Source organism: Dorea longicatena (assembly GCF_025150085.1).
GTDB classification, from domain to species: domain Bacteria; phylum Bacillota; class Clostridia; order Lachnospirales; family Lachnospiraceae; genus Dorea_A; species Dorea_A longicatena.
The window spans coordinates 821482-936824 of the sequence record NZ_CP102280.1; the positions used below are offsets into that span (position 1 = coordinate 821482).

At 40.4% G+C, this 115343-nt stretch carries 98 protein-coding genes, 1 pseudogene, 1 riboswitch and 1 other annotated feature (2 of these 101 only partly in view); of the genes and pseudogenes, 83 read left to right on the plus strand and 16 right to left on the minus strand.

Annotation, left to right across the window (positions count from 1 at the left end):
- From cbiB to NQ508_RS03990, 7 genes are all read left to right on the plus strand, one after another.
- Positions 1–60 carry the final stretch of an adenosylcobinamide-phosphate synthase CbiB gene (gene cbiB / locus NQ508_RS03960; RefSeq protein ID WP_259829098.1) on the plus strand. 852 nt of this gene lie to the left of the window's left edge, so only the last 60 of its 912 coding nucleotides appear in the window; its start codon lies off the left edge, out of view; the stop codon is at positions 58–60.
- Between the two features lie 146 nt (positions 61–206).
- Positions 207–419 (plus strand): ferrous iron transport protein A, encoded by a 213-nt coding sequence (locus tag NQ508_RS03965; RefSeq protein WP_006426277.1) that lies wholly within the window; start codon positions 207–209, stop codon positions 417–419.
- 89 nt (positions 420–508) lie between these two features.
- Entirely contained in the window at positions 509–1555 is a 1047-nt protein-coding gene (locus tag NQ508_RS03970) for a pyridoxal phosphate-dependent aminotransferase (RefSeq protein ID WP_044919394.1), read from the plus strand.
- Positions 1537–3105 carry a cobyric acid synthase gene (locus NQ508_RS03975; RefSeq protein ID WP_006426275.1) on the plus strand — a complete coding sequence of 523 codons (1569 nt, stop codon included), beginning with the start codon at positions 1537–1539 and terminating at the stop codon, positions 3103–3105. The genes NQ508_RS03970 and NQ508_RS03975 overlap by 19 nt, the downstream gene beginning before the upstream one ends.
- A gap of 136 nt (positions 3106–3241) precedes the next feature.
- A complete protein-coding gene (locus NQ508_RS03980; RefSeq protein WP_192925213.1) occupies positions 3242–3910 on the plus strand; it encodes a precorrin-8X methylmutase in 669 nt (222 codons plus the stop codon).
- Positions 3911–3923: 13 nt separating this feature from the next.
- Positions 3924–4829: a LysR family transcriptional regulator gene (locus NQ508_RS03985; protein ID WP_006426272.1), complete on the plus strand. Its 906-nt coding sequence runs from the start codon at positions 3924–3926 to the stop codon at positions 4827–4829.
- A gap of 240 nt (positions 4830–5069) precedes the next feature.
- Positions 5070–5765, plus strand: coding sequence for a YoaK family protein (locus tag NQ508_RS03990; RefSeq protein ID WP_006426271.1), 696 nt, complete (start codon positions 5070–5072; stop codon positions 5763–5765).
- A gap of 32 nt (positions 5766–5797) precedes the next feature.
- Here the strand turns inward: NQ508_RS03990 and NQ508_RS03995 are convergent, their stop codons facing one another.
- Positions 5798–6682: a LysR family transcriptional regulator gene (locus NQ508_RS03995; RefSeq protein ID WP_006426270.1), complete on the minus strand. Its 885-nt coding sequence runs from the start codon at positions 6680–6682 to the stop codon at positions 5798–5800.
- 227 nt (positions 6683–6909) lie between these two features.
- Here NQ508_RS03995 and NQ508_RS04000 point away from each other — a divergent pair, with 227 nt between their 5' ends.
- From NQ508_RS04000 to NQ508_RS04020, 5 genes are all read left to right on the plus strand, one after another.
- Positions 6910–7173 (plus strand): HPr family phosphocarrier protein, encoded by a 264-nt coding sequence (locus NQ508_RS04000; protein WP_022416241.1) that lies wholly within the window; start codon positions 6910–6912, stop codon positions 7171–7173.
- 47 nt (positions 7174–7220) lie between these two features.
- A riboswitch (cobalamin riboswitch) is annotated at positions 7221–7419 on the plus strand.
- A gap of 142 nt (positions 7420–7561) precedes the next feature.
- Positions 7562–10249, plus strand: coding sequence for an Ig-like domain-containing protein (locus tag NQ508_RS04005; protein WP_044919391.1), 2688 nt, complete (start codon positions 7562–7564; stop codon positions 10247–10249).
- Between the two features lie 91 nt (positions 10250–10340).
- A complete protein-coding gene (locus NQ508_RS04010; protein ID WP_044919472.1) occupies positions 10341–11546 on the plus strand; it encodes an ABC transporter substrate-binding protein in 1206 nt (401 codons plus the stop codon).
- Between the two features lie 137 nt (positions 11547–11683).
- The gene (locus NQ508_RS04015) at positions 11684–12697 is read left to right on the plus strand and encodes a FecCD family ABC transporter permease (protein ID WP_237998410.1); all 1014 of its coding nucleotides are present in this window, start codon (positions 11684–11686) and stop codon (positions 12695–12697) included.
- Between the two features lie 3 nt (positions 12698–12700).
- Positions 12701–13801, plus strand: a complete 1101-nt coding sequence (locus NQ508_RS04020) for an ABC transporter ATP-binding protein (RefSeq protein ID WP_006426265.1) — start codon at positions 12701–12703, stop codon at positions 13799–13801.
- Positions 13802–14061: 260 nt separating this feature from the next.
- On the opposite strand, the gene aroA is transcribed toward NQ508_RS04020, so the two are convergent.
- Entirely contained in the window at positions 14062–15363 is a 1302-nt protein-coding gene (aroA, locus tag NQ508_RS04025) for a 3-phosphoshikimate 1-carboxyvinyltransferase (protein ID WP_022415579.1), read from the minus strand.
- Positions 15353–16447, minus strand: a complete 1095-nt coding sequence (locus NQ508_RS04030) for a prephenate dehydrogenase (RefSeq protein ID WP_006426262.1) — start codon at positions 16445–16447, stop codon at positions 15353–15355. The genes aroA and NQ508_RS04030 overlap by 11 nt, the downstream gene beginning before the upstream one ends.
- A gap of 293 nt (positions 16448–16740) precedes the next feature.
- Here NQ508_RS04030 and NQ508_RS04035 point away from each other — a divergent pair, with 293 nt between their 5' ends.
- From NQ508_RS04035 to NQ508_RS04055, 5 genes are all read left to right on the plus strand, one after another.
- Positions 16741–18816, plus strand: a complete 2076-nt coding sequence (locus NQ508_RS04035; protein WP_006426261.1) for an elongation factor G — start codon at positions 16741–16743, stop codon at positions 18814–18816.
- Positions 18817–18958: 142 nt separating this feature from the next.
- Positions 18959–20314, plus strand: coding sequence for a Trk system potassium transporter TrkA (gene trkA / locus NQ508_RS04040; RefSeq protein ID WP_006426260.1), 1356 nt, complete (start codon positions 18959–18961; stop codon positions 20312–20314).
- A 17-nt stretch (positions 20315–20331) separates the two neighbouring features.
- A complete protein-coding gene (locus NQ508_RS04045) occupies positions 20332–21777 on the plus strand; it encodes a TrkH family potassium uptake protein (protein ID WP_022415582.1) in 1446 nt (481 codons plus the stop codon).
- A 71-nt stretch (positions 21778–21848) separates the two neighbouring features.
- Positions 21849–23510: a CvpA family protein gene (locus NQ508_RS04050; RefSeq protein WP_006426258.1), complete on the plus strand. Its 1662-nt coding sequence runs from the start codon at positions 21849–21851 to the stop codon at positions 23508–23510.
- A gap of 44 nt (positions 23511–23554) precedes the next feature.
- On the plus strand, positions 23555–24493 hold the full coding sequence (locus NQ508_RS04055; RefSeq protein ID WP_006426257.1) for an AEC family transporter: 939 nt from the start codon (positions 23555–23557) through the stop codon (positions 24491–24493).
- Between the two features lie 64 nt (positions 24494–24557).
- Here NQ508_RS04055 and NQ508_RS04060 read toward each other — a convergent pair whose 3' ends face one another.
- Complete coding sequence (locus NQ508_RS04060) at positions 24558–25805, minus strand: CapA family protein (RefSeq protein WP_006426256.1); 1248 nt, start codon at positions 25803–25805, stop codon at positions 24558–24560.
- A gap of 100 nt (positions 25806–25905) precedes the next feature.
- Entirely contained in the window at positions 25906–26328 is a 423-nt protein-coding gene (locus NQ508_RS04065; protein ID WP_006426255.1) for a hypothetical protein, read from the minus strand.
- Between the two features lie 228 nt (positions 26329–26556).
- Positions 26557–26837: a binding site (T-box leader), on the plus strand.
- A 94-nt stretch (positions 26838–26931) separates the two neighbouring features.
- Here NQ508_RS04065 and leuS point away from each other — a divergent pair.
- The 3 genes from leuS (at position 26932) to NQ508_RS04080 (ending at position 30589) form a co-directional block, all read left to right on the plus strand.
- Entirely contained in the window at positions 26932–29361 is a 2430-nt protein-coding gene (gene leuS, locus NQ508_RS04070) for a leucine--tRNA ligase (RefSeq protein WP_006426252.1), read from the plus strand.
- A 454-nt stretch (positions 29362–29815) separates the two neighbouring features.
- Complete coding sequence (locus NQ508_RS04075; protein WP_006426250.1) at positions 29816–30349, plus strand: LOG family protein; 534 nt, start codon at positions 29816–29818, stop codon at positions 30347–30349.
- A gap of 102 nt (positions 30350–30451) precedes the next feature.
- Entirely contained in the window at positions 30452–30589 is a 138-nt protein-coding gene (locus tag NQ508_RS04080; protein WP_173733063.1) for a large conductance mechanosensitive channel protein MscL, read from the plus strand.
- A gap of 145 nt (positions 30590–30734) precedes the next feature.
- Here NQ508_RS04080 and NQ508_RS04085 read toward each other — a convergent pair whose 3' ends face one another.
- Positions 30735–31427: a YkgJ family cysteine cluster protein gene (locus NQ508_RS04085; protein WP_006426248.1), complete on the minus strand. Its 693-nt coding sequence runs from the start codon at positions 31425–31427 to the stop codon at positions 30735–30737.
- A 113-nt stretch (positions 31428–31540) separates the two neighbouring features.
- Here NQ508_RS04085 and NQ508_RS04090 point away from each other — a divergent pair, with 113 nt between their 5' ends.
- Positions 31541–32704 carry an exonuclease SbcCD subunit D gene (locus tag NQ508_RS04090; protein WP_044919384.1) on the plus strand — a complete coding sequence of 388 codons (1164 nt, stop codon included), beginning with the start codon at positions 31541–31543 and terminating at the stop codon, positions 32702–32704.
- Complete coding sequence (locus tag NQ508_RS04095) at positions 32705–35908, plus strand: AAA family ATPase (protein WP_006426246.1); 3204 nt, start codon at positions 32705–32707, stop codon at positions 35906–35908.
- A 126-nt stretch (positions 35909–36034) separates the two neighbouring features.
- Here the strand turns inward: NQ508_RS04095 and NQ508_RS04100 are convergent, their stop codons facing one another.
- Together NQ508_RS04100 and NQ508_RS04105 are read right to left on the minus strand one after the other, a co-directional pair.
- On the minus strand, positions 36035–37648 hold the full coding sequence (locus NQ508_RS04100) for a CTP synthase (protein ID WP_006426244.1): 1614 nt from the start codon (positions 37646–37648) through the stop codon (positions 36035–36037).
- A 63-nt stretch (positions 37649–37711) separates the two neighbouring features.
- Positions 37712–39205: a DUF1846 domain-containing protein gene (locus NQ508_RS04105; protein ID WP_006426243.1), complete on the minus strand. Its 1494-nt coding sequence runs from the start codon at positions 39203–39205 to the stop codon at positions 37712–37714.
- Positions 39206–39440: 235 nt separating this feature from the next.
- Between NQ508_RS04105 and ftsH the strand changes: the two genes are divergently transcribed.
- The 5 genes from ftsH (at position 39441) to NQ508_RS04130 (ending at position 46101) form a co-directional block, all read left to right on the plus strand.
- A complete protein-coding gene (gene ftsH, locus NQ508_RS04110) occupies positions 39441–41456 on the plus strand; it encodes an ATP-dependent zinc metalloprotease FtsH (RefSeq protein WP_006426242.1) in 2016 nt (671 codons plus the stop codon).
- Between the two features lie 125 nt (positions 41457–41581).
- Positions 41582–42268, plus strand: a complete 687-nt coding sequence (cobI, locus tag NQ508_RS04115; protein WP_006426240.1) for a precorrin-2 C(20)-methyltransferase — start codon at positions 41582–41584, stop codon at positions 42266–42268.
- Positions 42269–42322: 54 nt separating this feature from the next.
- Positions 42323–44176: an excinuclease ABC subunit UvrC gene (gene uvrC, locus NQ508_RS04120; protein WP_006426239.1), complete on the plus strand. Its 1854-nt coding sequence runs from the start codon at positions 42323–42325 to the stop codon at positions 44174–44176.
- 51 nt (positions 44177–44227) lie between these two features.
- Positions 44228–45157: an HPr(Ser) kinase/phosphatase gene (gene hprK / locus NQ508_RS04125; protein ID WP_006426238.1), complete on the plus strand. Its 930-nt coding sequence runs from the start codon at positions 44228–44230 to the stop codon at positions 45155–45157.
- Positions 45158–45171: 14 nt separating this feature from the next.
- Positions 45172–46101, plus strand: coding sequence for an ROK family glucokinase (locus NQ508_RS04130; RefSeq protein ID WP_006426237.1), 930 nt, complete (start codon positions 45172–45174; stop codon positions 46099–46101).
- A 162-nt stretch (positions 46102–46263) separates the two neighbouring features.
- On the opposite strand, the gene NQ508_RS04135 is transcribed toward NQ508_RS04130, so the two are convergent.
- On the minus strand, positions 46264–48903 hold the full coding sequence (locus NQ508_RS04135) for a transglycosylase domain-containing protein (protein ID WP_006426236.1): 2640 nt from the start codon (positions 48901–48903) through the stop codon (positions 46264–46266).
- A gap of 152 nt (positions 48904–49055) precedes the next feature.
- Here NQ508_RS04135 and NQ508_RS04140 point away from each other — a divergent pair, with 152 nt between their 5' ends.
- The gene (locus tag NQ508_RS04140) at positions 49056–49721 is read left to right on the plus strand and encodes a YigZ family protein (RefSeq protein ID WP_006426235.1); all 666 of its coding nucleotides are present in this window, start codon (positions 49056–49058) and stop codon (positions 49719–49721) included.
- A gap of 111 nt (positions 49722–49832) precedes the next feature.
- Here the strand turns inward: NQ508_RS04140 and hpf are convergent, their stop codons facing one another.
- Entirely contained in the window at positions 49833–50369 is a 537-nt protein-coding gene (hpf, locus tag NQ508_RS04145) for a ribosome hibernation-promoting factor, HPF/YfiA family (protein WP_006426234.1), read from the minus strand.
- A gap of 134 nt (positions 50370–50503) precedes the next feature.
- A complete protein-coding gene (locus tag NQ508_RS04150) occupies positions 50504–51115 on the minus strand; it encodes a hypothetical protein (RefSeq protein WP_006426233.1) in 612 nt (203 codons plus the stop codon).
- A 98-nt stretch (positions 51116–51213) separates the two neighbouring features.
- On the opposite strand from NQ508_RS04150, the gene NQ508_RS04155 reads away from it, so the two are divergent.
- A complete protein-coding gene (locus NQ508_RS04155; RefSeq protein WP_006426232.1) occupies positions 51214–51369 on the plus strand; it encodes a hypothetical protein in 156 nt (51 codons plus the stop codon).
- A gap of 17 nt (positions 51370–51386) precedes the next feature.
- Here NQ508_RS04155 and typA read toward each other — a convergent pair whose 3' ends face one another.
- Entirely contained in the window at positions 51387–53210 is a 1824-nt protein-coding gene (gene typA, locus NQ508_RS04160) for a translational GTPase TypA (protein WP_006426231.1), read from the minus strand.
- Between the two features lie 157 nt (positions 53211–53367).
- On the opposite strand from typA, the gene NQ508_RS04165 reads away from it, so the two are divergent.
- From NQ508_RS04165 to NQ508_RS04210, 10 genes are all read left to right on the plus strand, one after another.
- Positions 53368–53997 carry a single-stranded DNA-binding protein gene (locus NQ508_RS04165; RefSeq protein ID WP_022415037.1) on the plus strand — a complete coding sequence of 210 codons (630 nt, stop codon included), beginning with the start codon at positions 53368–53370 and terminating at the stop codon, positions 53995–53997.
- A gap of 94 nt (positions 53998–54091) precedes the next feature.
- Positions 54092–54982 (plus strand): 4-hydroxy-tetrahydrodipicolinate synthase, encoded by an 891-nt coding sequence (gene dapA / locus NQ508_RS04170; protein ID WP_044919380.1) that lies wholly within the window; start codon positions 54092–54094, stop codon positions 54980–54982.
- Between the two features lie 132 nt (positions 54983–55114).
- Complete coding sequence (gene dapB, locus NQ508_RS04175) at positions 55115–55873, plus strand: 4-hydroxy-tetrahydrodipicolinate reductase (RefSeq protein ID WP_006426228.1); 759 nt, start codon at positions 55115–55117, stop codon at positions 55871–55873.
- Positions 55874–55917: 44 nt separating this feature from the next.
- Positions 55918–57870 carry a fructose-bisphosphatase class III gene (locus NQ508_RS04180; protein WP_006426227.1) on the plus strand — a complete coding sequence of 651 codons (1953 nt, stop codon included), beginning with the start codon at positions 55918–55920 and terminating at the stop codon, positions 57868–57870.
- Positions 57871–57987: 117 nt separating this feature from the next.
- Complete coding sequence (locus NQ508_RS04185) at positions 57988–58332, plus strand: hypothetical protein (protein WP_022415040.1); 345 nt, start codon at positions 57988–57990, stop codon at positions 58330–58332.
- 152 nt (positions 58333–58484) lie between these two features.
- A complete protein-coding gene (gene hisA, locus NQ508_RS04190) occupies positions 58485–59252 on the plus strand; it encodes a phosphoribosylformimino-5-aminoimidazole carboxamide ribotide isomerase (RefSeq protein WP_006426223.1) in 768 nt (255 codons plus the stop codon).
- Between the two features lie 132 nt (positions 59253–59384).
- Positions 59385–61952, plus strand: a complete 2568-nt coding sequence (gene secA, locus NQ508_RS04195; protein ID WP_006426222.1) for a preprotein translocase subunit SecA — start codon at positions 59385–59387, stop codon at positions 61950–61952.
- A gap of 96 nt (positions 61953–62048) precedes the next feature.
- A protein-coding gene (gene prfB, locus NQ508_RS04200; protein ID WP_130096660.1) for a peptide chain release factor 2 occupies positions 62049–63156 on the plus strand; the annotation gives its coding sequence in 2 pieces (ribosomal slippage) (positions 62049–62123 and positions 62125–63156; 1107 coding nt in all).
- A gap of 13 nt (positions 63157–63169) precedes the next feature.
- Positions 63170–64393 carry a homoserine dehydrogenase gene (locus NQ508_RS04205; RefSeq protein ID WP_006426220.1) on the plus strand — a complete coding sequence of 408 codons (1224 nt, stop codon included), beginning with the start codon at positions 63170–63172 and terminating at the stop codon, positions 64391–64393.
- A gap of 27 nt (positions 64394–64420) precedes the next feature.
- Entirely contained in the window at positions 64421–65629 is a 1209-nt protein-coding gene (locus NQ508_RS04210) for an aspartate kinase (protein WP_006426219.1), read from the plus strand.
- A gap of 23 nt (positions 65630–65652) precedes the next feature.
- Here NQ508_RS04210 and NQ508_RS04215 read toward each other — a convergent pair whose 3' ends face one another.
- Together NQ508_RS04215 and NQ508_RS04220 are read right to left on the minus strand one after the other, a co-directional pair.
- The gene (locus tag NQ508_RS04215; RefSeq protein ID WP_006426218.1) at positions 65653–66060 is read right to left on the minus strand and encodes a helix-turn-helix domain-containing protein; all 408 of its coding nucleotides are present in this window, start codon (positions 66058–66060) and stop codon (positions 65653–65655) included.
- Positions 66061–66172: 112 nt separating this feature from the next.
- The gene (locus NQ508_RS04220; protein ID WP_006426217.1) at positions 66173–66616 is read right to left on the minus strand and encodes a CYTH domain-containing protein; all 444 of its coding nucleotides are present in this window, start codon (positions 66614–66616) and stop codon (positions 66173–66175) included.
- Between the two features lie 141 nt (positions 66617–66757).
- Here NQ508_RS04220 and NQ508_RS04225 point away from each other — a divergent pair, with 141 nt between their 5' ends.
- The 11 genes from NQ508_RS04225 (at position 66758) to NQ508_RS04275 (ending at position 78499) form a co-directional block, all read left to right on the plus strand.
- A complete protein-coding gene (locus NQ508_RS04225; protein ID WP_006426216.1) occupies positions 66758–67303 on the plus strand; it encodes a DJ-1 family glyoxalase III in 546 nt (181 codons plus the stop codon).
- 172 nt (positions 67304–67475) lie between these two features.
- Positions 67476–68762: a trigger factor gene (gene tig, locus NQ508_RS04230; protein ID WP_006426215.1), complete on the plus strand. Its 1287-nt coding sequence runs from the start codon at positions 67476–67478 to the stop codon at positions 68760–68762.
- Between the two features lie 41 nt (positions 68763–68803).
- Positions 68804–69385 (plus strand): ATP-dependent Clp endopeptidase proteolytic subunit ClpP, encoded by a 582-nt coding sequence (gene clpP / locus NQ508_RS04235; RefSeq protein WP_006426214.1) that lies wholly within the window; start codon positions 68804–68806, stop codon positions 69383–69385.
- Between the two features lie 26 nt (positions 69386–69411).
- Positions 69412–70671: an ATP-dependent Clp protease ATP-binding subunit ClpX gene (clpX, locus tag NQ508_RS04240; RefSeq protein WP_006426213.1), complete on the plus strand. Its 1260-nt coding sequence runs from the start codon at positions 69412–69414 to the stop codon at positions 70669–70671.
- A gap of 93 nt (positions 70672–70764) precedes the next feature.
- Positions 70765–73095, plus strand: coding sequence for an endopeptidase La (gene lon, locus NQ508_RS04245; protein ID WP_044919470.1), 2331 nt, complete (start codon positions 70765–70767; stop codon positions 73093–73095).
- Positions 73096–73141: 46 nt separating this feature from the next.
- Positions 73142–73732: a ribosome biogenesis GTP-binding protein YihA/YsxC gene (yihA, locus tag NQ508_RS04250; protein WP_006426211.1), complete on the plus strand. Its 591-nt coding sequence runs from the start codon at positions 73142–73144 to the stop codon at positions 73730–73732.
- 37 nt (positions 73733–73769) lie between these two features.
- The gene (locus NQ508_RS04255) at positions 73770–73919 is read left to right on the plus strand and encodes a hypothetical protein (protein ID WP_006426210.1); all 150 of its coding nucleotides are present in this window, start codon (positions 73770–73772) and stop codon (positions 73917–73919) included.
- A gap of 178 nt (positions 73920–74097) precedes the next feature.
- Positions 74098–75006, plus strand: coding sequence for a trans-4-hydroxy-L-proline dehydratase activase (locus NQ508_RS04260; protein ID WP_022415767.1), 909 nt, complete (start codon positions 74098–74100; stop codon positions 75004–75006).
- A gap of 4 nt (positions 75007–75010) precedes the next feature.
- A complete protein-coding gene (gene hypD / locus NQ508_RS04265; protein WP_006426208.1) occupies positions 75011–77389 on the plus strand; it encodes a trans-4-hydroxy-L-proline dehydratase in 2379 nt (792 codons plus the stop codon).
- 146 nt (positions 77390–77535) lie between these two features.
- Positions 77536–78372 carry an MBL fold metallo-hydrolase gene (locus NQ508_RS04270; protein WP_044919372.1) on the plus strand — a complete coding sequence of 279 codons (837 nt, stop codon included), beginning with the start codon at positions 77536–77538 and terminating at the stop codon, positions 78370–78372.
- Between the two features lies 1 nt (position 78373).
- Positions 78374–78499: a hypothetical protein gene (locus NQ508_RS04275; protein WP_006426206.1), complete on the plus strand. Its 126-nt coding sequence runs from the start codon at positions 78374–78376 to the stop codon at positions 78497–78499.
- Between the two features lie 232 nt (positions 78500–78731).
- Here NQ508_RS04275 and NQ508_RS04280 read toward each other — a convergent pair whose 3' ends face one another.
- The gene (locus tag NQ508_RS04280) at positions 78732–79595 is read right to left on the minus strand and encodes an AraC family transcriptional regulator (RefSeq protein WP_044919369.1); all 864 of its coding nucleotides are present in this window, start codon (positions 79593–79595) and stop codon (positions 78732–78734) included.
- Positions 79596–79794: 199 nt separating this feature from the next.
- Here NQ508_RS04280 and NQ508_RS04285 point away from each other — a divergent pair, with 199 nt between their 5' ends.
- The 31 genes and pseudogenes from NQ508_RS04285 (at position 79795) to NQ508_RS04435 (ending at position 113431) form a co-directional block, all read left to right on the plus strand.
- Positions 79795–82833: a glycoside hydrolase family 2 TIM barrel-domain containing protein gene (locus NQ508_RS04285; RefSeq protein WP_044919367.1), complete on the plus strand. Its 3039-nt coding sequence runs from the start codon at positions 79795–79797 to the stop codon at positions 82831–82833.
- Between the two features lie 169 nt (positions 82834–83002).
- The gene (locus tag NQ508_RS04290) at positions 83003–84400 is read left to right on the plus strand and encodes an MFS transporter (protein WP_006426202.1); all 1398 of its coding nucleotides are present in this window, start codon (positions 83003–83005) and stop codon (positions 84398–84400) included.
- A 351-nt stretch (positions 84401–84751) separates the two neighbouring features.
- Complete coding sequence (locus NQ508_RS04295) at positions 84752–85552, plus strand: helix-turn-helix transcriptional regulator (RefSeq protein WP_006426201.1); 801 nt, start codon at positions 84752–84754, stop codon at positions 85550–85552.
- A 216-nt stretch (positions 85553–85768) separates the two neighbouring features.
- On the plus strand, positions 85769–85909 hold the full coding sequence (locus NQ508_RS14430; protein ID WP_330370960.1) for a hypothetical protein: 141 nt from the start codon (positions 85769–85771) through the stop codon (positions 85907–85909).
- 27 nt (positions 85910–85936) lie between these two features.
- Positions 85937–86128: a hypothetical protein gene (locus NQ508_RS04305; protein WP_006426199.1), complete on the plus strand. Its 192-nt coding sequence runs from the start codon at positions 85937–85939 to the stop codon at positions 86126–86128.
- A gap of 313 nt (positions 86129–86441) precedes the next feature.
- Positions 86442–86711 (plus strand): annotated as a pseudogene (locus NQ508_RS04310) (DEAD/DEAH box helicase family protein); the annotation flags it as partial.
- A 302-nt stretch (positions 86712–87013) separates the two neighbouring features.
- The gene (locus NQ508_RS04315; protein WP_006426197.1) at positions 87014–87976 is read left to right on the plus strand and encodes a hypothetical protein; all 963 of its coding nucleotides are present in this window, start codon (positions 87014–87016) and stop codon (positions 87974–87976) included.
- A 74-nt stretch (positions 87977–88050) separates the two neighbouring features.
- Positions 88051–89490 (plus strand): DUF5677 domain-containing protein, encoded by a 1440-nt coding sequence (locus NQ508_RS04320; RefSeq protein WP_044919363.1) that lies wholly within the window; start codon positions 88051–88053, stop codon positions 89488–89490.
- Positions 89491–89512: 22 nt separating this feature from the next.
- Complete coding sequence (locus NQ508_RS04325; RefSeq protein WP_006426195.1) at positions 89513–90583, plus strand: hypothetical protein; 1071 nt, start codon at positions 89513–89515, stop codon at positions 90581–90583.
- A 175-nt stretch (positions 90584–90758) separates the two neighbouring features.
- Complete coding sequence (locus NQ508_RS04330) at positions 90759–91586, plus strand: ParA family protein (protein ID WP_006426194.1); 828 nt, start codon at positions 90759–90761, stop codon at positions 91584–91586.
- Positions 91564–92475: a ParB/RepB/Spo0J family partition protein gene (locus NQ508_RS04335; protein WP_006426193.1), complete on the plus strand. Its 912-nt coding sequence runs from the start codon at positions 91564–91566 to the stop codon at positions 92473–92475. Before NQ508_RS04330 ends, NQ508_RS04335 begins: the two co-directional genes overlap by 23 nt.
- A 266-nt stretch (positions 92476–92741) precedes the next feature.
- Positions 92742–95810, plus strand: coding sequence for a VaFE repeat-containing surface-anchored protein (locus tag NQ508_RS04340; protein WP_044919357.1), 3069 nt, complete (start codon positions 92742–92744; stop codon positions 95808–95810).
- Entirely contained in the window at positions 95782–96096 is a 315-nt protein-coding gene (locus NQ508_RS04345; RefSeq protein ID WP_080543112.1) for a hypothetical protein, read from the plus strand. Before NQ508_RS04340 ends, NQ508_RS04345 begins: the two co-directional genes overlap by 29 nt.
- Positions 96097–96194: 98 nt before the next feature.
- Complete coding sequence (locus NQ508_RS04350; protein WP_006426187.1) at positions 96195–96668, plus strand: JAB domain-containing protein; 474 nt, start codon at positions 96195–96197, stop codon at positions 96666–96668.
- A 231-nt stretch (positions 96669–96899) separates the two neighbouring features.
- Entirely contained in the window at positions 96900–98336 is a 1437-nt protein-coding gene (locus NQ508_RS04355; RefSeq protein WP_006426185.1) for an AAA family ATPase, read from the plus strand.
- Between the two features lie 2 nt (positions 98337–98338).
- On the plus strand, positions 98339–99400 hold the full coding sequence (locus NQ508_RS04360) for an ion channel (protein ID WP_005341731.1): 1062 nt from the start codon (positions 98339–98341) through the stop codon (positions 99398–99400).
- Positions 99401–99534: 134 nt separating this feature from the next.
- Positions 99535–100686: an AAA family ATPase gene (locus tag NQ508_RS04365; RefSeq protein ID WP_006426183.1), complete on the plus strand. Its 1152-nt coding sequence runs from the start codon at positions 99535–99537 to the stop codon at positions 100684–100686.
- Positions 100679–101704 (plus strand): hypothetical protein, encoded by a 1026-nt coding sequence (locus tag NQ508_RS04370; RefSeq protein WP_005341733.1) that lies wholly within the window; start codon positions 100679–100681, stop codon positions 101702–101704. Before NQ508_RS04365 ends, NQ508_RS04370 begins: the two co-directional genes overlap by 8 nt.
- 44 nt (positions 101705–101748) lie before the next feature.
- Positions 101749–103653: a P-loop NTPase fold protein gene (locus tag NQ508_RS04375; protein ID WP_006426182.1), complete on the plus strand. Its 1905-nt coding sequence runs from the start codon at positions 101749–101751 to the stop codon at positions 103651–103653.
- A 114-nt stretch (positions 103654–103767) separates the two neighbouring features.
- The gene (locus NQ508_RS04380) at positions 103768–104760 is read left to right on the plus strand and encodes a DUF3991 and TOPRIM domain-containing protein (RefSeq protein WP_207635645.1); all 993 of its coding nucleotides are present in this window, start codon (positions 103768–103770) and stop codon (positions 104758–104760) included.
- Positions 104761–104768: 8 nt separating this feature from the next.
- Positions 104769–105080, plus strand: a complete 312-nt coding sequence (locus tag NQ508_RS04385) for a hypothetical protein (RefSeq protein ID WP_006426180.1) — start codon at positions 104769–104771, stop codon at positions 105078–105080.
- Between the two features lie 190 nt (positions 105081–105270).
- Entirely contained in the window at positions 105271–105357 is an 87-nt protein-coding gene (locus tag NQ508_RS04390; protein WP_101872451.1) for a DUF3789 domain-containing protein, read from the plus strand.
- 120 nt (positions 105358–105477) lie between these two features.
- Positions 105478–106464 carry a DUF5688 family protein gene (locus NQ508_RS04395; protein ID WP_006426178.1) on the plus strand — a complete coding sequence of 329 codons (987 nt, stop codon included), beginning with the start codon at positions 105478–105480 and terminating at the stop codon, positions 106462–106464.
- Positions 106461–106799: a plasmid mobilization protein gene (locus tag NQ508_RS04400; RefSeq protein ID WP_005342758.1), complete on the plus strand. Its 339-nt coding sequence runs from the start codon at positions 106461–106463 to the stop codon at positions 106797–106799. Before NQ508_RS04395 ends, NQ508_RS04400 begins: the two co-directional genes overlap by 4 nt.
- A complete protein-coding gene (locus NQ508_RS04405) occupies positions 106790–108232 on the plus strand; it encodes a relaxase/mobilization nuclease domain-containing protein (RefSeq protein ID WP_006426176.1) in 1443 nt (480 codons plus the stop codon). The genes NQ508_RS04400 and NQ508_RS04405 overlap by 10 nt, the downstream gene beginning before the upstream one ends.
- Entirely contained in the window at positions 108207–109088 is an 882-nt protein-coding gene (locus NQ508_RS04410; RefSeq protein WP_006426175.1) for a DUF3801 domain-containing protein, read from the plus strand. Before NQ508_RS04405 ends, NQ508_RS04410 begins: the two co-directional genes overlap by 26 nt.
- 5 nt (positions 109089–109093) lie before the next feature.
- Positions 109094–110098 (plus strand): hypothetical protein, encoded by a 1005-nt coding sequence (locus NQ508_RS04415; RefSeq protein WP_006426174.1) that lies wholly within the window; start codon positions 109094–109096, stop codon positions 110096–110098.
- Between the two features lie 26 nt (positions 110099–110124).
- Positions 110125–110328 carry a hypothetical protein gene (locus NQ508_RS04420; RefSeq protein WP_006426173.1) on the plus strand — a complete coding sequence of 68 codons (204 nt, stop codon included), beginning with the start codon at positions 110125–110127 and terminating at the stop codon, positions 110326–110328.
- Entirely contained in the window at positions 110315–112111 is a 1797-nt protein-coding gene (locus tag NQ508_RS04425; protein WP_006426172.1) for a VirD4-like conjugal transfer protein, CD1115 family, read from the plus strand. The genes NQ508_RS04420 and NQ508_RS04425 overlap by 14 nt, the downstream gene beginning before the upstream one ends.
- A 34-nt stretch (positions 112112–112145) precedes the next feature.
- Positions 112146–112511, plus strand: a complete 366-nt coding sequence (locus tag NQ508_RS04430; RefSeq protein ID WP_006426171.1) for a hypothetical protein — start codon at positions 112146–112148, stop codon at positions 112509–112511.
- An 83-nt stretch (positions 112512–112594) separates the two neighbouring features.
- Positions 112595–113431 carry a VirB6/TrbL-like conjugal transfer protein, CD1112 family gene (locus tag NQ508_RS04435; protein WP_021740711.1) on the plus strand — a complete coding sequence of 279 codons (837 nt, stop codon included), beginning with the start codon at positions 112595–112597 and terminating at the stop codon, positions 113429–113431.
- A gap of 54 nt (positions 113432–113485) precedes the next feature.
- Here NQ508_RS04435 and NQ508_RS04440 read toward each other — a convergent pair whose 3' ends face one another.
- A complete protein-coding gene (locus tag NQ508_RS04440; RefSeq protein ID WP_006426169.1) occupies positions 113486–113866 on the minus strand; it encodes a hypothetical protein in 381 nt (126 codons plus the stop codon).
- An 81-nt stretch (positions 113867–113947) separates the two neighbouring features.
- On the opposite strand from NQ508_RS04440, the gene NQ508_RS04445 reads away from it, so the two are divergent.
- Both NQ508_RS04445 and NQ508_RS04450 read left to right on the plus strand, forming a co-directional pair.
- Positions 113948–114340: a PrgI family protein gene (locus tag NQ508_RS04445; RefSeq protein WP_026649386.1), complete on the plus strand. Its 393-nt coding sequence runs from the start codon at positions 113948–113950 to the stop codon at positions 114338–114340.
- Positions 114321–115343 carry the 5' portion of a VirB4-like conjugal transfer ATPase, CD1110 family gene (locus tag NQ508_RS04450; protein WP_006426167.1) on the plus strand. The gene runs 1317 nt beyond the window's last position, so only the first 1023 of its 2340 coding nucleotides appear in the window; the start codon lies at positions 114321–114323; the stop codon falls past the right edge of the window. Before NQ508_RS04445 ends, NQ508_RS04450 begins: the two co-directional genes overlap by 20 nt.

A 115343-nucleotide genomic window follows, 5' to 3' on the forward strand; every position in this document is an offset into this window, starting at 1 on the left:
TATGGGACGGCAATGCTTGGTCTGATACTTGGAATCATCCTCCGGATTCTGGTTCTGTAGATGATATTGATAATAAAAATCAAAAAACAAATAATATTATCTGCAAATTATGAATAAAAAGTTAGAATTGTGCAAACAATGTTCCTGTTGACTAACATAGTCAGTGCAACTTACAATATAAAAAAGAGGTAAAGAAGGTGTTAGTTATGCAGGCATTGTCAAAGGCGGCGGCTGGAAAAAGCTACACCATCAAGTGGATGTTCGGCATCCCGGAAGTTCTGGATAAGATCCGAAAATGCAAGATTGATGAAGGCAGTGAGATCACAGTCATTCAGAATTCCGGAAGAGACCTGATCATCAGAAGTGGTGAGAAGCGGATCGCAATGAGCAGCGATGCGGCAACAAGAATTCAGGTATAAGATTCCGGTTGACTATTTTCTGCAAAGTGAGTAAGATGGTTGTAGCAAAATAGCAGAGAGAGCGGTTTATCCGCACAGGTGAAGGAACGTTGGCAGAACCAAAAGAGACAGTTCACGGTGGAGACATTTACCGGAATCCATCTGTTACAGATTATTCTGTAAACAGTAACCCGCTGGGAGTTCCCGAAGCGGTACGAAAGAGCGTACAGGAAAGTGCAGACAGGATCATGTATTATCCGGATGTCAGATGCGACAGACTTCGGGAGTCGATCAGTGATTTTGAGAGAATAGAAAAAGAAAAGATACTCTGCGGCAATGGTGCTGCAGAGCTTTTTTTTGCTGTCGTAATGGCAGTGAGACCGAAAAAAGCACTGGTGACGGCACCAGCTTTTTCCGAGTATGAGCGAGCACTTGGCACAGTTGGAGCAGAGGTACAATATTACAGATTAAAAGAAGAACAGGATTTCCGGATACAGGAGGATATACTGGAACAGATTACGGAAGATACAGATATGATATTTCTGTGCAATCCCAATAATCCGACCGGACAGACAACGGAAAAAGAACTGCTGATCCGTGTGATGAACGGGTGTAATAAATGCGGTACGATACTGGTCCTGGATGAGTGTTTTATAGAGTTTCTGGAAGAACCAGAAAGATATGAATGCCGGGGGTATCTGACACAGTATCCGAATGTGGTCATTATCAAAGCATTTACGAAAATATTCTGTATGCCGGGTGTAAGACTTGGATATGCATTGTGTGAGAATGCAGCTCTTAGGAAACGAATGAGGGCAATGCTCCAGCCGTGGAATGTGTCGGTAACGGCACAGGAAGCAGGTGTGGCAGCACTTGTTGATTGCGAAGCATATTTAAAGAGAACGAGAGAATATATAAAAAAAGAAAAGTTCTGGATGACAGAGCGGATGAGAAAGCTTGGTCTGAATGTATGGGGATCGGAAGCAAACTATATATTTTTTAAAGGAAAAGCAGGGCTGTATGAGAAGGCACTGAAAAGAGGACTGTTGATCCGGGACTGCAGTAACTATGAAGGACTGACAGAAGGGCATTACCGGATTGCAATAAGATCTGAAGAAGAGAATGAAAGGTTGATAACATGGCTGGAAAAATTATGATACAGGGAACAATGTCCAACGCAGGAAAGAGTCTTCTGTGTGCGGGACTTTGCAGAATATTCAAACAGGACGGATACCGGGTGGCTCCGTTCAAATCCCAGAATATGGCACTGAATTCCTTTATTACAGAGGATGGACTGGAGATGGGACGTGCACAGGTTGTGCAGGCAGAGGCAGCAGGCGTGGCGCCGCAGGTAGAGATGAATCCGATCCTGTTAAAGCCGACCAACGATGTAGGATCACAGGTGATCGTAAATGGTGAAGTCCTGAAGAATATGAGTGCAAGAGAATATTTTGCTTATAAAAAGCAGCTCATACCGGACATTATGAAAGCATTTCACAAATTAGAAGAAGAGAATGATATCATTGTGATCGAAGGAGCGGGAAGTCCGGCAGAGATCAACCTGAAGAAAGATGATATTGTAAATATGGGGCTGGCGAAGATGGTAGATGCGCCGGTGCTTCTGGTCGGAGATATTGACCGCGGAGGAGTATTTGCCCAGCTTCTGGGGACGCTTATGCTCCTGGAAGATGATGAGAAAGAACGTGTAAAGGGACTGGTCATCAACAAATTCCGCGGGGATAAGACAATCCTGGATCCCGGTATTGTCATGCTGGAAGAAAGAGGCGGCATTCCGGTAGTCGGAGTTACACCGTATATGCAGGTCGAGATTGAAGATGAAGACAGTCTGACAGAGCGTTTTAACATGACAAAGGGTGGAAAAGGTGCAGAAGAAAGAATCGGTCTGGTGGATATCGCAGTCATCCGGACACCGAGAATTTCGAACTTTACGGATTTCATGCTGTTGGAAAATGCTCCGGGAGTGAATCTGCGTTATGTAAAGAATCCAAGAGAACTGGAAAATCCTGATATGATCATCCTTCCGGGAACAAAAAATACGATGGGAGATCTGAAATGGTTAAGACAGAGCGGAATGGAAGCGAAGATTCTAAAGGCGCATGCCGGCGGCTGTGTGGTCTGGGGAATCTGCGGCGGCTATCAGATGCTGGGGCAGTCGCTCAGTGATCCGGAAGGCGTGGAAGATGGCGGCAGTATGAAAGGACTCGGCCTTTTGCCGGTAACGACTACATTTACCACAGAAAAGACCAGAACAAGGGTGAATGGAACACTCCTTCATGTGGAGGGGAATCTGAAAGCACTTGAGAATCTGAAGTTTGAAGGATACGAGATCCATATGGGAAAGACCGAACTTCTGGAAGGATGTCCGATGAATCAGATTCACGATACGGTGAAGAAAAAGGACAGACAGATTCCGGATATGGAGCCGGAAAACAGAATAGAGAACAGTACAGACGGAATCTCGCATGGAAATGTATACGGAACATACATCCACGGCATTTTTGATAAGGAGAAAATTGTATCGGAGATCGTAAAATCCCTGGCAGAAAAGAAAGGACTTTCAATGGAAGAAGTGGAAGGTGTGGACCTGAAAGCATTCAAAGAAAGCCAGTATGATCTTCTTGCAGATACACTCAGAAAACATCTGGACATGAAGGCAATCTATCAGATCATGGGAATGCAGAAATAATTTTTCGGGATTACTATGTATTCGTAAGGAGCTGTAGATACCAAAGTATGCAAGAGAAGTTGCCGATGGCAAGTTTTGTAGTTAGAAAAGATGAGATGTGGGCTATGACGGACTATGAAGAGAAAGGAAGAAAACGTTGAATATACAGAAAAATAATCACGCAGCACATACTAAAATAGAGATAGAAAATGTTCTTCCGACAGAGATCGAAAAGCGCAGCTTTGAGATCATTACGGAAGAACTGGAGCAGGAAGGCATCGTGCTTCCTGAGATTCAGGCACCAATTACAAAGCGCTGCATACATACCAGTGCGGATTTTGATTATGCGAAGAATTTGGTGTATTCCGAGCATGCGGTGGAGAAAGCACTTGAAGCGATCAGAGGCGGTGCTTCCATTGTAACCGATACACAGATGGGACGTTCCGGAATTAACAAAAAGAGACTGGAACAGTATGGCGGTCAGGTATACTGCTTTATGTCGGATGAAGATGTGGCGCAGGCGGCGAAGAAGAATGGAACAACAAGAGCCGTTGCCAGTATGGAAAAAGCGTGTGAACGGAATGAAAAGCTAATCTTTGCCATTGGGAATGCTCCGACAGCACTGATCCATCTGTATGAACTGATCAAAGACGGAAGAATCCGTCCGGAGCTTGTAATCGGTGTGCCGGTTGGTTTTGTAAATGTGGTACAGTCCAAAGAGCTGATCCTGACTCTGGAAGATACCCCGTATATTGTAGCGAGGGGGAGAAAAGGCGGAAGTAATATTGCGGCATGTATCTGTAACGCACTGATCTATATGCTGTAGGGAGGAAGAATTTATGACATTACAGCAGTTAAGGTATATTACCATGGTTGCGGAGAAGGGGACGATAAGTGAGGCGGCAAAAGAGCTGTTCATTTCCCAGCCGAGTCTTACCAATGCGATCCGGGAACTGGAGCAGGAGATGCAGGTGACGATTTTTCACCGGACGAATAAAGGGGTGACGATCACCGCAGAGGGAGATGAATTTCTCGCCTATGCAAGACAGATACTGGATCAGGTCGGCCTCATGCAGGAGAGGTATCTGAATGTAAATGAACGGAACCCGAGATTTTCCGTATCCTGCCAGCATTATTCTTTTGCGGTCAATGCATTTGTAGATGTGATCCGTAAATTTGATGCGAGAAAATATGATTTCACACTGCGGGAGACACAGACTTATGAGATCATCGAAGATGTGGCGAAGCTGAAAAGTGAGATAGGTATTCTGTATACTTCTTCACAGAATGAGACGATCATCATGAAACTGATCCGTCAGAATGATCTGAAATTCGAAGAGTTATTCGTAGCAAAGCCACATGTATTTATCAGTTCAAAGCATCCGTTGGCAGATAAGGAAGCACTGACACTGGAAGATCTGGAGGAGTATCCGTATTTGTCATTTGAGCAGGGGGATTATAATTCCTTTTATTTTTCCGAAGAGATATTAAGCACACTGGACCGGAATAAGAACATCAAAGTCAGAGACCGGGCAACGCTTTTCAATCTGGCGGTCGGCCTGGACGGGTATACGGTAAGCTCCGGCGTGATCAGTAAAGAACTGAACGGTGAGAATATCATCGGGAAGCCGCTTCTGGTGGATGAATATATGCGGATCGGAACGATCGTGCGGAAAGATGTGGCACTGAGCCGGTATGGAAAGGTGTATATGGAAGCGTTGAAAAAATACACAGGCGGGATGTAAGAATAATTCAGAATAATAATGAAAAGCAGTGGGAAAAGGTTTCGTTTGTAAAAGAAGTTGCAGAAGAAGTCTGGGAGGCTTAATATCAAATTGAATATATAAAAAAGATATGAAAGATATATCAAATATACGTTTCACATTTTTGATATTCTCTCGTATAATAGTTTGCTGAGGGGGATTGGTTTGAAAACGTAAAAACGTGTGAAAGCAATTCCCCGTTTTTTCTAAGGAGATGAAAACATGGGAGTAATGAAAAGTTTATTTTCCGGGAAACAGATGTCGGAGGCATTCATCTGTAGTGCATTTCTGGCTTTATCGGGAGGATTTCAGGATGCATATACCTATAATACGCGTAATGAAGTATTCTCGAATGCACAGACAGGTAACGTGGTGCTGATGAGCCAGAATTTCATGACGGGAAAATGGGAGGCGGGACTGAAGTATTTATTTCCGCTTTTTGCATTTGCTTTGGGTGTTCTGATCGCAGAACAGATCCAGCATAAGTATAAATATGCAAAACATCTGCACTGGAGACAGGGAATTCTGGGAGCAGAGATTATAATCCTGTTCATTGTAGGATTTATTCCACAACGCGGAAATATGATCGCGACTGTTCTGGTATCCTTTGCCTGTGCGATGCAGGTGCAGAGTTTCCGGAAGGTGAATGGATTCTCATATGCGAGTACGATGTGTATCGGTAATTTGAGAAGCGGAACGGCAGCACTGTCTTTTTATCTGAGAGAAAGAAGACCAGAGCAGCTGCGCCAGGCAATGTATTATTTGGGAATCATAGTTCTGTTTGCGATAGGAGCCGGAATCGGCGGCAATCTTTCTGCCAATTACGGAATCCATATGATATGGGTATCGTGCGGACTTTTGATTGTCAGCTTCCTGCTGATGTTCCTGGATATAGAAGCACGGAGAAGCAGAGCATAATAGAAGAAAAAATAAGAGACATTGATCCGCTGTCAGATGCGGATCAATGTCTCGATTAGTTTCTGTGCTGCAATACTTTGTGGCTTGGAAGCATTCTGTACAAGACAGATGTGTCTTGCAGGAAGAGATTCTTTCAGATGAATCTGAAGAATTTCCCCGCGCTTCAGCGGTTCTTCTGCAAGTTTCTCCGGATAGAAGCCGATACCGAGATTGTGCTGGATCAGGGCCAGACACTGATCGGTAGATGTAACTTCCAGATCCGGACGGAACGGAAAGCCGTGGGAAGAAAAGTACTGAATATGAAGATCTCTGGTGCTGGTATTATTCTCCAGCGAGACAAAAGGATATTCCGCAAGTTCTTCCAGCGAGCAGATGTGAGAAGCCAGTTCTTTGTATTTCGGACCGGCGATCAGAATTTCCCGGAAAGAACCAAGGGAAATCTTCTGGAACTGCTTCTGGACCGAAAGAGGTGTTGTTACAACTGCGAAATCCACCAGCCCGCTTTCCAGGGAAGCGATTGCCTGCGGAGTGGAATGGTTGGAAATCTTAAGCCTTACATGTGGATAATGATTGTGAAATGCTTCTAATTTTGGCAGCAGCATAATACGTAGTGCATTTTCGCTGACTCCGATGGAGATGAGTCCGCTGGTAAGGCTCTGGTCACGCTTCAACTCGGTTTCTCCGAGCTCCAGTTGTTCAAAGGCAATTGCAACGTGGTTAAAAAGCTTCTGTCCTTCCGGAGTCAGTGAGACCCCACGGTTCGAACGGACGAAAAGATGGCAGCCAAGTTCTGTCTCAAGATTATTCATACACCGGGTAATATTCGGCTGGTTATTGTGTAATACCTCTGCCGCTTTTGTAAAACTGTGCTGTTGTGCGACATGGTAGAAAATGCGGTAATAATCGTATGTACTCATAATATCCTCCAAAATAATATATAAAATTGATATATAAAAATAATTTGCTATCTTTTATCCAGATGATGCCAGATAAGTATAATATATCCCATGTGAAAAGACAATGTTAAGAAATAAAAAATATATTACATTGTAGAAAAAAACGTAGTATACTGATTTATATTTTTTTATGAACAGATGTGTTTGTAACGAAAATAATGGATACACCTGAGAGGAGAGACTTAATTATGGTAAAAATGAATGTAAAATTTGAAACACCGGAACAGCTTGTAGAATTTTCAAGAATGTGTCAGAAAGTAGAGGCTGATACTCTGATTGAAGATACTGTACATAAACTTATCATTGATGGAAAATCAGTTATGGGAATGATGACAGTTACATTGAATCAGAGGCTGATCTTTGTAGTAGATGGTTCTGATGAGAAAGAGGTACTTTCTACATTTGAAAAATATCGTACGGAAGATATGGTACAGAAGCAGAATCTGGGTTAATAATTGCATTTTACAGATACTTGTGGTATCGTAGTCAAGGTGAAAAGAATAGAATGAAAACTGCAGGTGCCGGTTGGATAAGATTGATCAGAGCCGGTGAAAAGGGAAACAGGTGCAAGTCCTGTACGAACTCGTCACTGTGAGCAGGGAATATCAGAAAAGAAAAAAGTCACTGGATAACGGGAAGACAAGCTTCTGATGTATGGATCTGTGAGTCAGGAGACCTGCCTGTAGCGTACATGGAAGTAAATCCGGACCACGAGTAATTGGTTGTACAAAAATGGAGGAAAATTATAATAAATTCACAAGGCCATTTTATACCCTTTTACGGATGATTTCGTGGAAGGGTATTTTTGGTGACAGAAAAGTAGTAGGGAGAGAGTAAAAGATGAAACACAATTCCAAGCAATTTTTGGCCTTATTTATGGCTGTGTCTATGGCAGTTGCACCGGTATCGGGAGTGTATGCGGAAGATCAGAATGCAGCTGTAGAAAATGCTGTGAATGCGAATGTACAGGAGGGCAGTGAAGCGGAGCAGAATGAGACTGCTTCGAATGCCGGACAGGCAGAAAGCAGTGTGACGGCGGTTGGAAGTCAGGAAGAAAATAAAGCGGAAACAGCCGGTAAAGGAACAGATACTGCGGAGGACGAAGACGCGAAGAAGAATGCGGCTCTTGCAAAGCTGTCAGTGGTCAGTGGAACAACCGGTGAACTGAAAGACGGAACATATAAAGTAGAGGCAAAAGTAGGCGGATCATCCAGAACAAGTATCACCTGTGAAAAAGTGGAAGTAAAGGATGGAAAAGCGACTGCCAGAATCGTATTTTCAAGTGCCGGATATCCAAAACTGTGGGTAAATGTAAATGGCACTGTAAAAGAATATGAAAAAAGAACAGACAGTGCAGCAGGAACCAGCGCATTTGATATTCCGGCTGATATTAATAAAGAGATGAATGTGATCGGATATGTGGAAAAGATGGGATCCTATACAGAATATAAGCTAAACATCAACATTTCCAAAGATACAGAGCCGACAACACCGGAAGCTCCGGAACAGACGGTTATCACAGGTGTAAGCTTCAGTGAAGGAACGGAACTCAGTATGAAGACGGGAGAAGTTAAGAACCTGACGCTTAAGTTTACACCGGCATTATCAGCAGAAGAGACAGCACCGGATATGACATGGACTTCTTCTGATCCGGAGGTTGTAACGGTTGAAAAATCCGGATCACAGGCTAAGCTGACTGCAATGAAAGCAGGAACTGCAGAGGTAACAGCAACATTTAATAACTCTGAAGGTACAGAGATTAAAGCCACATGTAAGGTAACGGTAACAGCACAGGAAACAGAAAATAAGACCCTGACAGACGGAAACTATCAGGTGAATGCCGAAGCCGGTGGAAAGATGATCCGTGTCACAAACTGTGTAATGACGGTAAAGAATGGACAGATGACGGCAGCAGTAACATTGAGCGGACGGGGATATAACAGAATCTATCTGGGAGATGTAAAAGACGCGCCGAACGATGAAAGTAACTGGATACTTCCAGATTCGCTTCTTGCAGAGCAGTATACATTCCAGATTCCGGTAGAGAAACTGGATGAGGTAATGACGATTGCCGTTCATACAACGAAGAGTAATAAATGGGATACCAGAACACTGACATTCCATTCAGAAGGCATGACTAAGATTGCGGACAGCAATCATGGAAATGCTTCGAATGGCAATAACGGAAGCAATGGATCGCTGACACCGGGCGGAAATAATAACAACCCGGGAAATACTTCCAATGGAAATAACTCAGGAAGTACAGGAAGCAATAACGGAAATACAGGAAATAATACAACAAACAATGGAAAACCGGACAAAGAATCAAAATACGAATCAGATCTGAACAAATCAACAGCCAGAGTTAACAGTGCCACAGGCTTAAAAGATGGTGTATACACACCGGACAGCTTCTCATGGTCAGGTGGAACCGGAAAGGTAAGAATCAGCTGTAGTAAGGTAACAGTTACCGGTGGCCAGGCATATGCAACGATCACATTCAGCAGTACGCATTACCAGTACGTGAAAGCCAATGGAAATGTATATTATCCAAGTTCCAAAACAGGAAGCTCTACTTCCTTTGTAATTCCGGTGGAACTGAATAAGAATAATACGATTGTAGGTATGACAACAGCCATGTCTGCAGCACATGAGATTAAGTATACGATTTTTGTATACATTGCGGAAGCAGCAAAAGCAAATGCATCAACAAGAGCTAATGGAAAAGAAATTACCGTGATTGGTGTAAATGGCAGTGACAGCAGTAAGACGGCAGCTGCAAGTAAGAAACTGGATGAAGTAGCACCTGAGATCATCGGCCTGGAATATCAGTCAGAGACAAAAGCCGAGCATGCGAAATATTTCAAAATCTATCATTATGATCAGGGGATCACACTTCTGGAAATTGATATGAGCAAAAAGACGGGAAGAAAAGCAGCCGGTAAGAAATGGAAACAGTCTTCGGATACAAGCGGACTGAATCCTGCAGAGCAGGAGCAGGCAGCACTGTATCTGAACAAAGTTGTAAAATATCTGATCGTTCCGGAAAATGCAGAGATTCCTGCAGGACTTGATAAGGAAGTTATCGTGGTGAGACAGCCGGCAGATCATATCTATGCAGGAACCAATAAGATCATTTCCAAGATAGCCAAACTGGGACAGACTGATAAAGTGACGGCAGTTGGTGTAAAGAAAAAGAAGTGTAAGAATGAGACTATCAAAGAAAAGATGGAAAAGAAAGAAATCATTTACACAGGTAAATCCGGCAAATTAAATTATAAGAAACTGGTAAAAAATAAATGTGATCTGGCACTCCTTTCTTCCGGTATCCTGCCGAAAAAAGGAAGTAGTAAGAAAGCTGCCAGAAAGAAAATGAAAGCTTATCAGAAGATGACCGAGAAGATGACGCTTCTTGAGATGCCTGTGATCGTTGACCGTTCAAAAGATGAAAAGGGAAAAGATGCAAAGAAAGAATGGGAAAAAGTCTATCAGGTAATCCTCGGATGTGAAGATCAGAGTGCAGAATAAGGGTTATATAAGATGACCAGAATGCGGATCGCATAAAATGATCGGAATGCAGACAAAATATCATGTAATCAGAAAAAAAGTGGAGAAAAGAATGAAAAAGAGAACATATCGCTTGTTGTGTATACTTGCAAGTACAGTGCTTCTGGTAACAGGAGCACTGACTGGATGCAGTAGTTCAGGAAAATCGGGTGTGTCTAAAGGAGACGGAACACAGCAGACAGAAGAAAACGGGGCAGAAGAAAAGAAAGCTCCGAAGATAGACGGACTGAAGTATCAGAAGACGATGCAGTTAAAATATGCCACAGGTTTTGATGTTTACTATTATAAAGGTGGATATAAATTACTGGATGTGCATGATGACAGACAGTATCTGATCGTTCCGGAAGGAAAGAAGAAACCGGCAGATCTGGATAAAGATATTGTGGTATTAAAACAGCCGCTGGATCACATTTATCTTGCGGCAACATCGGCAATGGCACTGTTCGATTCGATGGATGGCCTGGACAGTATCCGGATGTCAGGCGCACAGGCTTCAGACTGGTATATTGATAATGCGAAAAAAGCTATGGAGGAAGGCCGGATATTGTTCGCCGGAAAATACAGTGAGCCGGATTATGAGATGCTGGTAGATGAGGATTGTGATCTTGCAATTGAATCAACGATGATCCTGCATACGCCAAAAGTACAGGAAATGATCGAAGATCTGGATATTCCGGTATTTATCGACCGGTCCAGCTATGAAAGTCATCCGCTTGGCAGAACAGAATGGATTAAGGCTTATGCGGCAATGTTGAATAAAGAGGATGTGGCAGATACATTTTTCGAGAAACAGACGAAGGTGATCGAAAACCTGAAAGATTTTAAGAATACGGGAAAGACGGTTGCTTATTTCTTTGTTAATGCAGATGGAACAGTGGTCGTAAGAAGCAGTAAAGATTATATTCCGAAGATGATTGATATTGCCGGAGGAAAATACATTTTTTCAGATCTTAAGAATACAGAAAGCAAGAGTGCTTCGGTAGAATTATCAATGGAAGAATTCTATTCAAAGGCGGAAGAAGCAGACTATCTGATCTACAATGCAACAATTGACAGTCCGATAAACAGTATTGCAGAGCTGACGGCAAAGAATGAACTGTTTAAGGATTTTAAAGCTGTGAAGAACGGTAATGTATGGTGCACCGGCAAATCACTGTATCAGGCAACGGATATAGTCGGTAATCTGATCACGGATATTCATCTGATGCTGACAAATGGAGATGAGAAGGATATGACATTCTTGTACAGGGTAAAATAATACAGTATAATAAGAATCAGGTGGGCAAAAGGAAATGTTCACCTGATTTTTCATCAAAGGAGAAATATAACGTGGCAGACACTTATAATCAGAAAACGGATCGGCAGGATACGGCCGGATCTGTTTATCAAAAGGAAATTTTTAAACGGCGTTCCAGATATATTCTGGTATTTTCTGTATTGACGGCAGCATTTTTGATTGTTACGGTTTTGAATATCAATACAGGAAATGTACATATCTCCTTGCCAGAGATCCTGAAAATACTGGCAAGACGGGGAGAGGGCGGAACGGAAGCAAATATTATATGGAAGATACGTCTGCCACGGGTTCTGATGGCAGCAATCCTTGGGGGAGCGTTGTCATTATCTGGATTCTTACTTCAGACTTTCTTTTCCAATCCGATCGCGGGACCGTTTGTCCTTGGAATTTCGTCCGGAGCGAAGATGATGGTGGCACTGGCAATGATATTCTTTTTGGAACGCTATGCATTTGTGTCTTCTTATACACTGATTGTTGCGGCATTTATCGGAGCATTGATCTCCACCGGTTTTATTTTACTGCTATCCAGGAAAATGAAGCATATGGCCACACTTCTGGTAGGTGGAATCATGATTGGCTACATTTGTTCGGCAATCACAGATTTTGTCGTTACATTTGCAGAGGATTCTGATATTGTCAATCTTCATGGATGGTCACAGGGGAGCTTTTCCGGAATGAACTGGAGTAATGTACAGGTAGCGGTGATCGTGATCGGTGTGACGACTGTACTTACATTTTTCCTGTCTAAGCCAATCGGTGCTTATCAGCTGGGAGAAGCTTATGCGCAGAGCATGGGAGTGAATATCCGCTTTTTCAGGGTGGCACTGATTCTCTTGTCCAGTATTCTTTCGGCAAGCGTAACTGCATTTGCAGGTCCGATCTCATTTGTCGGAATAGCGGTTCCATATCTGGTAAAACATGCACTTCGTACATCGAAACCTTTGGTAGTGATACCAGGAACATTTGTTGGTGGAGCGGTATTCTGTATGATCTGTGATCTGATCGCGAGAATGGCATTTGCACCAATGGAATTGAATATCAGTACGGTGACTTCGATATTCGGAGCGCCTGTTGTAATCTTCATGATGGTGCGTGGGCAGAAAGGCAGGTAGAAGATGACAGAGTATTATATAAAAATGAAAGATCTCGCAGTGGGATATCAGGGGAATGCGCTGATAAGCGATATTAATCTGAAAATAAAAAAAGGCGAGATCGTGACACTGATCGGTCCCAATGGAGCGGGAAAATCTACAATATTAAAAAGCATCACCAGACAGTTAAAGCTGATTGGCGGGGAAGTATACATAGATAGCGAGGAAATCCGTAAACTTTCTTATAAAGAGATGGCAGTTAAGGCGGCCGTGATGCTGACCGAGAGGATGAAACCAGAATTGATGACCTGTCATGATATTGTAGCGACCGGGCGTTATCCTTATACCGGAAGACTTGGAATCTTGTCAAGGGAAGATGAGAGAAAGGTGGATGAGGCATTAGAGGCGGTACATGCACAGGAACTTGGAATCCGTAATTTTCAGGAAATCAGTGACGGACAGAGGCAGCGGGTGCTGCTTGCCCGGGCTATCTGTCAGGAACCGGAAGTGATGATCCTGGATGAGCCGACCTCTTATCTGGATATCCGTCATAAACTGGAACTGCTGGCAATCTTAAGAAAGATGGCAAAAGAGAACGGAATTACTGTAATTATGTCTCTGCATGAGATTGATCTGGCGCAAAAAATATCGGATCAGGTTATCTGTGTCAAAGGCGACCGGATTGCCGAATTTGGTGATCCGGAAGAAATATTCACGGAAGCAACAATTCGTGATCTTTATGAAATCGACAATGGTTATTACGATCCGATATTCGGAAGTGTGGAACTTCCAAAGCCGGAAGGAGAACCGGAAGTTCTGGTATTATCTTCCGGTAAAACAGGAATCCCGGTCTACAGAAAACTTCAGAAAGCCGGGATTCCATTTGCCGCCGGAATCCTCTATCCGGGCGAGAGCGACTATCAGCTGGCACGGCTGCTGGCATCCGGGATCATCAGCGAAGAGCCATATGAACCGATATCCGATGAGACTTACCAGAGGACATTAGAAGTTATGGAAAGATGCGGAAAAGTGATCAATGCGGGAGTGAAAGTTGGAAGTATGAACCAAAAGATGGGGGAACTGCTTCGGATTGCGGAGGAGAGAAGGATGTTGGTTTCTATTTAATCATCATGGCGGCTTCCCCCGGTCCTGAATAAAAGTATGGGAGTGATTTCTGTGCTGATTCGATCATGGAGTAACTCTAGAGCAACAAAATTGTCCTAAAAGCAGCCTTGAAAAAATCAAAGCTCGACATTCGTCTCAGACAATGATTTTTCCAAGGCTAACGGTCAATTTTATTACTCAAGAGTTACTAACCATGACCTCATATGCACAGAAATCACTCCCATACTTTTATTCAGTCACGTTTTCGCATGCCATAATAATTAAATAGAAACCGAATTCAACGTCGCATAAAACTCCGGATAAGACACATCCACGCACTGACTATCCACTATCTGCGTTTCACCGTCAGATGCAAGTCCCGCAACCGAGAATGCCATTGCGATCCGGTGATCAAGGTAGCTTTGAATAGAAGCACCATTTAAATGTCCGGTACCTTCAATGATCATGCCGTCATCGGTTGGTGTAATAACAGCTCCCATCGCTTTTAATCCTGCAGTGACAGTATCGATTCGGTTCGTTTCTTTTACCTTTAACTCAGCTGCATCTCTGATGACTGTCTGACCATCTGCAAAGGCTGCCATAATTGCGATCATCGGAATCTCGTCGATCAGAGTCGGGATGATATCACCCTCGATTACAGTTCCTTTTAAGTGGCTGTAGCGGACAAGAAGATCAGCACGGCTTTCGCCGCCCTCGATTGTCTGGCTGACGGTTTCGATATCGGCTCCCATGGCTTTGCAGACTTTTAAGAAACCGGCACGTGTGAAGTTGGTTCCTACATTTTTAACAAGAAGCTCGGAACCAGGAACTAACAGTGCGGCCGCAATAAAGTAAGCAGCAGAAGAGATATCGCCAGGAACACAGATCTGTTGTCCGTAAAGTTCTTTGCATGGTTCTACATGTGCAGTGGCAGTTCCGTCTGTATGAAGATCTGTGGCAACGTATGCGCCGAATCCCTGAAGCATAAGTTCCGTATGATTACGGGAAAGAGCAGGTTCTGTAACAGAAGTAGGACTGTCTGCATAAAGTCCGGCTAACAGAACTGCCGATTTTACCTGGGCAGAGGCAACCGGTGACTGGTAATGAATACCATGCAGAGCACCAGGTCTTATGTGAAGCGGGGCGCATCCGTTGTCGTTGAGACTTCTGATATGTGCTCCCATGGTGTTAAGTGGTGTCATAATGCGCTTCATTGGTCTGGAGTTCAAAGAATCATCGCCGGATAATGTAGTCGCAAAATTTTGCCCGGACAAAATTCCGGAGATCAGGCGGGTTGTAGTTCCGCTGTTTCCTACATTTAAAGTAGAAGCCGGGGCGGTCAGGCCGCGCAGACCTTTCCCGTGTACCAGGATACTGGATGGTTTTCTTTCAATCTCAACACCCATTTTACGGAAACAGTCAATCGTGGAAAGACAGTCGGCTCCTTCCAGAAAATGAGTGATCTCTGTGGTTCCAAGCGCAATGGAACCTAACATAATGGAACGATGTGAGATGGATTTGTCTCCCGGTATGGTTACTTCTCCTTTTAATCCCCTTGTGGGTGCAATTGTTCTAACGCTCATAAACGATATACCTGAATTTCTGCAGTAATCCTACGGCGCGTTTGCTGGAATCTTCGTCGTAGAATTCAATACGCAGAACCCCTTCTTCAAATTCTCTGTTGTGTACGATTCCAATGTTTTTGATACTGATATTATTGGAAGCAAGAATGGTTGCGATAGCAGCAATCCCACCGGCTTCATCAATGATGTCACAGTATACGGCAAATGCTTTCTTGATCGGTCCGGCCGAAGAAGATGGCATGGAATTACGATAATTTCTGGAGGATTCAAACCGGTTATAAAGATCCAGATCATCTTCACGTTCGATAGCTTCTTTGAAATCTTCCAGAGAGTCTATATACTGATCTAATATATCTACAATATTGTCCTTGTTCTTCAGGCAGATATTCTGCCACATGATAGGAGAAGAAGAGGCAATACGTGTGATATCTTTAAATCCTCCAGCAGCAAGATTTTTCATCATCTCATCATGTGTATCGTGTGTTTTGACAAAATTAACGAGTGAAGAAGCAATGATATGTGGGAGATGGCTGATGGTTCCTGTAATCTGGTCATGAAGCTGGTAGTCCAGAATAACCGGAAGGGCCTTCAGGCTTTCCACGAATTTTTCATAAGTTTGTACTTTTTCTTCAGCTACCTGAGGAGTCGGAGTAAGAATATAGTATGCATTTTCAATCAGCATAGCTTTGGAATTACTGTAACCGCTTTTCTCGGATCCGGCCATCGGATGTCCCCCGATGAAATACTTCCCAATACCGAGATTCTGCACTTCTTCGTGGATGTTCGTCTTTACACTTCCGACATCTGTGAGGATGCAGTCATCATTCAGATATTCCGTCAGCTGTTTCAGATAGGCGGTATTATATGCGACCGGTGCGCATAAGAATATATAGTTACAATTTTGAAAATTATTGTCAATGGTAGTTGCGGCAACATCGATCATAGATTCCTGGGTTGCAAGTGCAAGGGATTCTTTGTTTTTGTCGAAAGCCACAATCTCATAATCGGGATAATACTGGCGGATGGCCTTTGCAATAGAACCACCGATCAGTCCGAGCCCGATAAAACCAATTTTGTGTTTCATGATGTTTCCTCCTTGTGCTTTGATCTAGAAACTCAGTTCATATTGTAACGTGTTGTAAGAGGATTTGTCAATACTATAATACTTTAAAGTGAAAAAGTGAATGAGGTAAAACGAGAAAATAGACAATCTGCAGTATAAAATTGCAAAGAAAATTCTGAAATAAGTGAAAATTCACATTTATTTGAAAATAAATACAAAAATAATATGGTTAAAGTGTATAAAAGTGTTGTAAAAAAACAGAAAGTTTAGTACAATATCTACATGAGATTTTACCAAAATAAGGAGGCAGCTATATGAAAGTTTACAGAACGGACGAAATCAGGAACGTGGTTCTCTTAGGACACGGTGGAAGCGGAAAGACCAGTCTTGCAGAGGCCATGGCATATGTGTCAGGAGCGACAAACCGTATGGGAAAGATTACGGATGGTAACACGATCAGTGATTTTGATAAAGAAGAGCAGAAACGTGAATTTTCAATCAGTACAAGCTTAATCCCGATTGAATGGGAGAAAGCCAAGATCAATATTCTGGATACACCGGGATATTTCGACTTTGTCGGAGAAGTCGAAGAAGCTGTAAGTGCCGCTGATGCAGCTGTTATTGTTGTATCCGGTAAAGCAGGAGTTGAAGTCGGTACAGAGAAAGCATGGGAACTTTGTGACAAGTACAAACTTCCAAGAATGATATATGTAACAGAGATGGATGTAGACGACGCAAGTTTCCGTCAGGTGGTACAGGACCTTACAGATCGTTATGGAAAGGTGATCGCACCTCATTTCCAGCCGATTCGTGAGAATGAGAAACTGGTAGGATATGTGAACGTTATCAAGAATGCGGCAAGACGTTACACAGGTGTCGGACAGAGAGAAGAATGTGAGATTCCGGAATATTGTAAACCAAATCTGGAGATTTATCGTGATAAGTTACTGGAAGCAGTTGCAGAGACAAGTGAAGCATTTATGGAAAGATACTTTGATGGAGATGAGTTCTCAGTAGAAGAGATTCGTTCTGCAATGCGTACCGAAGTTATGGACGGAGATATCGTACCGGTTGCTATGGGATCTAATATTCAGGCACAGGGAGTTGCAAACTTACTTTCCGATATCGTAAGATTTTTCCCAAGTCCTGATAATAGAAGCTGTGCAGGAATCAACCGCAAGACCAATGAGATTTTTGAAGGTAATTATGATTTCGCAAAAGCGAAATCAGCATATGTATTTAAGACGATGGTAGACCCATTTATCGGAAAGTATTCATTTATCAAAGTATGCTCCGGTGTATTAAAAGGGGATGATACATTATATAACGGAGATTCTGATGCAGAGGCAAAACTTGGAAAGATATATACAATGGTAGGTAACAAGCCGACGGAAGTCAGCGAATTATTTGCAGGAGATATCGGAGCAATTGCCAAGCTTGCGAATACAAAGACCGGTGATACACTGTCTACGAAGAATACGCCTGTTATGTATGGAAAGACAGAATATTCCAAACCATATACATATATGAAATATATCTGCAACAATAAAGGTGATGAGGATAAAGTATCTCAGGCACTGCAGAAGATGATGGCAGAAGATGTGACATTGAAAACAGTCAATGACAGTGAGAACCGTCAGACACTGCTTTATGGTATGGGAGACCAACATCTGGAGATTACAGCAAGTAAACTTGCAACACGTTATAAATGTGAGATCAAACTGGAGACACCAAAGGTGGCTTTCCGTGAGACGATCAAGAAGAAATCCGATGTCGATTCCAAATACAAGAAACAATCAGGAGGACATGGACAGTACGGACATGTAAAGATGAGATTTGAAGCATCTGGTGATCTTGAGACACCTTATGTATTTGAAGAAGAAGTGGTAGGTGGAGCAGTTCCGAAGAATTACTTCCCGGCAGTAGAAAAAGGTCTGCAGGAAGCAGTTGTAAAAGGACCTCTTGCAGGATATCCGGTAGTTGGAGTAAAAGCTGTATTATATGATGGATCTTATCATCCGGTAGATTCTTCCGAAATGGCATTCAAGACGGCTACGATCCAGGCATTCAAGAAAGGATTCATGGAAGCTTCCCCGGTACTTCTGGAACCAATCGCATCTCTTACAGTAACAGTTCCGGATGATTACACAGGTGATGTTATGGGAGATCTGAACAAACGCAGAGGACGTGTACTTGGAATGAATCCTGTTTCTGGTGGAAAACAGGAGATCGTGGCAGATATTCCGATGACGGGACTCTTTGGTTATTGTACAGTGCTTCGCTCTATGACAGGTGGAAGAGGAGTATATTCTTACGAATTCAGCCGCTACGAGCAGGCACCGTCAGATGTGCAGGAAGCAGAGATCAGTAAACGTGCAAAAGAAGAATAAACTGCTAAGAAAATGTATAAATAGAAGAAAAGCCCGTAAGGGCTTTTTTTCTTAATACAAAGATGCTATAATCTCTTGTGTTAAAAATACAGGTATCCGGATAATAATAAAGATACAAAGTGGATAATTGTGAGGTCAGGGAATGAAAATTGTGATTATTGGGGACGGAAAGGTTGGTCATAAATTGACAACCCAGCTGTCCGAAGAAAATTATGATGTGGTTTTGATTGATCAAAATGAGGGAAAATTAAAGGAGGCCGTGAATAAGCTTGATATTTTCTGCATTACCGGAAATGGAGCAGATGTAGACGTTCAGAGACAGGCAGATGTTCCGCATGCAGATCTGGTGATCGCATGTGCATCGACAGATGAATTGAATATGTTAAGTTGTCTGCTGGCCAAGAGATTAGGCGCCAGACATACGATTGCACGTGTACGAAATCCGATCTATTATCGACAGATCGATCTGTTGAAAGAAGATCTGCATCTGAGTATGGCAGTCAATCCGGAAAGAACAGCGGCAAATGAGATTGCCAGGGTATTGCTTTTCCCGGAGACGAGTAAAGTAGAGACGTTCATGAAGGGACGTGTGGAACTGGTAGAATTCATTGTAAGAGAAGACAGTGCACTTGCAGGACTTTCTCTTGCAGAAGTATATCGGAAATTCCAGATTAAAATTTTGGTATGTGCAGTAAAAAGAGGTCAGAAAATCTATATCCCGGATGGAGAGTTTATTCTGGAAAAAGGCGATAAAATGCATATCGTTGCAGCGCATCAGGATCTGAAGTCATTTTTCCGTGCACTGGGACACAGAAATGCAAAAGTGAAAAAGGTACTGATCTGTGGTGGAGGACATGTATGTTTTTATCTTGCAATGCAGCTTTTGCAGGTAGGCATGCAGGTGAAGATCATTGAGCAGAATATGAAAAGATGCGAGGAATTATGTGAACTTTTGCCGAAGGCAACGGTTATTCACGGAGATGCAGCCAATCATGATCTTCTTATGGAAGAAGGAATCCATGAAGCGGACGCATTGATCGCACTTACCGGTATGGACGAAGAGAATATTATTATGGCACTCTTTGCAAAACTGCAGGGAGTCAATAAGATTGTCGCAAAGGTCAATGAGGATTCCAGAGCGCAGATGGTAGAAGGGCTTGGAATTGATTCGATCGTGTCGGCAAAAAGTGCAACGGCAGATGCAATTATGAGTTATGTCAGAGCGAGAAATGAATCTGCGAGCAATGTGAACGTAGAATCTCTGTATCAGCTCCTGGGTGGAAAAGTGGAAGCATTGGAATTCATTATCAAATGCGAATGCAGTTTCACGAATGTACCGCTTCGTGAACTGCGGACAAAGAAGAATAATCTGATCGCCTGCATAGGAAGAAAAAGGCGTATTATTATTCCAAATGGTGAGGATCATCTGGAAGTCGGTGACAGTGTAGTGGTCGTAACAATGGATCATATTGATAAATTCAGCGACATACTGGAATAAGGAGATAGACAAAGGTTATGAATACAAAAATGATAAGATATATCCTTTGCAGAATGCTGGGAGTTGAGTCAGTGCTTCTTATGATCCCGGTAATCGTAGCGGCATTATATCAGGAAATGAGTGGTATTGCATTTCTGATACCTGCGGGGATATTATTGTTACTGTTTTTTCTGGCAGGTGTAAAAAAGCCGGAGCAAAGTCATATTTACGGAAAAGAAGGTATGGTAATCGTTGCACTTGCATGGATTTTATGGTCTTTGTTTGGCGCAATGCCTTTTACGATATCAGGCTTTATACCAAACTACATGGATGCGTTTTTTGAGACGGTTTCCGGATTCACAACGACAGGTTCCAGTATTTTAAGAGATGTAGAAGCGCTTCCGCAGTGTCTGTTGTTCTGGCGGAGTCTGACTCACTGGATCGGAGGAATGGGAGTGCTGGTGTTTGTACTGGTGCTTACATCATTAGATAAAAAGAACTCAATGTACCTGATGCGTGCAGAGGTTCCGGGGCCGGAGAAGGACAAACTCGTTCCGAAAGCAATGTCTACAGCGCGTATCTTATATGGTATGTATCTGATCATGACGGTTGTAGAGATCATTTTTCTGATGCTGGGTGGAGTGAATCTGTTTGACAGTATGATCTTTTCTTTTGGATCCGCAGGAACAGGTGGATTCTCGAATTATGCAGACAGTGTTGCACATTTCCACAGTGCTTATATTGATGGAGTGATCACAACATTCTGTGCATTATTCGGAGTGAATTTTTCGTTATTTTATTTTATGTTGTTAGGTGATTTTAAGTCAGTCAGAAAGAATGAGGAACTGCGTACGTATATTATGCTGATCGTCGGAGCAACAGCGTTGATCACACTGAATATCCATTCGATGTTCCCGAGTATGATCAAGGCGTTCCGCTATGCAATATTCCAGGTCGTGACGGTTATCACAACAACCGGATATGCGACAACGGATTTTGCAAAATGGCCGATGTTCTCAAAATCAATACTTATGATGCTGACGGTCGTGGGAGCGTGTGCTTCTTCAACCGGAGGTGGTATTAAGGTATCCCGTCTTCTGGTGGGAATCAAATGTATAAAAAGAGAGATCGTACAGCTTGCACACCCGAAATCAGTCGGAATCATCCGGATCGGCGGTAAGAAAGTCGGTTCCGATATTCTGCGTACGATTTACATTTATTTTATAGCATATGTCGGAATTTTGATCGTATCGGTCATGTTGGTATCACTGGATAATTTTGATTTTGAGACGACATTCAGTGCGGTCCTTACAACACTTGGCAATGTCGGACCGGGTATGGCAAAGGTTGGACCGATGGGTAATTTTGCTGATTTTTCTATATTATCAAAATTAGTATTATGTTTTGACATGCTGGCAGGACGTTTGGAGATATTCCCGTTCCTAGTGCTGTTTACGGCACCGGCATGGCGCAGAAAATTTTAGAATAACAGGTGGCACTTAGGAAGCCGCCTGATTTTCTATACCAAAGTATCACTGTATGAGAGGAGAGAATTATGAAAGGTAAAACGAAAGCAATAATCACGGTATTTGTCGTAATCCTTGCAGGTATCTATTACTATGCGGCAATACCGGCGATCAACATTCATTCATCGGAGACATGGTTTTTTATCATGATCTTTCTGGTGATCCTGGCTGTTCTGTATCTGGGAAGAAAGAAATTGAACAGATATGAAGTCAGAGAAAGTAAAGTAGTAAAAGGATTTCTTGGAGTGATAGTGTTTCTAGGAGTTGTATATCTGTTGGGAACACTGTTTTCTTCTCCGGTTATTAATGCCAAAAAGTATCAGAAGCTTATGACAGTTAAAGAGGGTGAATTTACAAAGGATGTAGATGAACTGTCATTTGACAAGATCCCGCTTCTGGATAAGGATACGGCAGCACTTCTCGGTGACCGTAAGATGGGAAGCATGGTGGACATGGTATCACAGTTTGAGGCGGATGATATCTACAGCCAGATCAACTATAAGGGCAATCCGGTCCGTGTGACTCCGCTGAAATACGCGAGCCTGATCAAATGGTTTACCAACCAGAGTGAAGGAATTCCGTCTTATATCCGGATTAATATGGCGAATCAGTCTACGGAGCTTGTCAAATTGAAACAGGGTATGAAATATACAACGAGTGATCATTTCAACCGTAATATTTATCGTCATTTACGTTTCGCACATCCGACATATATTTATGGAGAGCTGAGCTTTGAGATTGATGAAAATGGAGATCCATATTGGATCGCACCGGTAAAGAAATTCAACATTGGATTATTTGGTGGTGAAACAGTAGGAAAAGTAGTAATCTGTAATGCTGTGACGGGAAAAACAAAGACATATGATGTCGGAAATGTTCCACAGTGGGTAGACCGTGTATATTCCGCAGACTTATTAGTAAATTTATTTGATTATTATGGAAAATTAAAACACGGATTCTTTAACAGTGTGCTGAGTCAGAAAGACTGTTTGGAGACAACGGACGGTTATAACTATCTGGCATTAAATGATGATGTGTGGATGTATACCGGAGTTACTTCTGTAAACGGAGATCAGTCAAATGTTGGATTTGTTCTGGCAAATCAGCGTACAATGGAGACGAAATATTATAAAGTAGAAGGTGCAACAGAATCTTCTGCAATGTCATCCGCAGAAGGACAGGTGCAGAACCTGAAATACCAGGCAACATTTCCATTACTTTTGAACATTGCGGGTGAGCCGACATATTTTGTTGCATTAAAAGACGATGCCGGTCTGGTTAAAAAATATGCCATGGTAAATGTTCAGAAATATCAGATCGTTGCAATCGGGGACAGTGTCAGCCAGTGTCAGGAGAATTATAACGAACTTCTTCTGAAAAATGGTGTGAAGGAAAAAGAAAAGGACACGCGTAAGGAAGAAGAAATATCCGGAAAAATTACAAAGATTGCGCAGGCGGTTCTGGATGGAAATTCACATTATTATCTGATGTTGGAAGATTCTGATGCGATTTATGATGTGTCAGTAGCAGATATTATTGATGTAATAAAGTGTGAACTTGGAGAACAGGTGACAGTCACTTACAAAGAAGATAAAGATGTCAATACGGTTACCAAACTTGACATCGGTGAAAAAGCAAAAGATAAAACTTCTTCTGATAAGATAGAGAAGGAAACAGGTACACAGGAGTAACAAGATTCATCATATAGAAATGATGCAGGAAATGAGAGAGGATAATGGAAATTAGTATACTTCTTGCGGAGCAGATTTTGGCTATGTTTCTTACGATGGCAGTGGGATTCGGAGTGGTCAGGGCTGGTCTTTTTAAAACAGAGGACAGCCGGATCATTTCAAATATGGTTGTGTATATCTGTAATCCGTGTGTCGTTGTTCATTCGTTTCAGATTGAATTGACAGATGATAAGATTAAGGGGCTGATGATCGCAATCGGACTGTCAGTGGTAGTGCATATGGTTCTGATCATCGGATCGGAAATTTTATCATTCATATTCCACTTTAACAGTATTGAAAAAGCATCCATCATTTATACAAATGCAGGGTATCTTGTGATTCCACTGGTGGGAGCTGTTCTGGGAGAAGAATGGGTTTTTTATACGACTGCATTTATCCTGGTACAGACGGTACTGATGTGGACGCATGGTGTGAAACTGATCGGACAGGAAAAGGAGCTGAATATCAGGAAAATCCTGTGTAATCCGAATGTGATCGCGATGATCATAGGAATTGCGCTTTTTACGCTGGAGATCCGGCTTCCAACGGTTGTTGACAGTTGTGTCAGTGGTTTTGGAGATATGATCAGTCCGGCGAGTATGATGGTAATTGGTATGGTGATCGGAGATGTGGATCTGAAATGGGTATTCCGTCAAAAGCGTCCGTACCTGATCTGCCTGCTCAGGCTGATCGTATTCCCGCTGATTGCGGTTGTTGCCTTCGCCGGATTGGAACGGAGTGGAATTCATCCGGATGCGGAATATATTCTGATGATTGTTCTGATTGCAACGTCAGCTCCGGCGGCAGCAATGATCACACAGCTTGCACAGATTTATGGAAAGGATTCCAGATATGCGAGTGTGATTAATGTAATGTCGGTGATATTCTGTATTATAACGATGCCTGTGATGGTGCTGAGTTATGAAATGCTGATTGCATTATAATAGAGTAAGACAGATAAAAGCTCTGCAATATGTATGAAACATATTGCAGAGTTTTTTTGCAGAGTTATAGTTCTTCACTGTATTGTGAAATTTTATCCAGTACCCGTTGCTTCTCATCTCCGGTAAGTGGAACCGGGCAGTAATCGTTGTAACCGCTGGAAGAAGTGATGGAGCAGGGAATGATATTTAATTTGCTGCTTTTCTTTAATTTCCCTTTATGGAATGTGAATGTCTGCTGTACGATCATGCTATCCGTATCGCCAGGTGTAGAATTGCCGCCAAAGCAGAAATTGCCAAGGCTGTAGCAGATGTATTTTCCGTTGTATTTTTCAATGCCCTCGAGCACATGTGGGTGGTGTCCGATTACAAGGTCTGCACCTTCATCAATGGCGAGATGTGCAAGAGCCTTCTGGTTCTCGTCCGGTGTATATTGCTTTTCAATTCCCCAATGGAAATTTACGATGATAATCTGAGCACCGGCTTTTTTCAATGCTTTGATATTCTTTTTTACCTGCGATGCACGTTTTTGGTGATCCGCAAGCTCATAGATTCCGGTAACACCGACTTTGATTCCTTTTACTTTGAAGATCTTCACCCGGTTATAACCAAAGGAAGCAATTCCGGCATCGTCCAGTGCGGAGATTGTATCGGTGTAGCTCTTCTTCCCATAGTCATGACTGTGGTTATTAGCGAGATTGGCCGCTTCGATGGAGCTTCCGGAAAGGATTGCAGCATATTTGGCAGGTGCTTTGAAGGCAAAGGTTTTGGCCTCCCGGGCAGTTTCATCTGTCAGGGTTCCTTCCATATTGACGATAGACAGATCATCTTTTTGGAAAATGGATCTGACGTTCTGGAAGAAATAGTCGGCACCGTATGATTCGTAATAAGCATTCAGGCTGGTAGAATAACTGAAATTTTCATCGGTTCCCAATGTACAGTCTCCGGTGGAACTGATAGTAAGAGAAACCTTGTCTGGATTTTTTTTACTGATGGTTACGGTTTCTAATTGAACAGCTCTTTTTGAAGAATCTGCCTTTGGGGAAGTGTTTTTGGTCGAAGTCTTCTTTTTTGAAGCAGATTTCTTTTTGGTTTTATGTTTTCCGGCAGTGCTTTTGGTACCGGCTGTTTTATTTGCCGAAGTTGTAACTGCAGGGACGGTGAATTTATTTACAACAGTGCGGATGGCAGCTCGGACCAGGAATATAAATCCAATCAGGATCAATACCATGGCAATGATTAATAAGATACGTTGTATCTGTCGCTTACGTCTCCTTCGGGCTCTCTTCTTTTTTGCATCTTTGATTCCGCTCATACTTTTTCTCCTGTATTTTAAAATACTATCAGTATTTCAGACAACAAAAACGACAGTCCATTGTAGAAATGGACTGTCAGATCTTTCTATTCAGAAAGGATTAGTTCAGATATTTGCATCCTTCCATATTTACGTCAGCAAGATCTTCTTTGCTTGCACTGATGCTGACATAGAATTCAACTTCACATTCTTTGGAAACCTGTTTCAGGCGGTCGATAAATGCTGGAATATTATCCAGTGAGATATCGGCATGTTTTAAGATTCCGTCAATAAATACACATTCGATATCATGATTAGAACTGTACATACCATATAAAAATCCAATATATTCGTCAATATTGGTGATTGCCGGAAAATCATCCATACAGATAGTACGGATATCAAAAGTTACACTTGCTGTGTCGCGGTGAGTTTTTTTGATGAATACGACGTTTCCATTACATTTTTTTGCAGCCTCGTTAGCCTGCTCGATCATCTGCTGTGTTTTTCCTGTTCCTTTAGGACCTGCTAATAAATAAACCATGGTAAACACTCTCCTTTATGTATCATATTTACTGATCTGCATCAGTAGTAATTACTTATCCTTATTATACACTATGGAACTGGCAATAACAACCAAAAAAATGAATTTTCTGACAATTTTTTTGGATAAAATGTTGCTGAAAGCAGAAGGCACAGTGGATTTATACACTTTCTTAGAGACAGGCCTTGACTTATTTTAACATTCTTCATATAATAATGAAGAATATTGAAAAAAGCGCAGAAGAGGAGTATTAAGAGTCGAGCGTTATCAAGAGAACTGCCGGTTGGTGCAAGGCAGCAGACGAAGACTCCCAACTCGCCTCAGAGTTCTTTTGCTGAACAGATCATGTGGATAGAGAAGATACGGGATACAAGGTATTTATCCGAAATCATGATAACATAGGCAGAAGCGGGAACTTCCCGTTACAGAAGATCAATGAGTGCATCTGACAGATGATGTCGGGTGAAAAAGAGTGGTACCACGGAATATGAGCCTTTTTCGTCTCTTATAAAGCGAGATGAACAGGCTTTTTTTATACCAAAGTATGCAAGCAAAGCTGTCAGGTATGAGTAGTTACCATATAAAAAACAGGAGGACGAAAAAATGTCAAAAATCCCTTATAACCATAAGGCAATTGAAAAAAAGTGGCGTGAAAAATGGGAAGAAAACCCGGTAAACGTCCAGTATGATGAGAATGGAAATAAGAAAGAAAAATATTACTGTCTGGATATGTTCCCATATCCGTCAGGAAACGGACTTCACGTAGGTCACTGGAGAGGATATGTAATCTCTGATGTATGGAGCCGTTATAAATTACAGCAGGGCTATTACATCATTCATCCAATGGGATGGGATGCATTCGGACTTCCGGCTGAGAATTACGCAATTAAGATGGGCGTTCATCCGGAGATCTCCACAGCTGCCAACATTAAGAATATCAAACGTCAGATTAATGAGATCGCGGCTCTTTATGACTGGGACAGAGAAGTAAATACAACAGATCCGAATTTCTACAAATGGACACAGTGGATCTTTGTTAAGATGTTCAAAGAAGGTCTTGCTTATGAGAAAGAATTCCCGATCAACTGGTGCCCTTCATGTAAGACAGGTCTTGCAAACGAAGAAGTAGTCGGTGGAAAATGCGAACGTTGCGGAGCTGAGGTTACAAAGAAGAACTTACGTCAGTGGATGTTAAAGATCACAAAATATGCAGATAGACTGTTAAATGACCTGGATAAACTGGACTGGCCTGAAAAGGTTAAAAAGATGCAGGCTGACTGGATCGGTAAATCTTACGGAGCAGAGGTTGATTTCCCTGTAGAAGGAAGAGACGAGAAGATCACAGTTTACACAACAAGACCAGATACCTTATACGGAGCAACATTCATGGTTCTGGCACCAGAGCATGAACTGGCTAAGAGTCTTGCAAACGATGAGACAAGAGAAGCAGTAGAGCAGTACATTTACGATGCTTCTATGAAGTCTAACGTAGACCGTATGCAGGATAAAGAAAAGACAGGTGTCTTCACAGGAAGCTATGCGATCAATCCGATCAACGGAGCAAAAGTTCCGATCTGGCTGTCTGATTATGTACTGGCTGACTATGGTACAGGAGCAATCATGTGTGTACCGGCTCACGATGATCGTGACTTTGAATTCGCTACAAAGTTCAATATCCCGATCATCCAGGTAATTGCAAAAGACGGTAAAGAGATTGAGAACATGACAGAGGCTTATACAGATGCTGTCGGAACCATGATCAATTCCGGAGAATGGAACGGACAGGAATCTTCTGTACTGAAGAAAGAAGCACCACATATCATCGAAGAGCGTGGAATCGGACGTGCGACAGTGAACTTCAAACTGCGTGACTGGGTATTCTCTCGTCAGAGATACTGGGGAGAGCCAATCCCGATCGTACATTGTCCAAAATGTGGAAATGTACCGGTACCGGAAGAAGAACTTCCACTCCGCCTGCCTGAAGTAGAATCTTACGAGCCTACAGGAACAGGAGAATCTCCACTGGCTGCAATCGATGAGTGGGTAAACTGCAAGTGCCCTCAGTGCGGAGCTGATGCAAAGAGAGAGACAAACACAATGCCACAGTGGGCTGGATCTTCATGGTACTTCCTGCGTTACGTAGATAACCACAATGATAAAGAACTCGTATCAAGAGAAAAAGCAGATGAGATGCTTCCGGTAGATATGTATATCGGAGGAGTAGAACATGCAGTACTTCACCTTCTGTATTCACGTTTCTACACCAAGTTCTTATATGATATCGGAGTCGTAGACTTTGACGAGCCATTCCATAAACTGTTCAACCAGGGAATGATCACTGGTAAGAACGGTATTAAGATGAGTAAGTCAAAAGGAAACGTTGTATCACCGGATGATCTGGTAAGAGACTATGGATGTGACTCCCTGAGAATGTATGAACTCTTCGTTGGACCACCGGAGTTAGATGCTGAGTGGGATGACAGAGGAATCGACGGAGTAAACCGTTTCCTGAAACGTGTATGGAACCTTGTTATGGACAGCAAGGACGCAGACATCACAGCAACAAAAGAGATGATCAAAGAGCGTCACAAACTGGTATACGATGTAACAACACGTCTGGAAAGCTTCAGCCTGAATACAGTAATCTCAGCATTCATGGAGCACAACAACAAACTGCTTGAGATCGCTAAGAAAGAGGGCGGAATCGACAAAGAGACATTATCTACAATGGCAGTACTTCTGTCACCATTCGCACCACACGTTGCAGAAGAACTGTGGGAAGAACTGGGACACACAGAGAGCGTATTCAAAGCCGGATGGCCAAAATACGACGAGAACGCTATGAAAGATGATGAGATCAAAGTTCCGGTACAGATCAACGGAAAGACAAAAGCAGTTATCGAGATCTCTGCAGACGCTTCCAAAGAAGAAGCACTTGCAGCAGGTAAAGAAGCAATTGCCGACAAGCTGACAGGAAATGTGATCAAAGAGATCTATGTTCCGAAGAAGATCATTAATATTGTAATGAAATAAGAAATTCATATAGAATTATAATGAATGGGGAAAGAGGGTTGCCTGAAAGAGAGCGGGTGATCCTCTTCTTTTTTATAGTCAATATAAGTTATAATTTATTGCAATTATATATATTGCTGTGTTAAAATACAACAAAGCATATTTCAAAATTGTCAAAGGTGTGTGTCACCGTCTATAGTCTGATTACATTTCGGAAATCTATGCTTTTATACCAGGAAAAAAGGAAAAAAAGCAGGGGTCCGAGCAAAACAATCAGATTCCGTAATACAGATATAAGGACAGTATTTGAGATAATCCAGATGATTTATGAACGGGATTATAAAAAGATGAATGCATTCATTGTATGGAGAAAAAGAATTGATACTGAATTAGCACTCGTTGAATATGTGTAAGGCATTGGAAGAACTATCCGTTATTTGAAAGATAATAGAAGATTTACAAGGAGAAGTATAAAATGAATATTACAGTATATCTCGGAGCAAATGAAGGAAATGACCCATTTTTTAAAGAAGCAGTGCGTGAGTTGGGAGCGTGGATTGGAACAAATGGAAATACTCTTGTATATGGCGGTTCAAAATCTGGCCTGATGGGAGAACTTGCAGAAAGTGTATTGCAGGCCGGTGGTAAAGTAATCGGTGTAGAGCCACAGTTTTTTATTGATGCAGGATTTGTATATGACGAGATTACGGAACTGATCACGACGAAAGATATGTCAGAAAGAAAGGCAAAAATGATAGAACTTGGAGACGCGTTCATTGCATTTCCGGGAGGAACGGGAACACTGGAAGAGATCACGGAGGTGATGTCCAAGGTATCGCTAAAGCATTTGGATGCACCGTGTATTCTATATAATCTGAACGGATATTATGACAGCCTGAAGCAGCTTCTGGAGCATATGATAGAGATGGATCTTTCATCCAGAGAAAAGCAGGAAGGAATATATTTTGCAGAGAATCTGGAAAAAATTCAGAAGTGTCTGGCTAAATAGAGGGGATGTCATGAAAGAAAATAAGAACAGGATGATTGACCGTCAAATTAGAAAAATGATAAGATAAAAAAGGTACAAAATGAGAGACCAATGAGGAAAGGAATGAACTTCGATCAGCTGAAATTAAATCTTCAGGGAGAGGTTACATTGAATTATGGTAAGTTTATATCTACGGTTATTAACTTTCTGATCACATACAAAGGTTACAATTCCGCTGTTGAATTTAGTATCACTGGCTAATCATGACATGAGAAAGACTTGGTGTTGTGTTTGTGGTGTATATGGAGGGATGTTTGGACTCCCTTAGATTTTCTTACATCACGGAATCTTAGCCACAAACATAACATCAAGTCTTTCTCGTGGACTGAGAGGCCACGATGATAAATTAAATACCAATTGATTGAGTGAAAAGCCGCGACTTTTCTAATCGTTTATAAAATTCAGAATAAAAATCCCCATCTTCCGGATAAGGCGTAAGATAAAACTGCGTCAGCACATGCATACTGATCGTTCTGGCGGTTCCGTCAGAATTCGCAGAAGAATCGAAAGCAAGATTCGTAACATATTCCTGAAGGTCTTTCAGAAAGAAATGCCAGTCGGCTATATATTTTTCATAAGTTTTCAGATTCGGTGTATCCAACCATTTCTTGATTTTTACTTTGGAACGGTCTGTTTTTGGACATTCATGTATCTGTAAGAAATACTGGAAAGACCGATTTTCATAAAAGCGTCCAAGAGGAAACATACGGCAGATTCCGGGACGGAATGCATGGACCGTACAGCGTCCATTAGTATCCAGAAAGGAACAGGCTTCTTCGGCTCCGGCCATTTTCAGATTCGGAAGAATGATACCGTCTACAACATTAAGTTCCAGAGGGCCGGTCAGCAGTTCGTTTACAGATTTGGAAAGATTGGTGGAAAGCCGGTATACATCCAGTGGATCAAGGACGATGGAATTTCCCATGTCATGACAACAGGCAGAGCAGCCATCACATCCTTTACAGTCTGTCTTGGCCATGTCATTGCTGCTATATAATCTTCCATCGGATATTTCATCCAAATTAATTTCTCTTAACATATTTATTACCTCATATCTGTGTTTATCGTTTTCTTGTATAGACTTGTTAGATAAGTTGATTATAGTGTAAAATAGAGAAAGATGCAAATAAAATAGAAGGGATGAGGAAAGGTATGAAATTTTTTCATTTATCGGATCTGCATATTGGAAAGCAGCTTCATCGTTATAATTTAAAAGAAGATCAGCAGGTGATATTAAAAGAAGTTATTACTTATGCAAAAGAATTACGGCCGGATGCAATTGTAATCGCCGGAGATATTTATGATAAGTCCGTTCCATCGGCAGAAGCTGTGAATGTATTTGATGAGTTCCTGACGGATCTTTCAGAGATTACACCAGAGATTCCGATTCTGATTATCAGTGGAAACCACGATTCGCCGGATCGTCTGAAGTATGCATCTGAGATTTTAAAGAGACATCATATTTACCTTGCCGGCAATGTTCCTGAAAGACCGGAAGAACATATTGAAAAAGTAACTTTGCATGATGCATATGGAGAGGTGGATTTTTATCTGCTTCCATTTATGAAGCCGGCATATGTGAAAAATATTTTTGTTGACGGAACACCAGAAACGTATTCAGATGCTGTAAAAGAAATTATTAAACGGGAAAAGATAGATTATAAAGACAAAAGAAATGTATTAGTTTCACATCAATTCTATGTGGGCGAAAAAGCGGAAAGCCCGGAAACCTGTGATTCGGAAGTGTTTTCTGTAGGTGGGATTGATAACGTAGATATTGGATCGGTGAAAGAATTTGATTATGTAGCGCTGGGGCATCTTCACGGTGCACAGTGTATCGGAAAACCGGAGATCCGCTATTGTGGAACGCTTTTAAAGTATTCGGTCAGTGAGAGTACACAGAATAAAAGTCTTACCGTGGTGACATTAAAGGCAAAAGGCGAGAAGCCGGAAATTGAAAATTACCCGCTGCATCCGTTAAGAGATGTCAGAAAGAAAAAAGGAACACTGGATGAGATTATAAAAGAATTCCGAGAGACGGAAAAAGATGATTATATCAGTATTACACTGACAGATGAAATCGATCCGTATAAGCCGAAAGAGCAGCTGGAACGGATATTTTCCCATATACTGGAGATCCGGGTGGATAATCAGCGGACAAGAACAAAATTAAAAGAAATGGATGAAGAACTGGTCATGAAAGATCCTTTTACTTCTTTTGCGGAATTCTATAAGGAGATGCAGGGAAGAGAGATGAATGGGGAAGAAGAGACGATCATGAAAGAAATCTTCGATAAGGCGAAGGGAGTTGAGTAGATGAGACCGGTAAAGCTAATTATGTCGGCATTCGGATCATATGCCGGTAAAACAGAGATTGATTTTACAGAGATCCCGAATGGTCTGTTTCTGATTACAGGAGATACAGGTGCGGGTAAGACGACGGTCTTTGATGCGATTACTTATGCATTGTATGACAGGACCAGCGGAGGAACCAGAGATGGAAATATGATGCGAAGCCAGTATGCTGGAGAAGAAACGAGCACTTATGTAGAGTACACTTTTTTGTATCAAAAGAAAGAATACAAGATACGAAGAAACCCGGAATATCTACGACTTGGAAAAAGAAGATATGCAGACGGGTCGCCGAGATATGTGAAAGAAACTCCGAAGGTAGAACTGACATTGCCGGACGGCAGCATATTCAAAGGAAAGAAAAGAGAGACAGATCAGAAGATTTCCGAGATTATCGGACTGGATGCAGACCAGTTTACGCAGATTTCCATGATTGCACAGGGAGAATTTCTCAAGCTTTTGCTGGCTGAGTCCAGGGAACGGAAAAAGATATTTTCCAGAATATTTCAGACGCGGTTTTACTACAGGATACAGGAAGAACTGAAAAAACAGGCTGTACAGTTATATGTGAAGCTGGAACAAAATCTTCAGGAAATGAAACTTGAGATGGCCAGAGTAGAATATCCGTCATATAAGAAGGATGGAGGTGTGTGGCCGGAAGAAGTTCAGCTGGAAAAATGTACAGAAGAAAATGAACTTATAAAGCAGTGGAAGGTGATTGCTGGGCAGGATATTCCGGACAGAGAACGTATATCCGTGATTTTGAAAGAGATCATTGATCAGGGAAACCGGTGGGAAAAAGTATGCAAAAAAGAATCTTCCCGGGCGCAGACGGTACTGGAAGATAAGAACCGACTGCTGAAGGAAGCAGAACTGCTGAATCAGCTCTTTGATTCGTATGAACGGGTATTGAGCCGACTGGAAGAAAAAATGCCGGAAAAAGCGAAATATGAGTTTTTAACAGGACGGATACAAACAGGTAAAAAGGCGGGACGTGTACTGCAAGAAGAAAAAAGGTATCTGGAGGAAGAAAAGCGCCTGACAGAACTGGAAGTACAGGAACGTAGTCTTCAAAAGGAATTACAGGAATGCCGGAAGCAGCTGCAGGAATTAACAGACAAACAGAAAGAAGCTGGCCGGGAAAAGACGGAAAAAGAGACAGTACTTACAGAAAAAAAGGTGCGGATACAGGATGCAATTTTACAGTATCAAAGTATGAATGCAAAAAAAGAAGAATTAGATAAAATTACAAAAGAAATAAAAAACTATCTTAATCAATCGGAAACCATACTACAGAAGAAAGAAATCCTGCAAAATAATCAAAAAGAAATATTAACATTTCTAAAGAAATATGAAAAGATAGAAACATGCATAAATGAATGCAGGAATCAAAAAAAACATATAGAAGAACAGATACGCCATTACGAAGATCTTGACCATCAGGAAGAGAGAAAAGAAGAATTAAAAGAAGACTGTGAAAGAGCAAAGAAGGAAGCAGACAGGGAACAGAAGAATTATGAAAATGCCTGGGCGGAATATGAAATGAAGTATCACAAGTTCCTGAATGAACAGGCGGGGATACTTGCTTTGAATCTGGAAGATGGGCAGCCTTGTCCGGTCTGTGGTTCCAGAGAACATCCACAGATTGCAGCCTTGAGTGATGAGGCGCCGACGCAGGCGGAAGTGGAACTTGCAAAAGCTGAAAGGGATAAGAAAGAAAAAATAAGAGATATAAAAACAGAAGCATTCAGGAAATGTCTTGCGGGATATCAGGCAGCACAGGAAATCTGTCTGACACTTCAAAAGAATATAAAAGATGAGGCGGAAGATATAACTGGAATTGGCTGGAAAGAGAAGATACAAAGCCTGAAGCGTACGCTTATGGAAACAGAAAAAAGATTGAAACAGTTGGAAGAAATTTTTGAAAGATGTAGAACGTTAAAAGAGAATCAGGAACAGATTGCGGACCAGATAGAAAAATTAGAAGAAAAAGAACGAAAGACCAGCCAGAGTCTGACGGAATCAAAACTTATGTATACAAAGCTGGAGGCGGAGTATCAGGCAATGGAGGAGAAGCTTCCATACAAGACGATGGAAGAAGCCGAAGAACATCTGAGAGAGATAACAGGGAAACTTGAGTTGGTCAGAAATAATTACGAGACGGTAACAAGATCTCTTACGGAAAAGCAGAATAAAGAAAAGGAACTGGAAGGACAACAGAAGACCGTATCAGCATCTGTCGTGCAATCACAGGAAGAAGTACAGAAAAAGATACGTTCCTATAAACAGATTATAAAAGAGCAGGGATTTGAGGACGAAGAAAGCTATCATAGTCAATGTATGACTGAGAGAGAACTGGAAGAAGCAGAACAATGGATAGGGGCATATCAGAAAGAATTGCAGGAACTGGAAGCGAACAGGACATTGCTTGAGCAACAGTTAGAGGGAAAAGAAAGAAAAGATACGGAACAGATTGCGAGGGAGATAAAAGAGGCATCCGGAGAGCTGGAAGAAATCCGTAAGGAATATATGAAACTTCATAATACCAATGAAAGAAACCGTGAGATAAGAGACAATCTGAAACGTAATTTTGAAAAGAACAGTGGACTTCAGAAGCAGTATGAGATTGTTGGAAATCTGAGTAAGACAGCAAATGGGAATCTGAGTGGAAGTGCCAAGCTTGATTTTGAGACCTATATTCAGAGGCAGTATTTCCGTCAGATCATACGTGCTGCGAATAAGAGACTGGTTCGTATGACGTCAGGAGAGTTTATTATGCAATGCAGAGATGTAGAAAAACTGGGTAGCCAGGGACAGGCCGGACTGGATTTGGATGTTTATCATATGGCAACAGATACGGTCAGAGATGTAAAAACATTATCGGGAGGAGAGTCTTTCATGGCAGCTTTATCCATGGCACTTGGACTTTCAGATATTGTCCAGAATACAGCAGGTGCAATCCATCTCGATACAATGTTTATTGATGAAGGATTCGGGTCTTTGGATGATGTATCGAGAGATCAGGCAATCCGTGTGTTGAATGATCTTGCAGATAAGGACAGACTGATTGGAATTATTTCTCATGTAAATGAACTGAAGGAGCAGATAGATCATAAACTTGTGGTGAAAAAGAACGAAAAGGGAAGTTCTGTAAGCTGGTCTTTATAAGAGAAATATAAGGTATAAGATCAGAAATACAGAGAAGCTGTCATTTTCTCTATAGTATATGCAGATAAAAAAGGAAATCTGTTGCAATATATAAACATGCAACAGATTTCTTTTTTATATCATATTTTATTTATGATCGTTCTGATATTTCAAAGCGGCTTCAATAAATCCTCTGAACAATGGATGCGGTCTGTTCGGTCTTGATTTTAATTCCGGATGAGCCTGAGTGGCAACAAACCAAGGATGCTCAGGAATCTCGATCATTTCCACGATTCTTCCGTCTGGTGAAAGTCCGGAAAGCTTCATGCCGTGAGAAGTCAGTGCATCACGATAATCGTTATTTACTTCATAACGATGACGGTGACGTTCGCTGATCTGCTCTGTTCCATACATTTCGTAAGCTTTTGATGTCTTATCAAGAACACAAGGATAAGCTCCCAGTCTTAAAGTTCCACCGATGTCTTCGATACCGATCTGTTCCGGCATGATATGGATAACCGGATGTGTAGTGTTCGGATCAAGCTCAGCACTGTGTGCATCGTTATATCCAAGAACGTCTCTTGCAAATTCTACGATAGAAAGCTGCATTCCGAGACACAGACCTAAGAAAGGTACATTGTGTGTACGGGCATATTTGATTGCTTCGAGTTTTCCGTCAATTCCACGTGTACCGAATCCTCCCGGAACCAGAATACCACTTACATCACCGAGTAATTCATCTACATTATCGGCAGTAACAGTTTCGGAATCGATCCATTTGATATTTACGGTTGCACGGCTGAAGATTCCACCATGTTTTAAGGCTTCTACCACGCTGATGTAAGCGTCATGAAGTTGGATATATTTACCAACCAGAGCAACTGTGACTTCTGTGTTTGGATTCTTAAGGTAGTCAACCATCTCTGTCCAGTCTTTTAAGTCTGGTTCCGGACAATCAAGGTGCAGACATTCACATACGACACCTGCAAGGTTCTCTTTTTCCATTGCAAGAGGTGCTTCGTAGAGATATTCTACATCCAGGTTCTGCAGTACATGGTTAGCAGGTACATTACAGAATAATGCAATCTTGTCCTTGATTCCGACACCGAGCGGATATTCGGAACGACATACCAGGATATCCGGCTGGATTCCCATTCCCTGAAGATCTTTTACACTTGCCTGTGTAGGTTTGGTCTTCATTTCCTGAGAAGCTTTCAGATATGGAATCAGTGTAACATGGATCAGGATAACATTTTCACGTCCTTTTTCATGCTGGAACTGACGAATGGCTTCCAGGAAAGGCTGGCTTTCGATGTCACCAACAGTTCCACCGACTTCAATAATGGCAATTTCCGTATTATCAGCAGCAGGGTTGCGGTAGAAGCGGGATTTGATCTCGTTTGTAATATGTGGGATAACCTGAACCGTTCCTCCGCCGAAATCTCCGCGGCGTTCTTTCTGAAGAACAGACCAGTAGATTTTACCAGTTGTTACATTTGAATTCTTGCTCAGACTTTCATCGATGAATCTTTCATAATGTCCAAGGTCAAGGTCGGTCTCAGCACCATCATCAGTTACAAATACTTCACCATGCTGTACAGGGTTCATAGTACCAGGGTCAATGTTGATATACGGGTCAAATTTCTGCATTGTGACTGTGTAACCACGGGCTTTCAACAGACGTCCGAGGGACGCAGCCGTAATTCCTTTACCTAATCCGGATACTACACCGCCTGTAACGAATACGTATTTTACTGCCATAACTTCCTCCTTAAGTCAAAAATAGTTTCTCTGTTATAAAGTGTTCAAAAAAATACTTTAAGATTATACACCTTTGTTATTAAAAAATACAGAGTTTTTTTCATATTTTGCTTCAAAAGTTGCCTGAATAGACAGACGCTTGAACTGTTTGATGTCTACAGACCCCGGCATGACAGATACATGAACCTGACAGCCTTTTAATTTTGGAAGCTGATCCATTGCAAGTCTGGCGTCTTTGCTGGTTGCGGCACTTACGGAAAGTGCAATGAGGACTTCATCGGTATGCAGACGTGGATTACGGCTGCCCAGATACTTGGTCTTCAGACTTTGGATTGGTTCGATTGCCTGTGGTGAGATGATCTTAATCTCATGTTCAATACCTGCAAGTTCTTTTAATGCATTTAACAGCAGGGCAGAGCATGCACCGAGAAGATCGGATGTCTTTCCAGTGACGATTGATCCATCCGGGAGTTCCAGTGCTGCCGCAGGTCCGTTGGTCCGTTCGGCTTCTGCCAATGCTGCATCGACGACCGGTCTGTCATGAACCGTAATATTTGCCTGATTCATTAACATTTCTAATTTATAAGTCTCTTCTTCAGAGCATGCACCAAGCAAGAGTCTTCTTCTGGATGCATAGTATCTGCGGATAATCTCCTGACGGGAAGCTTCCTGACATGCATCGTCGTCGCAGATACAGTTTCCGGCCATATTCACTCCCATATCGGTTGGAGATTTATAAGGACTTTCACCGTAGATGCGCTGGAACATTGCATTTAATACAGGGAAAATCTCTACATCACGATTATAGTTGATGGTTGTCTCACCATATGCTTCGAGATGGAACGGATCAATCATATTGATATCATTCAGATCAGCTGTTGCTGCCTCGTAAGCGAGGTTAACCGGATGCTTCAACGGGATATTCCAAATTGGGAATGTTTCGAATTTGGCGTATCCGGCTTTGATTCCGTGTTTGTGTTCGTGATATAACTGGGACAGGCAGACTGCCATTTTACCGCTTCCAGGTCCTGGTGCAGTTACAACGACCAGCGGACGGCTTGTCTTGATATAATCATTTTTTCCATATCCGTCGTCACTTACAATAAATGGTACATTTGTAGGGTAGCCAGGGATCAGGTAGTGGCGGTACACTTTGATACCCAGTTTTTCCAGGCGGTTTTTGAATAATTCAGCACTTTCCTGAGCGTTATATTTGGTAATAACAACGCTTCCGACATAAAGCCCCAGCCCCTGATAAATCTGCATCAGGCGAAGTACATCGGAATCATAGGTGATACCAAGATCACCGCGGATCTTGTTCTTTTCAATGTCTTCGGCACTGATGACGATGACGATCTCGGCCTGATCAGAAAGTTCTCTTAACATGCAAAGCTTGCTGTCTGGCTGGAATCCGGGAAGAACTCTGGAAGCATGATAATCATCAAAAAGTTTACCACCAAATTCCAGATAAAGTTTGTTGTCAAATTGACCGATGCGTTCACGGATGTGTTCGGACTGCATTTTTAAATATTTTTCGTTATCGAATCCAATTTTCATAAGTATATGCCCTCGTTTAAAATTTATTTGATTTTTGATGCGGTAAAACTGCTGTATGCAGATCTGCCGTCATACTTTGGTATAAAAATGAAAAGAAAAATGCGCCGGAAGCGGCATAAGCATTTTCATTTCAAGTATACTACAACACATAGGAAGTTTACAATCTTTTCATAATGTTTTTATTGATTTCTAACATGACGCTCTATATAATAATTAGGTATACAGGAGGATTAAAATGGATAACCAGAATAATAAGAATAACAAGAATAATAAACAGGGTATATCGTTTATTTTACTGGTCACAGTTATTACATCGATCCTGGTGATCGCACTGTTCCAGTTTCAGGGAATGACCTCTGCAAAAGAGATTACCTATAATAAATTTCTGAAAATGGTAGATGACGGAGAGGTCAGAAAAGTACAGATCCAGAGTGACAAAATCATGATTGTTACAAAAAAGGACAAGGACAGCGGGGTTGCACAGGAATATTACACAGGAGTGGTGAATGACGATGACTTGACAAAGCGTCTGGAGAAGGCAGGCGTGGAGTTTAAGCAGGAGATTCCGGATACTACATCGGCAGTAGCGATGAACGTGATCTTAACATTCCTGCCAATTGCATTCTTTGTCGGAATGATCATCTGGATGACAAAGCGTATGTCAAAGGGCGGCGGCATGATGGGAATCGGTAAGAGCAATGCCAAGATGTATGTGGAAAAGCAGACCGGAGTTACATTTAAAGATGTAGCCGGACAGGATGAAGCGAAAGAATCTTTACAGGAAGTGGTAGATTTTCTCCATAATCCGGGAAAATATACGAGTGTCGGTGCAAAGCTTCCGAAGGGAGCACTGTTGGTCGGCCCTCCGGGAACAGGTAAGACGCTTTTGGCGAAAGCAGTAGCAGGAGAAGCAAAGGTGCCGTTCTTTTCATTGAGTGGTTCGGCATTTGTGGAAATGTATGTCGGTGTCGGAGCATCCAGAGTGCGTGATCTGTTCAAGCAGGCACAGCAGATGGCACCATGTATCATTTTCATCGACGAGATTGATGCGATCGGTAAAAGCCGAGACAATCAGATGGGCGGCAATGATGAGCGTGAGCAGACACTGAATCAGCTGCTTGCAGAGATGGATGGATTTGAAAGCAATAAAGGACTGGTACTTCTGGCTGCAACTAACAGACCGGAGATTTTGGATCCTGCATTATTAAGACCGGGACGTTTTGACAGACGTATCATTGTTGAAAAACCAGATCTGAAAGGACGTGTAGAAGTCCTGAAGGTTCATTCTAAAGATGTGAAGATGGATGAGACAGTCAATCTGGAGGAAATCGCACTTGCGACATCCGGAGCAGTAGGTTCTGATCTTGCAAATATGATCAATGAAGCGGCAATTAATGCTGTAAAGCATGGAAGAAATGCAGTATGTCAGTCTGATTTATTTGAAGCGGTAGAAGTGGTACTTGTAGGTAAGGAAAAGAAAGACCGTATCATGAGCCAGGAAGAACGAAGGATTGTTTCTTACCATGAAGTCGGACATGCACTTGTAAGTGCATTGCAGAAAGATGCGGAGCCGGTACAGAAGATTACAATCGTTCCACGTACAATGGGAGCACTTGGTTATGTAATGCAGACTCCGGAAGAAGAAAAATTCCTGAATACCAAAAAAGAACTTCAGGCAATGTTAGTCGGACTGCTTGCAGGACGTGCGGCAGAAGAAGTAGTGTTTGATACGGTTACAACAGGAGCCTCTAATGATATTGAGAAAGCAACAAGCGTAGCAAGAGCGATGATCACACAGTATGGTATGAGCGAGAAATTCGGATTGATCGGTCTGGAATCTATTCAGAACCGTTATCTGGACGGACGCCCGGTCAGCAACTGTGGACAGCAGACAGCATCAGAGATTGACGAAGAAGTTATGAAGATGTTGAAAGATGCTTACGAAGAGGCAAAACAGCTTCTGAGAAATCACAGACAGGCGCTGGATAAAATTGCTGCATTCCTGATTGAAAAAGAGACAATTACCGGAAAAGAATTTATGGAGATTTTCCATGAAGTAGAAGGAATTGATCCGGATGCACCGAAGAAGGAAGAAGCAAGAATCGGTATGAATCCGGTAGAGGGTGAAGGATTTGTGATGAAGCCGGCAGATGATATAGATGATGCGCATAACGCAGATGTACAGGAAAAATCAGAAAAGACAGAAGAAAAAACTGTCGGAACAGCAACTGAATCTGTTCATGAAGAATAGAATTCTATAAAAAAGAACAAAAGATATGAAGTATGGCAAGAGCCGGCTTCATATCTTTTTTCTTTTCAATTATATTTGTCTGGTATATAATAGGCAGGATAAGATTATTCTGGAGGAGATATAACATGAAAGGAAGATTGTTCGGAGTCGGAGTTGGTCCAGGTGATCCGGAACTTATGACGTATAAGGCTGTTCGTACGATAGAAAAATGTCCGGTAATAGCAGTGCCTGCGAAGGGCAGGGAACATGCGGTCAGTTACAGAATTGCGGCAGGAATGGTAGATAATATGGAAGAAAAAGAATATCTGGATCTAGATACGCCGATGACAAAGGACAGACAGATTCTGAATCAGAATTATGAGAAAGCTGCCAAAAGGATCATAGAGGAACTGGAAAAGGGAAAAGATGTAGCATATCTGACATTGGGAGATCCAACGATTTATTCGACTTATATGTATATTCAACGTATTATAAAGGAAAAAGGATATGAAACATCAATTATAAACGGGATTCCATCATTTTGCGCAGCTGCATCAAAACTGAATGAAAGTCTGGCAGACAGAGCAGATGAGCTTCATGTGATTCCATCCAGCTATGATATAAGGAACGCATTGAGATATCCGGGAACGAAGATCCTGATGAAGTCTGCTTCCAGATTAGCGGAGGTAAGGGAAATCCTGGAAGAAAAAAATGTGGATGTAAAGATGATAGAAAATTGTGGGATGGCAGACGAACAGATATATGAACGGTTGGAAGATATACCAGAGCATGCCAGCTATTATTCGCTTCTGATTGTAAAAGAATCTGTGTAACATTCATAAGCAACGGGTAAGAAAATAGTAAAAGAAAATGTACAGGTGACATATATGGAAAATTTTAATATACAGGAAGAACTGAAGAAGCTGCCGGGAAAACCAGGTGTATATCTTATGCACGATGAAAAAGATGCGATCATTTATGTCGGAAAAGCAATCAGTCTTAAAAACCGTGTCCGACAGTATTTTCAGAGCAGCAGGAATAAGGGAGCCAAGATAGAACAGATGGTGACACATATTTCCAGGTTCGAATATATTGTGACGGATTCCGAGCTGGAAGCGCTTGTTCTGGAATGTAATCTGATTAAAGAACACAGACCAAAATACAATACGATGCTGATGGATGATAAAACGTATCCATTTATAAAAGTAACTGTAAATGAACCTTTCCCGCGTGTAATGATGGCAAGGCGGATGAAGAAAGATAAGGCAAAATATTTTGGTCCGTATACCAGTACCGGTGCAGTAAAAGATACCATTGAACTGATACGAAAGCTTTATCATATTCGAAGCTGCAATCGTTCACTCCCAAAAGATATCGGAAAAGAACGTCCGTGTCTCAATTATCATATCCATCAGTGTTATGCGCCGTGTCAGGGCTACATTTCCAGAGAAGAGTACAGGAAATCTATTGATGAAGTAGTAAGATTCCTGAATGGAAATTATGATCCGATATTAAAAGAACTGGAAGAAAAGATGCTGGATGCATCCGAAAATCTGGAATTCGAGAAAGCAATAGAATACAGGGAACTTCTTGCAAGCGTTCAGAAGATCGCTCAGAAACAGAAGATTACAGATACAGCGGGGGACGACAGGGATATTATTGCAATGGCTTCGGAAGGTGAGGACGCGGTTGTACAAGTCTTCTTTATCCGGGGAGGAAGGTTGATCGGACGGGATCATTTTTATCTGAAGATTGCGGAAAATGATACAAAAAGCGAAATCCTGTCAAGCTTTATCAAGCAATTTTATGCAGGAACACCGTATATCCCGGCCGAGTTAATGTTGCCGGAAGAGATTGAAGACCAGGAGATTATAGAGGAGTGGCTGACGACCAGAAGGGAACATAAAGTACGGCTTCGTATACCGAAGAAAGGGACAAAAGAAAAGCTGGTAGAGCTGGCGCAGAAGAATGCACAGATGGTATTAAAGAATGACAAAGAACGTCTGAAGCGTGAAGAAGGAAGAACGATCGGAGCGGTGAAGGAACTGGAAAAAATACTGGGACTTACCGGAATTATACGTATGGAGGCTTATGATATCTCTAATACAAACGGATTTGATTCGGTTGGTTCTATGGTCGTTTATGAGCATGGAAAGCCAAAGCGTAATGATTATCGCAAATTTAAGATAAAAAGTGTACAGGGACCGGATGACTACGCAAGTATGAATGAGGTGTTGACCCGAAGATTCGAGCATGGATTAAGGGAACGACAGGATGAAAGTGAGACAGGCGGATTTCAGGCATTCCCGGATCTGATCATGATGGACGGAGGCCGGGGACAGGTGAATATTGCATTGGAGGTCCTGGAGAAGCTGAATCAGCACATTCCTGTGTGTGGAATGGTAAAAGACGATAATCACAGAACCAGAGGATTGTATTTCAATAATGTAGAATTACCGATTGACCGTAATTCGGAATGTTTTCGCCTGATCACCAGAATACAGGATGAGGCGCATCGGTTCGCAATCACATTCCACAGACAGTTAAGAAGTAAAGGACAGGTACATTCGATACTGGATGATATTCCGGGAGTGGGACCTGCAAGAAGAAAAGACCTGATGCGGAGCTTTGAAAATATTGAAGCAATCCGGAATGCAACAGTGGATGATCTGAAAGAGCTGCCGTCCATGAATGAAAAATCTGCGCAGGAAGTGTATAAATTTTTTCACCAGGATACTTAAGTATGGTATAATAGGGCTATCAGATTTTTAATACGTGTGAGGTAAAAGAATATGGCGAATAAAGTAAAATTAAAAACACTCGTTGAAAAAATGAATCTCAAAAATCTTACACCGGATGTAGATCTTTCCGAAAAAGAAGTTGAGATACCAGACATTAACAGACCGGCTTTGCAGCTTACCGGATTCTTTGAACATTTTGATTCCGAACGTGTGCAGATCATAGGATATGTGGAGTACACATTCCTGGAGAAGATGACAGATGAAGTTAAGAAAAAAAAGATTTATGAAACACTGCTTTCTTACAAGATTCCATGTCTGATCTTCTGCAGAAACCTTCCGCCGGAGGCAATGCTTCTTGAAATGGCAGAAAAGGCTAATATTCCAGTGTTCCAGACAGAGAAGAAGACATCAGAATTTACAGCAGAGATTATCCGCTGGCTGAATGTAGAACTTGCGCCATGCATTTCTATCCATGGTGTGCTGGTTGATGTATATGGTGTCGGAGTACTGATCATGGGAGAAAGCGGAATCGGTAAAAGTGAGGCGGCTCTGGAGCTGATCAAACGTGGACACCGTCTTGTCAGTGATGATGTAGTTGAAATCCGCAGAGTCAGTGATGAGACACTTGTAGGAACGGCACCGGATATTACGAGACATTTTATCGAACTGCGAGGTATCGGTATCGTAGACGTCAAGGCTCTGTTTGGTGTATTAAGTGTCAGAGAGACACAGAATATTGATCTTGTTATCACTCTGGAAGAGTGGAATAAGAATAAAGAATACGACCGCCTCGGTCTCGAAGAAGAATATACAGAATTCCTTGGTAACAAAGTGGTTTGCCATCATCTGCCAATTCGTCCTGGACGTAATCTTGCAATCATTGTTGAGACGGCAGCAGTTAACCACAGACAGAAACAGATGGGATATAATGCAGCTCAGGAACTGTACAAACGTGTTCAGCAGAATTTAATAAAGAAATAGGAGAAATACAGAAAATGAAATATTGCTTTGGAGTAGATATTGGGGGAACAACTGTAAAATTAGGTTTGTTTACAACCGAAGGAGAGATTGTAGATAAATGGGAGATTAAGACACGCACAGAGAATCAGGGTGAAGCCGTTCTTCCGGATATTGCCGCTGCTTTGAATGAAAAGTTAGAGGAAAAGCAGATTCCGAAAGATGAAGTGGAAGGAATCGGAGTCGGAGTTCCTGCACCGGTAGATTCAGAAGGAGTTGTTCAGAATACAGCAAACCTTGGCTGGGGATATAAAGAAGTAAAAAGAGAGATGGAAGAACTTTCCGGTATGAAAGCAGAGATAGGGAATGATGCCAATGTAGCTGCACTTGGAGAGATGTGGCTGGGTGCAGGAAAGGGCCGCAAAAATATTATTATGGTCACACTTGGAACCGGAGTCGGCGGTGGAATTATTATTGATGGTAAACCATTGGTAGGAGCACATGGTGCAGGTGGTGAGATCGGACATCTTTGTGTGAATTATGAAGAGACAGATCACTGCGGCTGCGGCAACACAGGATGCCTGGAGCAGTATGCATCTGCAACAGGTATTACAAGACTTGCCAATATTCGTCTGGCTAAGGATGATAAAGCGTCTGTATTAAGAGGACAGGAAGTCAGCGCCAAGACCGTATTTGATGCTGTTAAGGCAGACGATGAAGTGGCAAAAGAGATTGCAGAGGAATTTGGAAAATATCTTGGACATGCGATGGCTAATCTTGCAGCTGTTGCAGATCCTTCAGCAATTGTAATTGGAGGAGGCGTTTCGAAAGCAGGAGAAGTACTTCTTCAGTATGTTGAAAAGAATTTTAAGGAAAAAGCATTCTTTGCGAACAAAGATACGGAATTTGTTCTTGCTACATTAGGAAATGATGCCGGTATCTGTGGAGCTGCGAAACTGATTCTTTAGAGCTTTTAGAGCGTTATACATCCTTTTGGATGTCAGGTATAATAAAAACTGCGGAAACATTTTGTTCCCGCAGTTTTTTTATTGTCATGCATTTGGAAGGAGCTGCCAGTGGCAGGTCCTGTAGATACCTTTCTGTAGATATCATAGGTTTGTACAGTATGGTTACTGAGAAGTATCTCCGTCGGTAGAGCCACCTGTATTACCACCGGTAGAACCACCACCTGTATTACCACCGGTAGAACCACCACCTGTATTACCACCGGTAGAACCACCACCTGTATTACCGCCGGTAGAGCCACCTGTATTACCGCCGGTAGAACCACCTGTGTTACCACCGGTATTATCACTGGTAGTGCCTGTATTATTGTTATAACTGTTTCCTGTATTGTTTGAATAAGAAGAAGCATCTTTAGTTGTATCATTGTCTTCTGTAGAAGACTTATACTTTCTTCCAGAAGAGTATCCGTGACCGGAACATGTTTCGGATGGAAGCGTGTCTTTGGCAAAATATTCTGTAATAGAAGGGCATCCGTTGGTTGCAAGCTTTCCGGTAATAGTACATATACTCTTTTTCTCAACAGAGGTCGGAACCTTAAAATCTTTACTTTCCAGATTCTCGTGAATACGACTCATAATACCTTTCCAGAGTCTGAAGCGGAAACTTGTGTCATAATCACATTCTTTATTGTCGTCATAACCGCCCCATACAGCACATGTATAATATGGTGTAAATCCACAGAACCATAAGTCTTTATTGGATGTTGTGGTACCTGTCTTTCCGGCTACCGGCATATTCGGAAGCTGGCATGCTGTACCTGTTCCGGAATTGACAACATCTTCCATTGCACTGGTAAGAAGATAAGCTGTGCTGTCTTTGATAACTGTATGAGATTCGCCTGTTCCGTCAAGAAGAACGTTGCCATCGTGGTCTACAACTTTACTATATAAAGTTGGTTTGTTATAGACGCCGCCGTTAGCGATAGAGGCATAAGCAGCACACATTTCATAGTTATAGACACCTTCTGTGATTCCACCAAGTGCGAGCGTCTGTGAAGTGCTGTCATCAAAGACCTTGCCGTTGATTGTTTTGTCTTTTACCAGAGTACTGATACCGAATTTTTCACAGTATTCATAGCCTAATTCCTGAGTGATTTCATCGCTTAACTTTACGGCAACTACGTTGATGGATTTTTTGATACCATTTCTGAGCGTTGTTGTACCGCCGTACTGTTTGTTGGCATTCCGCAAAACATTTCCATTCTTTAAGGTATATGGTTCATCATCAATTGTTGTTGCGAGTGTCTTATCACAGGAATCTAATGCCGGTGCATAAGCTGCAAGGATCTTAAAAGTAGAACCAGGCTGTCTCTTGGAACCCTGATAAGCTCTGTTCAGTCCAAGACTGGAAGCTTTTTCTCCACGGCCGCCGACCATTGCTTTGATCTGTCCGGTCTTCTGATCCATGATTGTGATAGAAGACTGTGGCTGAGGGGTAATGGTAATACGTTCATCATAGGTATCACCCTCCTGGGCAATCGTGGATTTCCATTCTGCCACCATTGCTTTTGCGGCATCTTCACTGGAGTAGAGAAGTCCCTGAGCATTTCCGTAAGTTTTTTCTACATAATTTTTAATATTATTACTTCCATAGTTTTCAACCGATCCATCAGCACGGGTTACCGTCAGCGCATAATCAAGACCATACTCTTTCAGACCAGGATAGTTGGCATCATTATTAGCTTCTTCATCACAGATTTTCTGCATTTCCTGATTTTGTGTAGAGTAGATACTGAGACCGCCGCTGTAAACGGCATTGTAAGCCTGTGTATCAGTGTAGCCAAGCTGATCTTTCAGATCCTGGATTACCTGCTGTGCAAGTGCATCAACAAAGTAACTGTATGCATTATCAGCTTGGGAAGAAGCGCTGGTTGCCTGGATTCTTGCATAGACATCATCGGACATCGCTTTATCATACTGCTTCTGGCTGATATAGCCTTGCTCCAGCATATTCTTTAATACTTTATTACGTCTGATCTTGTTATTCTCGGGACGTGTAACTGGATCATAATCTGTCGGATTCTGTGTGATTCCGGCAATTACCGCACATTCAGATAATGTCAGATCGGAAACATCTTTACCAAAATAACGTTGAGAAGCAGACTGTACACCCAGACAATTCTGTCCAAGGTTGATTGTGTTGAGATAACTTTCCATAATCTCATTTTTATTCATCTGCTTTTCAATCTGTACTGCAAGATACTGTTCCTGAATTTTACGTTGTAATTTATCATAGAAATTTTTCTCTTTTGTAAAGTTCGGGAATACATTGTTCTTGATCAGCTGCTGAGTCAGAGTACTGGCACCTTCAGAAAAACCGCCCCGGGCAATACCCACTACCGCAGCACGGGCAATACCCTGAAGATCTATACCGTTATGCTTATAAAAACGCTCATCCTCGATTGCAACAAAAGCATGTTGAAGATTTTTCGGTATCTCATCAATAGACTTGTATACTCGATTGGAACCAGAAGATACAAAACGTTCAATCTCAGTGCTTCCGTCATCAGCATAAACGAAAGTAGTAAATCCTTTCGGTTTAACGTCAGAAGTGGAAACATGCGGAGTGTCATCAATAATCTTTTTTATAAAAAGACCGCCGCCGGCCATTCCGACTACTGCAGCAAGTACGATACAGATCAGCAGTGCCTTGAACAAACGGACAACGATGCGTTTCCCCTGCATTGTAGATTTGGACGTTATTTTTTTCTGCCTTTTCGCAGCTTTTTTCTTTCCATAGTTCATGCGTTTAAGCCTCCTTTATACCAAGTTATTATAGCAAATGTACACTCTTTTATAAAGAAAAAAATGAAAACTTCATATTTGAGTAGGAAAATCTTAAGAAATTAGGTATTATATTATGTATAAAGTTGTAAATTATACGAAAGGATGACAATATGTTACCAGAATACAGAACTATTTATCGGGGTGGAGAAGATGAGATTGTAGAAAAAAAGTCACGATTTATTGCGACTGTGGTACCGGTAAATACAGAGGAAGAAGCACTTGAATTTGTAGAGAAGACAAGAAAAAAATACTGGGATGCAAGACATAACTGTTTTGCATATATAATAGGGGAGAGAGGACAGCTTCAAAGATGCAGTGATGACGGCGAACCAAACGGTACAGCCGGCAAACCGATGCTAGATGTATTGCTTGGAAATGAACTGAGGAATGTGGCTGTTGTGGTGACCCGGTATTTCGGAGGAACCCTTCTTGGAACCGGTGGACTGGTCAGAGCATATTCGGGAGCCGTGAAAGCGGGACTTGATGCCTCGGTGGTCATTACGAAAATTTTAGGAGTGAAACTTCATATAGAAACAGACTATACGACATTTGGAAAGATTCAGTATATTCTGGCGCAGAGAGAGCTGAAGATATTAGATACTGTCTATACGGATAAAGTAGAACTGGAAGTACTGATTCCAAAAACGGATGTGGATCAGGTTATGCATGCAATTACTGAGGGGACAAATGCGCAGGCAGAGATGACAGCAGGTGAAGAATGTTATTATGCAGAGATTGATGGGGTGCCGACAATTTTGGAAGAAAATATAATATAAAAATAATATACAAAAGCCGTACACGATATCTCATGAAAGGAGCTGTTCTTTAGGAGATATTGCGTACGGCTTTTGTTATTGCCATATTTTTATAAGATTATGAGTTGCGATTTAAGAAAATTCAGGCTCGATCAAACCAAATGTTCCGTTTTTACGTCTGTATACTACATTCACTTCATCTGATTCTGCATTACAGAAAACATAGAAATCATGTCCGAGAAGCTCCATCTGAACACATGCATCTTCCGGATACATAGGTTTAAATCCGAATTTTTTGGTACGTACGATTTTAATCTCGCCGTCATCTTCAATATTATCTTCGGCGTCAAAGAATTCCTGTTTGAAGTTACCGCCTTCCTGTTCACGTGCTACCAGTTTATTTTTATATTTACGAAGTTGACGTTCGATGACTTCTTCTACAAGATCAATCGATACATACATATCAGAACTTTCCTGTTCGGAACGAACCAGACCACCCTTTACAGGAATTGTTACTTCAATTTTCTGATGTCCTTTCTGTACACTTAAGGTTACGTGAATCTCTGTATTCGGAGTAAAGTACCTTCCTAACTTTCCTAACTTGCTTTCTACGGCCTCTCTTAAGCCTGGTGTTACATCGATGTTCTTTCCAATAATAATAAATTTCATGATGCCCAACTCCTTTGCGACATAATTTCAAATAATTGCACGTTATACAATCATCAAATAAATGAATTATAATCTGACAATTGTTACTCGAACCGGCAATCTATCTGATATGTGTAGTATAACATGTTTGGCCGCTAATGTATAGCACGAATTACCTGAATTCTTGAAATTTTTCCATCATGAAGTTTGGCAACCCGCAGACCGCAATCGTGGAAGTAATAACATGCACCAACACGGGGCGTGATATTCTGTTCTTCGAGATGCCGCAGCAGTACATTGGAAAGGGTATCATCTGCTTCATGCGGAATGTTCACGCTGAGAATCTTGTTGACAACTTTAGCCTTGGTTGAAGCACGGAATACCGTTTCGTCTGCTATGTCGAATTCGGAGAATAAGAATTTTCTGGTTGCAAATAAGACTGCGATGGAACAGACGCCGATCAGACTGCTGTAGATGGAAGTGTGGTCCATAATGATGTGTCTTGCAATCGCAAAAAGCAGAACCTCAAATACGGTACTCGGAGAGTGCGAATACATCATACGGATCAATTCGACACCGATGATCAGATTAAAACAAACCTCGAGAAGATCATCGTAATTCGGATAGGTGTTCAGATTCGGAATATACTGAAGTGAACATACCATACGAAGGCAAAGCAGTATGATACCGATCGCAAGCATAAATGCAATCACATATTCCAGAATTGCGGCCACCTGTTTGAGAAGGTGAGAAATCAGTTCTTTCATTCGTGGATTCCTTTCTTTTATATAGATTTTCGCTGTAATTCCAGTATAAGTGAAAAAAAGATATTTGCCAATATCCCAAAGAAAGATATCATATCAAAATGAAGAACAATGGAGAAGGAAAATTTTTAGTAATGTGTGCTGCAGATGAGAACAAAAAAGCGGCAGAAAATAAAATATATAAATTGTCAGGTTTTCGTGAACAAAAACTGTTTTATATATTTTATTTTCTGCCGCTTTCGTGCGGTCAGTTATAACCGTAAATGTTTATTCATTAGCGATTTACACGTTTTCTCATCTTAGGATCCAGAATCTTCTTACGAATACGGAGTGATTCCGGAGTAACCTCCAGAAGTTCATCTGTATCGATGAAGTCGATTGCCTGCTCCAGACTGAGGACTGTCGGAGGTGTCAGACGAAGTGCATCATCTGCGCTGGAAGAACGAGTATTGGTAAGATGCTTGGTCTTACATACATTTACTTCGATATCATCTGTTTTTGCATTTTCACCGATGACCATACCGGAATAAACTTTTTCACCGGCACCGATGAAGAGTGTTCCACGCTCCTGAGCACTGTACAGACCATAAGTTACAGACTCACCGGTCTCGTATGCAATCAGAGATCCCTGTTTACGATACTGGATATCTCCCTTATATGGAGCGTATCCGTCGAATGCAGTGTTCATGATACCATTTCCCTTTGTGTCTGTCAGGAAATCACCACGGTAACCGATCAGACCACGGGATGGGATACGGAACTCAAGACGTGTATATCCACCATTGGCAGCACCCATTGTCTGTAATTCACCTTTTCTCTGGCTCAGTTTATCAATAACGACACCAGTGTATTCATCAGGTACATCAATGTAAGCAATCTCCATTGGCTCAAGAAGTTTACCATTCTCGTCTTTGTGATACAGAACCTCAGCTTTGCTGACTGCGAATTCATATCCTTCACGTCTCATATTCTCAATTAGAACGGAAAGGTGAAGTTCACCACGTCCGGATACTTTGAATGCGTCCATGTTTTCGGTATCTTCAACACGAAGGCTGACATCTGTGTTCAGTTCGCGCATCAGACGATCACGTAAGTGACGGGAAGTTACATATTTTCCTTCCTGTCCGGCAAACGGACTGTCATTTACAACGAAATCCATAGAGATTGTTGGTTCAGAAATCTTCTGGAACGGAATTGGTGTCGGATTTTCAGGTGAGCAGAGTGTATCACCGATGGAAATGTCAGAGATACCTGAAATTGCCACGATTGCACCGATAGATGCTTCTTTTACTTCTACTTTCTGCAGACCGTCAAATTCATATAATTTACTGATCTTAACTTTCTTCTGTTTGTCAGGATCATGATGGTTGACAACAACCATGTCCTGGTTAACTGCGATTGTACCGTTATCTACTTTACCAACACCGATACGTCCAACGTATTCATTATAGTCAATCGTACTGATCAGAACCTGAGTCGGAGCTTCCGGATCTCCTTCTGGTGCAGGAATATAATCCAGAATGGTCTCAAACAGAGGCTTCATGTCTTTCATTTCATCCGAAATCTCAAGTGCAGCCACACCATTCTTAGCGGATGCGTATACGAATGGGCAGTCTAACTGTTCGTCAGAAGCACCAAGGTCGATGAGAAGTTCGAGAACTTCATCGATCACTTCTTCGGCTCTTGCTTCCGGACGGTCGATCTTGTTGATACATACGATGACTGGAAGCTTTAATTCCATAGCTTTGCGGAGTACGAATTTGGTCTGCGGCATAGCTCCCTCGAACGCATCAACGACGAGGATAACACCGTTAACCATCTTAAGGACACGTTCTACTTCTCCACCGAAGTCAGCATGTCCCGGAGTATCTATAATATTGATCTTTACACCGTTGTAGGTGACGGCAGTATTCTTGGAGAGGATTGTGATTCCACGTTCTCTTTCGATATCGTTAGAGTCCATGACACGTTCTGCTACTTCCTGATTCTCACGGAATACACCGCTTTGCTTTAATAATTCATCTACTAATGTTGTCTTACCATGGTCAACATGGGCGATAATCGCGATATTACGTACATCTTCACGTTTTGTCTTCATTACGAATCTTCCTTTTCTCTACCTATTATTATCTGCAACCACATTAGTTTATCACATTTTTTAAAATTTACAAGTATTTAGTTCTAAAATACTGATTTGATTCATAGACTTTGTAATGACTCAAAATACGATTCAGAGGAAGGGAGATTACAAAATTATGTCAGATAAGATGATTGAGAACAACCAGGTAACCGTTATGGGAGAAATCGTGACACCATTTTCATTCAGCCATGAAGTATTTGGAGAAGGCTTCTATATGGTAGAGGTGGATGTGAAGCGGCTCAGCAATTCCAAAGACAGGATCCCACTCATGATCTCGGAGCGTCTGATTGATGTTACGAAAGATTACACGGGAGAATTCATTATGGTAAACGGACAGTTCAGGTCCTACAACCGGCATGAAGAAATGAAAAACCGTCTGATTTTATCCGTATTTGTCAGGGAAATTACATTTGTGGAAGAAGAACTTGACGGTGCAAAGACGAATCAGATTTTTCTGGATGGTTATATCTGCAAACAGCCTGTTTACCGTAAGACACCGCTTGGCAGAGAGATTGCAGATCTATTGCTGGCAGTGAACCGGCCATATGGAAAGTCTGATTACATTCCATGTATCTGCTGGGGAAGGAATGCCAGATTTGCCTCTGCTTTTGAGGTTGGAGAACATGTGCAGGTAATGGGAAGAATTCAGAGCCGTGAATATATGAAAAAAATTACAGAAACGGAATCACAGAAAAGGGTTGCATATGAAGTGTCGGTCAGTAAACTGGAATGTATGGATGAATAAGGGATGGTAAAAGTTTAGATAAGGGTTCGGATTGACATCATATTTAATTGATGATAGAATTTCATTAGATTATATGAAAGTCAGGAGGATCACTATGGCTATTTTTACAGGAGCCGGCGTGGCAATTGTCACACCATTTAATGAAGATGGAAGTATTAATTATGATAGACTTGATGAATTGATTGAGTTTCATTGTGAGCATAAAACAGACAGCATTGTAATCTGCGGTACAACAGGAGAATCTGCTACCATGACAGAAGAAGAGCATATGCAGTGTGTAAAATTCACAATTGACCGTGTTAACAAGAGAGTTCCGGTTATTGCAGGAACAGGTTCTAATTGTACACGTACTGCTATCGATATGTCGAAGGAAGCTTCAGAATATGGGGCAGATGGTTTACTTTTGGTTACACCTTATTATAATAAAGCAACTCAGAATGGACTGATCGGACATTTCAGTGCAGTGGCAAAAGAAGTAACAGCACCAATCATTATGTATAGTGTTGCAAGCAGAACGGGATGCAATATCGAACCTGCAACAGCAGCAAAACTGGTGAAAGAAGTAGATAATATCGTTGGTATAAAGGAAGCATCAGGAAATATTTCGCAGGTTGCAAAGATCATGAACCTGACAGACGGTAACATTGATGTATATTCAGGAAATGACGACCAGATCGTGCCGGTATTATCTCTCGGTGGAAAAGGTGTGATCTCAGTACTGTCAAACGTTGCTCCGGATGAAGCACATGATATCTGTGAGAAGTATTTTAACGGAGATGTGAAGGGAAGTGCAGCACTTCAGCTGAAAGCACTGCCGCTGATCGAGCAGTTATTCTGCGAAGTAAACCCGATTCCGGTTAAGAAAGCAATGCAGCTGATGGGAGTTGACTGCGGACCACTTCGTATGCCGCTTACAGAGATATCCCCTGAACATGAGAAGAACCTTGCACAGGCAATGAAAGATTTCGGTATTCAGTTAGCATAATAAGAAAAAGAGAAGGATATCATACATCGCCATGCGTTTGTAAGAAACTGCCAACGGCAGGCTTTCACAGATGCATTACATATATGGTATCCTTTGTTTTTATAACAAAGTATACAAAAGGAGGATAAGAATATGGTAAAAGCAATCATGCATGGCTGTAACGGACACATGGGTCGTGTCATTACAGATATAATCAAGAACACAGAAGGGATCGAACTGGTAGCCGGAGTTGATAAATATACCAAAGTACCAAATGACTATCCGGTATTTGAAAGCATCGGTGCATGTGACGTGGAGGCCGATGTGATCATTGATTTTTCAAATGCGGCAGCAGCAGATGAACTGCTTGACTATTGTGTTGAAAAACAGGTGCCGGTCGTACTTTGTACTACGGGACTTTCCGAAGAACAGCTGGAAAAGGTAGAAGAATCAGCAAAGAAAGTAGCAGTATTAAAATCTGCCAATATGTCACTTGGCATCAATCTGCTTATGAAGATCCTTAAGGATGCGACAAAAGTACTTTCTCCGGCAGGATATGATATTGAGCTGGTAGAGAAGCATCATAACCAGAAACTGGATGCGCCGAGTGGTACTGCACTTGCTCTGGCAGATTCAATTAATGAAGCGGCGGATAATCAGTATCATTATGTATATGACAGAAGTCAGGTGCGTCAGAAACGTGATCAGAAAGAGATTGGCATTTCGGCAGTACGTGGTGGAACAATCGTAGGAGACCACGAAGTGATCTTTGCAGGTCAGGATGAAGTGATTGAATTCAAACATACAGCATATTCTAAGGCCGTATTTGGAAAAGGCGCCGTAGAAGCAGCAAAATTCCTGGCTGGGAAACCGGCCGGCAGATATGATATGTCTGACGTGATCCAATTATAAATCGTTATGAACAGCAGAATATACAGGGAGACCGGGAGGTAATTATGAGACAATTAGAGGAACGTTATCTGGAAAGACTTTCTCAACTGTATCCGACCATCGCCAAAGCTTCCACAGAAATCATTAATTTACAGGCGATACTGAATCTGCCAAAGGGCACAGAGCATTTTCTGACAGACATTCATGGGGAATATGAGGCATTTGCGCATGTTCTGAAGAATGGCTCTGGTTCAGTACGCCGTAAAATTGATGATGTATTCGGGAATACTATGAGTAGCAGGGATAAACAGACCCTTGCTACTCTTATTTATTATCCGAAAGAGAAGATGGACCGGATTAAGAAAACGGAGAAGAATATGGAGGACTGGTATAAGATTACGTTGTACCGCTTGATTGAGGTGTGTAAAAGAACAGCAAGTAAATATACCAGATCTAAAGTAAGAAAAGCACTTCCTCCGGATTTTGCTTATGTGATCGAGGAACTGATCACAGAGAAAAATGATATGACGGATAAAGAATCGTATTATAATGCAATTGTCAGTACGATTATAAGAATTGGACGGGCAGAGAAATTCATTATAGCTATGAGTGAACTGATTCAACGTCTGACGGTTGATCATCTGCATATTGTCGGAGACATCTATGACAGAGGTCCTGGACCACATATTATTATGGATGAGCTTATGGCGTACCATTCGGTTGATATTCAATGGGGAAATCATGATGTTTTGTGGATGGGAGCTGCAGCAGGGCAGAGAGGCTGCATTGCCAATGTGATCCGTATCTGTGCAAGATATGGCAACCTGGATATCCTGGAAGAAGGATATGGGATTAACCTGCTTCCGCTGGCTACATTTGCCATGAATACATATAAAGATGATCCGTGTGAGTGCTTTAAATTAAAAGGCAATCCGGATTACAATGCAACAGAAATGTTGATGGATGTAAAGATGCATAAAGCAATTTCTGTGATCCAGTTCAAAGTTGAGAGCCAGATTATAAAAAAGAATCCGGGATTTAAGCTGGAAAAGCGCAATTTATTGCATCATATTAATTATGAAAAAGGAACGATAGAGTTAGACGGAAAAGAATATAAATTGCTGGATAAAAATTTTCCGACGATCGATCCGAAAAAACCATATGCGCTGACGAAAGAAGAAGAGGATATTATGGAACGCCTGGAACGGGCGTTTGAAAACTGCGAAAAATTACAGCGTCATATGCATTTCCTTTTAAATAAAGGTGGATTATATAAAGTATATAACGGCAATCTTCTTTATCATGGCTGCGTACCGTTAAAAGAGGACGGTAATTTGAAAAGTGTAAGGATCTTTGGCCGGGCGTATAAGGGCAAAGGGCTTTATGAAGTACTTGAAAGTTACGTGAGAAAAGGATTCTATGCTATGGATCCTAAAGAAAAAGAACGTGGAAAAGATATCATGTGGTATATCTGGCTGAGTGAAAATTCTCCGTTGTTTGGAAAGGATAAGATGGCGACATTTGAACGCTATTTCCTGGCGGAGAAGGAAACTCATAAAGAGAAGAAAAATCCATACTACCTTTTACTGGAAGATGAAAAAGTAGTGGGAAAAATATTGAAAGAATTCGGACTTGAGAACGAAGATGCGCATATAATCAACGGTCATGTGCCGGTAAAGTGTAAAGATGGAGAAAATCCGGTGAAATGCGGTGGAAAAGTTCTGGTTATAGATGGCGGATTTTCGAAAGCTTATCAGAAAGAGACCGGAATCGCAGGTTATACACTGATCTATAATTCCTATGGATTGATTCTGGCGGCGCATAAGCCATTTGAGTCTACAGAAGCAGCGATCGAAAAGGAAAGTGATATTCATTCGGACAGCACGGTGGTAAAGAGAACGCTGGAACGGAAAAAAGTAGAAGATACAGATGTCGGAAAAGAGTTAAAAGAACAGATTTCGGATCTGGAAGTACTTCTGGCTGCATACAGAAGTGGTGTGATTGCTGAAAGAATGTAAAAATATACCAGCATTCTGATAAAGAAAAATTCGTATATATTTCTGGAAAATGCAGATATTACTGGTAACAAGTAATACTTGATCATAGATGAAGATATACGAAGGGAGATTATGAGAATGAAACAATGGAAGAAATTCATGCTGGTATTCATGTGCACGGGGATCATGATGGGGCTTACCGCCTGTGGAAATAATACAGATGATAATGCGGCGAATGATAACTCGGCGACAGAAGGTACAACCGGAACAGATGATACAGTAAAGGATGATGTGACAGACCGGAATAATGAAAATGATGGAGTTATGGATGAAATCGGAGATGATGTACAGGATGGTGTAGATGATATCGAAGATGATCTCGATCCGAATGACAGAAAAAATGAGACGGACCAGAATAATGACGGAACAACAGACCAGAACCGGGATAACACTAATAAAAACGATACGAAAAACGCAAAATAATAGATAGTATATAAGGATGTGGGGAAATGATAAGTAAAATCTCTGCATCCTTATTTTGTACAGTATATCTGTACTGGACGCTGATACTTTAGTGTGGTAAAATGTTTTGAAAAAAGAATATAATCAAGAATATAATAAGGAGAAAAGCATTTATGAAATTCAGACCATGCATCGACATACATAATGGAAAAGTAAAGCAGATTGTAGGGGGCAGCCTTCTTGATCAGGGAGATCAGGCGGTAGAAAACTTTGCGGCAGATCAGGAAGCAGATTATTTTGCAAATTTGTATAAAAAGGACGGCTTAAAGGGAGGACATGTAATTCTGTTGAATCCTTCAACTTCTGAATATTATCCGGAGACAAAGAGGCAGGCTTTGAAAGCACTGCAGACATATCAGGATGGATTGCAGATTGGAGGAGGAATTACGGCAGAAAATGCAGAGGAATATATGAAGGCCGGTGCAAGCCATGTAATTGTAACATCGTATGTATTTAAGAATGGAGAAATCTACTGGGATAATCTGCAAAATCTGTGTGATGCCGTCGGGAAAGAACATGTGGTTCTGGACTTAAGCTGCAGAAAAAAAGATGAAAAATATTATATTGTGACTGACCGGTGGCAGACATTTACGAATGTGGAGCTGAATACAGATATTTTGGAAAAACTGTCAGGATATTGTGACGAATTTCTGGTGCATGGTGTGGACGTTGAGGGAAAGGCGTCCGGAATTGAAGAAGAGCTGATAAAGATTCTGGAACAAGCCGAAATACCGGTGACATATGCCGGCGGGATTGGAAGTCTTGATGATCTGGAACGTATTCGGGAAATTGGTAATGGAAAGATTGATTTTACAATCGGAAGTGCGTTGGATCTTTTTGGCGGACAGATTCCGTATGATGTTATAAAAAATTATCGTTAGAGAAAATGGAAAGCTTCGTAAACAAAGTGTTAACACTTTATAAATCGGTTGAATTGAAATATAGATAGTGATAAAATGGGGAATAGAGTGGTCGTTTTGCGTCCATAATCAGGAATAAGGAGCACATAGCGAATGAATATTATACAGAAAATATTTGGAACTCACAGCCAGAATGAGTTGAAGAGAGTTTATCCGATTGCAGATGCAGTTATGGCACTGGATGAAGACATGCAGAAACTTTCGGATGAGGAATTAAAAGCAAAGACAAAAGAATTTAAAGAACGTCTGGAAAATGGCGAGACATTAGATGATATTCTCCCAGAGGCATATGCGGTAGTAAGAGAAGCAGCAAGCCGTGTACTTGGAATGAAGCACTACCGTGTACAGATCGTCGGTGGTATTATCCTGCATCAGGGACGTATCGCAGAGATGAGGACTGGTGAAGGTAAAACTTTAGTGGCAACACTTCCTTCGTACCTGAATGCGTTGGAGGGAAAAGGTGTACATGTTGTAACCGTCAATGATTATCTGGCCAAACGTGATGCGGAATGGATGGGACAGGTACATGAGTTCCTGGGCCTGACTGTTGGTGTGGTACTGAACAGCATGGATAATGATGAGAGACGTGCCGCATATGAGTGTGATATCACATACGTGACAAATAATGAACTTGGATTCGATTATCTGAGAGATAATATGGTGATCTATAAAGAACAGCTGGTTCAGAGGGGACTGAATTATGCTCTGATCGATGAGGTCGATTCAGTATTGATCGATGAGGCGAGAACTCCTCTTATCATTTCCGGACAGAGTGAGAAATCTACGAAACTTTATGAAGCATGCGATATACTTGCACGTCAGTTAGAGCGTGGTGAGGCAAGCGGCGAGTTTACCAAGATGAATGCCATCATGGGTGAAGATATTGAAGAGACGGGAGACTTTATTGTTAACGAGAAAGAGAAGAATATCAACCTTACCGAAGATGGTGTGAAAAAGGTAGAGAAGTTCTTCCATATTGAAAACCTTGCGGATTCTGAGAACCTGGAGATTCAGCACAATATTATCCTTGCTCTTCGAGCACATAATCTGATGTTCCGCGACAAAGATTATGTGGTAAAAGATGACGAGGTACTGATTGTAGATGAATTTACCGGACGTATTATGCCGGGACGTCGTTATTCAGACGGACTGCATCAGGCAATTGAGGCAAAAGAACACGTAAAGGTTAAGAGAGAAAGCAAGACTCTGGCGACTATCACATTCCAGAACCTGTTCAATAAATATGCGAAGAAGTCTGGTATGACAGGTACAGCCCTGACAGAAGAAAAAGAGTTCCGCGAGATTTACGGAATGGACGTTATCGAAATTCCGACAAATCTACCTGTTCAGCGTAAGGATCTTGAAGATGCGGTATATAAGACACAGAAAGAGAAGTTCAGAGCTGTATGTGACGCGATCGAAGAAGCACATGCAAAACATCAGCCAGTACTGGTCGGTACGATCACAATCGATAATTCCGAACTGTTAAGCGGTATGTTAAAACGCCGTGGTATCAAGCACAATGTATTGAATGCGAAGTTCCATGAACTCGAGGCTGAAATTGTTGCGCAGGCAGGTATTCATGATGCGGTAACGATCGCAACGAATATGGCAGGTCGTGGTACAGATATCAAACTGGACGATGAGGCAAGGGCAGCGGGTGGTCTTAAGATTATCGGAACCGAGCGTCATGAATCCAGACGTATCGACAATCAGCTGCGTGGACGTTCCGGACGTCAGGGAGATCCGGGAGAATCCAGATTCTATATTTCCCTGGAAGATGATCTGATGAGATTGTTCGGATCAGAGAGACTGATGAATGTCTTTAATGCACTTGGTGTGGAAGACGGCGAACAGATCGAGCATAAGATGCTTTCCAGTGCGATTGAAAAAGCACAGGAGAAGATAGAAAGCAACAACTTTGGAATTCGTAAAAACCTGCTGGAATATGACCAGGTAATGAACGAACAGAGAGAAATTATTTATGAAGAAAGACGTCATGTACTGGACGGAGACAACATGCGTGATTCTATCTTCCATATGATGAATGATTATATAGAGAATGTTGTAGACATGGTGGTCAGCCCGGATCAGGATTACGATGAGTGGAATCTGACAGAACTGAACCTGACGATCCGCAATACGATCCCGATGGAAATGATTACAGAAGAAGATGTCAAGGATATCAGTCAGAAAGAGCTGAAACATATGCTGAAAGAGCGCGCAGCCAAGGTTTACGAGGCAAAGGAATCAGAGTTCCCGGAACCGGAGCATATGCGTGAGATCGAGCGAGTAGTTCTTCTGAAAGTAATCGATGCAAAATGGATGGATCATATTGATGATATGGACCAGTTACGTCAGGGAATCGGTCTTCAGGCTTATGGACAGAGAGATCCAAAGGTTGAGTATAAGATGATCGGTTACGAGATGTTTGATGAGATGACAAGAAGTATCGAAGAAGATACAGTCCGAACGATCCTGCACGTTAAGCTGGAGCAGAAAGTAGAAAGAGAGCAGGTTGCCAAAGTAACCGGAACCAATAAGGATGATACGGGAGTGCGTGAGCCTAAGAAACGTGCAGAAAAGAAAGTATATCCGAACGATCCATGCCCGTGCGGAAGTGGAAAGAAATACAAACAGTGCTGCGGACGTAAGAACTAGATTTATTGAAATATAAGATATGAGAAGACGGCAGCCGGGGAAAGAACGGCTGCCGGATAATTGAGCATATAATTTCAAACAGAAAGAGGTGGTAATATGGTTGAATTAGATCAGTTCAAAACAATAATGAACGCTTATGAAGAACCTCTTGCCGAAATGAGGGATTCACTTTGACGTTGCAGGAAAAGAGCGGAGAATCGAAGAACTGGAACGCAAGATAGAGGAACCTGGGTTCTGGGATAATCCGGAAGAATCACAGGAACTGATGAAAGAGCTTAAGAATTTAAAAGAACTTGTAGAGACGATCCACGGTCTCTATACTTCTTATGAAGATATCAATCTCCTGATCGAGATGGGATATGAAGACGAAGATCCTGCAATGGTAAAAGAACTGGAGGAAGAAATTCATACATTTGAAAAGGTGTTTGAAAAGCTGAAGATCCAGACGTTACTGTCGGGAGAATATGATGCATGTAATGCAATCATGACCATTCATGCAGGAGCGGGAGGAACGGAATCCTGTGACTGGGCAGGCATGTTATACCGTATGTACTGCCGTTGGGCAGAGAGAAAAGGATTCTCGCTTCAGGTGCTGGATTTCCTGGATGGCGATATCGCAGGGATTAAGGCAGTTACTTTTGAGGTAAAAGGTGAGAATGCTTACGGATATCTGAAATCGGAAAAAGGAGTGCACAGGCTGGTACGTATTTCGCCGTTTAATTCTGCCGGTAAACGACAGACATCTTTTGCATCCTGTGATGTGCTCCCTGATCTGGAAGATGATATTGATATTGAAATTGATGAAGATGATCTGAAAATCGATACTTACCGTGCCAGCGGTGCGGGAGGCCAGCATGTTAATAAGACATCTTCGGCGATCCGAATTACACATCTGCCAACCGGAATCGTGGTGCAGTGCCAGAATGAAAGATCACAGCATCATAATAAAGAAAAGGCAATGCAGATGTTAAAGGCAAAACTGCAGCTTATGAAAGAGCAGGAACAGGCAGAAAAAGTATCGGATATCAGGGGTGAAGTAAAAGATATCGGATTTGGTAATCAGATCAGATCTTATGTTATGCAACCATATACACTGGTGAAAGATCACAGAACGAATGAAGAAAACAGCAATGTAAATGCCGTGATGGACGGGGATATTGATTCATTTATCAATGCATATCTGAAAAAAATCGCAAACGGCTAAAAGGAGGGAATATATGATCAATATAGCAGTAATGGGCTACGGAACAGTAGGTTCCGGAGTGGTAGAAGTGATTAATACCAACGGAGCGCGCATCAATCAGCGAATCGGTGATGAGCTGAACATTAAATATGTACTGGATATGAAGGATTTCCCGGGGGATCCGGTGCAGGAGAAAATCGTACATGATTTTGAGACGATTGTTTCGGATGAAGATGTACAGATTGTCGTAGAAGTAATGGGAGGAATCGAGCCGGCCTATACGTTTGTAAAACGCTGCCTTCAGGCTGGAAAAAGCGTGGCAACATCGAATAAAGCACTGGTTGCAAAGCATGGGGCTGAGCTTCTTTCTATAGCAGCGGAACATGATATTAATTTCTTATTTGAAGCAAGTGTCGGAGGCGGTATTCCAATTATCCGTCCGCTTAATTCTTCACTGACTGCAGATGAGATTGAAGAGATCACAGGTATTCTGAACGGAACTACCAATTATATGCTTTCCAAGATGTTTTATGAAGGTGCGGACTATGACACTGTATTAAAAGAGGCACAGGCGAACGGATATGCAGAGAGAAATCCGGAAGCAGATGTGGAAGGATATGATGCATGCAGAAAGATTGCAATCCTTTCTTCTCTGATCTCAGGACAGCAGGTTGATTTTGAAGATATTTACTGTGAAGGAATCACGAAGATTACCGTTGAAGATATGAAGTATGCAAAAGCAATGGGAACAACGATCAAGCTTCTGGCATCCAGCAGACGTTATGCGGGTAACAGATTGCATGCAATCGTGGCACCATGTATGTTATATCCGGAACATCCGCTTTATAATGTTAATGATGTGTTCAATGCTATTTTCGTTCATGGAAATGTATTAGGGGATGCGATGTTCTATGGAAGCGGAGCCGGAAAACTTCCAACTGCGAGTGCTGTAGTTGCGGATGTTGTAGATGAGGCAAAGCATCTGAACCGTAATATCATGACGATGTGGAAAGAAGAAAAGCTTCAACTGGAAGACAAGGCGGATTCCAAGAGAAGATTCTTTGTACGGATAAAAGGCAAGGAAGAGGAGCTGGTTCCGCAGCTGAAGGAATCATACGGAGAGATTGAAGTGGTAAAAGTACCGGAACTGGAAGGAGAATTTGGATTTGTAACTCCTGTTATGATGGAGGGAGATTATGAGACCAGATCAAAACTTTACAAAGAGCAGATCGTATATATGATCCGTATTCAGGATTAATCAGATTGGTCTGTCACAGGAGGAAACATGTTAATAGTAAAAAAGTTTGGCGGAAGTTCAGTCGCCAATAAAGAAAGAATATTCAATGTGGCAAAACGCTGTATTGAGGACTACAGAGCCGGACATGACGTAGTTGTTGTCCTTTCGGCAATGGGAGATACGACAGATGATCTGATCGCACTGGCGAATACGATCAATCCGAATGCTAAAAAAAGAGAGCTGGATATGCTGCTTACGACAGGTGAACAGGTATCAGTGTCTCTCATGGCTATGGCAATGCAGGCACTGGATGTGCCGGCAGTATCTTTGAATGCTTTTCAGGTTATGATGCATTCCACATCCCGTTATGGAAATGCCAGATTTAAAAGAGTAGACACAGAGCGTATCATGCATGAACTGGATTCGAGAAAGATCGTTATTGTAACAGGTTTTCAGGGTGTTAACAAATATGATGATATTACGACACTCGGACGAGGTGGTTCTGATACAACAGCTGTTGCGCTGGCAGCTGTGTTACATGCCGATAAATGTGAAATCTATACAGACGTAGACGGTGTGTTTACAGCAGATCCAAGAGTAGTAAAAACTGCAAAGAAACTGGATGCCGTTACATACGATGAGATGCTTGAGCTTGCGAGTCTTGGGGCAAAAGTTCTTCACAACCGTTCTGTGGAAATGGCGAAAAAATATAATGTGGAATTAGTGGTACGGTCAAGTTTGAACCGTTCAGAAGGCACCGTAGTCAAGGAGGGGGCAAATATGGAAAAATTACTGGTCACAGGTGTGGCTGCAGATAAGGATACTGTCAGAATATCTGTCATTGGATTAGAGGACAAACCAGGAACAGCATTTGCTGTATTCAATACACTGGCTGCTAATAATATTAATGTAGATATTATCCTGCAGTCTGTCGGAAGAGAAGGAACAAAGGACATTTCCTTTACCGTTGCATCGGATGATCTTGAACATGCAATTGAAGTGCTGAATGCAAATAAAGAAAGACTTACAATTCAGGATATTACCTGGAACAAAAAAGTTGCAAAACTTTCAATCGTAGGTGCGGGAATGATGAGCAATCCAGGAGTAGCTGCAAAAATGTTTGAATCATTATATAATTCCAGAGTGAATATTAATATGATTTCAACATCTGAAATCCGTATTACAGTACTGGTTCCGGAAGAAGATATTGAAAAAGCAATGAATGCGGTTCATGATGGATTTGGATTGGGAGCATAAGCATAAAGATATTATAAGTTGGATCATTTATCAGAATTAAGAAAGCCGGTAACAATTTTACGCTGTTCATCAGAGGAAGAACGGAATGCAAGAATAAGGTTCAGTTCTTCTTCTGTGAGATAGATATAGTTACCGGTATTTTTTTCGATACCCTGCATATATGGAGTTTTTGACTCCATCATAACAGAAGAAGGGTCGGAGTCAGCAGTGAAACCTTCGGCTTTGAGATCGTGGAGAATCAACTGGTCAAGCGTTACGTGAAAATAAGCAGCAAAAGAAGCCAGAACATCAAGATCGGGTGTACGCGTACTTTTTTCATAATTACTGCAGGCCTGACGGGTGATATTGAATAAATTGGCAATATCATCCTGCTTCAGATTATATAATGTTCTGAGATAAAGCAGATTTTTGGCCAGTTGAATGTTTGCCATTTTATACCTCCATAAGTTACATGTTCCTGTTAGTATAACAATCTGGCCATTAAATGAATATGATATGCAACGAGACGTGACGAAAATAAGAAAAGCAACAAAATGTTGCTTTTTAAAGAGTGCTTAGATAGCTGTTGTGATATTTCCCTGAAAAAGTTACATCTTCACCAAACCAGTCCGGAGGTGAAAAAGAATTGGCAGCATCTTCGGAATCAAACTCGACCTCTACAAGCATGAGGGGAGCAAGATCGCCTTCAAAGATATCCAGTTCTGCAGTAAGCGCTGAAGAAAGTGGAATCATATAACGCTTTTTCTTTATAAGGCGGCCGTCAATTTTGGTAAGAAGATGTTCATAAGATTTGTCGTCCAGAGGGAGATTATATTCCTGGCGGCTCATGAGACCGGCTGATTTGTAAGTGAGTTCATAACGATCGTTATCACGTCGGATCCGTACTACGGGGCTGGTATTGAGATAGCCTTGCTCCAGAATACGGCAGGGATAGGATTCCAGCGGACCGGGAAGATGTAAGACAAGATATTTTCGTTCGATTTCCATATTATATAGCTCCTTTCATTCATGGTGAAATTATGATACAACAGTTTACAGAAAAAGTAAACGGTGATAAACTTTTATAATAATTGATGTCACTGGAAAGTAAAGCGGGACATCGGATTAAGAGATGAGGAGGAAGAAAGCATGAAAAAAGTATGTGTGTTGTTAGCAGACGGATTTGAAGAAATTGAAGGATTGACAGTCGTTGATCTGTTAAGAAGAGCAAAAATATATGTAGACACTGTTTCGATTATGGATGATTATATCGTGCATGGTGCGCATGGAATCAATGTACAGACAGAAGATCTGTTTGATGAAGTTGATTTTGAAGAATTTGACATGGTTGTATTACCTGGAGGTATGCCGGGAACATTAAATTTAAAAGAACATGACGGTGTCAGATATGTAGTGAAACAATATGCAAAAGAAGGCAGATTCGTGGGTGCGATCTGTGCGGCACCGACGATTTTAAAAAGTCTTGGCCTGCTGGAAGGAAGAAGGGCAACTTGTTATCCGGGTGTAGAAGATGAGATGGAGAATGTCATTCTGACAGAGACTGCTGTTGTAGTAGATGATAATATCATTACCAGTCAGGGCGTCGGCACAGCGATTGATTTTGCACTGAAACTGATCGAGGTTCTGGATGGTGAAGAAAAAGCAAAGGAAATCGCAGAATCAATCGTGTTTTAATCAAATTTAATAAATATTGATGAAAAAAAGCGGAAAAATACCGGATTTAAGCAAAAACGGGGGCTAGATATTTACCAGAGTTTGTGTTATACTTCTGTGGTGAATGTATTGTAGTACACCCGCTTTTTTTCCGCTACCCATGAGGCGGGTTAGAAACAGGAGGAAATGATAAATGAGTTTACAGGTAGAAAAATTAGAAAACAACATGGCGAAACTTACTATCGAAGTTCCGGCCAATGATTTAGAAAAAGCGCTTCAGAGTGCATATATGAAGCAGAAGAACAAAATCGCTATGCCGGGATTCCGTAAAGGAAAAGTTCCGCGTCAGATGATCGAGAAGATGTACGGACCAGAAATCTTCTATGATGATGCAGCAAATGCACTGATTCCTAAGGCATACTCAGAAGCATATGATGAGTGTGATCTTGAAATCGTATCAAGACCAGAGATCAACATCGTTCAGATTGAAAAAGGAAAATCATTCATCTTTACAGCAGATGTAGCAACAAAGCCGGAAGTAAAACTCGGTGAATATAAAGGACTGGAAGTAGATAAAGTATCTACACGCGTAACACAGAAAGAAGTAGACGCTAAGATCCAGGAAGAAGCAGAAAAGAATGCCAGAGAAGTTGTAGTTACAGACCGTCCGGTAGCAGATGGTGATGAAGTGATTCTTGACTTTGAAGGATTCGTTGACGGTGAAGCATTCGAAGGTGGAAAGGGTGAAAACTATCCACTGACAATCGGTTCAGGATCATTCATCCCTGGATTCGAAGAACAGTTAGTTGGTGCTGAAGCTGAGAAAGAAGTAGAAGTAAAAGTTACTTTCCCAGAAGATTACCATGCAGAAGAATTAAAAGGAAAAGAAGCTGTATTCAAATGCACAGTTCATGAGATCAAGGCAAAAGAACTTCCTGAGATCGACGATGAATTTGCAGCAGAAGTTTCAGAATTTGACACATTAGAAGAATACAAAGCTGATGTAAAGGCTAAAATTAAAGAACAGAAAGCAGCAGACGGAAAGAGAAATCAGGAAGACCAGGCTGTTGAGCAGGCTGTTAAGAATGCAGAATACGAGATTCCACAGCCAATGATCGATACACAGACAACTCAGATGGTTGAAGATTTCGCACAGAGAATCCAGTCTCAGGGAATCACTCTTGAACAGTACTTCCAGTTTACAGGTCTGACAGCAGAGAAGATGATGGAAGACATGAAACCACAGGCAATCAAGAGAATCGAAACCCGTCTGGTACTTGAAGCTATCGCAAAAGCAGAGAACATCGAGATTACAGATGAAAAAGTTGATGAAGAACTGGCTAAGATGGCAGAGTCTTACAACATGGAAGTTGAAAAACTGAAAGAGTTCATGGGTGAGAACGAGAAGAAACAGATGAAGGAAGATCTGGCAGTTCAGGAAGCTGTTACATTCCTTGTTGAGAATGCAGTAGAAAAATAAGAACGTCAGATAACAACATAGTATAGTCAGGAGGCATATACATGAGTTTAGTACCTTATGTCATTGAACAGACAAGCCGTGGAGAACGTTCTTACGACATCTATTCAAGATTATTGAAAGACAGAATTATATTTCTGGGTGAAGAAGTAACAGATGTATCCGCAAGTGTGATCGTTGCACAGCTTCTGTTTCTGGAAGCAGAAGATCCGGAGAAGGATATCCATTTGTATATTAACAGCCCGGGAGGCTCTGTAACAGCCGGAATGGCAATTTATGATACCATGCAGTATATTAAATGCGATATTGAGACAATCTGTATCGGTATGGCTGCAAGTATGGGCTCATTCCTTCTTACAGGTGGAACAAAAGGCAAAAGACTTGCGCTTCCAAACTCTGAGATCATGATCCATCAGCCACTTGGTGGAGCTCAGGGACAGGCAACAGAGATTCAGATCGCAGCAGATCATATCTTAAAAACCCGTCAGAAACTGAATCAGATTCTGGCAGAAAATACAGGACAGCCGTTAGAGGTGATCAATGCAGATACTGAAAGAGATAATTTCATGACTGCGGAAGAAGCCAAAGCATATGGTCTGATTGACGAAGTCATTAAAAGCCGCTAAGGACGTCCTCAGACGAGGTGAAGAGTATGGTAGGAAAGAACGATGATCAGGTAAGATGCTCGTTCTGTAATAAGACGCAGAATCAGGTAAGAAAGCTGATTGCAGGCCCTAATGGGGCATATATCTGTGATGAGTGTGTAGATGTCTGCGCAGAGATTATAGAAGAAGAATTTGAATACGAGAACGGAAGAGAATGGAATCCGTTCTCGGATATCAATCTTTTAAAACCGGAAGAGATTAAAGCATTCCTGGATGAATATGTTATTGGTCAGGATGAAGCTAAGAAAGTGTTATCCGTAGCCGTTTATAATCATTATAAACGTGTGATGTCAGGAAAAGAACTGGGAGTGGAACTCGGAAAGAGTAATATTCTTATGCTTGGTCCGACAGGCTGCGGAAAAACTCTTTTAGCGCAGACACTGGCAAAGATTCTGGGAGTACCATTTGCAATTGCCGATGCGACAGCGCTTACAGAAGCAGGATATGTCGGAGAGGATGTAGAGAATATTCTTTTAAAGATTATTCAGGCTGCAGATGGGGATATCGAACGTGCCGAGTACGGAATCATTTACATTGATGAAATTGATAAGATTACAAGAAAATCAGAGAATCCGTCGATCACCAGAGATGTATCCGGTGAGGGTGTGCAGCAGGCACTTCTTAAGATCATAGAAGGAACCGTTGCGAACGTACCTCCGCAGGGAGGAAGAAAGCATCCACATCAGGAGATGATCCAGATCGATACTACGAATATTTTATTTATTTGTGGTGGAGCCTTTGAAGGAATTGAGAAGATTGTTGAAAAACGTATTGATCAGAAATCAATTGGATTTAATGCAGAGATTGCGGAGAAACATGAAGACGATGTAGACAGACTGCTTCAGCAGATATTGCCACAGGATCTTGTGAAATTCGGTCTGATTCCGGAATTGGTGGGCCGTGTGCCGGTTACAGTAGCATTAGAGATGCTGGACAAAGATGCATTGGTAAAGATTCTTACAGAACCGAAGAATGCATTGACAAAACAGTACCAGAAGATGCTTGAACTGGACGGTGTTAAGCTTACATTTGATAAAAAAGCACTGGAAACAATCGCTGAGACTTCCCTGAAGAGAAAGACAGGAGCCAGAGGTTTGAGAGCGATTATGGAAAATATCATGATGGATATCATGTATAAGGCACCATCGGATGAGACATTGAAGACATGCCGCATCACAGAGGATGTTGTAAAAGGAACGGGAGAACCTGTATGTGAACATGCAGAACCTGATTCAGAAAGTGCATAATAAATGAAAAAGAAAGACGGCGGGTGCGAAGAAATATTGTACCCGCTGATTTTGTACCAAAATAATCCAACCGATGAACAGGAGTGTGAATATATGACAGGAGAAACCTATAGTCTGCCTATGGTTGCCTTAAGAGGGCTCACCATACTGCCAGAAGAGGTCAGACATTTTGATGTAAGCAGGGAAAAATCACTGCTGGCAATCGAAGAGGCAGTAAAAAACGGACAGAAATTATTCGTCAGCGCTCAGAAAGATCTGGAAACAGAGGAGCCGGGCGCAGAAGATGTATATCTGGTTGGCTGTGTGGTAACCATAAGACAGGTGGTAAAATTACCGAAGAAAATGAGTCGTGTACTTGTATCCGGAGAAGCAAGAGCAAGTCTTGTAAGACTGGACAGTGAGACACCATATCTTCAGGCAACGGTAGTAGAACTGCCGGATGATGAAGATGTATCCGAAGAACAGACAGCGGAAAATCCAATGAATCTCGAGGCAATGATCCGGGGATTACAGGATGTATTTAAAGAATACTTGCTGAAGAATCCAAAACTTTCAAAAGAGCTGGGAATGCAGGTAGAGGCAATCCGGGATCTGAAACATCTCGTAGATGTAATTGCGGCAAATATGCCATTTTCATTCGAAGACGCACAGGAATTACTGGAAGAGACGAATCTTATGAGACGATATGAGCTGCTCGTATATAAGATTGTAAATGAGATTCAGGCCCAGAAGGTAAAAGAAGAGATCCAGAGCAAAGTAAAAGAACGCGTGGATAAGAATCAGAGAGAATATATTTTAAGAGAAGAACTGAAAGTGATCCGTGAAGAACTAGGTGATGACAATACGATGTCAGATGCCGATGAGTTCCAGCAGGCAGTGGATGCACTGAAGGCTTCGAAGGAAGTAAAAGAAAAGCTGAATAAAGAGATCAAGCGTTTCCGTAATTCGATGAATTCTCCGGCAGAAGTAGGAGTAATCCGTACTTATATCGAAACGATGCTGGAGATGCCTTGGGATAAGACATGTAAAGAACACAAAGACATTGCATTTGCAAGACAGGTGTTGGATGAGGACCATTATGGTCTGGAAAAAGTAAAAGAGCGTGTACTGGAATATCTTGCAGTGCGTGCGCTTACGAAAAAAGGAGAAGCACCGATCATTTGTCTGGTGGGTCCTCCGGGAACCGGAAAGACATCCATTGCGAAATCTCTTTCCAGAGCTCTGAAGAAGCCATATGTCAGAATCTCACTGGGCGGTGTCCGTGATGAAGCAGAAATCCGCGGTCACAGAAAGACCTATGTAGGTGCAATGCCGGGAAGAATTGCAAATGGAATAAAGCAGGCAGGAGTTAAGAACCCGCTGATGCTGCTAGATGAGATCGATAAGGTCAGCAATGATTATAAGGGAGATACATTCTCTGCACTTCTGGAAGTACTGGATGGAGAGCAGAATAATAAGTTCGTAGACCATTATCTGGAAGTACCGATGGATCTGTCAGAGGTGTTATTTATCACAACGGCAAACAGTCTGCAGACAATACCAAGACCGCTTCTGGACCGTATGGAAGTGATCGAGGTAACCAGTTATACAGAAAATGAAAAGCTTCACATCGCACAGGAACATCTGATTCCGAAGCAGATCGAAAAGCATGGCCTGAAAGCAGATCAGGTAACGATTAGTAAGAATGCAATCTGGAAGATGGCACGAAATTATACGAAAGAAGCCGGTGTCCGTCAGTTAGAGCGGAAGATCGGAGGCATCTGCCGTAAAGTAGCGATGGAAATTCTGGAGAAAAAGAAGACATCGACACATGTGACAGAACGAAATCTGGAACATTATCTTGGAAAAGAACTATATAGCTACCAGATGGCAAATGAAGAAGACGAGGTTGGCATCGTGCGTGGACTTGCATGGACCAGCGTTGGAGGCGATACCCTTCAGATTGAAGTGAATGTGATGCCGGGAGAGGGAGAGATCCTTCTGACAGGCCAGCTTGGTGATGTCATGAAAGAATCCGCAAGAACAGGAATCAGTTATATCCGTTCGGTAAGCAAGGAACATGATATTGCAGATGACTTCTTCAAGAAACACGATATACATATCCATATTCCGGAAGGAGCGGTTCCGAAAGACGGACCGTCTGCCGGCATTACGATGGCGACTGCAATCATGTCGGCAGTAACAGGAAGAAAAGTACGTGCAGATCTTGCCATGACAGGAGAGATCACACTGCGCGGTCGAGTACTTCCGATTGGTGGTTTAAAGGAAAAACTTCTGGCTGCCAAGAATGCGGGAATGAAGACCGTACTTGTCCCGGCGAAAAATGAAAGAGATGTAGAAGAAATTTCTACAGAGATCACAAAGGGACTGGAGATAAAATTTGTAACACACATGGATGAGGTGCTCAAAGAGGCACTCGTATAGTCAGATCTTCTGACACAGGTCAGGAGATGAATCAAAGGAGAAATATATGATAATCAGAAATATTAACCTGGAAACCGTATGTGGAATCACCAGCAAGCTTCCGGAGAATACACTCCCGGAGATCGCATTTGCAGGGAAATCCAACGTAGGAAAGTCATCCCTGATCAATGCACTTATGAACCGTAAATCTTACGCGAGAATATCCGCAACACCGGGAAAGACACAGACGATCAACTTCTATAATATCAATGAAGAATTATATCTGGTAGACCTCCCGGGATACGGATATGCGAAGGTATCCGAACAGGAGAAAATCAAATGGGGACAGCTGATCGAACGTTATCTGCATGGATCAAAACAGCTGAAAGTTGTCTTCCTTCTGATCGACATCCGTCACAAACCATCCGGTAATGACAAGATGATGTATGAGTGGATCGTGTCACAGGGCTTCAATCCGGTGATCATCGCAACAAAACTTGACAAGATCAAACGCAGCCAGAAAGACAAACAGATCAAGATCGTAAAAGAAGGTCTGGGAGTGTTGCCTGGAACCATTGTGATTCCATTTTCATCCGTGACGAAACAAGGACGGGATGAGATATGGGAGCTGGTGGAGAGTCAGTTCCTTAACGTTTAATGCATAAAGCGGCGGATACCCGGCCGGAACAGAAGGAATGTATGTACTGTTACCGGTACTTCTGATCGCTCACGGAATCGGTGTGTTTGCCGGAAGTAAGAATGCGACGAGGATCAATCAGAAGATGTTGAAGCGGATCGTTGCAGTTGCATCAATTGCGATTGCCTGTGTAAAATTGTTCCTGTAGAAGAAAAAATATATTGCCATACATAGAATAAAAATGTTGAAATATCACAATAGAGTTTGTCAAAGTCTTGACAAACTCTATTTCTTTTGTTATGATTAGACTATAGTACGAACGTTGGTCTAAATATAGCAAAAACAAATGAAAAACAGCAAGTTCGATGAGAAGAAAGGAGAATATCATGGATCTTATAACAAATATCCAGAAGTATTCTATTCATGATGGTGACGGAATCCGTACTACCGTATTTTTTAAAGGATGTCCATTGAAGTGTGTATGGTGTCATAATCCTGAGACACAGCGCTTTGAACAGGAGATTCAATACGACAGAGAGAAATGTACCGGATGTGGTGCATGTGCGCAAGTCTGTCCGAACCATGCGATTACTATGGAGGAAGGCAGACCAAAGCTTGACAAGAAGTTATGTACACTCTGTGGGAAGTGTGAGAATTTCTGTACACAGGGAATCCGTGAGATCGTAGGACAGAAATATCCGGTGAAGGCACTGGTAAAAGAACTGATGAAGGATTTGATGTTCTATGAGCAGTCCGGCGGGGGCGTTACACTTTCAGGCGGTGAAGTGATGGCAATGTCAACCGATTATATACTTGAAATCGCAAAAGCCTTGAAGAAAGAAGAAGTATCGCTTACAATTGATACATGCGGATATGTTCCGTATGAGAAATTTGAAGCAATTCTTCCATATGTTAATACATTCTTATATGATGTAAAGGTCATGGATCCGGAATTGCATAAGCAATACATTGGAGTAGACAACAAATTAATCTTAGATAATCTTGTAAAGCTTTCTGACGCAGGGGCAAGGATCTATATCCGTATCCCTACCGTTAAGGAAGTAAATGGAAACGAAGAGAATATGAATGAAACAATCCGTTTCCTGAAAGAACATGATATCCACCCGGCACAGGTGAATTTACTGCCGTATCACAATACAGGAAGCAGTAAATATCCAAAGCTGGATATGGAATATAAAGGTAACGACTTGAGTGCACCGACAAAAGAAGAAATGGAAGGGTTTGTAAAACTTTTCCAGGATGCAGGCTTTTCAAACACAAAGATAGGAGGTTAAAACAATGGCAGCAAAAAGAGGCATGAACGAAAGAATCCAGAAGTTAAGAGAGCTGAGTGTTACCACCCCGGTACATATCGATCTGGAAAGAGCAAAAATCGAGACAGAATTTTACAAAGAAAATGACGGAAAGTATTCTATCCCGGTTATGAGATCTATGGTGTTAAAAGAGTATTTCTCTAAAAAGACACTGTATCTGGGAGAGGGAGAACTGATCGTAGGAGAGAAAGGAAAAGATCCACAGGCATCACCTACATTCCCGGAACTGTGCTGTCACAGCGTAGAAGATATGACAGTCATGAGCGAACGTGATCTGGTATCTTTCCATACAACAGAAGAAGACAGAAAACTCCAGGCAGAAGAGATCATCCCATTCTGGAAGGGACGAAGCATGAGAGAGAAACTTCTCGCAGCAATGACTCCAGAGTGGAACGACTGTTATTCAGCAGGTATGTTCACAGAGTTCATGGAGCAGAGAGGACCGGGACATACATGTGGTGGTGAACAGGTATTCACAACAGGATACATGGATTATAAAGAGAAGATCAAAAAATCCATGGATGCTCTTGATTTCATGAATGATCCTGAAGCATATGACAAGATGGAAGAATTAAAAGCCATGGATATTTCCTGTGATGCAGTGATCATCCTTGGTGAGAGATATCACAAATTAGCACTGGAGATGGCTGAAAAAGAAGCTGATCCGGTACGTAAAGAGGAATTAAAACAGATTGCGGCTAACCTGGAAGTTGTTCCTGCACATGCACCACAGACATACTGGCAGGCAATCCAGTTATACTGGTTCACACATCTGGCAGTTACAACAGAGCTGAACCCATGGGATGCATTCAGTCCGGGACGTCTTGATCAGCATCTGATCAAATACTATGAAGCAGATACAGAAGCAGGAATTCTGGATGATGACAAAGCAAAAGAACTCTTAGAGTGCTTATGGGTAAAATTCTACAACCAGCCGGCACCTGTTAAAGTAGGTATCACATTAAAAGAAAGTGCTACATATGTAGACTTTGCAAATATCAATACAGGTGGAGTTACACCGGATGGTAAAGACGGCGTTAACGCAGTCAGCTATCTGATCCTTGACTGCATGGATGATATGAAACTGGTACAGCCAAACTCTAACGTAACCATCAGCAAGAAGACTCCTGCACGTTTCTTAAAGAGAGCATGTGAGATCTCAAGAAAAGGATGGGGACAGCCGGCATTCTATAATACAGAAGCACAGACCATGGAGCTTGTTAATGCAGGTAAATCTCTGGAAGATGCACGTCGCGGCGGATCTTCAGGATGTGTTGAGACAGGAGCATGGGGAAGTGAGGCTTATATCCTGACAGGATACCTGAACATTCCTAAGGTATTCCAACTGACACTTTATAATGGATTTGATAAAGAATCCGGCAAACAGCTTGGTCTTAAGACTGGTGAAGCAAAAGACTTCAAGTCATATGACGAATTATGGGATGCATTCCAGAAACAGTTAAAATATATCATCGATATCAAGATTCGTGGAAACAACGTGATCGAGAAACTGTATGCTGAGAATATGCCGGCACCTTGTCTGTCAGTTGTTACAAATGACTGTATCAGCAATGCAAAAGATTACAATGCAGGTGGAGCAAGATACAACACCAACTATATCCAGGGTGTAGGTATCGGAACTGTTACAGACTGTATCACAGCTGTAAAATATAACGTATTTGATAAGAAGAATTTCACAATGGAAGAACTGCTTGAAGCAATGGATCACAACTTTGAAGGTTATGATGCAATCTTCCGTATGGTACATGATAAGACTCCAAAATATGGTAATGACGATGACTATGCAGATTCTATCATGCAGGATGTATTCAACCTGTATCATGATCTGATCACAGGACGTCCGACTATGAGAGGCGGAAAGTACGGAGTAGATATGCTTCCTACAACATGCCACGTATACTTTGGAGAAGTAATCGGAGCAACTGCTAACGGAAGAAAGGCTAACATCCCTGTATCAGAAGGTATCTCACCGGAGAAATCAGCCGATGTAAACGGACCTACAGCAGTTATCAAATCTTGCGCTAAGATGGATCATCTTGCAACAGCAGGAACACTTCTGAACCAGAAGTTCACACCTGATGTAGTAGCAGGAGAAAAGGGACTGGAGAATATGGCGAGTCTGATCCGCAGCTACTTTGCAATGGATGGACATCATGTACAGTTCAACGTTATCGACAGACAGACACTGATCGAAGCACAGAAACATCCGGATGATTACAGAGATCTGATCGTACGTGTTGCAGGATACAGTGACTTCTTCCGTAACTTAAGCAAACCGTTACAGGATGAGATTATCAACCGTACAGAACAGTCATTCGAATAAGATTAACAAAAGTAAAAATATGATTTTGGGGAGCCCGCGTTTTGCGGGCTCTTTTTTGGATATGTTCAGAAGTGAAAAATGTGTTATCATGGGGATAAAGGATATAGAATCGAGAAGAACATATGGAAGAATGGAGGATGATAAAGATGAAAATAACAGTATTAGTAGAAAACAGCACCAGCTGCCGGCTTTATGGAGAACACGGCCTGTCAGTGTATATCGAATATGATGGAAAGAAGTATCTTCTGGATACCGGAGCCAGTACGTTATTTGCGAAGAATGCAAAAGAACTGGGGATTAGTCTGGCAGACATAGATACCGCATTCTTATCACACGCCCACTACGATCACAGTGGAGGATTTGAAGCATTTTTCAAAGAAAATGATAAGGCGGAAGTTTATATGCAGGACACTTCTGCGGAAAATTGTTATTTCCGTACAGAAACCGGTGATAAATATATAGGGATACCGGTGCAGCTTCTGGAGGCGTATAAAGAACGATTCCATACATTACATACAGTATGTGAAGTGGAAAAAGGAGTCTGGGTTGTGCCGCATTCGACAGAAAATCTGGATGGAATGGGCCGCAGAGCACATATGTACCGCAAAGTGGGCGATGAATTCATTGCAGATGATTTTGCACATGAGCAGAGTATCGTATTTGAGACAGAAAAGGGACTTGTGATATTTAACAGCTGCTCTCATGGCGGTATTGCCAATATTGTAAGAGAAGTGCAGAACGCATTTGCAGGAAAGAAAATATATGCCGTCATAGGAGGATTCCATATGATGAAGCTTTCTGGACTGGATACCCTTGGGATTCCTGTGGATGAAGTAGTAAAAGTAGCAAGAGAACTGAAAGAACTGGGCGTAGAAAAGGTTTATACCGGACATTGTACCGGAATGATCGCATTTGGAATTATGAAAAGAGAACTTGGGAATATGGTACATGCCCTGAATACGGGATGCAGGATAGAGATTTAGTATGAATTGGAAAGCAGTTGTAGGTGTAAGTATGCTGTGCATTACTATGATGATCAGGTGTGAAGAGAAGAAAACACATAGTTCAAGAAGTAATGAGACAGTAAAAGAGAAGGTAGAAATGCAGTGACCTGTGGAGAATATGACTATAATATGCAGAATTATTTATGGAGAAAAAGGGTTAAGCTCATTGCCAATACAGGATATTGCAGGGGAGCATATAGATACAGATAATGAGTACATGTATTACTATTCGGTTGAATTTATAAAATAGCACTAATAAAAAGAAGAGGATGTCACGTAATCTGCTTTGATTCGTTGGCATCCTTTTTTGACATTTAGTTTTTATGACATTATAGATTTCATAACCTATTTTTTATTTTTCGGTATTCTCTTGGCGAATATCCTTTCAGCTTGTGAAAAAGCCGGCTGAAATAAAGCTGGTTATCATATCCGACAATCTTAGAAATCTCATTGATGGAATAAGTTGTTGTTTCAAGTAACATCTGAGCATTGTTGATGCGGATTCCCACAATGAATTGCATTGGTGTAGAACCGGTATATTTTTTGAAATTTCGGATAAACCAGCTGACACTCATGCCTCGTGAGGCAGCATAATCATCAATATTGATATTTTGATTGTAGTTTTCACTGAAAAAGGTAACAGCATTATCCATCTCATGATCAAGGTATTCATTTTTTAATATGTGCTCTCTTGTCAGTTCCCGGTGGAAACTGATCAGAAGATGACGTAGCAAAAGGACAAGCATTTCCTCATAATTATCTTGACAGCGTTGGAGCTCGATAATAATACGCTTGAAAATTTGTTCATATTCATTAGATGTACCAACTTGAAAGACATGTTCTTTATCCGGAAACCCATATTGACGTAAGATATTTTTTACATTGCTTCCTGTGAAGTGAATCCAGTATACTTCTGTCTTATCTTCTCCGTAATATTCATATTTTTGGAGTTCTTTCGGTCTGTACAGTACAACGTTGCCGGCTGGAACAATCGTTTCATTATTTACATTATCAAAATGAAAATGTCCACAACCAGCAGTGATATATATAATCTGATAATCCAGACGACCCCTTGGACGGTAGGTCGGAAGTTTGGGATGTCTGGAAAGACGGTAAGTACCACAGCTACCGACAATCAGCGGACGACTTTTGTCTTTGAAATCCATATGTGAGTGGTTCAAATAACCGGTGTTCAAATACATAGGACAGCACCTCTTTTCGTACTTTTTATCATTGTATCATTTAGTGCATATTTTGTCTAATCCAATTCATAGACATATTTTGCGAATTAGGATAAGCTATATATAGCATAACTAAGGAACGTAAACAAAAAGTAAAGTATAAGGTTTGCTTTAGGAAAACAAAGAACAAAAAAGTATATGTATTGGAGGAGAGCTATTTATGATCGTACCACGTTATTATGAAAATCTAAGCGTACTGCACGAAAACACAATGCCAGCCAGAGCCTATTATATTCCGGCATCCAGAAGAATGGATAACTTGGTGGAACACAGAGAAGAGTCAGATCGTATGCAGTTATTGAATGGAACTTGGAAATTTCAGTATTTTAACAGCATCTATGACATTCAGGATTCTTTCTTTGAGAAGAATTATGATACAGAAAATTTTGATGAGATTCAGGTTCCAAGTGTATGGCAGATGGCTGGATATGATACACACCAGTATACAAACATCCGGTATCCATTTCCGTTTGATCCACCATATGTGCCACAGGACATTCCGTGTGGAGCCTATGTGCATACTTTTGAGTACAGTAGAGATGAGAAAGCGCCAAAATCTTTTTTGAACTTTGAAGGAGTAGACAGTTGCTTTTACGTATGGATCAATGGCTCTTACATAGGATACAGCCAGGTTTCGCATATGACCAGTGAGTTTGATGTTACCGATGTACTTCAGGATGGAACGAATACGGTGGCAGTGTTGGTAATGAAGTGGTGTGATGGTTCCTATTTGGAAGATCAGGACAAATTCCGTATGAGTGGTATTTTCCGGGATGTGTACATTTTGAAACGCCCAAAACAGGCAATCAGTGATTATCATATTAAAACAAGAATTGAGGATATGCTTGCAAAAGTAGAAATTGAAATGAAATTCTACTCTCCGTTAAATGTAAAAATTTCGATTGAAGATAGAAACGGAGCAGTTGTAGCACTAGGAAGTATTGCTGAAGAAGGAACAGCTGTATTAGAAATCGCAAGTCCGGAACTTTGGAATACAGAAAATCCATATCTATATAAACTGATTCTTGAAACAGAGAATGAAGTAATTGTAGATTACATTGCATTAAGAAAGATAGAGATTAAAGACCAGGTTATTTATTTAAATGGACAGAAGATTAAATTCCGTGGTGTCAATCGACATGATTCTGATCCGGTTACTGGATTTACAATCAATCCGGAACAGATTACAACCGATCTTACGTTAATGAAGCAGCATAATTTTAATGCGATCCGTTCCAGCCACTATCCGAACGCACCATTTTTCTATGAAATGTGTGACAAGTATGGATTCATGGTAATAGATGAAGCAGATATTGAAGCTCATGGTCCATTTATGATCTACAGAAAAGAAGACACCGATTACAATCGGTTCAAACGATGGAATGAGAAGATTGCAGATGATCCGGTATGGGAAGAGGCAATCGTTGATCGAGTAAAACTCATGGTGGAACGTGACAAAAACCGTTTCTGTATTGTTATGTGGTCAATGGGAAATGAGAGTGCTTATGGCTGCAACTTTGAAAAAGCACTGGAATGGACAAAGAATTTTGATCCAGACCGTATCACACAATATGAGAGTGCAAGATACCGTAATTATGATGAAACATATGATTACAGCAATCTGGATGTGTACAGCCGGATGTACCCGGCGCTTTCCGAAATTCAGGAATATCTGGATAAAGATGGAAGTAAACCCTTCCTTTTGGTAGAGTACTGTCACAGCATGGGAAACGGACCTGGAGATTTTGAAGATTACTTCCAGATGATTCAGGATAATGATAAAATGTGCGGCGGCTTTGTCTGGGAATGGTGTGACCATGCGATTGCTCATGGAACTGCTGAGAATGGAAAGACTATATATGCTTATGGGGGCGACCATGGCGAAGAAATTCATGATGGCAACTTCTGTATGGATGGATTAGTATATCCGGACAGAACGGTACATACAGGACTTTTGGAATACAAGAATGTTTATCGCCCGGCAAGGGTTATTTCCTATGACAAAGAAAGCGGAGAACTGGTGCTTCATAACTACATGGATTTTGATAATCTGAAAGATTATGTGAAAATCAGCTATGAATTGACACAGGAGGGACTTTTGATTGGGAAAGGAAAACTTGCTGAAGTATCTGTGGTACCACATAGTGAAGGAAAAACAAACCTGCAGGTCAACGTTCCAGAAAATGGAAAATGTTATTTAAAACTCACTTACCACCTGAAAAAAGAAATGCCTCTGCTGGAAGAGGATTATATCCTTGGATTTGATGAGATCGAAGTAAGCCAGAAGGATGCCAAATGCCAGTTAGCAGAAAAATGGGTTGAAAAAACAGTGACGGATTCTGAATTACAGGTGAGTGAAGATGATACCCAGATTCATATCAAAGGCCGTGAATTCGCATATACAATCGACCGACGGACTGCACTTTTTACAGAGATGAAATTTGCAGGTCGGGAATATCTGAACCACCCGATGGAATTAAATATCTGGAGGGCACCAACAGATAATGATATGTACATCAAGTCTGAATGGAAGAAAGCCCATTATGATAAAGCTTATACAAGAGCTTACACGACAGAGGTCGTGCAGGGAAAGCATGGTGTGAAAATTACAAGCCATGCATCCGTTGTGGCAGAGACAGTACAGAAGATTCTTGATGTGACGATCACATGGAAAATAGAAGCTGCTGGAAAGATTGATGCAGATATTGCAGTAACAAAAGACGATGAATTCCCGGATCTTCCGAGATTTGGTGTGAGGATGTTCCTGGATAAAAAACTTTCAGCTGTAAGATACTTTGGAATGGGACCACAGGAAAGTTATTGTGATAAACATCAGGCTGCGAGCCACGGTTTGTATCAGGCAAATGTAGATGATTTGCATGAGGATTATATTCGCCCACAGGAAAATGGAAGCCATTATGATTGTGAATATGTAGAGCTTAACAACAGCCGATATGGAATTGTGGTCTCTGCGGAAAATGCCTTCTCATTCAATGCTTCTTATTATACGCAGGAAGAACTTGAGGAGAAAACGCATAATTATGAACTGACAGAATCAGATAGTGTAGTATTTTGTGTTGACTATGCACTAAATGGCATTGGTTCTAACAGTTGTGGTCCAGTTGTATTGGAGCAGTACCGATTTGATGATGTATTATTCCGGTTCCAGTTTACACTGATACCGTATATAAAGGGATAATAAAGTTTCATGTAACCCGTAAACAAGGAAAGAGAGTCTGATTGTTATGAAAAGTCCGGATATACAGAGCAATCAGACAAAAACAGAGAAAAAACTAGAATTAGATATCATACTCTGTTAGACATCTTGAAATTCTAAGTGCGATGAAGATGAGGAGCAAAGAAATTCGATGGAAGAAAAAAAGTATTTGAAATGGTATAACAAAATTGGATATGGATCAGGCGATATTGCAGGTAATGTAGTCTATGCGTTCCTGACATCTTTTATAATGGTCTATCTGACGGACTCGGTAGGACTTGCTGCAGGTGTCGTGGGTACCCTGATTGCCGTATCAAAACTATTTGATGGTTTTACGGATATATTTTTTGGATCAATGATTGACAAAACACACAGTAAAATGGGAAAAGCGAAACCCTGGATGCTATATGGATATATTGGTTGTGCCATTACGCTGGTCAGCTGCTTTGCAGTACCAGTCAGCTTGGGAACAACGGCTAAATATGCATGGTTCTTTATCTCTTACACACTGTTAAATGGTGTGTTTTATACAGCAAACAATATTGCTTATTCAGCACTTACGTCACTGATTACAAAGAACAGCAAAGAGCGTGTGCAGATGGGATCTTACCGTTTTATTTTTGCGTTTTCAACAAGTCTTTTGATTCAGGCAATTACAGTTGGATTTGTAGATAAATGTGGTGGAGATGCTGCAGCATGGAGAACGGTTGCTATTATCTATGCAATCATTGGTCTTGTCGTAAATACGATTTCAGCACTTTCTGTTAAGGAACTTCCGGAGGAAGAACTTAACGAAGGAGAAGTAAAGAATGATAATGAAAAGTACGGAATGGTACAGGCATTCAAGCTTCTTGTTAAAAACAAATATTACATGATGATTTGTGGAACATATATTTTACAGCAGTTATATGGTGCCATGATTGGAGCTGGCATTTATTACATGACATGGGTACTGAAAAATAAGAATTTGTTTGGACAATTTGCATGGGCAGTAAATATTCCACTGATCATTGCCCTGATTTTCACACCGACATTAGTTGGTAAGTGGAAAGGTATGTATAAACTGAACTTAAGAGGTTATGTCTTAGCAGTCATCGGTAGAGCACTTGTTGTTGTTGCAGGATATATGGGCAGTGTTCCGCTGATGATGGCATTTACAGCTCTTGCAGCCTTAGGTCAGGGACCATGGCAGGGAGATATGAATGCAGTTATCGCATCCTGCTCTGAGTACACTTATCTTACACAGGGAAAGAGAATTGACGGAACGATGTATTCTTGTACTTCTCTTGGCGTAAAAATCGGTGGAGGTATTGGAACCGCTGTTGTTGGATGGCTGCTTGAGTTCAGTGGATATATCGGAACAAATGCAACTCAGCCGCAGTCTGCACTTGATATGATGCAGTTTATGTATCTTTGGCTTCCGTTAATCTTTGATGTATTGATTATGTTTGTACTTTCAAGAATGAATGTAGAAGATGCAAATAAAAAACTGAAAGCAGAAAAAGGAATTGCTGCAGATGAAGTAACAGATGCATCAGACATAAATTAGAATTGACAGGAGAAAGCGTTGTCTGGTCATTGCTCGATGAGACAGTGCTTTTTTCTATATATAAAGTGATTGAACTGTATTTTGAAAATAAAAAAGGACCACTTCATTTTTGTGAAATGGCCTTAAGAAAATATTCAGTTTTCACAAAATAGTCCTTTTAGTATTTATACATGGTAAGGATGCTCAAAATATTCAGTGTAGAATACTAAAAGGTCATTCAGATATTTTTTTAGGTTGCTCATTTGCAATTCCTCCTTTCCTTATTTACAAGTTGATTATAAGATAGGTGTAAAAGGATTGCTTGCCAAATCGAAAGAAGATATAGACAAATGTTGCAAAGGGGAGTATTTCATGCAGTTAAAATATGTTGACACAAAAGAGGAGATCATAGCAATAAATAGGAAGTCAAAACATATTGAACCACATCTTCATAATGCACTGGAGATCGTTTGTGTAACAAGTGGAGCATTAGAACTTGGTGTCGGACAGGAACTATACCATATGGAAAAAGGAGATATAGGCTTTGTATTTCCAGATGTTATTCATCACTATCAGGTACTGACACCCGGTGTAAATAAAGCGACTTATCTGATTGCATCGCCATTTATGATAGCCAAATTTGCAGATATCATGCAATCCATGGCTCCTGAATACCCAATCATCAAAGCGGAAAAGGTTGAACCGGAGGTATATAGGGTTATAAATGCAATTTTAGAGACAGAACAGTCGGATATTACTGTTGCACAGGCATATCTTCAAATTGTGTTGGCACGCTGCATAGGAAAATTAAATTTGGTAGAAAAGAGTAATGTGGGGAGCAACGATCTTATTTACCAGACAGTTTCCTATATATCAGCAAATTTTAAGAAGAAATTTTCGCTGGAAGAGATGGCAAAAGATCTGGGGGTGAGCAAATATGTTTTATCCAGACTCTTTTCCAAGACGTTCCATAGAAACTTTAATCAATATCTTAACGATGCAAGGCTGAACTATGCATGCCATCGTTTGGAAAATACGAGTGATTCTATTACAAACATTTGTCTGGATAGTGGATTTGAAAGTCAGAGAACATTTAACCGAGTATTTAAAGAAAGATATAAAATATCACCGAGTGATTATCGGAGTATTTGTGTGAAAGAGATGTTGTCATAAAAGGTTCTGTTGATAGAAATATTTACTTTGATTTCACAGTACTATGTATTTGATTTTATGTGTGGATGATATAATATAAAAATATTTGTAGAAAATAGCGCTTTATTTTATTATGAAAAGAGCAAGGTGTATTCTAAAGAAACAAGAAAGGCAGGGCGCATATGAACATGAGAAAATCCATAATCGATTTTAATGAAAAAAGGATTCATCTGTGATATGGATGGTGTGATTTATCATGGCAATCAGATATTGCCAGGTGTTCCAGAATTCATCCAGTGGTTGCATGATGAAAAGAAAGAATATTTAGGGGCTAATGGAAAATTAAATGTTGAATATCCGAATGGCGTTGAAGTGTAGAAAGAAAAATGAGAGGTTTCGCATTTATTGGGACATGCCAAGGAAATCATATCAGTAGATATCTATGGAGATACGCAGGAAATCATAGAAGACTGTCTGGATGTATTGGAACCATTTATTGAAGAAGTTATTCCAAAAAAGCGGAAAGATCAGTATTATGATTATTCAGAAGTGATTGAAATAGACTTAATCCTGGAGAAATATTTCAACGCAGCATGATAAAAAATAGAATAGTAGTAAGATAGAAAAGTACAAATGAGAATCGAACATTTGTACTTTTTTCTTGCTTTCATCTATATACTTTCAAAAAAATGTCTGATATAATAGGGACTGTTACAAGAACAAACAGTAAAAATATGACAGAACCGGAGCCTGGTATCATCAGGCATTTCCGAGTGCTGTTTTATCCGCAAATATGAATTTTGTGACTTTTATTCGTAACGAGACAAAAATGGGCATTTCGTTACGAATCTGATTACGAATTTTTGGCTGATAGTGGTCATAGTAAAAGTCACAAATGGAGGAATTTACCATGAATGAGTTCAAATTAAAAGCCCCATATGAGCCAACCGGAGACCAGCCACAGGCGATTGCAGAGCTTGTAAAAGGGTTCAAGGAAGGCAATCAATGCCAGACTTTATTAGGGGTTACGGGTTCTGGAAAGACTTTTACGATGGCAAATGTGATTCAGCAATTACAGAAGCCGACACTTGTCATCGCTCATAATAAGACGTTAGCGGCTCAGTTATACGGAGAGTTCAAGGAGATGTTCCCCGATAACGCAGTGGAATATTTTGTCTCCTAGCATGAGAAAGTCACAAAACGGGTAGTATTTTGTGGTATGTGGGTGGTTGAACATCCAGATGTTGTGGAAGTGGTAGTGGTGAGAGTATAGGTGAAAAGCGGGTGGATGAAGAGGTTTTGTGACTTTTCATCGCCTGCTTTTTTGATTATAGAATTTGAAAAAATTAGTGTATAGGGGTTGAAGAGATGATATGATAAAATATGAAGATTTGCCAGTTGAATTAAAAAAATTATATTTATATTTGAGATAGAAAATTAAGTGAGAACTGAAATAAATAAGGAAATATAGGTGATGATGTTATGAATGGTATCTTGAAACTTGCAAAAAAATATTCCAAACAATATCATTTGAGTCTTCTTCCGTGTGAAGATTCAAACAATCTTTTGTGCAATCTAAATTTTTTATATGATGAAAAATGGGAAAATCAAAATTCTTATCCATATGAAATATTGACATATCTCTTTGACAGTTATTATGTTTTGCCTCAAAGACCAGATTTAGCAGCTTTGTTTTGTTGGCAAGCCATTAATCATTCATACTATGTGCAACAATTAGGTGATAATAGTATAGGATTTTGCGTGGATACAAAAGGTGTTGAACTTGTTAGGGAGGCTCTTTTGGCTGAATGGAATAACAGGTATAAGGCAATTTTGGAACCGTTTTTGTTGAAATTACCAATGAAGACTTTTCATTATGTCGCATCATATTTGTTAAAAGGATATGCAATGGAAAGTGCGGGGATTGCGGAAAAATATAGAGCATCGTCATATAAGTCTTTGAAAGGGAAAATCCCTGTGTTATCAGATATTTTGATTAATTCTTATGGAAATGTATATAACCAGATTGCAAATCCAGTGGTTGTGGGAAATAAAGTGGATTTAGGAATTGATAATTTGAATAAAGAAAAGAGTCGGGCAATAACACATAGTTTTGCAACGAAATTAAGAAAACTTGTGAAAGGAGATGAAGTAGAAATTACATTTTCTGACATAGCAAGAACAAAAAAGAGATATAGTTTTACAGAAGAGGAAAGACTTTCATTTGTTTTATTTGGTATTCTTTATGCTTCAAGATGTAATAATTTTCACGGGAATGTTGCGGCTCGAATGAATAGCATTAATGCCAATAAAGAGACGTTTGAGATGTATACAGATATTTTTTTGACGGAGTATATTATATTAGCGATACATATGCATAGTCAGGGAATATTATCTGATGCGGCGCTAGATAAAGTTAAGAGAAATGTGGAATTAATGATATAAATAAGACATTGAGAAAAGATAAAATGCAGCGGGAATACATACATGAAAATTTGTAATTGAGAGGAATGATGATAATGGATAAAATTGAATTGTCAAAACATAAAAAACAAGGAGATACATTGTATACACCATTTACCTCCCCAAGCGGTTTGGGGGCAAAATTAAGTCTTTCCAGTTGGGCAAGGTGTTGGTTGCCTGAATTTCTTTGGATTGGTTTAATTATCCGTAAGCAAGGGAGAAAAAAGGGTTTTGAAAATATGTATCATATAATTGAAGAGTTAAAAGACGAAGACATGGTAATTCCACAACTATCAAAGATTTTCGGATTATCCGCGGAACAGCAGAGAAAATATTGGTCAATAGTAACACGATATGTGGAGAAAAATATATTGTTGCCTTTAACAGTGGTGATTACTTCGGATATAAATGAGACTTTTTATGATTCTTTTTATGATTTTTCAATAAATGTTGATGAAAACATTTCGGAACTTTTGAATATTGCAAATGAGACTAATAGATTTCATGATGAGTTGAGTACCGATATATGTTTTATAGTTGATTGGTTTTACATACAGAATGGGAGATTGTATATTTCAAATGAAATAGATATAGTTCCTACAGCGTTATCAGAATATTATAAATGCAATCATGAAGATGAAGCTATGAGAATATATAGACCTGTTATTAGATCTACATTCCAAGGGTTGTGCAATTTAGATTGTAGTAAGGAGTTTTCTGAGAAAATATGGAAAGTATTGGGGAAGATTTCAGAATGTAATCCTTTGGTAATAGTATGGGATGAGGAGAAGGAAAAAATGGAATTCTACGAGATTGCAAAGCAAACAATTGAATATTTCGCTGCAAATAATGAAGATAAGAAGATGGAAACTAAATATTCCGTAATCATGGGGATGACTTGTTATATTTACAGAATATATCAAGAAATTATAGAAAAACAGATGCAGAATAATATTAGCGGAAGGATTCTATTTAGAACAATGTTGGAGACATATATCAATTTAAAATATATGATGCAACAGGAAGATGAAGTGCCAGATGTTTATGATAGGTTCAAGGCATATGGAAATGGTAAGTATAAATTAGTAATGGCAAAGTTACGTGAGGAGAAATATACTGTATCGGATGATTCGCAGATTGATGAAAGAATAATGGAATTAATGGTGAATGAAGATATGGATGAAGCTTTTGTCAATATAAGTATTGGGTATTTTGATAAAACAAGTGTTAGGGCTAAATTTAAAAAATGTGGCGAAGATGAACTATATGAAATATATTACGAATACGCCACTAATTTTGCACATGGTATTTGGGGCGCAATTAGAGAATCATCCATGCTAATTTGCGACAATCCGGCACATATATATCATTGTGTACCAGATTATCATGCTGAACAGAATTTGCGTAGTGTGTTAAGTGATTGTGAAATGGTTATGAAGAAGACATTTGAAGCTATTGCAGATTATATAGAATTTCCGGAGTTTTATAATATTTAGTTAAATCCAAGGGGTGATATAAATGGTTGAATTGAAAGCTATAAAGCGAATCATGAATAATTATAGGATTTTGCTTGAGAGATATGAAGAAAAACTGGAAAGTTTTACTGTATCAGATTATAAAAGATTAATTGGTGAGGTAAAAATGTTCTGGTATCGAAATAGGAAAAGTATAGAGTACTTTGTCTCTCATATTACGGAAGATGACAAAGTGGCTTTCCTTGCAGGAGCAGTTCGCCTGGATATTGTGAGTAATGGACATTATGAATATATTTTGGTGGGGAGAGTCAGATTGATAAATGAACCACTGTTAAAAATGGCTATTTTATATAATGGTACGGAGGATGAAATTAATTTTGAATACACAAACCAATATGTGAAGGAGTGCATTCGAGATATATTGCTTTTACTTAGAGAATATACAGATGATTTTTATATCTTGCCAATAGAATATATTACAGTTAATAATGGGGAAGCTTATCATTTGGCGTTATCAAAAGCTGCTGAAAATATGATTCTCTCGATGTTTTCAACGGAATATAATGATATTCAGGATTTTTATGCAAAGAATGAAACATATGAAGATATTGAAAATAATTTATTACCACAAATAAAGAATCAGTTGATATTTGATGGGGTGGAAGATATTAAGATGCCATTGAGAGATAGATGTACTAATTATTTAAAATCAAATGGTCATATTATGCCTATGATGAAAAATATGAGTGAGGCACAATTATTTTATTTACTTGTAGTGCAATTTTGCATGCAAACAATTGATATAGTAATGCTTATGGATATCTATCATATGATTCCATTTATTAGAAATGATGTTACTTTTCAGTATTTTACTATACTCTCCCAGTCGAATTTATCAAGCAAATTTACAAAACAAAAATATTTGAATACATATATTCCATATGTTGTTCAGAAAGCTTTCGATTTTTCAGATAAGGAATACGGTTTTGTGAAATTACATATGGGAAATGGAAAGATGACTGATGCGATTATTAATGCGATTGAAGAAGAAAGAATTCCACTTCCGGGAGAAATTGTGAAGTGTGTTGAAAGTTATATGAGTTCTGTTGAATAAAGCCATGTTGTCAAAAATGTATGAAAAAATTAGGAGATGAATGATTAAGTAGAGTAATTATACATAGCCGATTGGTTCACCAAGAGCCAATCGGTTTTTTCATACCCATTTTTATACATAGTCAATTCCGTAAAAAGGATTGGCTATTAAATTTTTCGAGGAAGGAGGAAACCATATGACCAAGTGTAAAGTAATCGCCCTTGCAAATCAAAAGGGAGGAACAGCCAAGACCACAACAACATTAAATCTGGGAATCGGTCTTGCACATCAGGGGCGAAAAGTATTATTGGTCGATGCTGATCCACAGGGAGACTTAACAACCGCTTTAGGTTGGACTGATGCAGATAATCTTCCAATTACGTTGGATACACAAATGAAGAAAATATTACAAGACGAACCATTTGTGTATAACGAGGGAATTTTACATCACAAAGAGGGTGTAGATATTATTCCGACCAATATCGAATTATCGGGCATGGAAATTTCACTAGTAAATGCCATGAGCAGAGAGCAGACATTAAAGCTGTATCTGTCAGATTTGAAAAAGGATTATGATTATATCCTGATTGATTGTATGCCTAGTTTGGGAATGTTGACTATCAATGCATTAGCTGCCGCAGACAGTGTAATTGTTCCGGTGCAGGCTCATTATCTTCCACTAAAGGGCATGACACAGTTAATGAAAACAATCGGTAAGGTACAGAGACAGTTAAATCCCAATCTGAAGATTGATGGAGTGTTGTTGACACTTGCAGATATGCGGACGAAACTTGCCAAGACAACAGAGGATAGCCTTCGAGAAAATTATGGAAAGCATATTAGGATTTTCAAAACTGTTATTCCAGTGGCTATCACAGCAGCAGAAAGCAGTGCAGCAGGACAGAGCATTTATGAGTATGACAAGAATGGAACTGTTGCAAAGGCGTATGCAGAATTTACGAGGGAGGTGATTCAATGTGGCGAAAAGCAGAGAAATAAACATGAATCTGCCATCAGCCGATGATCTTTTTACAACGCAAGAAGAAAGAGACCAGAAGAATCAGGAGTATGTAAAAAATATTTCTATTTATGAAATTACAGATTTCCCGAATCATCCGTTTAAGGTAAAAATGGATGATAAGATGTTGGAAACTATCGAAAGCGTGCGTGACCATGGCGTATTAGTCCCAGCACTTGTCAGGGAGAAGCCAACAGGCGGATATGAAATGATTTCTGGACACCGTAGAAAAATGGCAAGTGAATTGGCAGGAAAAGAGACAATGCCATGTATTGTAAGAAATCTTAGCGATGACCAAGCAGTCATTGTCATGGTTGACAGCAATCTTCAGCGAGAAGAAATCTTACCATCCGAAAAGGCATTTGCCTATAAAATGAAACTGGAAGTCATGAAACGACAAGGACAGAGAACGGATTTAACTTCGTCGCCATTGGCGACAAAGTTGAAAGGGAAACGCTCTGATGAATTATTAGGGGAGCAGGTTGGGGAAAGTAAAGACCAAATTAGAAGATATATTCGATTAACCTATTTGATACCGGAAATCCTTGAAATGGTTGATGACAAAAAGATTTCTATGCGTCCGGCAGTAGAATTGTCTTATTTGCCGAAAGAGGAACAGGAGATATTGTACGACACCATGGAGTCGGAGGCTTGTACCCCAAGTCATGCACAGGCTATTAAAATCCGCAAATTTTCAGCAGAGGGCAGGTTGAATGAAGATGTTTTGCTGTTGATTATGTCAGAAGAGAAGCCAAATCAGGTAGAGCAGTGGAAAATCCCGAAGAACCGACTGAAAAAATACTTTCCATCGGGAACTACACAGCAGAAAATGGAAGAAACCATTATCAAAGCACTGGAATTATACCGGAAACGGGAAAAAAGCAAGGAACGATAGGCATTTTGACACCAAGGGAGAAGTCTATCTGTTGGTGGTCAATGAGAAATCAGCCTTTTTCTGTTTTCCCCTCCCCACACCCTACCCCTTTGGTTTACCAGCAGATTACCAGCCGAAAAGACAATAAGGAGCCGGGAACCTCTTTTCTTTCGGCAGGTCAGAGATTCCCATATCCTGCATGACAGCAGGGAGCAAACAGCATAAAGCAACAGCAGGCGTTCCAGACGGACGTCTTTTTTTGATTGAAAAGAAAGGAATTGTAGAAAATGAAGAAGATATGGAAACGAGTGTGTACAGGACTTCTTACCCTGACCACGATTTTAACCGCATTACCGACTACATCGGTTCAGGCAGCGGAAACACAGTATTGGACGGAATCCTCAGAGAGAGTCGGATATATTGAACATGTGATGAATGATGGAACCATTCATTCTACATTCAATGAAGGCCACATGCGAGTAGAGGGTGAAACAGCCTATTGCGTAGATATTAACACCGGATTCAAAAATGGGTATAAAATCAGACTCGATGCAAGTGCCAGCATGAGTGCTGCACAGATCGAAGATGTGGCATTGTCACTGGAATATGTAAAGCAGTATAGGGGCAGTCACAGTAACCTGAATGCGAATCAGGGATATCTGTTGGAACAGTGTGTGGTATGGCAGAGACTGAGTGAGTATTTAGGCTGGCAGTGTGATAATGTACGAGCTGCATATTCTGAGATTTCACAGGATATTCAGAATGAAGTGTATGCAGGAGCTAGAGCATTTGTACAGGCAAACAAAGGTCGCTATAAATGTGGCGGATATATCTATACTGGTGAAGGACAGGATCTTGGACAGTTTTGGGCAGAACTGAATGTCGGAAATGCGAAGGTAAAAAAGACAACTGCAAATGAGATTGTCACAAATGGAAATGCGATGTATTCCATTGCCGGAGCAACCTTTGGCATATTCTCAGACCAGAATTGCAGCAATCAGATTGGAACACTTACAACAAATGAGAATGGTGAGACAAATGAGGTTGAAGTGACTGCAGGGAATGTTTACATCAAAGAGCTTTCTGCACCGAAGGGATATAAGCTGGATACGACAGTACACAGTCTGAAGGTTGAAGCCGGAAAAACAGCCGTATTAAATGTTTCCGATGTTCCGAAAGTGACAGAGACACTGGTAGACCTGTTCAAGATTGATATGGAGACAGGAAAAGCAACCGCACAGGGTAATGCAGCACTGACAGGAGCAGAATTTACCTGGCATTATTATGACGGACTTTATACAAAAGACAATTTACCAGAGAAAGCAACACGTACCTGGGTTACAAAGACGGTAGCTGAAAAAGACAGTAATGGAAATATTCATTATGTGACAAAACTGGCAGATGATTACAAAGTATCAGGAGATACATTTTACACCCAGAATGAAAAAAGCGTATTGCCACTTGGAACACTGACTGTTGAAGAAACCAAAGCACCAGACGGATATTTACTGGACGGAGCTTATATGCAGGCAGGGGACAGTACAGAGCAGATCAAAGGAATATATCTGACACAGATCACAGAGGACGGAGAACTTGCAGTTCTTTCCGGAAGCAACCAGTATTCCGTATCTGATCAGGTAATCCGAGGTGGGGTGAAGATTCAGAAACGTGATTTAGAGACAAAAGATACCAAAGCACAGGGAAGTGCCATATTAAAAGATGCGGCGTTTGCAATTATTTCTCTGAACGAGAATCCGGTTCTGGTAGAAGGAAAACTGTACAAGAAAAATGAGACAGTTAAGACAATTCAGACAGGAATTGACGGAGTAGCAACAACATCGGCAGATTTACTTCCATATGGTAAATACAAACTGGAAGAAACCAAAGCACCGGAAGGTTATCTGACTGACGGGGCAAAAGCGATTGAATTTTCGATTACGGAAAATGGGAAAATAGTGGATTTAACAGGCGAAAGCCATTCCATTTACAACCAGATTAAACGTGGAGATTTGGAGGGAGTAAAGATTGGAGCAGGCACACATAAGAGACTTGCCAATGTTCCTTTTAAGATTACGAGCAAAACAACCGGAGAGAGCCATATCGTAGTAACAGATAAAAACGGTCAGTTTTCAACTGCTTCCGATTGGGCGTCTCATAAGAAAAATACAAATGCCGGAACATCCAGTAAGGACGGTATCTGGTTCGGAATTTCTGAGCCGGACGATAGCAAAGGTGCATTACTTTATGACACTTATGAGATTGAGGAGTTAGCTTGTGAATCCAACAAAGGTATGAAGCTGATTCCGGCATTTGAAGTTGTTGTCAGCAGAAATAAAGTAACCATCGACCTTGGGACATTGACCGATGAGTATGAAAAAGAGATTAGCATTCATACAACCGCAACAGACAAGAAAACGGGCGAAAAGGTAATTGTTGCAGGAAAGGAAGTAACGATTGTGGATACAGTTACTCTGGACGGTCTGGAAGAAGGCAGAAAGTACCAGTTAAAAGGCTGGCAGATGCTGAAAGAGGAAAATGCAGAACTGCTCATTGATGGAAAGCGTGTGGAGAGTGATTACACTTTTGTTGCTGACAGCGAGAAAATGAAAGTAGAGATTTCTTATACGTTTGATGCATCAGAACTTGATGGACAGAATCTGGTTACATTTGAAGAATTATATGACCTGAAGAATCCAGAAGAACCTGTAAAAGTTGTAGAGCATAAGGATATTGACGATGAAGGACAGACAGTCCTGATTACGGAGCGAAAGATTTCGATTCATACCACAGCAACTGATAAGAATGGCAAGAAAGAAATCGAAGCTGGAAAAGATCTGACAATTGTGGATACGGTTACTTTAGATGGATTGGAAATCAGTACAAAGTATAAATTGTCCGGTTGGCAGATGGTTAAGGCAGAAAATGCAAAGCTGCTCATTGATGGTAAAGAAGTTACCAATGATTATGAATTTACAGCGGACAAGGAAAACATGGAAGTGCAGATTGAGTTTACTTTCGATGGCAGCACTCTTGGAGGAAAGCAGCTTGTAACCTTTGAAGAACTGTATGATATGACAAATCCGGAAGAACCGAAAAAGGTAACAGAGCATAAGGATATCAACGATGAAGGTCAGACCGTAACCATCAAAGAAGTACCGGAAACACCAACCCCAGAGACACCGGGTACTACTACAAAGACCAGTAATCCTCCGAAAACAGGAGACACAGCAAATGCAGCTTTATGGATAGCCATTCTGGTATTATCAGCAGCCGGAATCACAGGAGTTCGTATCTGGAATAAAAAGAAACAGGTTAAGAGATTAGGAATTGAAGAAAAGAAAGAAGAGGAGGAGTAAAACAGAGGGCGGCGATAAGCTGCCCTTTGATGCTGAAATGGGAAAGAATCAGAAAACAATAAAAGTATTACAGCGTTTATTTGATGCCGGATACGGAACGGAAAAAGAGATTGTCAATATGACGATGGATGAGATGCTTGCTTTGCCGGGAGTGAATGTAGCAGATTTGTGCATTATCAGTGAGTTGCAGAAAAGTATTAAGGCTAACAAAGTGATAAGCTATTTGTCAGGGAAAACAGAAGCAAGGGAAGAAATGAAAGGGGCAGATTATGGTGGAACAACCTAAATATTTGGAAATGACATTATCACAATTGAAAGCATATGTGGAATCTTCAGAGAGTAATGTTCTTCTAGTTGTAGAATTTCCAAAAGGAGATCAGAACAATGGAGAATGAATTGGAAGTTGTGAATATCCGTTTGGTAAAAGAACCATCTCTTTATAGTGAGCAGACATTGGACAGTCCACAGGCTGTTGTAGAATTGATGGCGAAGGAGTTATCTCAATATGACAGAGAAGTATTTTGCATCCTGAATATGAAAAATAATGGACAGGTAATCAATATGAATCTGGTCAGTGTTGGAACAATCAATGCATCTTTGGTAATTCCCAGAGAAGTTTTTAAGAGCAGTATTCTGGCAAATGCTTCTGCAATCATTGGACTTCATAATCATCCCAGTGGCAATGTGAAACCGTCAAAAGAGGATATGATTGTTACGAGAAAGCTGCAGAAGTGCGGACAGCTACTGGGGATAGAATTGCTGGATCATATCATTGTCGGTGGAACAAATGGGAAGATGCTCAGCTTTCGAGAAGAAAAGATGTTGAATGTGACAGGAAGGATGGACTGGGAGAGATAGAAGAAAAGAGAATTAGAAGGTTTTATTTACTGAATATTTCAGGTGGCGGCATTAGTAAAATAATGTCGCTACAAAAAGCTGACTTATACATTGATATTATATGCATAACTCAAAATAAAATTGTTAAAAATAGAAAAAAGAACAATATATAACGAAAAAATCTCTAAATAAGCAAATTCACATTGACTGAGAGAAGAGTAAAACATATAATAAAGGTGGAGGTGTATAAGAATGTTAGTAAAAGTAAGTGTTGAAAATTTTAAATCTTTTGATAAAGCAGCAGAGCTGACAATGATTTCCTCAAATAAAATACGAACAAATGCAAATCACAGGTTAAAGATAAAAAGTACCCAGTTATTAAAATATGCAGTAGTTTATGGAGCAAATGCATCTGGAAAGACCAATCTGGCATTGTTCTTTAAATTTTTTAAAGATAGTGTCTGCAATGGTATTCCGATAGAAGCTACACAGATGTTTTGTAAGAATCGGAAGGAGAATAAGGAACGAGAAAGTAGTTTTGAAATTCAGATTACTGTAGGTGACAAATTTTATGCCTATGGTTTTTCCGCAGTTTTAAGCAGACGAAAAGTAACCGGAGAATGGTTATATGAATTATATCAGAATGGTTCAGCAAAATGTCTCTTTGAACGAGAAGGAAGCAAACGTCCGGTGTTAAATGATGGCATTACGCTGACAAACACAGAAAAAAATAAATTTGAAACCTATGCAGATGATTTTGAAGGAAATGAAACATCTTTGTTCCTGACAGAAATGAATCGCGGGAAAAAATATAGCACACGATCTAAATTATTGTTCTTCCGGGATGTATATGACTGGATTCAGAATCATATTTCAATCATTACACCGGATACGCCATTGATTGATCTGGAATATTATTATGATGATAATTCGCTGAAGCTGATTAACAAATTAATCAAAACATTTGATACGGGTATCAGCCAGGTGAAAATAGAAGAAATTACATTGGATGAGTTATCAAATGCATTGCCAAAATCAGTATTTGATAAGATGATGCAGCATGTAAAAAATAGAATGGAAGAGCAGGAAGAACCATCATTCAGAATGACGATGAGGTCGAAGGAAACTTTCTTTAATATCGAAGTGGAAGGACATTCTGAACCGAAGGTCACAACAATCCGGTTGCATCATAATAAGTCATTTTATGAGTTCGGTTTTGATGAAGAGTCTGATGGAACAAGAAGATTATTCGATTTGATGGATATGCTGTTGAATAAACGAGAAGATGTTCTTTATGTTGTGGATGAATTGGAGAGAAGCTTACATCCGAAGCTGACAGAACGATTTTTGCAATTGTTTATGCAGCTACATGATGAGCAGCGTATGCAGCTATTGTTCACTACACATGAATCATCCATTATGGATCAGGCTATTTTTAGAAGGGATGAAATCTGGTTTGTAGAACGTAATGCAGAAAATGCAAGCTCTATTTATTCCTTAGATCGTTTCAAGGAGAGGTATGATAAAGTGTTGAGCAAGGCATATCTGGAAGGAAGATATGGTGCGATACCGGTATTTTCAACATTCGATTTTGCGCGAGCAACGAGTCAGACGGATGTGCTTGCACAGACACCTGACGACTGCCGCGACAGTGCAGAAAGTATTTCTGTACCGAGAGAGGAGGAGTAGCCTTGGCTCCAGTAAGAAGTTATACGAATTGGAATAAAAGAACTACAGATGAAAAAACACAGGCAGAGGACTATAAATTTCAAAAAGAAAACAACGAAAAAAGGTACGGAGATAGAAAATTAAAGTTTCCCAAATGGATAAATGCATTTGTAATAAATCAGATTATACAGATATTTCTGGGTATAATGATAGCACTATTAATAGTGTTTTTTCCAGTGAAGTTTACTAATTCTAAAGCAATACAAGTTATGATAGTAGGTATTAAGATAATTGTTATGTCTATAATGATGATTAAGAAAATTAGAACAGAGCCACTGGCTTCACTTTCTATTATTAGCCTTGTTGGTTTTGGAATTTGGCTTTGGTCACTTACTATTTCTCAGAAAACGTTATTGAAGATGGTGACAGGAACGGCGTGGGAATTTCAGTATATATTTTTTATGTTTATATGTTGTATGGTAGCTATATGGGTATGGCTGTCATTATGGGGAGTGAAAAAATACAGTAATAAGAAAAAAAGAGAGAAAATAAAATTTGTAATATGTGTATGTTTAGAATATGTAATTATAGTGGGGGTTGTAATTAGTGTATATGCTAATTTGTATGTGGCATATCATAATAACGTATATTTTGCGTTTCAAATGAATTTACTTGAAATACAAGGTGAAAATGTCTCTTTACATAGAAAGAAAATAGAGAAAAAAATTGATGGAAAAACGTGGAGTGTGAATGGGAATTATGATGAACAAGATAAAGAAAAATTGTGTCCGTTAGACATTATGATACAAGATGAAAACGGAAAAAAAGGCATTATAGAACCAGATTTAAATATTGCTTTAAATGAAGATAATATGGGTAGTGCCAATAATGAAAAATATATTTATTTTAGTTTTGTGTCTTTCTTTTCGTCGGGATATGGAGATATTTATCCTATTTCATCTATTACGAGAAACTGGGCAGTGCAAGAAATGATAATATCACATATGATTATGGTGGTGTTGATTCCGATATTGCTTACAAGTGTGCAAGAATTCATACAAAAACAAGAACCAGAAGTAAAATGAGAAATAAAAATTGAAACCATGTCACAACATGCCGTAATTTTTTTACGGCATGTTGTTGCGAACAGAGTGAAAATTGGTTATACTGTAAGCATAGAATTATACATTAATAATTTTTTGAGAGGATGGTATAAGATATGCTAAAAAAATTCACGTTAAAGAATTACAAAAATTTTAAAGATGAAATTACGATAGATTTTGAAAATATTGCAGGTTATCAGTTTAATACAGATTGTCTTTCAGATGGTATCATCGGCAAAATGTTGATTTATGGACGTAATGCGACTGGTAAGACGAACCTTGGAAGAGCAATTCTTGATATTGGTTCAACAATGTTTGGCGGAACAAGATATGCGAGTAATGGAATTTTACTCAACGCAGATTCCAAAGAAGATGCAGCAATGTTTCAATATGAATTCAGATTTGAAGATACAGAATTAAGTTACAAATATTCGAGATTATCAAATCAGGAATTACGTGAAGAAGAATTATCTGTAAATGGAAAAAGCATTTTTAAATGTAATTTTGGTTTGCGAGAATACAATTTTGATAATTTAGATTATATTGATGCAGAAACTGCCAATATAGATCGTTATTTACAATCTTTGGAAGTTGGAGAAGATGATGAGATCAGCGAACCCAAACTTCCATTTTTGAGATGGCTGATCAGTAATGTGGCTTTGAAAAATGATTCAGCTCTTATCCGGTTATCGAATTATGTTAGAAGAATGATGATGATTACAGTAGGAAATGGGATGCAGTATCGCTTTGGAAGAATGAATCAAAGTTTTTATGAGAGTCTGGAAAATCCGGAACATCTGAAGAATTTTGAAGATTTTTTAAATGCAATGGGTATAGAATGTAAATTGGTATTAAAAAAATTACCAGACGGACAAAGAGAACTGTATTTTTCACATGAACAATTAGTTCCATTTTATGAAAATGCATCAAGTGGTACATTGGCATTAGCAGAGTTATATCGGAGACTGGTTCCGAAAGTATGGGATGCGTCTTTGATCTATTTAGATGAATTTGATGCGTTTTACCATTATGAAATGGCAGAAAATGTGATTCGTTTCTTTAAACAGAAGTATCCAAAATGCCAAATGATTATGACATCGCATAATACGAACTTGATGACAAATAGAATTATGAGACCGGATTGCCTGTTTATTTTATCAAGAAAGGGAACATTAACAGCTCTTTGTAATGCGACTCAACGGGAGCTGAGAGAAGGTCACAATCTTGAAAAGATGTATATTAGTGGGGAGTTTGAAAAATATGAATAATTACGCAGTAGAGACAAGGCGGCGTAGCCGGAGCTTACTGGTTGTAGAAGGAAAACATGAAAAGGATGAATTATTTTGGCTTATTTTCAAATGTTTTCCAGAAATGAATATTGATATAGATGATGTATGGATTTACGGTACGAACATTTATAAGTTATATGAGGATATTGTAAAAGAATACGGAAATGATTGGGCAAAAGATGAAATGGATGTTGATTTACCGTTTGTAATCAGTAAAAAGGAACATCCGGAGACAATCTATTATAGAAATGATTTTACCAATATTATTCTTGTATTTGATTATGAACGGCATGATCCGGCATTTTCTGAAGAAAAGATTTTAGAAATGCAGCATTGCTTTGAGGACTCGACTGATATGGGAAAATTGTACCTGAATTATCCAATGATTGAATCATATTTGCATTTAAAATCTATACCAGATGAAGAGTATATAAATCGGAAAATTCCGGTATCATTGCAGCCGGGAGATAAATATAAAGGGTTGGTAAAGTCAGAAAGTATTATTGAAAAGGCGGTTGAGTTGCCACATAGAATTGATGATTTACTTGCAGGAGATAGATATCGGGTAAGTGATGTTGAAAAAAGAAATGGATGTTGTGATGCAATATTGAAAATTTCTACGAATGAGTTAGAGAAAAAATTGGAAGAAATATTGTGTATTGTAGGAGATGAGAAGAAGGAAAAAACATTAAAATATCAATTAAAAGATTGGATTACAAAAATCGGATATACATGTGAGAATCGGACATATTGGGAGTATATGAGAAGAGTTTTACAAGAGATTGTATGTCATAATATTCGCAAGGCAGCTAGAATTCAAAAGGAAGATGCAAATGAAAATGATGTTAGAAAGCAATTTGAACAGATAGATTTATCTGAGATACTAAATGTTCAAAATGAAGTCAGCAGAAATTTTGAAAAAGGATTTATATGGGTATTGAGTACATGTGTATTATTGATTCCAGATTATAATTTCCAATTGATTAATAAAAGATAATTTGTTGGATCAAGGCATGAAAAATAAAGGAGAAATTTAACTATATGTATTGTGATGAAATAGAGCAAGTTATAAAAGAATATTTGGATAATCCTAAATCTGAGTATGCTGTTATGATAGATGGAGAATGGGGAGTTGGTAAAACTTATTTTTTAACCCATTCTTTGATGAATATAATGGAAACAATTGATAATGGTAAGTCAAAAAGAAGAAAATATGCATATGTTTCATTGTATGGAATTAAATCGGCAGAAGAAGTTTCAAGAGAGATAATATTTCAATATTTTGGAAGAAAAGGTAAGAAAAAGTTGGAAACTGCAGATACGGTTATGACGACAGCGAGTAATATTCTTACAGCATCATTGGGAGCTATAAACATTGATTTATCTAAAATAAAAGAAACAATTTCAAAAATAGATATAAACAATTGGATAATTTGCTTTGATGATTTGGAAAGATGTTATTTGTCTATTAATGAAATATTGGGTTATATAAATCGTCTGGTTGAGCATAATAATTGTAAGGTTGTTATCTTAGCGAATGAAAAAGAAATTGGAAAAATTAATTTGAATCAAAGATTAGAAAATAAATATCAAGTTGTTATGTCTGGAAGAAAATTGAATCTGGAAAATGAATCTAACGAAGATGAAAACTTGGATATTAAAAAATTACAAAGTGTAACGAAGATGCTTTTTAATGAAGATATATTGTATAAGTCAATAAGAGAAAAAGTAATTGGTTTAACAATAAAATTTGAACCACAGATGGATAGAGTATATGATTCAATAATAAATGAATATAATGCAGATACACAATTTAAACAATATTTAAACGATAATAAAACATTAATATTGCATCATTTTAAGAAATCAAAATGTTGTAATTTGAGAACACTTAATTTTATATTAGAAACAGTTCGAAAAGTTTATAGAGAAATGATTTCGAAAAGTTTTAATACAGTTAAGTATTTCAATAAAATTATGAATGAGTTTTTAGAATATATTGTTTTGTTTGCTATTTATTATCGTAATGGTGGTTCTGTAAAAGATCTTGAACTGACGACTGAAATAGGGTATGTACATTTAGGAAATGGTATTTTTAATCGCATAAGAGGGTTCAAGTTTCTAGAAAAATATTGTACAACCTTAAGTTTTTCCGAAGGAGAGTTTGTGGATGTTGTAGACCAGTTGCGAATAGAGTATGCTGAGAAAGAGGCTCAATATGATAGTTCAAAAAGAGGAGAAGCATATGGAAAACTAAGAAACTGGTGGGAGAAAGAAGATGACGAGGTAAATTTTTTAGTAAAAGAATTAAAGGAAGAAATTAAGCAAAATAAATATTTATTTTATGAGTATCAGGGAATTATAGGACAATTAATGGTTTTGCAATACTGGAAACATGATGTTGGCAATATTGATGATTTCATAAATATAATGAATCGGAATATAGAGAATTCGAAAGAAGTGGTTGATGTTGAAAGGCATAGTTTTTCATTTGAAAAAAATCCTGAATTACGGAAAGAATATGATAAATATATAGATCAATTAAAATTTCAAGCTAAAAAAAAGAATCAAACCATAAAGGCAGGAGAAATATCAGAAATATTAAAATCAGATAATGGAATTGAAAAATTAGCAGATTATTGTGAGGAACATTATAACGATTTTATAATGAGATATGGTTTTATTGATTTGTTGGATATAGATATTTTAATTGATAAAATGAAAAAAGCTTCTGTAATGGAGTTACGTCTTATAATAGATATTTTTAAAACAGTATATGGTGCTAAAAACATAAACGATTTTTTTACAAATGATAAGGAAATAATTTGTACATTTAAAAGAAAAGTAGAGGAAATGCAGGTAAATGGGATAAACAAAGATTTAGCTAAGCATGCATTAGTTGATTATTTAAAAGATATAATTGAACGCTTAGGTGATATTCAATAATTTTATATATTTACATAGCCAGATGGTTCCAAAACAAGGGATCACCTGGCTATTTTCATGCCCGGATATTATCCAAAATAATATCAATCTAAGGCAGGAAAGGAGATGAAAATTATGCCATATATACCACCATCAGTTGTGCAAGAGGTCAAGCGGATGGACTTGCTCACATACCTGAAAAATTATGAACCATACGAATTGGTTCACTTTTCTGGTAACACCTACACTACCAGAACACACGATAGTTTGAAAATATCAAATGGGAAATGGATGTGGTGGAGTCAGAGAACCGGTGGCAGATCAGCACTGGATTATCTGATCAAAGTAAGAGGATACAGTTTTTTAGAGGCGGTTGAATTGCTTGCAGAACGGGCAAATATTCAGCCGTCTCTTTCTGTATCTGAGAATGTTCCGATGGAGAAACAGTTACTGTTGCCAAAGAAGAATCAAGATGATCAGAAAGTGATTGCGTATCTTTCAGGACGTGGGATTGATAAGGAAATCATTCAGTTTTGTTTAGAGTCCGGAAGAGTTTATGAAAGTGCATTTCATCACAACGCGGTGTTTGTAGGGATGGATGAGAAAGATAATCCGAAATATGCAGCCATTAGGGGAATCGGAACCAGTTTTATCGGAGAAGCAAATGGAAGTGATAAGAACTATTCTTTTTCCATTTTCACAGAAAAATCATGTGATACGGTACATCTATTTGAGTCAGCCATTGATTTGTTATCTTATGCGACAGTGTTGAAATTGGATGGGAAGGAGTGGAGAATAGAACATTTATTGTCACTGGCAGGTGTCTATCAGCCAGCAAAAGAAATTGAAAAAAGTAAAGTCCCTGCAGCGTTGGAAAGAGCGCTAAAAATGCATCCAGAGGTGAAGTCAATCGTTCTGCATTTGGACAATGATCGTATTGGAAGACTTGCCACAAAAGCAATTTCTGCAGTGCTTCCAAAGCAATATCAGGTAAAAGATGTACCGCCAAAACAAGGAAAAGATTACAACGATCTGCTCTGCATCAAGTTAAATCTGGCAATTACAAAGCGAGAAAAAAGCACGAAAAAGAGTATGTCTGGTCATGAAAATATGAGAGATAGAAGGTGAAAAAGAACATGAAAATTGCAAAATATGAGCTGAAGGTCGTGCATAAGAAAAAGCTGATTTTGACGATGGAAGACGATGTGGACAGTGAAGAACTGTTGAAGATTTTTCTGAAAACACAGTTGAAAGAAGAAAAAGAACAGAGTGAATTACTTGGAATTATTGCTGAGAAAGTGTCAGAAGAAAGCTGTACAGAGCAGTGTGAAAGTTGTCAAAAGTATTGTCCGGCAAGTGAAGAATGTATGGCAACTGATGAAAATGTACGATGCACAAAGTGTGAATACTTGTGTGAAGCTTGCGGGATTTGTGAACTGAAAAAATAAAAAAAGCAAGTGCTTTTTCGGCAAGTAAATCTTCTGATACCCGGAACAGTGAGACGGGTGCAGAAGAATACACAATACCAGCAAGCAACGCCTTTGGATTACCACACAGTTTTCCTGTCTGGCAGTCCGGCGGCAGCTTGTCAGGGAGAATCCCTGAAACCCTCAGAAAATGAAAAAGGAGAAAGTAACAATGTTGAAGTTTATTTGTGGAGTATTAGTAGGTGGCATTATAGGAGTAGTGTTGATGTGCCTGTTACAGATTAACAAGATTCAGTAGACAAAAAGAAAGGAGATACAAGATGCTGGTTGAAGTATCAATGAAAGACAAGAAGAAAGCAGAAAGACGATATCAGGAATATTTAAAGAAAATGAACAAGAAGAAGGGAGAACAGAAGAAATGATTGCAAAAGAAATGATAGCAGAAAAGGTATTTGCGGAAGGTGTAGCAAAAGACATCCGGAATTTTCTTCCAGCTAAATATGAGAATGCAGAATTTCAGGTAATGCAGATGAATAAAAATAATGGAGTCCAGATGGTAGGAGTCCAGGTAAGACTGCAGGAAGAAAATGTGTGCCCAGTTGTCTATGTAGAACCGTTCTTCAATGAAATACGTTTGGGTGAACCCGTTGAGAAAGTGATGAATGAAATTGCAAGATGCATGGAAGAAGCAGGCAATGTTCCGTTTTTGCACAGTGGTATCAACCCAATGGATTATGATTCAGTGAAGGAGCATCTGGCAGTGATGCTTGTGAACACCCAGGCAAACAAACGAATGTTACAGGAAATGCCTCATGAAAATATGGAAGATCTGTCGGCTATCTGTTATGTGGATTTTCCGGTAGAGTCTAACGATGGAAAAGCGACTATGAAGGTGAAAAATGAACATCTTAAGATGTGGAATGTGGATGCAAAGGAAATGTTCCAGCAGGCCAGAGCAAATACACAGCCTGTAAATACACCGATTCTTCAGTCAATGGACGAAATGTTGTTGAGTATTTTTAATGAAGAAGGACATGCAACAAACCTGTTAGATGAAAATGTTGATTTTGGACTTCGTTCACATGATATGCTGTATGCACTTACGAATGTAGAAAAGCAATATGGAGCATCTATGATCACGCAGCCAGAAGTTTTAAATAAATTGGAACAGCTTTTTCCAGAAGGATTTTATGTGTTACCGTCATCTGTGCATGAAGTTCTGATTGTTCCGGATAATGGAGAGATGGAACCGAAAATGCTTGGTGAAATGGTACGGGAAGTAAATAAAAATGAAGTGGAACGGCAGGAGGTTCTCTCAGACAGAGTTTACAGTTACGATAAAGAAAAACACCAGATTCGCCAGGAACCAGATTCTATACAGAAAGTAAAGGAGATGGAGCGTTGAGAAAACGTAATGTAGCAATCCTTTTCCGATTGAACAAAAAAGAAGCAGAGGCATTGGATAAGAAAGTAAAGAGAAGCGGACTGAACCGGGAAGCTTACCTGAGACAGTTGATTTCTGGTGTTGTTCCAAGAGACGCACCGCCGCCAGATTATTATTCTATGATGCGGGAGCTGCATAAGATTGGAAATAACTTAAATCAGATCGCACAGAAAGCACATGTGTTAAATGTGGTAGATGTGCAGCGTTACGATAAGGAAGTGCGGAAGTTCAATGAAGCAGTCCGTAAGATTACAGAAGCAGTGATACTTCCAGAGAAAAATGAATCATGGCAGTGACATCAATCTGGAGCATCAAGGGGTGGATTGGAAAGGTAATCAATTATGCGGAGAATCCGGATAAGACGAAAGAGAACAATGAAGGGCGAATATCTGAGAATCAATCACGATCCACACAAGGACTTAATGATGTAATTACCTATGCGGTGAATGCAGAAAAGATCAGACGGAGGCAATTTGAATCTATGGAAATGGAACTTGTCGGAGAAGCGGAAGAACTAATGGAACAGTATGTATCTGGAGTGAATTGTGCACCGACAACCGCCAGAGAAGAAATGATTGCGGTCAAAAAGCGTTTTGGAAAGGAGGACGGAATTGTTGCGTTTCATGGCTACCAGTCTTTTGCACCGGGAGAATGTAATCCGGCAATGGCACATGAGATTGGAAAGAAGCTGGCAGAAGAATTGTGGGGCAGTCAGTATCAGGTATTGATTGCGACTCATTTGGATAAGGCGAATCATCTGCACAACCATTTTGTGGTGAACTCAGTTTCATTCATTGATGGGAAAAGATACCACAGGACAAATCAGGATTACCGGGATATGCGGATGGTGTCAGACCGTTTATGTAAAGAATACCAGTTATCGGTTGTGAGGCAGCCAGAACAGGGAAAAGGAAAACATTATGCCGAGTGGCATGCAGAACAGGATGGGAAGCCGAGTTATCACAGCATGGTAAAAGCAGATGTTGACGAGGCAATCCGAAAGGCGAGGACTGAAAAACAGTTCTTTTTTTATTTGCGGGAAAAAGGATATTCTTTTAAGTTCGGGAAAGACATTACCGTTCGTCCGGAAGGGCGGGAGCGTGGTCTGAAGTTAAAGCGGAATTTTGGAGAGAATTATTCACTGGAAGCAATCCGGGTTCGGATTCTGGAAGAAAATGAATTACCTGCCGAGAAGAAATTTCCGGTTCAGAGGCATTACCGGATTCGGGTATCCGGCAACTTCAAGCAGACAAGAAAAATCGGAGGACTTCGGGGATTGTATCTGCATTACTGTTATCTTTTAGGAATCCTACCGAAGAATCGCCCGTCAATATCTGCTAAACAGGTGCATGTATTGTTCCGGGAGGATTTATTAAAACTGAATACCATTTCCAAAGAGACAAAGCTGCTCTGCCATTATCACATAGATACTGCAGAGCAGCTTTTTTCGTTGAAAGAAAGTTTGCAGAAGAAAACGGAGCAGTGTGTGGAGGAACGGAAGCATCTGCGTTATAAGATCCGGGCAGACAGACCGGAAGAAGAAATACAGGAAATGAAAGAGCAGATAAAAGTTCTGACAGAGAAAATTGGAACGCTCAGAAAGGAGGCAGCACTTTGTGATGGAATTGCCGCACGTTCCAAGGTGATCGAAGAAAAATTTAAGATGATGCGGGAAGAAAAAGAGAAGAAGGAGGAACAAAGCCATGAACACATCAGGCGAAGCCGCTGATCAGGTAGTACGAATGTCGTTGGAAGTCGGTGAAGCAGCATTGAAGATCAGTGGTACAGGTGCGAAGCATCTGGCAGTGATGCTGTATACAGTCTTAAAAGAGAAGAAAAAGACAAAAGGCAGAGTAAGACTTGAAACATTGGTTAAATCAGGTAGACCACTGACGGTATTTTCGGTGAAAGAAAGTGATCTGAAACAATTTGTTCAGGAAGCAAAACGATATGGCGTGTTGTACTGTGCAGTCCGAAATCCAAGAGGAAGCAGTGACGGATTGGTAGATGTGATTGTAAAGGAAGAAGATGCACCAAGAATCAACCGTATCGTAGATAGATTCCAGTTTGCATCTGTAACAGAAGCAGCGAAGATTAAGACAGAAATTGAGCGGACACGTGCAGAAAAAGCAAAAGCCGGAAAATCAGAGAAGCAGGAAAAGAAGCCGGAAAAAGTACAGGTTCAGCAAGAAAAACAGGGACAGGCAGAGCCGGAAAAAGATTATCCGCAGAAATCCAAGGAGGATCAGCTTATGGACGAGTTGTTTAGAGAGTCGGTGAAGAAAGAGGGTAAGGAGCAAAACCCCTCTTTGGCAAAGACGACCAAATCCCGTCTGTCCGAGCCTACCTCAAAGAAGCAAGAGAAAACCGCAGAGGGTACTTCTAAGTTATTTACCCCGGAAAAACCAGAGAAACCATCGGTCAGAAAGGAACTTCGGGAAATACAGAATGCAAGGAAGAAAGAAGCGGAGCGGCGTGAGAATAGAAATGATCCGGTGAGAAATCAGGGAAATAAAGACCGGAATCAGATTCGCCACCAGCAGCCACAACAGAAACGAAAACCAAGGAAAGGGAAAGAGAGGTAAATTTTATGGATAATAGTTTTGATTCTTTATTAAATGCATCGGCTGTACCACAGGATGAAAAGGTACAGGCATTTATTGCGGAAAGCAAAAATAACAGGAATCGCTGCTATGAGTTGTCAGAGCAGGTAACCGCACAAGTGGCAACGGATGGGAAAATGCTGCAGAAGTATCTGGATGTACAGAGTACCTTTGATCGTTATACTACCAATAATGCACTTCTGATTCTGGCACAAAGACCAGATGCACAGAAATTAGGTGACTATGGATACTGGAGAGATCATGGATTTTATTTAAAACGTATGGAACGACAGAATCCAGTTCTGATTTTAGAACCGGGAAAAACATATAAGCGTGAAGATGGTACAGTTGGAAATTATTATAATGCGAAAAAGCTATATGATATTTCTCAGACAACAATGTCCGATACTACAATTCAAAAGTCAGAATATGAAGAACATGATTTAATCCGGGCGTTAGTCAGTACCCCTCCGGTAAATATTGTTGCAGCAGAACCAGAACAGATGCCGGATGAAAAAGGAGCATTTTTCAAACCAGAAGAAGGCTGCATTTATGTAAGAAAAGGGATGAGTGCACAGGAGATTTTTAAGAGTCTTGTGCCGGAATTGGTATTTGCCGGATATGCGGATGGGAATCCGCACTATGATAAAAATGAAGATGCATTTCATGTATCGTGTGCGTCTTATATGTTGTGTAAAAAATATGGAATAGATACCAGTCGATATGATTTTTCACATGCACCAGAGTTCTTTGAAAAAATGGAGACTCAGGAAGTGCGGGCGGAACTTTCCAGAGCCAGAGATGCAGCGAATGCAATTTCTGCAAGAATGGCAAAGGTACTGGATCAGAATCGAAATGCAACTTACCGACAGTCAGAGACTGAAAGACCAGAACAAGACAGTCCTGAAAATGAGAAAGCCAAGAAAGAAAATCCAGAGCCAGAAAAAAAGGAACCGAAATCCAGAGGACAGCATAGGAAAGAAGCACGCTAGAAAAATTTGGGAAAGGAGAATGCAAAATGAGCAGTGATACGATTACGTTAGAACTGGATAAATATGAGAGTGGCGTAGTGTTCCATTCCCTAAAGGACAAGCGGAATCAGATGCTGAAAGAGGGAAAAGATACGGAGCTTGTCGATGATGTTTTAATGAAAGTCATTGAGAAAATCGAAGTACCGTCGGAGAAGGAAAAGCGAGGACGCAGAAGCCATGAAGAACGATGATGAGCAGAGCAGTCTGATGGTGGCGGTAATTGGAATTATCCCGGTTATCTGGTTTGCGTTACTTGTCGCACCTTATCTTTCGTCTGGTCTTATGGGGATTCTGGATGGAGTCCCGGAAGCAATGAACCATCCGTTTTCCATTCGGTTATGTGGGGACAGTGTAAAAACTGTCCTTATTTTTTTGCTGTCTTACGGCATGGGAATCGGGATTTATATTTCTACCAAGAAACATTACCGACGAGGTGAAGAACATGGGTCTGCAAAATGGGGGAATGTGAAGAAAATCAATCGCAGATACAGGGAGAAGCGATTTACAAAAAATAAGTTGCTGACCATGCATGTACGAATCAGCTACAATATGCGGAAACATTTGCGAAATGTATTGACAGTTGTGATTGGTGGTTCCGGTTCAGGAAAGACCAGATTTTTTGCAAAACCGAATCTGATGCAGGCGAATACTTCTTTTGTGGTTTTAGATCCCAAAGGGGAAAATCTGAGAGATACCGGGTATCTTCTGGAAGAAAAAGGTTATGAAGTAAGAGTGCTTGACCTGATAAATATGGAAAAGAGCCATTGCTATAACCCGTTTGTATATCTGAAGGACGATAACGATGTGCAGAGACTGGTAACGAACCTGTTCAAAGCGACTACACCAAAAGGCAGTCAGTCTAACGATCCATTCTGGGATACCGCAGCTTCTATGCTGTTGTTGGCACTGATTTTCTATCTGAGATATGAAGCACCGGAAGAAGAACAGAATTTCCCGATGGTAATGGAAATGTTACGTGCCGGAGAAGTCAGAGAGGACGATGACCAGTACCAGTCACCGCTTGATGAATTGTTTGAGCGGTTGGAAATGAAGAACCCGGAACATATCGCAGTAAAGTATTACAAAGATTATCACTCTGGTAGTGCCAAGACATTAAAATCCATTCAAATCACATTAGCAGCAAGACTTGAAAAATTTAACTTATCCAGTCTGGCAGCACTGACCGCAACGGACGATTTAGACCTGCCATCACTGGGAGAGCGAAAAGTGGCTTTATTTGCGTTAATCCCGGACAACGACACCAGTTACAACTTTCTGGTGTCAATTTTGTATACCCAGTTATTTCAGCAGTTGTTCTATCTGGCAGACCATAAATACGGCGGGAGACTTCCGGTTCATGTGCATTTCCTCATGGACGAATTTGCAAATGTTTCACTGCCTGATGACTTCGATAAGATTCTGTCTGTGATGCGTTCCAGGGAAGTGTCAGTCAGTATTATTTTGCAGAATCTGGCGCAGTTAAAAGCATTGTTTGAGAAGCAGTGGGAAAGCATTATGGGAAATTGTGATGAATTTTTATATTTAGGCGGCAATGAGCAGGGAACACATAAATATGTCAGCGAACTTCTTGGCAAGGCAACGATTGACACGAACACCTATGGAAAGTCAACGGGACATTCCGGGAACTATTCCACCAATTATCAGAATACAGGGCGGGAGCTGATGACACCCGATGAAGTTCGCATGTTGGATAACCGATATGCGATTCTTTTTATTCGTGGAGAAAGACCAATTTTAGACGAGAAATTTGATATTTTAAAGCACCCCAATGTGGGACTTACAACTGACGGAAACGGAAAACCATATCTGCATGGAGCAGTTGACCGGGCAGTGGCAAGTATTTCACTGGGAGACAGCTTGGAAGGCGAGTTCACAGATGATTCTCTGGAAGTGGAAGATTATGAATTATTATCCGATGAAGATCTGGAAGAAATCATTCAGAAATATCAGTAAATCCAAGAAAAATATATAGGAGGCTATCAAAAAAATGAAGTTAGATATGCGAAAGAAGCAGGAGAAGAAAGAAACAACAAAATCAACGAAGAAGCTGCCAATGACAGCAAAAATGAAACGTGCCATGGCAGTGTATATTGCAATGGTACTGATTATGACAGCAGGAGCAAGTACCGTATTTGCGGCAGACGATCCACTGACCGTTATCAATAATCTGTCCACGTTTATCTTTGGACTGATTCGTGCCATCGGAATGATTTTGTTGGGATTTGGAATTGTGCAGGTCGGTTTATCACTGAAATCTCATGATCCAAGCCAGAGAGCGAATGGATTCCTGACACTTGCAGGCGGTGTTATTATTACATTTGCAAAAGAAATCCTGAATCTGATTACAGGTTAAGAAGAATAGGAAATAAGGAAACGGGACGGTGCAGGTCCGAAAGGAATCGCACCGCCCAGGCTAAGACAGGAGGTGTTTAGAAGGTGTCAGATAACTGGGTAGTACAGAACTTGCAAAATGCCTTGGATACCTGGAACAGCAAACTTGCAGAAATCTGGCAGATACTCACACAGTCACCGGAAACCTTTAAGGGTGGCGGTATCTGGCAGGTGATTGTGCAGATCCATGGAGCATTGCAGGCAATCGGCTATGCTTTGTTAGTGCTTTTCTTTGTAGTCGGAGTGGTCAAGACTTGTGGAAGTTTTACAGAGGTAAAAAGACCGGAACATGCATTGAAAATTTTTATCCGTTTTGCGATTACAAAAGGCGTAGTCACGTATGGACTGGAGCTGATGATGGCATTATTCAATATCATACAAGGAGTGACCAGTACGATTATGCAGACCGCAGGATTTGGAAGTACGGAAGATACCGTTTTACCGGACGAAATCATAGAAGCGGTAGAAGATTGTGGATTTTTTGAAAGTATTCCTCTATGGGCGGTGACGTTGATCGGTGGACTTTTTATTACAGTTCTGAGCTTCATTATGATTATGAGTGTATATGGAAGATTTTTTCGATTGTATCTTTACACAGCGATTGCACCGATTCCATTATCTTCATTTGCAGGAGAGCCGAGTCAGAATATCGGAAGAAGTTTTTTGAAGTCATACGCAGCAGTGTGTCTGGAGGGAGCAATCGTGGTACTTGCCTGCATTATATTTTCATTGTTTGCATCATCACCGCCAGTTGTCAATCCAGATGCAGCAGTAGTCACTATGGTGTGGAGCTATATTGGAGAGTTGATTTTCAATATGCTTGTACTGGTCGGTGCGGTGAAGATGTCAGACAGGGTAGTGAGGGAAATGATGGGATTATAAAAAACAGAGTATGTATGGTAAGAAACCGTACATACCCTGTTGTATGTTATGAGCCTATTCTACAATGTCTTTGCTGTCATTATATCTCATATTTCCCTGAGAATCGAAATGAACAGAATCTAATGGAATCCCTCTTTGTCTGGCACGAGAAATCTGGAAGGACATATCGTCTTTCATAGCTTTGTAGTATTGATGTTCCTGCCACTTGCGTCGCAGAGCAGAAATCCAGCTAAGAACAGAAAAGGCAGTCAGCAGATAGAGGATTGCAAATGCTAGTTTCTCATGGCTTGCTGCCCATGGATTCAGAATCGTGGAAACAGCAAGGAAGTATAACAGCGGTAAGGTCAGATTTAATCTGGCAGCAATCCGAAACAGCAGAGAAATCAGGAATAGAGCAACGGTAACAACAAGTGAAATCATAACAGTGATTGGCATAGGTCAGTCCCCCTTTCATTTACCCAAAGTGTAACAGAACAGGAAAAATATAACAAATGTGCGATTTGGAGGTGTATCGTTTTGGAAGTAAAAATTAACAAGGAAATCAGGGATTACACAGAGGCAATCTTTTTCGGATTGTCCCTGAGACAGTTTATCTTTTCAGGATTAGCCTGCGGGATTGCCGTTGGGCTTTATTTTTTGCTTCACCCATACATGAGTATGGAAACAGTGAGTTGGATTTGTGTACTGGGAGCTGCCCCATGTGTAGTGTTCGGGTTTGTAAAATATCATGGAATGACAGCGGAGCAGTTTATCTGGGCATGGATAAAATCAGAAATCCTGATGCCGAAAAAACTGGTGTTCCGGTCAGAAAATCTTTATTTTGATGCGGTAGAACCAATCATTAAAAAATATGAGAAAGAAAGTCTGAAGAAGGAGGGACGCAAGAAGAATGATAAAAACGCTGAGTAATATTTTCAAGCAGGATAAAGAAAAATTTGTAATTCCAAGAAGCGTACAGCAGGTAATTCCCATCGAGACTATCTGGTCTGATGGGATATTTAAAATCGGGAGAAATAAATTTGCACGTACTTATAAATTTACGGATATCAACTATGCGGTGGCAAGCAAAGTAGATAAGGAAACCATGTTCCTGGAATATATGGATTTATTAAATTCTTTCGATTGCGGTGGAACAACAAAAATAACGATCAATAATCGCCGCTTGAATAAGGTGGATTTTGAAAAAGCAATTCTGATTCCGATGCAGGAGGACGGACTGGATTTATATCGGAAAGAGTACAACAATATGCTTTTAGATAAGGCAACCAGTTCCAACAGCATGGTGCAGGAAAAATATGTGACAGTATCCTGCTATAAGAAAACAATCGAAGAAGCCAGAACGTATTTTGCACGAGTGACAACAGAGCTGAACAGTCATTTTGCAAGATTGGGTTCCAAATGTGCAGAGGTAAATGGAGAAGATAAGTTACGGATTCTGCATGATTTTTACCGTACAGGAGAAGAATCTGGTTTCCATTTTGATATTCAGGAGAATATGAGAAAAGGACACAGCTTTAAAGATTATATCTGTCCGGATACCTTTGAATTTGAAAAAGATTATTTCCGCATGGGAGATCGTTATGGAAGAGTACTTTTTCTTCGTGAGTATGCTTCTTACATCAAAGACGATATGATAGCAGAACTGACCGACATGAATCGAAATCTGATGTTGAGCATTGATGTGATTCCGGTTCCGACTGATGAAGCAGTACAGGAAGTGGAAAAACGTCTGCTTGGTGTGGAGACAAATATCACGAACTGGCAGAGACGGCAGAATGCCAACAATAACTTTTCCGCAGTGATTCCTTATGATTTGGAACAGCAGAGAAAAGAAAGTAAAGAGTTCATGGACGATTTAACCACACGTGACCAGCGTATGATGTTCGGTATACTGACTATGGTGCATACGGCA

Excerpts from the sequence above, each read along its gene's own strand:
- leuS (WP_006426252.1), top strand. The coding sequence starts at position 26,932 with ATGTCAAAAATCCCTTATAACCATAAGGCAATTGAAAAAAAGTGGCGT.
- trkA (WP_006426260.1), top strand. The coding sequence starts at position 18,959 with ATGAAAATTGTGATTATTGGGGACGGAAAGGTTGGTCATAAATTGACA.
- NQ508_RS03995 (WP_006426270.1), bottom strand. The coding sequence starts at position 6,682 with ATGAGTACATACGATTATTACCGCATTTTCTACCATGTCGCACAACAG.
- typA (WP_006426231.1), bottom strand. The coding sequence starts at position 53,210 with ATGAAGACAAAACGTGAAGATGTACGTAATATCGCGATTATCGCCCAT.
- NQ508_RS04205 (WP_006426220.1), top strand. The coding sequence starts at position 63,170 with ATGATCAATATAGCAGTAATGGGCTACGGAACAGTAGGTTCCGGAGTG.
- NQ508_RS04370 (WP_005341733.1), top strand. The coding sequence starts at position 100,679 with ATGAATAATTACGCAGTAGAGACAAGGCGGCGTAGCCGGAGCTTACTG.
- NQ508_RS04410 (WP_006426175.1), top strand. The coding sequence starts at position 108,207 with ATGAACACATCAGGCGAAGCCGCTGATCAGGTAGTACGAATGTCGTTG.
- NQ508_RS04380 (WP_207635645.1), top strand. The coding sequence starts at position 103,768 with ATGCCATATATACCACCATCAGTTGTGCAAGAGGTCAAGCGGATGGAC.
- NQ508_RS04395 (WP_006426178.1), top strand. The coding sequence starts at position 105,478 with ATGATTGCAAAAGAAATGATAGCAGAAAAGGTATTTGCGGAAGGTGTA.
- NQ508_RS04055 (WP_006426257.1), top strand. The coding sequence starts at position 23,555 with ATGGAAATTAGTATACTTCTTGCGGAGCAGATTTTGGCTATGTTTCTT.
- NQ508_RS04390 (WP_101872451.1), top strand. The coding sequence starts at position 105,271 with ATGTTGAAGTTTATTTGTGGAGTATTAGTAGGTGGCATTATAGGAGTA.
- NQ508_RS04020 (WP_006426265.1), top strand. The coding sequence starts at position 12,701 with ATGACAGAGTATTATATAAAAATGAAAGATCTCGCAGTGGGATATCAG.
- NQ508_RS04350 (WP_006426187.1), top strand. The coding sequence starts at position 96,195 with ATGGAGAATGAATTGGAAGTTGTGAATATCCGTTTGGTAAAAGAACCA.
- NQ508_RS04140 (WP_006426235.1), top strand. The coding sequence starts at position 49,056 with ATGTTACCAGAATACAGAACTATTTATCGGGGTGGAGAAGATGAGATT.
- NQ508_RS04165 (WP_022415037.1), top strand. The coding sequence starts at position 53,368 with ATGTCAGATAAGATGATTGAGAACAACCAGGTAACCGTTATGGGAGAA.
- NQ508_RS04375 (WP_006426182.1), top strand. The coding sequence starts at position 101,749 with ATGTATTGTGATGAAATAGAGCAAGTTATAAAAGAATATTTGGATAAT.
- secA (WP_006426222.1), top strand. The coding sequence starts at position 59,385 with ATGAATATTATACAGAAAATATTTGGAACTCACAGCCAGAATGAGTTG.
- NQ508_RS03975 (WP_006426275.1), top strand. The coding sequence starts at position 1,537 with ATGGCTGGAAAAATTATGATACAGGGAACAATGTCCAACGCAGGAAAG.
- NQ508_RS04150 (WP_006426233.1), bottom strand. The coding sequence starts at position 51,115 with ATGAAAGAACTGATTTCTCACCTTCTCAAACAGGTGGCCGCAATTCTG.
- NQ508_RS04260 (WP_022415767.1), top strand. The coding sequence starts at position 74,098 with ATGGATCTTATAACAAATATCCAGAAGTATTCTATTCATGATGGTGAC.
- NQ508_RS04065 (WP_006426255.1), bottom strand. The coding sequence starts at position 26,328 with ATGGTTTATTTATTAGCAGGTCCTAAAGGAACAGGAAAAACACAGCAG.
- yihA (WP_006426211.1), top strand. The coding sequence starts at position 73,142 with ATGATAATCAGAAATATTAACCTGGAAACCGTATGTGGAATCACCAGC.
- NQ508_RS04330 (WP_006426194.1), top strand. The coding sequence starts at position 90,759 with ATGACCAAGTGTAAAGTAATCGCCCTTGCAAATCAAAAGGGAGGAACA.
- ftsH (WP_006426242.1), top strand. The coding sequence starts at position 39,441 with ATGGATAACCAGAATAATAAGAATAACAAGAATAATAAACAGGGTATA.
- NQ508_RS14430 (WP_330370960.1), top strand. The coding sequence starts at position 85,769 with ATGGATGGTGTGATTTATCATGGCAATCAGATATTGCCAGGTGTTCCA.
- NQ508_RS04045 (WP_022415582.1), top strand. The coding sequence starts at position 20,332 with ATGAATACAAAAATGATAAGATATATCCTTTGCAGAATGCTGGGAGTT.
- NQ508_RS04215 (WP_006426218.1), bottom strand. The coding sequence starts at position 66,060 with ATGGCAAACATTCAACTGGCCAAAAATCTGCTTTATCTCAGAACATTA.
- NQ508_RS04425 (WP_006426172.1), top strand. The coding sequence starts at position 110,315 with ATGAAGAACGATGATGAGCAGAGCAGTCTGATGGTGGCGGTAATTGGA.
- aroA (WP_022415579.1), bottom strand. The coding sequence starts at position 15,363 with ATGAGCGTTAGAACAATTGCACCCACAAGGGGATTAAAAGGAGAAGTA.
- hypD (WP_006426208.1), top strand. The coding sequence starts at position 75,011 with ATGGCAGCAAAAAGAGGCATGAACGAAAGAATCCAGAAGTTAAGAGAG.
- NQ508_RS04285 (WP_044919367.1), top strand. The coding sequence starts at position 79,795 with ATGATCGTACCACGTTATTATGAAAATCTAAGCGTACTGCACGAAAAC.
- NQ508_RS03985 (WP_006426272.1), top strand. The coding sequence starts at position 3,924 with ATGACATTACAGCAGTTAAGGTATATTACCATGGTTGCGGAGAAGGGG.
- NQ508_RS04275 (WP_006426206.1), top strand. The coding sequence starts at position 78,374 with ATGAATTGGAAAGCAGTTGTAGGTGTAAGTATGCTGTGCATTACTATG.
- NQ508_RS04280 (WP_044919369.1), bottom strand. The coding sequence starts at position 79,595 with ATGTATTTGAACACCGGTTATTTGAACCACTCACATATGGATTTCAAA.
- cobI (WP_006426240.1), top strand. The coding sequence starts at position 41,582 with ATGAAAGGAAGATTGTTCGGAGTCGGAGTTGGTCCAGGTGATCCGGAA.
- NQ508_RS04270 (WP_044919372.1), top strand. The coding sequence starts at position 77,536 with ATGAAAATAACAGTATTAGTAGAAAACAGCACCAGCTGCCGGCTTTAT.
- NQ508_RS04130 (WP_006426237.1), top strand. The coding sequence starts at position 45,172 with ATGAAATATTGCTTTGGAGTAGATATTGGGGGAACAACTGTAAAATTA.
- NQ508_RS04295 (WP_006426201.1), top strand. The coding sequence starts at position 84,752 with ATGCAGTTAAAATATGTTGACACAAAAGAGGAGATCATAGCAATAAAT.
- NQ508_RS04420 (WP_006426173.1), top strand. The coding sequence starts at position 110,125 with ATGAGCAGTGATACGATTACGTTAGAACTGGATAAATATGAGAGTGGC.
- NQ508_RS04315 (WP_006426197.1), top strand. The coding sequence starts at position 87,014 with ATGAATGGTATCTTGAAACTTGCAAAAAAATATTCCAAACAATATCAT.
- NQ508_RS04320 (WP_044919363.1), top strand. The coding sequence starts at position 88,051 with ATGGATAAAATTGAATTGTCAAAACATAAAAAACAAGGAGATACATTG.
- NQ508_RS04340 (WP_044919357.1), top strand. The coding sequence starts at position 92,742 with ATGAAGAAGATATGGAAACGAGTGTGTACAGGACTTCTTACCCTGACC.
- NQ508_RS04000 (WP_022416241.1), top strand. The coding sequence starts at position 6,910 with ATGGTAAAAATGAATGTAAAATTTGAAACACCGGAACAGCTTGTAGAA.
- NQ508_RS04430 (WP_006426171.1), top strand. The coding sequence starts at position 112,146 with ATGAAGTTAGATATGCGAAAGAAGCAGGAGAAGAAAGAAACAACAAAA.
- NQ508_RS04255 (WP_006426210.1), top strand. The coding sequence starts at position 73,770 with ATGTATGTACTGTTACCGGTACTTCTGATCGCTCACGGAATCGGTGTG.
- NQ508_RS04185 (WP_022415040.1), top strand. The coding sequence starts at position 57,988 with ATGAAACAATGGAAGAAATTCATGCTGGTATTCATGTGCACGGGGATC.
- dapB (WP_006426228.1), top strand. The coding sequence starts at position 55,115 with ATGGTAAAAGCAATCATGCATGGCTGTAACGGACACATGGGTCGTGTC.
- clpX (WP_006426213.1), top strand. The coding sequence starts at position 69,412 with ATGGTAGGAAAGAACGATGATCAGGTAAGATGCTCGTTCTGTAATAAG.
- NQ508_RS03990 (WP_006426271.1), top strand. The coding sequence starts at position 5,070 with ATGGGAGTAATGAAAAGTTTATTTTCCGGGAAACAGATGTCGGAGGCA.
- NQ508_RS04005 (WP_044919391.1), top strand. The coding sequence starts at position 7,562 with ATGAAACACAATTCCAAGCAATTTTTGGCCTTATTTATGGCTGTGTCT.
- NQ508_RS03965 (WP_006426277.1), top strand. The coding sequence starts at position 207 with ATGCAGGCATTGTCAAAGGCGGCGGCTGGAAAAAGCTACACCATCAAG.
- NQ508_RS04225 (WP_006426216.1), top strand. The coding sequence starts at position 66,758 with ATGAAAAAAGTATGTGTGTTGTTAGCAGACGGATTTGAAGAAATTGAA.
- NQ508_RS04405 (WP_006426176.1), top strand. The coding sequence starts at position 106,790 with ATGGCAGTGACATCAATCTGGAGCATCAAGGGGTGGATTGGAAAGGTA.
- hpf (WP_006426234.1), bottom strand. The coding sequence starts at position 50,369 with ATGAAATTTATTATTATTGGAAAGAACATCGATGTAACACCAGGCTTA.
- NQ508_RS04100 (WP_006426244.1), bottom strand. The coding sequence starts at position 37,648 with ATGGCAGTAAAATACGTATTCGTTACAGGCGGTGTAGTATCCGGATTA.
- NQ508_RS04035 (WP_006426261.1), top strand. The coding sequence starts at position 16,741 with ATGAAAGTTTACAGAACGGACGAAATCAGGAACGTGGTTCTCTTAGGA.
- NQ508_RS04365 (WP_006426183.1), top strand. The coding sequence starts at position 99,535 with ATGCTAAAAAAATTCACGTTAAAGAATTACAAAAATTTTAAAGATGAA.
- NQ508_RS04325 (WP_006426195.1), top strand. The coding sequence starts at position 89,513 with ATGGTTGAATTGAAAGCTATAAAGCGAATCATGAATAATTATAGGATT.
- NQ508_RS04080 (WP_173733063.1), top strand. The coding sequence starts at position 30,452 with ATGAACTTCGATCAGCTGAAATTAAATCTTCAGGGAGAGGTTACATTG.
- dapA (WP_044919380.1), top strand. The coding sequence starts at position 54,092 with ATGGCTATTTTTACAGGAGCCGGCGTGGCAATTGTCACACCATTTAAT.
- NQ508_RS04105 (WP_006426243.1), bottom strand. The coding sequence starts at position 39,205 with ATGAAAATTGGATTCGATAACGAAAAATATTTAAAAATGCAGTCCGAA.
- NQ508_RS04210 (WP_006426219.1), top strand. The coding sequence starts at position 64,421 with ATGTTAATAGTAAAAAAGTTTGGCGGAAGTTCAGTCGCCAATAAAGAA.
- NQ508_RS04155 (WP_006426232.1), top strand. The coding sequence starts at position 51,214 with ATGAAGAACAATGGAGAAGGAAAATTTTTAGTAATGTGTGCTGCAGAT.
- lon (WP_044919470.1), top strand. The coding sequence starts at position 70,765 with ATGACAGGAGAAACCTATAGTCTGCCTATGGTTGCCTTAAGAGGGCTC.
- NQ508_RS04095 (WP_006426246.1), top strand. The coding sequence starts at position 32,705 with ATGAGACCGGTAAAGCTAATTATGTCGGCATTCGGATCATATGCCGGT.
- hprK (WP_006426238.1), top strand. The coding sequence starts at position 44,228 with ATGGCGAATAAAGTAAAATTAAAAACACTCGTTGAAAAAATGAATCTC.
- NQ508_RS04290 (WP_006426202.1), top strand. The coding sequence starts at position 83,003 with ATGGAAGAAAAAAAGTATTTGAAATGGTATAACAAAATTGGATATGGA.
- NQ508_RS04385 (WP_006426180.1), top strand. The coding sequence starts at position 104,769 with ATGAAAATTGCAAAATATGAGCTGAAGGTCGTGCATAAGAAAAAGCTG.
- NQ508_RS04050 (WP_006426258.1), top strand. The coding sequence starts at position 21,849 with ATGAAAGGTAAAACGAAAGCAATAATCACGGTATTTGTCGTAATCCTT.
- NQ508_RS04085 (WP_006426248.1), bottom strand. The coding sequence starts at position 31,427 with ATGTTAAGAGAAATTAATTTGGATGAAATATCCGATGGAAGATTATAT.
- NQ508_RS04220 (WP_006426217.1), bottom strand. The coding sequence starts at position 66,616 with ATGGAAATCGAACGAAAATATCTTGTCTTACATCTTCCCGGTCCGCTG.
- NQ508_RS04355 (WP_006426185.1), top strand. The coding sequence starts at position 96,900 with ATGTTAGTAAAAGTAAGTGTTGAAAATTTTAAATCTTTTGATAAAGCA.
- clpP (WP_006426214.1), top strand. The coding sequence starts at position 68,804 with ATGAGTTTAGTACCTTATGTCATTGAACAGACAAGCCGTGGAGAACGT.
- NQ508_RS04030 (WP_006426262.1), bottom strand. The coding sequence starts at position 16,447 with ATGAAACACAAAATTGGTTTTATCGGGCTCGGACTGATCGGTGGTTCT.
- NQ508_RS04135 (WP_006426236.1), bottom strand. The coding sequence starts at position 48,903 with ATGAACTATGGAAAGAAAAAAGCTGCGAAAAGGCAGAAAAAAATAACG.
- NQ508_RS04335 (WP_006426193.1), top strand. The coding sequence starts at position 91,564 with ATGAATCTGCCATCAGCCGATGATCTTTTTACAACGCAAGAAGAAAGA.
- NQ508_RS04440 (WP_006426169.1), bottom strand. The coding sequence starts at position 113,866 with ATGCCAATCACTGTTATGATTTCACTTGTTGTTACCGTTGCTCTATTC.
- NQ508_RS04010 (WP_044919472.1), top strand. The coding sequence starts at position 10,341 with ATGAAAAAGAGAACATATCGCTTGTTGTGTATACTTGCAAGTACAGTG.
- NQ508_RS04060 (WP_006426256.1), bottom strand. The coding sequence starts at position 25,805 with ATGAGCGGAATCAAAGATGCAAAAAAGAAGAGAGCCCGAAGGAGACGT.
- hisA (WP_006426223.1), top strand. The coding sequence starts at position 58,485 with ATGAAATTCAGACCATGCATCGACATACATAATGGAAAAGTAAAGCAG.
- uvrC (WP_006426239.1), top strand. The coding sequence starts at position 42,323 with ATGGAAAATTTTAATATACAGGAAGAACTGAAGAAGCTGCCGGGAAAA.
- NQ508_RS04090 (WP_044919384.1), top strand. The coding sequence starts at position 31,541 with ATGAAATTTTTTCATTTATCGGATCTGCATATTGGAAAGCAGCTTCAT.
- NQ508_RS04180 (WP_006426227.1), top strand. The coding sequence starts at position 55,918 with ATGAGACAATTAGAGGAACGTTATCTGGAAAGACTTTCTCAACTGTAT.
- NQ508_RS04075 (WP_006426250.1), top strand. The coding sequence starts at position 29,816 with ATGAATATTACAGTATATCTCGGAGCAAATGAAGGAAATGACCCATTT.
- tig (WP_006426215.1), top strand. The coding sequence starts at position 67,476 with ATGAGTTTACAGGTAGAAAAATTAGAAAACAACATGGCGAAACTTACT.
- NQ508_RS04415 (WP_006426174.1), top strand. The coding sequence starts at position 109,094 with ATGGATAATAGTTTTGATTCTTTATTAAATGCATCGGCTGTACCACAG.